This is a genomic window from Streptomyces sp. NPDC107546, from assembly GCF_055639175.1.
In genome coordinates, this window is the sequence record NZ_JBVKBA010000010.1 from 1 (window position 1) to 112,621 (window position 112,621).

A 112,621-nucleotide genomic window follows, 5' to 3' on the forward strand; every position below is an offset into this window, starting at 1 on the left:
GACGGCGTACGCCAACACCGTCCAGGCGTGCATGAACGTCGCCCGCTGCACCGGCATCACCGTGTGGGGCATCCGCGACAGCGACTCCTGGCGCAGCGGGGACAATCCGCTGCTGTTCGACGCGGGCGGCAACAAGAAGCCGGCCTACGACGCGGTCCTGTCCGCGCTCGGCGGCAGTGCGGGGAACCCGGGGGACCCAGGAGGCATCGTCTCGGGCACGGTGTATTCGCTGAGTGATGTCGCTGCGGGCCGGGTGTTGGACGTTCCGGCTGGACAGACGGGGAACGGCACGCCGTTGCAGGTCTGGGACGCCAATGGTGGTGCCGCGAACCAGCGGTGGCGGGCGAGTCAGAACAGTGATGGTTCGTACACGCTGACCAACGTCGGCAGTGGCCGGGTTCTGGACGAGCCGGGCGGTCAGACGGGCAACGGCACGCGCATCGAGATCTGGGATGCCAACGGTGGCGCGAACCAGCACTGGCGGGCGAGTCGGAACGGCGACGGTTCGTACACCTTGACCAACGTCGCCTCCGGCCGGGCGCTGGAGATTCCCGCCGGGCAGACCGGCAACGGGGCCCCGGTCCAGGTCTGGGACTCCAATGGCGGCGCCAACCAGCACTGGAATCTCAGGTGAGGTGATCGGCGCCCGGCGCACGCTCCCGCCCCGGATCTCATCGGAGTAGCCGCACAACACCCGCGCCCGGCACGGCAGCCGTCGCCGGACGCGGGTTCCGGCATGCCGTCACGGCGGGCTGACCTGTGCAAAACATGGGATGGATCGCGAGTCGATTCGTCGTGACAGGTCTATTGACAGGGTGTCAGGCATATGGGATCACTGTGCGACATGGGATGTCTGAGTGTTCTCTGTGGGTGCTCTCGGGCACTCTGACGGGAGCGGTCGGCGCACCCTGTAAGCCCTTGTGATCTCTCTTGGACAGGCACGGCACTCTCTGTACCCTTCCCCCACATTTCAAGGAACAGAATGCAGCCTTCATCTGTTTCGCCCCGGACCTCCGCAGCCCGGAGACCCCGCTTACCGGCGGCCGCCGGCGTATGCGTGATGGCGCTGCTGACCGTGTTGCTGGCGACCGCGCCGACATGGTCGGCACCGGCGCCGGCGGCACCCCTGGTGAGCTCGGCGTCGGGGCGGTGCCTGGACGTCAAGGGCAACGTCGACACGCCCGGAACGTCGCTGGAGATCTGGGACTGCAACAACCAGGTCAACCAGGCGTTCGAGTTCACGTCGGCGGGTGAGCTGAGGACGATGAGCGGCACCCGGTGCGTGGACGCCTACGACAACCGGACGGCTCCCGGGGCACCGGTGGTCATCCGGCCGTGCGACGGGCGGCCGACCCAGCTGTGGCGGCAGAACCCCGACGGGTCCGTCACCGGTGTCGCATCCGGATTCTGCCTGGACGTCAACGGGGCGGCCACGGCCAACGGCACTGCGGTCATCCTGTGGACCTGCAACGGCCAGAGCAACCAGAAGTGGGGCACGCCGGCGTCTCCGCCGCCGCCCAGCGGATCGGGCCCGTGCGACATCTACGCCGCGGGCGGTACGCCGTGCGTGGCCGCGCACAGCACGGTGCGGGCGCTCTACCGTTCGTACAACGGCTCCCTGTACCAGGTCAGGCGCTCCTCGGACAACGCGACCAGGGACATCGGCGTGCTGGCGCCCGGCGGCTTCGCCGACGCGGCGGCGCAGGACTCGTTCTGCGCGGGCACCTCGTGCGTGATCACAGTCGTCCGCGACCAGTCCGGGCACGGCAACGACCTCTGGTACCAGGGATCGGCCCAGGTACCCGGATCGAGTCAGAGCAGCCCCGCGAAGGCGACCTCGGAGTCGCTGACCGTCGGGGGCACCAAGGCCTACTCGCTGTACATCAATCCCGGGAACAGCTACTGGCGGGACGGTCACCTGACGGGCGTGCCGACCGGAGCCGCACCCGAAGGGGCGTACATGGTGACCAGCGGCACCCACGTCAACGGCGGCTGCTGCTTCGACTACGGCAACAGCGAGACGGACCGCAAGGCCGACGCGGCCGGGGCGATGGACGCGATCAATTTCGGTACCGAGTGCTGGTTCGGCGGCTGCTCGGGAAGCGGCCCCTGGGTGCAGGCCGATCTCGAATGGGGCCTGTACTCCGGCGGCAGCCAGTCCTGGAACACCAACCAGCGGGCGTTCCCCGGCAAGTTCGTCACCGCGATGCTGAAGAACAACGGCACGTCGAGGTTCGCCCTCAAGGGCGGCAACGCGCAGTCCGGCGGCCTGACCACCCTCTGGGACGGCGGGCTTCCCGGCGGATACAGCCCCATGAAGAAGCAGGGGGCCATCGTCCTGGGCAGCGGCGGCGACTGCTGCAAGCCCGGCGGCGGCGCCAACCTGAGCGCCGGCACCTTCTACGAAGGAGCCATCGTCGCCGGCTACCCCTCCGACGCGACCGACAACGCGGTGCAGGCCAACGTCACCGCGGCCGAGTACCGCTGACCTCCCTTCAGCACCTGCGGGAGGCGGTTGTCCTCCCGCAGGTGCCCCAAGGACCGCAACGCGACCTGTCCCCCCGTCCTGCACGTGCTCTCCCACACCTTGGCCCAGGAGTCGATGACCTATGCCCATGACCACTGCGAGAACCAGGCGCCTTCGGCCGCTGGCCCCGCTGCTGTCCCTGCGCAGGATTCTGGCGCTCACGTTCTCGGCCGTGCTGCTCGCCGTGGCCGTCCCCCTCCTCTCCCTCGGCACGGCGCAGCCCGCCGCCGCGCTCGGCAACGGACTCGCGTTGACCCCGCAGATGGGATTCAACGACTGGAACGCGTACGGCTGCAACGTCTCCGAGTCGTTGATCAAGTCCACCGCGCAGGCGATGCACACCAACGGCATGCAGGCGGCGGGCTACTCGTACGTCAACATCGACGACTGCTGGATGACCCACAGCCGCGATTCCGGCGGCCACCTGGTGCCGGACCCGGCCAAGTTCCCCGACGGCATCAAGGGCACCGCGGACTACGTGCACTCGCTGGGGCTGAAGCTGGGGATCTACGAGGACGCGGGCACCGCGACCTGTGCGGGGTATCCGGGCAGTCTGGGGCACGAGACCACGGACGCGCAGTCGTTCGCGTCGTGGGGCGTGGACTACCTGAAGTACGACAACTGCAACAACACCGGAGCGCCGGCGCGGACCCGGTACACCGCGATGCGGGACGCCCTGGCGGCCACCGGCCGGCCGATCCTGTTCAGTCTGTGCAACTGGGGCCAGGAGAACGTGTGGACCTGGGGCGCGGACGTGGGCAACAGCTGGCGCACCACCGGGGACATCACCGCCGACTACTCCAGCATGCTGTCGATCTTCCACAGCAACGTGGGACTGGCCTCGTACGCCGGCCCCGGCCACTGGAACGACCCGGACATGCTGGAGATCGGCAACGGCTCGCTGACGGCCACCGAGAGCCGCAGCGAGTTCAGTCTGTGGGCGGAGATGGCCGCGCCCCTGATCGCGGGCACCAACATACCCTCGGCCAGTGCGAGCACCCTGTCCATCCTGACCAACTCCCGGGTGATCGCGGTCGACCAGGACCCCTTGGGCAAACAGGGCACCATGGTGTCGTCCTCGGGCGGCCTGGACGTGCTCGCCAAGCCGCTGGCCAACGGAGACGTGTCGGTGACGTTGTTCAACGAGACGGGTTCGACGGCGACCATCACCACCACCGCGGCCGCGATCGGGAAGACCGGGGCGTCCACGTATGCCCTCACCGACCTGTGGTCGGGGGCGTCCTCGACCACCTCGGGCACCATCAGCGCCTCGGTTCCGGCGCACGGCACGGTGATGTACCGGGTCGCGGGCGGCACCAGCAGCGGCGGCGGCACCAGCGTGACCGGTGAGCTGCACGCGGTGGGTGCGGGCAAGTGCCTGGACGTACCGAACTCGACCACGACCGCCGGCACCCAGGTGGAGATCTGGAGCTGCAACGGCGACGCCAACCAGACATGGACGCATACCGCCTCCAACCAGCTCACCGTCTACTCCGGCAGCGCCCAGCTGTGCCTGGACGCCTACAACAACCAGACCACCCCGGGGACGAAGGTGGAGATCTGGCCGTGCAACGGGCAGACCAACCAGCAGTGGACGCTGAACTCCAACGGAACGATCACCGGCGTCCAGTCCGGCCTGTGCCTGGACGTCACCGGAGGGGCCACGACTGACGGAGCCCTTGCCGAGCTGTGGACCTGCAACGGCGGCAGCGGCCAGCAGTGGACGCTGGGATGAGTCCCCGCTCCCCTCGGCCATTGGCAGCGTCGGTGCCGCCGTTCGGCGGCACCGCCACAGTGGAGGTCTCCTTGCCCGGATCAGTAACCGATCGCCGGCGAAGGCGATTCCCGGCCGTGCTCCTGATCGTCCTGGCGATGGCCTTGGCCGCGTTGGGCACACCGGCGTTCGCCACATCCGCACGGACAGGCACGGCCGCCGCCGTTCACCCGGCGGCCCTGTCGGCGAAAGCCTCCGCGGCCGACGCGCCGCTTCCGTGCGACATCTATGCCGCGGGCGGTACGCCGTGTGTGACGGCGCACGCCACGACCAGAGCGCTTTTCGCGTCGTACAACGGGCCGCTGTACCAGATCCAGCGGGCCTCGGATCACAGCTACCGCGACATCGGAGTGCTCAGCGCGGGCGGCTACGCCGACGGGGCGTCCCAGGTGTCGTTCTGCGCGGGCACGTCGTGCACGATCACGAAGATCTACGACCAGACCACCAAGCACAACGACCTGCCGATCTCCTGGGGCGGCTACTGGAAGGGCCCCGGCCCGAACGGATCCGACGTCGGGGCGGACGCCATGGCCCTGCCCGTGACCGCGGCCGGCCACCAGGTCTTCGGCGTCAAGGTCACCCCCGGCGTCGGCTACCGGATCGACCACGCGAGCGGTGTGCCCACCGGATCCCAGCCCGAAGGCATCTACATGGTGACGTCGTCGAACTACACCAACCAGTGGTGCTGCTTCGACTACGGCAGCGGTGAGAACTCCCACACCGACACCGGCAACGCCACCATGAACGCCATCTACTGGGGCAACGCCTGCTGGTTCGGCGGATGCACCGGCAACGGCCCGTGGGTCGAGGCCGACCTGGAGAACGGCATGTTCCACACCAACACCGGCTCCAACAAGGACCCGAACAACCAGGGCGTGCACTATCCGTTCGTCAGCGCGTGGCTGAAGAACAACGGCACCACCAACTTCACGCTCAAGTACGGCAACGGCGCGAGCGGAGGCCTGACCACCACCTTCTCCGGCCCCCTGCCGAACGGCTACTCACCGATGAAAGTCGACAGCTCGGTCCTGCTCGGCACCGGTGGAGACAACAGTGTCTCGGGCGTCGGCGAGTTCTTCGAGGGCGCGATGACGGCGGGCTACCCCTCCGACGCCACCGAGAACGCCGTCCAGGCCGCCCTCACCGCCGCCGGCTACGGGTCGGGAGGCGGCGGGGACGGCACGACGGGCGCGCTGCACGCGGTGGGCGCGGGCAAGTGCCTGGAGGCGCCGGGCAGTTCCACCACCCCGGGCACGCAGATGCAGATCCGGGACTGCACCGGGGCGGCGAACCAGAGCTGGACCCGGACCGCCTCCCGCGAACTGACCGTCTCAGTCGGGGGCAGCCGGCTGTGCCTGGACGCCTCCGGGCAGGGCACCAGTCCCGGTACCAAGGTCATCACCTGGACGTGCAACGGCCAGAGCAACCAGCAGTGGACGTTCAACGCCAACGGAACCGTCACCAGCGCCCCCTCCGGGCTGTGCCTGGACGTGACCGGCGCCGCCACAGCCAACGGCACCCCCGTGGAGCTGTGGACCTGCAACGGCCAGTCCAACCAGCAGTGGTCGCTGAACTGACCCGATGAGACACCCCGTTCGACACCGGGGCGGCATCCGAACGCCGCCCCGGTAGTCGCCGCGCCGCGATGCGACGGCGCCGACCACAGGAGGATCGGATGAGGACGAGAGCAGATCGTGGGACCGTCGCTCGCGTTCACCCCGCAGCGCAACCCCGGTGAATGGCAGACCTGGCTCGCGCACGTGAAGGCCGCCGGCACCGTCCCCGACATGATCACCAACCACAACGAGGGCGACGTCGACGACCCGGTCACCGTTGCGCAGAGCCTCCGCGACGCCCTCGGCTCGGCCGGCATCGGTCCGTTGCCGTTGTCGTCGAACGAGTACCAGCCGGCCGATGCCGCGATCGACCAGTGGACCTGCAACGGGCAGGGCAACCAGCAGTTCCGGTTCGTGCCGGCCTCGGGCGGCTACGGCGAACTGCGCGCCCAGAACTCCGGCTTGGACGTGGCGGTCGCCGGCAGCTCCACGACGGCGGGCACCCCTGACATGGTCCAGCAGGCCCCCGGCACGGCCGCCAACGCCCTCTGGCTGCCCGTGCGCCAGTCCGACGGCTCGTACGCCTTCCAGAACCGCAACAGCGGCCTGTGCCTGGACGTCTACGGCGCCGACGGCAACGCGGGCCGGCAACTGGACCAGTGGCAGTGCAAGAACGCACCGGGCACCAACCAGGACTTCATCGTCCGCTGACCGCCCCGGCCGCGGACCCCGACCTGCGAAAGGAACCACCGTGACAGCATTCGGACGGTTGTTCCGGCGCCTGCGCGCCTCGACAGCCGTGCTCACGGGCCTCGTCCTGGCCTGCGCCGGCCTCGTCGGCACGGCCGCCGCTCCGGCCCACGCCGCCACCTCCATTTCCATCAACGGCACATCCGGCGGGCGGATATTCGACGGCGTCGGCGCGATCAGCGGCGGAGGCGGCAACAGCAGACTCCTGATCGACTATCCCGAACCCGAACGCGGCCAGATCCTCGACTACCTCTTCAAGCCCGGCTACGGCGCCTCCCTCCAGATCCTCAAGGCCGAGATCGGCGGGGACACCAACTCCACCTCGGGAGCCGAGCCGAGTCACCAGCACACCCGCTCCGACCTCAACTGCGACCGCGGCTACGAATGGTGGCTGATGGAGCAGGCCAAGGCCCGCAACCCGAACATCGAACTGTACGGGCTCGCCTGGGGCGCCCCCGGCTGGATCGGCGGCGGCAACTTCTGGTCCAGCGACATGATCAACTACCTGCTCTCGTGGCTGGGCTGCGCCAAACAGCACGGACTCGGCATCGACTACCTCGGCGGCTGGAACGAGAGAGGCTACAACGTCTCCTGGTACAAGCAGTTGCGCAGCGCGCTCAACGCCAACGGCTACGGCAGCGTCAAGATCGTCGCCGCCGACTCCGACTGGAACGTGGCGAACGACGTCGATTCCGACCCGGCGTTCGCCGCCGCGGTGACCATCATCGGCACGCACTACCCCTGCGGTTACCGCTCCTCCCAGTCCAACTGCTCGGTGCCGTCGGCCGCCACGTCGTCCGGCAAGCAGCTGTGGGCCAGCGAGAACGGCTCGGACGACTACAACGCGGGCGCTCCGGCAGTGGCCCGCGGCATCAACCGCGGATACATCGACGGCCGCATGACCGCATACCTCAACTGGCCTGTGGTGGCCGCGATCACCCCGAACCTGCCCTACCCCACGATGGGCCTCGCCCTCGCCTCCCAGCCGTGGTCCGGGCACTACTCGATCGGCAAGAACACCTGGGTGACGGCGCACACCACGCAGTTCACCGCCCCCGGTTGGCGGTACCTCGACTCCTCCAGCGGCTACATCGGCGGCAACCGGAACAACGGCAGCTACGTCTCACTGAAGTCCGACGACAACTTCGACTACTCCACCGTCATCGAGACGATGGACGCCGGCAGCGCCCAGACCCTGAACTTCAACGTCACGGGAGGTCTGTCCACCGGAACCGTCCACGTCTGGTCGACCGACGTCGACTCCGGCAGTGCGGCCGACTACTTCGTGCACACCACGGACCTCACCCCGTCCGGCGGCGGCTTCAGCCTGACCGTGCAGCCCCACCACGTCTACACCCTGACCACCACGACCGGCCAGGGCAAGGGCACCGCCACCGGCCCCGCCCAGGGCGCCATGAGCCTGCCCTACAGCGACTCGTTCGACGGCTACACCACGGGCACCGAGGCGAAGTACCTCATGGACTGGCAGGGCGCCTTCGAGGTGGTCGGCTGCGGCGGCGGCCGCACCGGCAAGTGCGTGCGCCAGATGAGCCCGCAGAAACCGATCACCTGGGACGCGCTGTCCGATCCGCACGCTCTGCTCGGTGACGTCGGCTGGAGCAACTACACCGTCTCCTCCGACGTGCTGCTCGAACAGCCCGGATACGCCGAGCTGATGGGCCGCGCGAACACCCAGGACTACGGCAGCACCGGGCAACTGAACGCCTATCACCTGCGGGTGAGCGACACCGGAGCCTGGTCGATCCTCAGCTCCAACACCAACGGCAGTGTCTCCACCCTGGCCCACGGCACCACCACGGCGCTGGGCACCAACCGCTGGCACACCCTGGCGCTGACGTTCTCCGGCAGCACGCTGACCGCCGTCGTCGACGGCTCGACGGTCGGCTCCGTGAACGACCGCACCTGGGCCACGGGCCAGGCCGGCTACGCGACCGGCCAGGGCGAGACGGCACAGTTCGACAACCTGTCCCTCACCCCCGGCAGCGGGGGCACCGGCGGCGGCACGACCGGCGCGGTCGTCGGGGTCGGCTCGGGCCGGTGCGTGGACGTGCCGAACCAGTCGCAGACGCCCGGTACCCAGGTGGAGCTGTGGGACTGCAACGGCGGCAGCAACCAGCAGTGGACGAGCACCTCGGCCGGTGAACTGCGCGTCTACGGCAGCGCCTGCCTGGACGCCGCGGGCGGCGGCACCAGCCCCGGCACCAAGGTCGACATCCGTACCTGCGACGGCGGCGGCTACCAGAAGTGGACGCTCAACGCCGACGGCACCATCACCGGTGCCCAGTCCGGCCTGTGCCTCGACGCCACCGGCGCCGGAACGGCCAACGGCACCCTGCTGGAGCTGTGGACCTGCAACGGCGGCAACAACCAGAAGTGGACGCGCAACTGACCACCCCCTCAACGACGTCGAGAGGCCCCGCATGAAGCCCACCCCCCACCCGATCAGCCGGCGCCGCCTGCTGGCAGCGACCGGCGCGGCCACGGCCCTCGGCCTGCTGCGGTTCGCCCCGCAGGCCGCGGCGACCGAAGGCCCGGCCGGCTACACCCCCAGCTGGTCCTCCGTGGACCAGCACCCCCCGGCGCCCGCCTGGTTCAAGGACGCCAAGTTCGGCATCTACTACCACTGGGGCGTCTTCAGCGTCCCCGCGTTCGGCAACGAGTGGTATCCGCGCAACATGTACATCGGCGGCTCGAACGAGAACAAGCACCACATCGCCACCTACGGCGACCCCTCGGTCTGGCCGTACGACAACTTCATCGACGGAGCCCGCGACAAGGCCGGCAACCACGTGCAGTTCGCCCCGAAACTCGCCTCCCAGGGCGGCAACTGGGACCCGGACGCCTGGGCGCGGCTGTTCAAGGCCGCGGGTGCGAAGTTCGCCGGCCCGGTCGCCGAGCACCACGACGGCTTCTCCATGTGGAACAGCCGCTCCAACCCGTGGAACTCGGTCCAGCGCGGCCCCAGACTCGACCTCCTGGGGCTGCACGCGCAGGCCATCCGCGGACAGGGGCTGAAGTTCATGGCCTCGCTGCACCACGCCTACCACTTCAACGGCTACTACGACCATGTGCCGTACCAGTCGGACCCGACGCTGCGCATCCTCTTCGGTCAGCAGGGTTCCGCCACGGAGAACCAACTCTGGTACGACAAGCTGATCGAGGTCATCGACGGCTACCAGCCGGACCTGGTCTGGCAGGACTTCGACCTGGGCCTGGTCCAGGAGTCCTACCGGCTCCAGTTCCTCGCGCACTACTACAACCAGGCCGTCTCCTGGAACAAGGACGTGGTCGCGACCTACAAGGACGGCCTCGACAACAAGGGCGAGGTCTTCGACTTCGAGCGCGGCGGCCCGGCAGGGCTGCTCACCCCGTACTGGCTGACCGACGACAGCATCTCCTCCTCCAGCTGGTGCTACACCGTGGGCATCGGCTACTACTCGACGCAGGCCCTGCTCCACTCGCTGATCGACCGGGTCAGCAAGGGCGGCGGCATGCTGCTGAACATCGCCCCGATGGCCGACGGCACCATCCCCTCCGGGCAGCAGTCGATCCTGCTCGGCATGGGGGACTGGCTCGGGCGCTTCGGCGAGGCGGTCTACGGCACCCGCTCCTGGTCCAGTTACGGCGAGGGCCCCACCAAGATGGGCGGAGGTTCCTTCAGCGGACCGGTCGTCGGCAAGGCCCAGGACGTCCGCTTCACCCGCAGCCGGGACAACAAGGTCCTCTACGCCACCGCGCTGGGCTGGCAGGGGGGCACCATGACCATCACCACGCTGAACTCGAACCAGATCAACCTCAGCAGTCTGACGGGCGCGCAACTGCTGAACAACGCCGCGGGCAGCTACATCAACCTGCCCGCTCCGACCCAGGATGCTTCCGGCCTGCACATAGCCATGCCCTCGTCCAACCCGCCGTTCAGCGCTCTGGCGTACACGGTCAAGCTCACCTTCTCCGGTGAGATCCCCGTCCTGGGCGCGCCCGGCGGCTCCACCACGTGGGTGAAGATCGCCAACGTCACCAGCGGCCTGGTGCTCGACAGCGGGGGCAACGTGGCCTCCGGCTCCGACCTCAAACAGTGGAACTACGACGGGAGCACCAACCTGCAGTGGCAGCTGATCGACCTCGGCAACGGCTACCACCGCATCATGAACCGCACCAACGGCATGGCCGCCGACAGCTGGGGCGACTCCGCCAACGGCGCTCCCGCCCGCCAGGAGGTGTGGAACGGCGGCAACAACCAGCAGTGGTCACTCAACAGTCTCGGTGGCAATCGCTACCAGATCGTCAATCGGGGCACAGGCACCGCCCTAGATGGCGGCGGCAGCACCACGGTCGGCTCCACCACGGTGATGTGGACGCCGAACTCCAGCAGCAACAACGAATGGACCATCACCGCCGTCTGAACCGCCTCAGCGACCGACGCTCCCTGTCCATCCCCCCACCACGGAAGAAGGAGTGTATGAAACTCAAACCGCTCTTAATGTCCATCGTGGCCGCGGTACTTCTCGTCCTGGCAGCCGCGGGCACCTCGTTCAGCAGCGGCCTCGGCGTGCCCGCGTCGGCCACGACCACCGGCGCCGTCCAGGCGACCGCCGGCTGTGGCAAGGCCCCGACGCTCACAAGTGGTACGCACACGATTCAGAGCGGCGGCCAGACCCGCAGTTACATACTGCGGGTTCCTGCCGGCTACGACAGCAACCACCCCTACCGGGTGATCTTCGGCTTCCACTGGCGGGGCGGCACGGCGGGCGACGTCGACTCGGGCGGAACGGACGGGTACAACTGGTCCTACTACGGCCTTAGGCGCCTGGCGGACAACGCGAACAACAGCACGATCTTCGTCGCTCCCCAGGGCATCGGCAACGGCTGGGCCAACTCCGGCGGCCAGGACGTGGCCTTCGTGGACGCCATGGTCAGTCAGATCGAATCAGGTCTGTGCGTCGACACCACCCAAATCTTCTCCGCCGGCTTCAGCTACGGCGGCGCGATGTCGTACGCCCTCGCCTGCTCCCGGGCAACGGTCTTCCGCGCGGTCGCGGTCTACTCCGGCGCGAACCTCAGCGGGTGCGACGGCGGCACCCAGCCCGTCGCCTACATGGGTCTGCACGGCATCAGGGACAACGTGCTGCCGATCTCGCTGGGACGGGAACTGCGCGATACCTTCGTCCGCGCGAACGGCTGCACCCCGCAGAACCCTCCCGAGCCGGCCTACGGCAGCCTGACGCACATCATCACCACCTACTCCGGATGCAGGTCCGGATACCCCGTCGTCTGGGCCGCGTTCGACGGAGCGGGCCACGACCCCGGTCCCATAGACGGTTCCACCGGTGACGGATGGCGCACCTGGACGTCGGCAGCGGTGTGGCAGTTCTTCACACAGTTCGGCTCGAATCCGCCACCGCCCTCCGGCAACCAGAAGATCGTCGGCCAGCAGTCGGGACGCTGCCTCGACATCAACAACTCCACCACGGCCAACGGCACGCAGGCACAACTGTGGGACTGCAACGGCGGCTCCAACCAACGGTGGACCTACACCGCCGGAAAGCAGTTGGTGGTCTACGGCAACAAGTGCCTGGGCGTCGGCCAGGCGGCGGGCAACGGCACCCCGGCGGCGATCTGGGACTGCAGCGGACAGGCAGACCAGCAATGGAACATCAATTCCGACGGCACGATCACAGCAGTGCAGTCGGGGCTCTGCCTGGACGCCAACGGCCAGGGGACCGCCAACGGGACGAAAGTCCAGCTGTGGAGTTGCACGGGCGGTGCGAACCAGCACTGGCGCCTGGAGAACTGAAAAGGGCGGGTGCAGGCACGGCACCGTGCGGGCACGAGCGAGCGGGCGAACCGTCAATGGCCGGCCCGGTGCCCTCGGACAGCTGCGAACAGCACCACATCGACAGTCCGGACAGCCCCTGAACCGGCCGACCGGAACCGCTTACTCAAGGAATACGAGGTCCCCATGCGCGGACGAAGTTTCAGCCGCAGGCATCTGTCCGTGGTGCTCGCCGCTGCGGTTGCGGCCCTGGTCGCGTTGGCGGCGCTGCTCGTCGCCAACCCGGCCCAGGCGGCCACCAGCGGCGCCTTGCGCGGCGTCGGTTCCGGCCGGTGTCTCGATGTGCCGGGCGCCGCCCAGACCGACGGCACTTACCTGCAGATCTGGGACTGCTCGGGCGGGAACAACCAGCAGTGGACGTTGACTGACAGCAACCAGCTGACCGTGTACGGCAACAAGTGCCTGGATGTTCCGGGCCACGCCACCGCGGCCGGTACCCGGGTGCAGATCTGGACCTGTACGGGCGGTGCGAACCAGCAGTGGCGGGTGAACTCCGACGGCACGATCGTGGGCGTGGAGTCCGGGCTGTGCCTGGACGTCACGGGTGCCGGTACGGCCAACGGCACAGCGGTGGAGATCTGGACGTGCAACGGCGCCGGCAACCAGAAGTGGACCGGCCTGTCCGGGACGGGCAGCACATGTTCTCTTCCGTCGACATACCGGTGGACGTCGACCGGTCCGTTGGCGCAGCCGGCGAACGGCTGGCTCTCGCTGAAGGACTTCACGACCGTGACGTACAACGGCAAGCACCTGGTCTACGCGTCGAACGTGTCGGGATCGTCGTACGGCTCGATGATGTTCAGTCCCTTCACCAACTGGTCGGACATGGCGTCGGCCGGCCAGAGCGGGATGACCCAGTCCGCGGTGGCGCCCACGCTGTTCTACTTCGCGCCCAAGAACATCTGGGTCCTGGCGTCCCAGTGGGGTGCGTCGCCCTTCGTCTACCGCACGTCGAGCGACCCCACCAACCCCAACGGCTGGTCCGCGCCGCAGCCGCTGTTCACCGGCAGCATCCCCAGCTCCGCCCCGATCGACCAGACCCTGATCGCCGACGGCCAGAACATGTACCTGTTCTTCGCCGGTGACAACGGCAGCATCTACCGGGCGAGCATGCCCATCGGGAACTTCCCGGGCAACTTCGGCTCGTCGTACACGACGGTCATGAGCGACTCGACGAAAAACCTGTTCGAGGCCCCGCAGGTCTACAAGGTCCAGGGCCAGAACCAGTACCTCATGATCGTCGAGGCGCGGGGTGCGAACGAGCAGCGCTACTTCCGCTCGTTCACGGCCTCCAGCCTGAGCGGCTCGTGGACCCCGCAGGCCGCCACCGAGAGCAACCCCTTCGCGGGCAAGGCCAACAGCGGTGCCACCTGGACCAACGACATCAGTCACGGTGACCTGGTCCGCAACAACCCCGACCAGACCATGACCATCGACCCCTGCAACCTGCAGTTCCTCTACCAGGGCAAGTCGCCCGACGCGGGCGGCCCCTACGACCAACTGCCGTGGCGGCCGGGTGTTCTCACCCTGCAGCACTGACTGCATCACCTCGAAGAACCCCAGCCCTGTGCCGGCTGGGGTTCCTCTCCTTTGTGCACGGGTGATCCTGTGATGTGGCTGTGACTGGAGGAGTGGCTTGCGCCACAGCCCGGCCGGTGTGGTTGCTGATGGGCTGGGTGGATGCGCAGAACCATCGTCGACGTCGCCGCCCTGAGCGCCCTCGCCGCGGCGGCGGCCGTCGCACCACCGGGAGGCTCGGTGTCGACCCGTGGAAGAAGGACACGGCATCGGGCTCCCCCGGCGCGCGGCCGTCCACCACGCCGTCCACGTCATGACGCCGGCCTGTCCTCCGGGCGGCGGCGACGGCGGCGCCGGCGGGCGGACGGCGCCGTGCTCACCCGCCCGCCGGCTCTTGTTCAGGAGCGCGGACACTCCTTCCAGGCCATGTGGTACACGGTGCTGATGTCTCCGTCGGTCGAGTCCATGGTCATGAAGCTGACCTTGCCGGGCGCCGACGTGCCCGCGGTGACCCGCAGTTCGGTGTTGATGTTGAAGTTGCGCTGGACTCCGCAGGGCGCCCAGACGAGCTGCGCCCAGTCCGTGCTGTCGGTGGCCTGCCAGTTGTCGTTGTAGGGGCCGTTGAAGGGGTGGTTGCGGTACGCCGTGTTCGAGGAGCCCTGGAAGTAGTACGAGGCCCGCTGGGTGCCGCTCGCGCCCTGCTGGAGCGAGGCGAAGCCGCGGTAGTCGGCGCTGGCGATGGCGTAGGTGAAGCCCTGCGGGACGTGCACGACCAGGTTGAGCTGGCAGTTCTTGCGGAAGGCGGTGGGGTCGGAACTCCCGCCGGCCTGGGCGAGGTAGTCGCTGTAGGTCACCGTGAAGGCGGTGTTGTCCTCGGAGACGGCGACGGCGGCGGTGCCCTGTGGACAACCTGAGCCGTTGACCGTGGCGATGTCGATGACGATCTTGTCCGGGGGCGGGTCGGTGAAGACGGGTGAGCCGTGCTGTGCCGGAATCGTGGTGGTGAGCAGAGCGGCGATGGCGCCGCTCAGGAGCAGTCCGCCGGTCATGGTTCTCCTTCGTTCGGTGGGGGGTGGACACCGCGCGGATGGTCATGAGCACGTCAAGATTGCCCGCGCGCGCTCCCGGTCTGTGGAGAAACCATGGGTGAGCTGTGAAGGCCGGGAGCGCTCGCATCGTACGCAGTCGCCCATCGGGGGGCCAGGTCGATCCCCGGCCATTCGTCGACGGGACCACGCATGGCGGGTGTCACGCGCGACCGTCCATTCTGGCCGTGCCGGACCCTGCGCCGCCACGCGTCGCGCCCCGCGCTGTGCTGCGCTCGTGGCTTCAGCGGGGGCGCAGTTCCCCCGAGCCGCGGGGGATCAGCCGGGTGGGTATCTCGGTGGTGCGGGCCCGGGAGCGGTCGCCGTCCAGGCGGGCCAGCGCGATCGTCGCGGCCGCGGCGCCCATGGCCGCCGGGTCCTGGGCGACCACGGTGAGAGCGGGCTCGAGGACCTCGGCGAGCGGTATGTCGTCGAAGCCGACCAGCGCGACATCCCTGCGGCCGGCCCGGGCCAGCCCCAGCACGGCTCCCATGGACGCGAAGTTGTTCGCCGCGAACAGCGCCGTAGGCGGGTCCGCCAGGCTCAGCAGGCGCTCGGTGTCGGCGGCCGCCGACTGCATGTCGTGGCCGCCGGCCACCAGCGCCCTGTCGTACGGCAGTCCGGCTTCCGTGAGGGCGTCCCGGTAGCCCTGCAGACGCATGCGGCGGGTGTAGAGATGGGTGGGCGTGTTGCCGACGAAGCCGATCCTGTGGTGGCCGTGCGCGATCAGGTGCGCGGTGCCCTCGTGTGCTCCCTGCCGGTTGGAGCTGAGCACGCTGTCCGCGGCCAGGCCGGTGCCGGGACGGTCGAGGAAGACCACCGGCAGTCCCGCGGAGCGCTCCGCCTTCAGGTATCCGTGGTCGGCTTTCACGATCGGTGCCATGAGGAGGGCGCTGACCCGGCGGGCCAGGAACGTCCCGACCAGGGAGCGTTCGCGTTCGGCGTCCTGGGCGGAGGAGCCGACGAGGAGCGTAAGGCCCCGGCCGTGCGTCACCGACTCGATCCCGCTCACCACCGTGGCGAAGAACGGGTTGCTCATGTCCGGCACGATCAGCCCGATGGCGGTGTCGCTGCCGCCGAGGCGGATGTGCCGGGCCATGAGGTTGGGCCGGAAGCCCAGCCGCCGCACGGCCTCCATCACCCGCTCACGGGTCTCGGCGGCGACCGGCCCGTCACCGTTGAGCACCCGTGACACCGTCTTGGCGCTGACGCCGACCTGCTCCGCCACGTCGCTGAGCGTTGGCCGGCGTGCCACAGTCATGGTCGTATCCCCTCACATGAGGGCGGCGAGAGTGAGCCGTCCTGCTCCGCGCCACCCGTGGTGCTGTCAGTTCTCCGAGGGACCGGCCGCCCCCTCCGCGGCCTGCTCGTCGGCAACGACAGTACCCGTGGTGTCGTCCTCCGGCTGAAGCGCACCCGTCATGATCGGCAGACCTCGGACGTCGGCTGGTCGCCCGACTCGATCAGCTCCGTCCTGCGGCCGACCGATCAGCGCGCGGCCACCGACACTCCGGGTGACGATCGCGGGGGAGCCGTCCGGGCTTCCGGGGAGCGGAAGACCCTCGGGCCGGCTGACTTTTCGATCGGCGTTCGAGTGGGCGAGGGTCGGGGAGCGGGAAATTCCTCAGCGGCTCGCCTTTTGCATACGACCACTTCTGACCAGCTCTGATCGCTTCGATGGCAAGCAGGAACGCGCGACCGACACGGTTATCGGTCTGTCGTACGACAGGTCATACCAGAGCGGGAAGCTCTCCGGATGACTTTGTCAACAGCCCACCCCGCGTGCCTCACGGACGACTACTCTGAGTGTCCGTCGGGCGACGCAGGGCCGGAACGTCGGCTCTCTCGACCGGCGCCGCGATGGCGCGTGCCCGAGTCGCGCAGACCCGCGGGAGCCCCCACGCCCCCGACGCACCAAGGACGAGGACGCCGATGTCTCACCTTCGCGCACCCGCCGCACGCGAAGACCGCCGCGAGGGCGGGCGGCACGGGCGGCCGGCCGCCCACGCGGTCCTTCCGCAGCCCGAGATCCGGATACGGCCCCAACTGCGGCGTCTGGCCGTCCTGCCGCCCCTTGCGGTGGCCCTCTCCGCCTGCGCCGCCGTGCTCTTCGCCGTCCGTACCACCGGCGCACGCCCCACGCTCGCGCTCTGGGCCGTGCTCGCGGGCTCCCTCGGAGTCACCGTGGTGGGCATCGTGATCGCCGCCGTGGCCGCCGAACGCGCCGCCCGGTCCGTGACCGGCCGGCTCGACGCGTTGCGCCGCGAGAGCGCCCGCGACGAGGCCGACCTGCGCGCCCTCGTGGAGGCGCTGCGCCACGGCGAGGCACCGCCCGTACGTGCGCCGCGCGGCACACTCGCGGCCGACGCCGACGAGTTCGAACAGCTCGCCGCCGAGCTGGCACGCGCCCACGAGGGCGCCGTCGCCGCGGTCGTCCAGGCGGCACGGCTCTCCAGTCGGGCGGCCAGCGAACAGAAGCTCGAGGTGTTCCTGAACCTCGCACGGCGGTTGCAGTCGCTCGTGCACCGGGAGATCTCCATCCTGGACGAGCTGGAGAACGACATCGAGGACCCCGACCTGCTCAAAGGCCTCTTCCACATCGATCACCTCGCCACCCGCATCCGGCGCCACGCCGAGAACCTCGCCGTGCTCGGCGGCGCCGTCTCCCGCCGCCAGTGGAGCAACCCGGTCCCCATGACCGAGGTGCTGCGCTCCGCGACCGCCGAGGTCGAGCAGTACACGCGGGTCAGACTCGTGCCGCCGGTCGACGGCAGCCTGCGCGGACACGCCGTGGCCGACGTGATCCACCTGCTGGCCGAGCTCGTCGAGAACGCCACGGTGTTCTCGCCGCCGCACACCCAGGTGGTGCTGCGTGCCAGCCTCGTCACCTCGGGGCTCGCCGTGGAGGTCGAGGACCGCGGGCTCGGCATGCCCCAGGCCGAGCAGAACAAGATGAACGCCCTGCTCGCCGACCCGGACCAGTTCAGCGTCGCCGGTCTCCTGGCGGACGGCCGCATCGGTCTGTTCGTGGTCTCCCAACTCGCCCGCCGGCACGGCATCCACGTCCGGCTGCAGACCAACATCTATGGCGGTGTGCAGGCCGTGCTCGTCCTGCCGCAAGGGCTGCTCGGCCCGGCGCCGGGCGCGGCCGCGACGATGGCACCGGTGGCACCGCAGGGCACCGCGGTCCCTACGGGCGGCCGGGGCACCGCAGGGGCGGCCGGCCCCCGGAGTCCGGCGACCCCGACCAGCCCGGGGGAGACGGCCGTCGCCGCCAACCCGTGGCCGGCCGTCACCGCGGCCGACCCGTACACCACGGCCGTCGCGGCCCCGCCGCACACTCGTCCCGCCCCCCATCCCTCCACCCCCGCGTCCGAACACCCCGTACTTCACGAACCGCGCCGACCGGCACCCGACGGCATCCCGGCCGACCCCGTCCGGAGCGCGTTGCCCGTCCGCGACACCGACGCACGACGGCCCACCCCCGCCGAGGCCCGGCCCGGCATCCGCCCCGCCGGCCGCGCGCCCCTCGCCGAGAACGCGACCAGACCGCCGGTGCCGCGCCTCGACGCGGCGAGCGCGGCCCCGAGCAGACCCTCGCTGCCCCGCCGCCGCGCCCAGGAACACCTCGCGCCCGAGCTCCGCGGCGGCCCCACCCCGCCCGTCCACCAGGACGCCGACCAGTACACCGGCCACGACCCGGGCCTGATGGCCGCGTTCCGACGGGGCATCGGCCTCGCGGAAGCCCTCCGTGAGTCGGACCCGCCCGAACACGACCTGACAGACCGCCGCGACGGGAGCAGTACGGCCGGATGACCACCCCGACCCCACCCGCTCCCGCAGATCCGCGTACCCCAAGGAGTCGATCCACCATGGCGAGCGAAGCGCCGACCGCCCAGGCACATGACCTCGACTGGCTGATGAGCGGCCTCGTCCAGCGCGTACCGCACACCACGAGCGCGGTCCTCCTCTCCTGCGACGGGCTGGTGAAGGCCGGACACGGCCTCGACCCCGACAGCGCCGACCACATGGCGGCCCTCGCCTCCGGCCTCTATGCCCTCGGCCGCAGCGCCGGCGTTCGCTTCGGGGACGGCGGCGACGTACGGCAGGTCGTCGTCGAACTCGACTCCACCCTGCTGTTCGTCACCACCGCCGGCTCCGGCACCTGTCTCGCCGTCCTGGCCGGCCGCGAGGCCGACGCCGCGGTCCTCGGCTACGAGATGGCGATGCTCGTCAAGAGCGTGCGACCGTACCTGACGACCGCGCCCCGCCGAAGTGCCGACCAGACCACGGCGACGCGGTCTTGAGGGTCACCACGGCCGGCGACGGCCCCTGGCTCGACGACGCGGCCGGGCGGCTGGTGCGTCCCTACACGATCAGCAGCGGCCGCACCCGCCCGACCGCCGCGCTGGACCTCCTGTCACAGGTGAGGGCCACCGGCTCCACCCCCGTCGGCCCCCTCGGCCCGGAGCACGCCCAAGCGCTCGGCCTGTGCCGTTCGCCCGTTCCGCTCGCCGAGGTCGCCGCCCACCTGAGGCTGCCGGCGGCGGTCACGAAGGTGCTGCTGTCCGACCTCGTCGACTGCGGGGCGCTCACCACCAAGCCCCCCGCACACCACCACAACCCCACCGACCGGTCCCTTCTGGAGGCAGTGCTCGATGGACTACGACGACAGCTCTGATCCCTTCCCCACCGCGCTGAAGATCCTGGTGGCGGGAGGGTTCGGCGTCGGCAAGACGACCTTCGTGGGCGCGGTGAGCGAGATCGCGCCGCTGAGCACGGAGGAACTGCTCACCACGGCCGGCGCCGCCACCGACCGCCTCGACGGCATCGAGGGCAAGGTCGAGACGACGGTGGCGATGGACTTCGGCCGGATCACCCTGGACCCGAAGCACGTGCTGTACCTGTTCGGGACGCCCGGACAGGAACGCTTCTGGTTCATGTGGGACGAACTGTCGCAGGGCGCGCTCGGCGCGGTGATCATCGCCGACACCCGGCGCCTGGAGGACTGCTTCGCCGCCGTCGACTTCTTCGAGCGCCGCGGCCTCGGATTCATCATCGCCGTCAATGAGTTCGACGGCGCCCATCGCTACGACCCGGAGGAGGTGCGCGCCGCCCTCGACCTGGATCCCGGGATCCCCGTCGTGCGCTGCGACGCCCGGATCTCCAGCTCCGGGATTCAGACCCTGCTGACCCTCGTCCGCCACCTCCTCGCGCAGACGCCGGCACCCGCCACGAGCCGCGGAGCCCGCGCATGAGACTGAGCCGACTGCTCCTGACCCCTCAGGACGCGGATGCCCCCGAGCGCGTCCGCAGGCTGCGCCGACTCGGCCTCGCAGAGCGCGCGGAACCGGAGTTCGACGCCTTCGCGGACCGGCTCGCGGGGCTCGCCGAGGTGCCGTACGCCATGGTCACCTTCGTCGAGGAACACCGTCAGCACTTCGCGGGACTCCACCAGCCCGACGACCGCCCCCTCATCGTGCCCGCGGACCCGGACGGCGCCGCCGGCGAACCGGTCCGCCATCTGGGCCGCGAGTACGGCTTCTGCCCGCATGTGGTCGTCCGGCGCAAGGCCCTGGTCCTGGAGGACGTCCGTGACTACCCCCGCTTCGCCGGCAATCCGCTCGTCGACGAAGCGGGCGTCCGCTCCTACCTGGGCGCCCCCCTCATGGACGGCACGGGCATCGCTCTCGGCACGGTCTGCGCCCTCGATGTGCGACCGCGACCGTGGGGCCGCGCGGGCCTGGACACCATCAAGTCGCTGGCGGCGGAACTCGCCGAGCGGATCGCCGCCAGGGAGACCGGTGATGCCGAGCGCGCCTGACGGCAGGACCCGGGTGGTGTGGAAGTGCGGGGCGGGGAGGAGAGCGGTCGGCAGCGCGGGGCGGGGAGGAGAGCGGTCGGCAGCGCGGGGCGGGGAGGAGAGCGGTCGGCAGCGGGAGGGGTGAAGGAAAGCGGTCGGCGGCGCGCGGGATGAACGAAGGCGTCGGCATCGAGGCGTGAAGGAAAGCTGCGGTCGCGCTTAAGAAATCCTCGATGGACCGCCGATCCCCGATGCGGCAGATTTCTGAGCGACTTCACATCCTCCCCCCGGCGCAGGGCACCTTCGGCATGCCCTGCGCCGGGCCTCACTCCCAGGAGCCGTAGCGTTGAAGGCGCTGGTCAAGGACAAGGCGGAACCAGGGCTCCGGCTCACGGACGTTCCGGAGCCCGCCGTCGGACCCGGGGACGTACTGATCAAGGTGCTGCGGACCGGGATCTGCGGAACCGACCTGCACATCCGCGCCTGGGACGGCTGGGCGCGGCAGGCGATCCGCACGCCCCTGGTCGTCGGACACGAGTTCGTGGGCGAGGTCGTCGCCACCGGACGGGACGTCACGGACGTGGGCATCGGTGACCGGGTCAGCGGCGAGGGCCACCTGGTGTGCGGGAAATGCCGCAACTGCCTCGCCGGGCGCCGCCATCTGTGCCGGGCGACCGTCGGGCTCGGAGTCGGGCGGGACGGCGCGTTCGCCGAGTACGTGGTGCTGCCCGCCACGAACGTGTGGGTGCACCGCGTCCCCGTCGATCTCGATGTCGCCGCGATCTTCGACCCGTTCGGCAACGCCGTGCACACCGCCCTGTCCTTCCCGCTGGTCGGCGAGGACGTCCTGATCACCGGTGCCGGCCCGATCGGGCTGATGGCCGCCGCCGTGGCCCGGCATGCGGGCGCCCGCAACGTCGTCATCACCGACGTCAGCGAGGAGCGCCTGGACCTCGCCCGCAAGATCGGCGTGAGCCTCGCCCTGAACGTCTCCGAGGCGAGCATCGCCGACGGCCAGCGCGAACTCGGCCTGCGTGAGGGCTTCGACATCGGCCTGGAGATGTCCGGACGGCCCGAGGCGATGCGCGACATGATCGCCAACATGACGCACGGCGGCCGCATCGCGATGCTCGGCCTGCCGTCCGAGGAGTTCCCCGTCGACTGGGCGCGCATCGTCACCTCGATGATCACCGTCAAGGGCATCTACGGCCGCGAGATGTTCGAGACCTGGTACGCGATGTCCGTCCTGCTGGAGGGCGGCCTCGACCTGGCACCCGTGATCACCGGCCGGTACGACTACCGCGACCACGAGGCCGCGTTCGCCGACGCGGCGAGCGGCCGTGGCGGCAAGATCATCCTCGACTGGGCTGCTTGATTTGTGGCTCGGTTCGCCTCCGGCGCGCCCCTTCGGCTCACTCGCCCGCCTCTGCACTTGAAGGAGTGCTTCATGTTCACCTCTGTGCGCGACGACCTGCGCGCCACCCTCGACGAGATCCGCGCCGCCGGGCTGCACAAGCCCGAGCGCGTGATCGGCACCCCGCAGTCCGCGACCGTCAACGTCACCGCGGGCGGCCGCCCCGGCGAGGTGCTCAACTTCTGCGCCAACAACTACCTCGGCCTCGCCGACCACCCCGAGGTGATCACCGCCGCCCACGCGGCGCTCGACCGCTGGGGCTACGGCATGGCGTCGGTGCGATTCATCTGCGGTACTCAGGAGGTGCACAAGGAGCTCGAGGCGCGCCTTTCGGCCTTCCTCGGCCAGGAGGACACCATCCTGTACTCCTCCTGCTTCGACGCCAATGGTGGCGTGTTCGAAACCCTTCTCGGCGAGCAGGACGCCGTCATCTCCGACGCCCTCAACCACGCCTCGATCATCGACGGCATCCGCCTGTCCAAGGCCCGCCGCTTCCGCTACGCCAACCGCGATCTCGCTGATCTCGAACGGCAGTTGAAGGAGGCCACGGAAGGTGGCGCCCGCCGCAAGCTGATCGTCACGGACGGCGTGTTCTCCATGGACGGCTACGTGGCCCCGCTGCGCGAGATCTGCGACCTCGCGGACCGCTACGACGCCATGGTCATGGTCGACGACTCGCACGCCGTCGGCTTCGTCGGCCCCGGCGGCCGGGGCACCCCCGAGTTGCACGGCGTCATGGACCGCGTCGACATCGTCACGGGCACCCTCGGCAAGGCGCTCGGCGGCGCCTCCGGCGGTTACGTCGCCGCCCGCGCCGAGATCGTCGCCCTGCTGCGCCAGCGCTCCCGGCCGTACCTCTTCTCCAACACCCTCGCCCCGGTGATCGCCGCGGCCTCCCTCAAGGTGCTCGACCTGCTGGAGTCGGCTGGCGACCTGCGCGAGAAGCTGAACGAGAACACCGCTCTCTTCCGCCGCCGGATGACCGAGGAGGGCTTCGACATCCTGCCGGGCGACCACCCGATCGCCCCGGTCATGATCGGTGACGCCGCGAAGGCCGGACGCATGGCCGAGCTGCTCCTGGAGCGGGGCGTGTACGTCATCGGCTTCTCCTACCCGGTGGTCCCGCAGGGCCAGGCCCGGATCCGGGTACAGCTGTCCGCGGCGCACTCCACGGACGACGTCCACCGCGCCGTCGACGCCTTCGTGGCGGCGCGGGCGGAACTGGACGTCTGAGGAGACCCGGACCTCTTGCGATAATCGTTCGCATGATCGAAGCGCGGCGGCTGCACATCCTCCGTGCGGTGGCCGACCACCGCACGGTGACGGCCGCTGCCGCCGCGCTCTACCTCACTCCCTCCGCGGTGTCCCAGCAGCTCACCGCGCTGGAACAGGAGACCGGCCACCGGCTCGTCGAGCGTGGCGCCAAGGGGGTACGGCTCACTCCGGCCGGCGAGATCCTGCTCAGTCACACCCATGCCGTCCTGGCCCAGCTGGAGCGCGCCGAGGCCGAGCTGGCGGCCTACGGCGCGGGCTCGGCGGGCACGGTGACGCTGGCTTCCTTCGCCACCGGCATCGGTCTGGTCGTCGCCCCCGCGTTGGCCCGACTCGCCCGCAGCGCGCCCGGCATCCGGGTCCGCGTCCAGGACGCGGAGGGCGACGAGAGCCTGCCGATGGTCCTCGACCGGCAGGTCGACGTGGCGGTCGCCGTGGAGTACCGGGGCGCGCCGGACGCCGACGATCCCCGGCTCACGCACATCCCGCTGTACGCCGAGCCCTTCGACGCCGTCGTACCGGTCACCCACCGCCTCGCCGACGCCGCCGAGGTCCCGCTCGCCGAGCTGGCCAAGGATCCGTGGATCGGCCCCTACCCCGGCAACCCCTGCCATGACGTGGTGGTCCTGGCGTGCGAGCAGGCCGGATTCCAGCCCCGCCTCGAGCACTCCTCGGACGACTTCCGGGCGGTCGTCGCTCTCGCCTCGGCGGACGCGGGGGTGGCACTGGTGCCCCGCTCGGCCCTGCGTGGCATGGACCTCACCGGCGTGGTGGTCCGTCCGGTCGACAGTGTCGCGCCCACGCGCCGGGTCTTCGCGGCCGTGCGCCGGGGCGCGGAGGAGCATCCCCTGATCCGTCCCGTGCTGGAGGCGCTGACCGAGGCGGCGACAAGGGACTGACGGGGCGCGGGCCGCCTCCGGAGATCCGGAAATCCCCTAGACGAGACAGTCCCCATCGCCTCTCATGTTTGGGATAAGATCCCGAATGTGAGAGATGATGTCATCGACTCCGTCGACGCCCGGCTGGCTGCCCGTCTCGCCGAGCTACGGGCCGAACGCGGCTGGTCGCTGGAGGAGCTGGCCGAGCGCAGCGGGGTCAGCCGCTCGACCCTGTCGCGCGCCGAACGTGCCGAGATCAGCCCCACCGCCGCGCTGCTGAACCGGCTGTGCGCCGTCTACGGCCGTACGATGTCCCGGCTGCTCAGCGAAGTGGAGGCGGAGCCCGCGCAGGTCGTGCGCGCCGCCGACCAGTCGGTGTGGCAGGACGCGGCGTCCGGCTTCGTACGACGGTCGGTGTCCCCTCCGCACCCCGGACTGCGCGGCGAACTCGTCGAGGGACGGCTCTCGGCGGGAGCCGACATCGCCTACGACCGGCCGCCCGTGCCCGGGCTCGAACAGCACATCTGGGTCCTCGACGGAACGCTGCAGGTGACCGCACAGGATGTCGAACACCGGCTCGGTACCGGCGACTGCCTGCGCATGCGGGTCTGGGGGCCGACGCGGTTCCGCTGCCCGGGGCCGGAGGACGTGCGATACACGCTGGTGGTGGTGCTCCCGTGACCGCGATCGACAGACTCGGCGGGGACGAGGTGCGGGCACGCTCCGAGGAGCTGGCCGACCTGCTGACCGACACCGTGCACGGCGGGGCGTCCATCGGCTTCCTCGCACCGCTGGACCGTGCGGAGGCCGTGGCCTGGTGGAAGGCACGGGCGGACGCGGTCGACGCGGGCGGCCTCGCGGTGTGGGTGGCCCGGGCGGGGGACCGGGTGACGGGCACGGTGAGCCTCGCCTTCCCCGACAAGCCGAACGGTCGCCACCGGGCCGAACTGGTCAAACTCATGGTGCACCGCGAGGCCCGGGGCAAGGGCCTTGCACGCCGGTTGCTGGCCACCGCGGAGCGGGCCGCCGCCGAGGCCGGGATCACCCTGCTCCATCTGGACACGGAGACCGGCAGCCCCGCCGAGTCGCTGTACCGCTCCGCGGGCTGGACCAGGGTCGGTTCGATACCGGACTTCGCGGCGACCCCGGCGGGCGTCCTGCAGCCCACGACGATCTTCTACAGACAGGTGGCGCCGCTCTCTCGGTGACCTGCCGCCCGATTGTCAGTGGTGTTGGCTACGGTGCGAGACATGCCGGACGCCGAAGACGTACGCCGTATCGCCCTCTCCCTGCCGGACAGCACGGAGAAGATCGCATGGAGCATGCCCACGTTCCGGGTCGCGGGGAAGATGTTCGCCACGCTGCCCGAGGACGAGTCGTCCATGGCGGTGCGGTGCCCCAAGGAGGAGCGGGACGAACTGGTCCTGGCGGAGCCCGGGAAGTTCTGGGTCGCCGATCACGAGGCACAGTTCGCCTGGATCCGGGTGCGCCTCGCCGTCCTGGAGGGCGAGAGCGAGCTGCGCGACATCCTCGCCGACTCATGGCGCCAGGCGGCGCCGCCCCGCCTCCTCGACCTCCATCCTGACCTGGGCCTCCCGGCGGGGGAGGGGAGCAGCGAGTGAACGGCGGATAAAGGGATGCGCGACCACGGCCCCGAGTGCGGTATGGTTTCTGTGCACGTTGGGCCAGGGGAAACCCCAGGTCAGGCAGGCAACGGGACGTGGCGCAGCTTGGTAGCGCACTTGACTGGGGGTCAAGGGGTCGCAGGTTCAAATCCTGTCGTCCCGACTTGCGAACAGCGGGTCGGAGGCCGTATCGGAGGATGCCGATACGGCCTCCGACTCATTTCCGGGGCATCGTGGCAACGGTCGGCTACTTTGCCGTCCCCTCAGTCGCGCTTGGTCACCTGGTCGGGCGGCCTTGACCGGTGCGGTGATCCGTACGACGCGTTCGGCCTGGATGCGGTGGTGCGGGTGGTGGCGTCGACGGGGTTGCCGCCCTGACCGTCCGCGTGGAGGTGGCGTGCAATACCCCCGCCCACCACCTGGCCGGGACGGAGAGGACCACGTCGGCCCAGCGAGCCGTGTGCGGGCTGGCCCCTCAGAGGTTGATCATGTGCCCGGCCAGACCGTGCAACGCGTCCTGGACGGCCTCGCTCAGGGTGGGATGCGCGTGCACGTTCCTCACGAGCTCGGTCACCGTCAGGTCCCATTTCTGCGCGAGGGTCAGTTCCGGGAGCAGTTCCGTGACGTCCGGCCCGATCAGGTGGCCCCCCAGCAGTTCGCCGTGGCGGGCATCGCTGATGAGCTTCACGAAGCCGGCCGTTTCCCCGAATCCGTGCGCCTTGGCGTTCGCGGTGAAGGGGAACTTCGCGACGCGGACGTCGAATCCCTCCCTCCTGGCCTCCGCCTCGGTCCAGCCGAAGCTCGCGATCTGGGGCCTGCAGAAGGTGGCGCGGGGAATCATGCGGTAGTCGAGTTCCATCGTCTCGGCGCCCGCGATGGTCTCGGCGGCGATGACGCCCATGGCCTCCGCCGTGTGCGCGAGCATGAGTTTCGCCGTCACATCCCCGATGGCGAAGATGTGCGACTGGCTGGTGCGGCACCGGCCGTCGACGTCGATCGCGCCGCGATCCGTGAGCCGGACGCCCGCGTTCGCCAGCCCGTATCCGGCCGTGCGGGGCTGAAAGCCCGTGGCCTGGAGCACCTTCTCCGCTTCTAGTGTCTTTTCCTGGCCGGCCTGCGAGACGACGACGCGGACGCCGTCCGCGGTCTCCTCCATGGACTCCACGCGGGTGGAGGTCATGACCGTGATTCCCTGCCGGCGGAACTGCCGGGCGAGCTCCGCCGAGACCTCCTCGTCCTCCAGGGGAGCGACCCGGTCGAGGAACTCGACCAGCGTGACCTGGACGCCGTAGGCCCGCAGCAGGTAGGCGAACTCCACCCCGATGGCACCGGCGCCCGCGATGACGATGCTGGCCGGAAGGCTGTCGGAGAGGATCTGCTCCTCGTAGGTGACGACGCGTTGACTGAGACGGGTGCCCGGCAGCAGCTTCACGGTCGAGCCGGTGGCGATGATGCAGTGGGCGAAGGTGAGGGTGGCCTCTTCCCCGGACATCCGGACGTTCATCGTGTGCGGATCGATGAACGACCCCTGGCCCTCGAACTGCGCGATGCCGTTCTTGCGCATGAGGTAGCCGACGCCTTTGGCCCGCCCGTCGGCCACCTTGCGGCTCCTGAGGTACGCCGCCCGGTAGTCGAGGCCGACCTGCCCGTCGAACTTCAGGCCGTAGGTGTCCGCTTCGTGGACGACGAGGTGAGCCAGTTCCGCGTTCCTCAACAGCGCCTTCGCGGGGATGCACCCGATGTTCAGACAGATGCCGCCCCAGAACCGCCCTTCGACGACGGCGGTCCTCAGGCCGAGTTGGGCGGCGCGAACGGCTGCCACATAGCCGCCGGGGCCTGCCCCCAGGACCACGACGTCGAACTCTGCGTCCATGGATCGACCTTACCGTCGAATCATGTTTTCGCCCGTTGATCGCAACCGCTTCGCCCGGCCTGGGCCGGGCCCGCCGGTTCGGCATGTCGGTGTCCGGCGCGGGCTCCCGCTCGGGGAGCCCGGTGGTGCGCCGGTCTCAGATGACCTCCGTCTCCGTGCGGCCCGGCGTGCCCCAGAGGGTGTGGTAGCTGCCCTCGCGGTCGACGCGCCGGTAGGTGTGGGCGCCGAAGTAGTCGCGCTGGCCCTGGGTGAGCGCGGCCGGCAGGCGGTCGGCGCGCAGGGAGTCGTAGTACGACAGCGCGGCGGAGAACGCGGGCACCGGCACACCCCGGCGGGCCGCCGTCGCGATCACCTCGCGCCACGGCACCTGCGCCTCGCCGATCTCCGTGGCGAATCCCGCGTCCGACAGCAGGCTGACCAGGCGCGGATCGGCAGCGTAGGCGGCCCGTATGCGGTCCAGGAAGGCGGCGCGGATGATGCAGCCGCCGCGCCAGATCTTCGCGACGGCCCCCAGATCGATCTTCCAGCCGAACTCCTTGGCCGCGTCCAGGATCATCTTCCAGCCCTGGTCGTAGGCGATCAGCTTGGAGGCGTACAGGGCCTGCTCCACCTGAGCGGTGAAGCGCTCGGCCTCGTACGGGGTCAGGTCCCAGTTCGTGCCGCCGGGCAGCCCCCGGTAGGCGGCGCGCAGCGCGGACTGGCCGGAGGCGGCGCGGGCGAAGGTGGCCTGGGCGATCGCGGTCACCGGGGAGCCCAGTTCCAGTGCGGTCTGCACCGTCCAGCGCCCGGTGCCCTTCTGCCCGGCCGCGTCGGCGACGACGTCCACGAACGGCCTGCCGGTCGCCGAGTCCACATGGGACAGCACCTCCGCCGTGATCTCGATCAGATACGAGTCCAGGCGCCCCTTGTTCCACTGGCGGAAGATCTCCGCGATCGTGGCGGGGGAGAAGCCGGCCACCTGGCGCAGCAGGTCGTAGGCCTCACCGATCAGCTGCATGTCGGCGTACTCGATGCCGTTGTGGACCATCTTGACGAAGTGCCCGGCGCCGTCGATGCCGACGTGGGTCGCGCACGGTTCGCCGTCCACCTTGGCGCTGATCTTCTCGAACATCGGGCCGAGCGCGGCGTACGACTCCGGTGAGCCGCCGGGCATGATGCTCGGCCCGTTGAGCGCCCCCTCCTCGCCGCCGGAGACGCCCACGCCGACGAAGTGGATGCCACGCTCGCGCAGCGCCCGCTCACGGCGCCGGGTGTCGGCGAAGTGCGCGTTGCCACCGTCGATGATCATGTCGCCGGGCTCCAGGAGCGGGGCGAACTCCTCGATCACGGCATCGGTCGCCGCCCCCGCCTGCACCATGATCATCAGGCGGCGGGGTCGCTCCAGCGCCGCCACGAACTCCTCGGCCGTCTCGGCGGCCACGAACGTGCCCTCGTGCCCGAAGTCCTCGGTCAACGCCTTGGTCCTGGCCGGCGTGCGGTTGTGCACGGCGACGGTGTAACCGTTGCGCGCGAAGTTCCGGGCCAGGTTGCGGCCCATCACCGCGAGCCCGGTGACGCCGATCTGCGCGGTCGCCTGCATGGTGTGCTCCTTGGGTCCGGATCCGTGGCGCCCGCGTGTCGGACGGGCGTGACGGATGTGGCTCGGTGCGGCTGGTACCGCTGTACCGATCAGTTACGGACGGCGGGGCGGGAGTTGCTCACCGCCGGGGAGCCGAAGCGTGCGGGACCCGGAGCGGGTCAGGTCCCGACGACGTGAAGGGAGGCCCACAGCGCCACCACCGCGCCTGCCAGCGCGGTCGGCACGGCGATCGCGCCGAGGCGCGTGAACTCCTTGAGGTCGACGCCGTGGTCGTGCTGGTGGACGATCCGACGCCACAGCAGTGTGGCCAGCGAACCGGCGTAGGTGAGGTTGGGGCCGATGTTCACGCCGAGCAGGACGGCGAGCACCGCTCCAGGGCCGGACGGGGCGGCCAGCGGCAGTAGCACCAGGACCGCCGGCAGGTTGTTGATCAGGTTGGCCAGCACGGCCGCCAGGGCCGCGAGCCCGAGCAGCGCGGGCAGGCCGGTGCCACCGGGGATCACCTGGCCGAGAGCGGTCGCGAGGCCGTTGTCGACGACCGCGCGCACCACGACGCCCAGCGCCAGCACGAACGCCAGGAAGGACGGCGCCGCCGCGCGCACCACTGTCAGCGGGGTGGCCCGGCGCCGGAGGACTCCGCGCACGGCCAGCACCAGCGCCCCGGCCGCCGCCGACCACGCCGGGTCGATGCCGAACGCGGAGGCCACCACGAAACCCGCCAGTGTGCAGGCGACCGTCACCAGCGCGAACAGCGGCAGCTTCGGCGGCTCGCCATGGTCCTCGTCGGTGGCTCCCGCGTCCAGGTCGTGGCGGAAGAAGCGCCGGAAGACGACGTACTCGGCGGCCACCGCCACCAGCCACGGCAGAGCCATCAGCGCGGCGAAACGGGTGAAGCTCAGCCCGGCCGCTCCGAACGCGAGCAGGTTGGTGAGATTGGAGACCGGCAGCAGCAGCGAGGCGGTGTTCGACAGATGGGTGCAGGCGTACAGATGCGGCTTCGGGCGGGCGCCCATGCGGGCCGCCGTGGCGAACACGACGGGTGTGAGCAGCACGACGGTGGCGTCCAGGCTGAGCACCGCGGTGATCACCGAGGCGAGCGCGAACACCGCGGTCAGCAGCCGCCCGGGACGGCCCGCCGCCCAGCGTGCCATCCACGCGCCGCAGGCCTGGAACAGCCCCTCGAGGTCACAGAAGTGGGCCAGCACCAGCACGGCCGCCAGGAAGCCGACCACCGGGCCCAGGCGCTCGGCCTCGGCCCGGGCGTGGTCCAGGGAGATGGCGCCGGTCAGGATGGCGATCCCGGCGGCCGGAACCGCCCAGACGGCCTCCGGCAGTTTGAAGGGACGCACCACCGCGCCGGCCAGGACGGCGACGAGCAGGACGACGGAGAGAGCCTCGGCGAGCGGGGTGTTCAGGGTTCGGTCCTTCCGCGAAAGGATCGGCGGTGCCCGTCCATCACATCAGATCCGTCTGTGACGCCCGGACCCGAGGCACCCCAGTGAGGGCGGGCGCCCGTCCCGGTCACCGTCACGCGTGCGCACGCAGCCTCCAGCCGTGGTCCACGGGCCCGATGCCGGCGCCGAGCCCGAAGCCCGCCGCGATCGCCCCCGTGACGTACTCCTTGGCCTGCCGCACCGCCTCCGGCACCGTGAGGCCCCGCGCGAGACCGACCGCGACGGCCGAGGCGAGGGTGCAGCCCGTGCCGTGGGTGTGGCGGTTGTCGTGGCGCGGAGCGCGCAGCCAGTGCTCGTGCCGGCCGTCCGTGAGCAGGTCGGCGGCCTCGCCGGGCAGATGCCCGCCCTTCACGAGCACCCACCGGGGCCCGTACGACAGCAAGCGGTCGGCCGCGCGGCGCATCCCCGCCTCGTCGGTCACCGCGATGCCGGTCAGCTCCGCGACCTCGTCCAGGTTCGGCGTGGTCACCGTGGCCAGCGGCAGCAGCCTGGTCCGTACCGCGTCCAGGGCGTCGTCGGCGAGCAGCCGATCGCCGTGCTTGGAGACGCTCACCGGGTCCACCACGACCGGTGCCGGCACGTCCGTGAGCAGGTCGGCCACCGCCGTGACCAGCGCGGGCGAGGCGAGCATGCCCGTCTTGACCGCCTGTACGCCGATGTCGTCGACGACGCTGCGGTACTGGGCGCGAACCGCCTCCACGGGCAGCTCCCACGCCCCCTGCACTCCCACGGAGTTCTGCGCCGTGACCGCGGTGATCACGCTCATCCCGTGGGCACCGAGCGCCAGCATGGTCTTCAGGTCGGCCTGGATCCCGGCGCCGCCGCCGGAGTCGGAGCCGGCGATGGTCAGGACGCGGGGCGGCGCGGTCATGCGCGGCCCTCCTCTCGGACGCGCGCGCGACTCTCCTCTCGGACGCGCAGCGGGGCGTACAGCACGAGGGCCACCAGGAACGCCACGTAGTACGAGACGTCGGCGCCGTGCAGCGCGTGGGCGGCCGGGCCCACGTACAGACCGGTGTCCATGAACGGCACCGCCGCGGCGAAGGCGCCGACGAACGCGAGCAGCGGCGGCCCCACGGAGCGCGGCCGCGCGGTCCCGGCGGCGAGGTCGACCGAGCTGCCGCGCCGTGCGAGCCAGTCGACGACCACGATCGCCACGAACCCGGGGATCCAGTAGCTCACGAACAGCAGCACGTTCTGGAAGCGGGCGGTGGTGTTCGCCGCGTGCATCCACAGCACCAGCGGGAAGCCCAGCACCACCGCGAGGGCGGCCGCCACCGGACGCGGCAGGCGCACCCCGACGGTCTGCAGCGCCAGGGAGCCGCTGTAGTCGTTCATCGCGTTGCTGGCGAGCGCCGCGAGCGCGACGGCCAGCAGCCCGAAGGCGCCGGCCGCGCCCCCGCCCAGCACATGGTCCACGCCCGCGGCCGTCTGGTCGGTCAGCACCGAGGCGCCCCACAGCCCGAGGACCTGCACCGCAACGAAGGACACCACGAGACCGAGCAGCGTGCACCAGAACATCCGGGCGCGTGAGGTGCGGCGCGGCAGATAGCGGCTGAAGTCGCTGGCGTACGGCGCCCAGGACAGCGACAGGCTGAGCGCGATGGTGCTGGTCAGCACGAAGGCGCCCGCCCGGTCCGCGCCGTGCGCGGTGCCCGTCCAGGCGGGGTGCACGCTGCCCGCCATGCGCAGGGCGATCAGTGCGAAGGCGGCCGCCAGCACGAACGTCATGACGAGCTGCAGCCGGTGGATCGCCTCGTAGCCGAGGACCCCGAGGGATCCTTGGGCGAGCATCACCACCAGGACGCCCAGCCAGAACGGCCAGCCGGCGAGCCGCGCCAGCGCATCGCCGCCGAACAGCCCGATCAGCGCGTCCCAGGCGATCGAGGACAACCACTGCAGCACCCCGGGCAGCACCACCGCGCGCCCGAACGCCAGCCGGGCGAGCGGCAGCTGGCCGGCTCCGGTACGGCTGCCCCAGGTGCTCAGATAGGCGGTGGGCACCGCGCCCAGTACCGTGCCGAGGACGACGGCGGCGAGCGCGGTGGTGAAGTCCAGGCCGAGCGCGATGCCGATGGTCCCGGTGAACACGCCGGTCATGGTCAGATTGGGGGCGAACCACACGGTGAACAGCCGGCCCGCCCCGCCGTATCGATTCGTCTCGGGGACCGGCTCGATGCCGTGGCCCTCGACCCTGAGGTCGCCGGCAGCGGCGGGCATCCGCCCGTCGAAGACGGTGCTCCGGCCGCCTGTGGGCAGTCCGCCCGAGACATGCGCCGATGGCATGAAAGACATCCCTCCGCCAGTACGAACTGGTTCAGGTTCGACGGGTGTGATCTCAGCCCGCGGTGGGGCACCCCGTGTCCGGTACGGCCGCAAGACTAACCCGAGGACGGGAACCAGCCATACGCAAGGGCCGCTGCCAGGTCGGGCAGCGGCCCTCGATGCGTCGCCGTGGCGCGTCAGCGCCGGGTGTAGATGAAGCCGATCTTGTCGACCTCGTCGCCGGAGCGCCCGTGGAACCCGGCGATCTGCCAGCCGGAGGGCGCCGTACGGGTCACGCAGTCGGACGTCGTGGTGCCGCCCGCCAGGCTGCGGCCGAGGTTGGTCGTGAACTTCGCGGAGAAGATCCTGGTGTGGCCGTCGTACTGGCCCTCGCAGAGCTGCGCGCTCGTCACGTACTCGTCGCCCAGCGTCAGGGAGGACGCGGTACCGCCCGTGCCGCCGTGGGCGAGCGTGGTGCCGCCCGCCAGCGTCATGCCGACCTGGTCGACACGGGAACCGCTGCGCAGCGAGATGCCGGTCGCCCGGGCGCCGGCCGGGACGCTGTCGAGGTCGTTGTAGTAGTCGCCGTGCGGCCCGCCGAACTGGTCGCTGAACTGGAAGGCGGAGTTGCGCGCCCAGCTGAACGTCGCGGTGATCGGGTCGTGGTCGGAGAGCATCCTGCCGTCGTCGGTGAGGAACTTGGCGTGCTCGTTGTTGTACGCCGTGGCGCCCAGCGAGACCAGTTTGCTGCCCCGGTAGAGGATCTTGTCGACGACCTCGCAGCTGTTGGTGACCGCGTTCTCGTCGCAGAGCAGCGGGTCGCTGCCCTTGGCGGGCGGGGTGCCGCCGCGCACCAGCTTGACCCAGGCGTCGGTGAGGCCGTTCGCGGCGGCGAACTCGGCGATCGTGTCGCCGGAGCGCGTGTAGCGCGTGTTGGTGTCACCCATGACGACGACGGCGTTGCCCGCGGAGTGGGTCCTGATGAAGTCCGTCAGCTGGTTGAGGTTGTCCGCCCGTGAGGTGAGGTCGCCGGCGTTCGTGCCGGCGTTGGTGTGCAGGTTGTAGAAGTCGACGTAGACGCCCTCGGCCAGGCGTTCCCGCATGAACGTGAAGCCCTTGGGGGTCAGGCAGTCGCCCGAGTCGTACTGGCAGGAGTTCCAGTGCACGCGCTCGAAGTCGTCGGTGTCGTACGGGATTCCGGACAGCGTGTTGAGTCCGCTCCCGACGCCGGCGCCGCCGCTGGTGGGCGTGCGGTACGGGTGAGAGTCCGCGGCGTACAGGTACGCGTGGTAGTTGAAGTCCTCCTGGACCTGGACGATGTCGTACGGGCCGAGGCGTGAGCCGATCGTCGTGGTGCTCGACTGGCGCGGTGTCGGGGCGCTGGAGATGCCCTCGGGGAGACCGGCGACGTTGTAGCTGAGCACGCTGAACGTGCCCGAGTCGGCCGCCGCGGCGGTGGGCGCGGTGACCGTGAGTCCACCGAGCGCGGCGGCGGCCGCCGCGAGGGCGGCGAGGAGTCTGCGCATGGGGAACGGCTCCTGGGGGGTGGCGAAGGGAGTGTTGCGCGCATGTCAAACTAGCGGCGAAGAAGGGGTGGGGGAACGCGCTTTCTGAGGTCCGGGTGAAGATTTCACCCGGCGGTCGCCGGGGAGTCGTCGACGCCGGGGATGCGGGCGGTGTCCACGGCGCCCGGTACGGTAAGGCCCGGGGCGGGCGCTGCCTGCGCAACTGGTCCTCAACAGATCCCTTTGCCGCTCTCACGCCGCGTGCTCCCGCACCTCCTCCGCCAGCTTCTTGTCGAGTGCCGCGCGCACCAACGCCGCTGCCAGCACCGCCGGTTCGGTGTCCTTCGCCAGCTTCAGCAGCTTCTCCGGGTCCTTCGGCAGCCCCAGTCGCTCCGCACCCGAAAGTGCCTTCGCGTCCAGGTAGGGAGCCACCTCGGGCCACACGCGCTGCACCTCCCGCAGGAAGATGTCCGCGCCGGCCGGGCCGATCCCCGGGACCTCCTGCAACAGCCGGCGCAGGGCGGAGACGTCCCCGTCGGCCTCTTTCCGCAACCGACGCAGGTCTCCGCCCCAACGCTCCGTCAGCAACTGGGCGCCGTCGCCCAGTTGGGTCGCCGTCCGCTCGTCGTAGCGCCGGTAGCCGCCCCGCCCCAGCGCGTCGACCCGCTCCTGCCAGTCCGCCTGCGCCATGCGGCGCGGGTCCTTCAGGCCCGCCTCCTCAAGCGCCCGCACCGTGGCGAGGGCGATCGAGGAGCGGATGCGGGCACTGAGCAGCAGGGCCATCAGCAGCAGCCGGTACAGCGGCTGCGGGGCGTCCTTGAGCCGGATCCCCGCCTCCTCGGCGTAGGTCCGCCCGTGTTCGCCGACGAGTTCCCCGATCAGCTCGGCGGCTCTGTCGTCGCGGCCCATGGCGGCCTCACCGCGACGCCTTGAGCGGGTCGTGCCCCAGCGTCATGAGCCGGTGGCGCCGGTGCTCGTCCCCGGCCTCCGGCTCGTTCTCCACGTCCACCTCGGAGGTGACCGTGTCCACCACCTTGCGCATCACCCGCACGTCGTCGTCGGTGAGATCGGTGCGCCGCTTCTGCAGGATCGACAGGACGTGCCGCCCGGTGGGCGTGCCCGCCGCCTGAGGCAGTGGCTCGCTCTCCTCGTCGGCGTCCCGGACCCGCAGCCAGGCCGCCAGTTCCTGGGAGGTCATGTTCACCACCCGGTGGAAGTCCTCCCACAGCGCGTCCATCTCCAGGGCGTCGGTCATGGCGTACTCCTCTCGGCCCTCGACGGTTCGGTCCCGCGCCGGCTCACTCCTCGCGCGGCCAGTTCTCGGCCTCGAACATCCAGCGCTGCTTCTCCAGATCCGCGGTGATCCCGATCAGCAGGTCCTGGGTCACGGGATCCGCCTCCGCAGTGGCGTCGATCCGCTTGCGCAGCCGCCCGATCGCCGCTTCCAGCGACTCCACCATCAGACCCACGACCTCGGTGTCCCGCAGCCAGCCCTCCTTCGTGCCGGGCAGCCCGTAGACGGACGCGATGGTCTCGGGGCGGCCGTCCGGCGGCACGCCGAGCGCGGATGCACGTTCGGCCACCGTGTCGGCGTACGAGCGTGCCATGCCGACCACCTCGTCGAGCTGGAGATGGATCGAACGGAACCTGGGTCCGACGATGTTCCAGTGGGCCTGCTTCCCGATCAGGGACAGCCCGAGCAGATCCACCAGGGTCTCCTGCAGGGCCTCCCCGGTGACCCGGCGTGCGGGCTCGGGCAGCGTGCTGTGCACCACGGTCATCGCGCGCTTCTCCTTGTCGGTCGGTCTTTTGCGGCACGGAGCAGTTCGGCACGCTCCTGCTCGCCGGTGCCGCCCCACACGCCCGCCGTCTGCCCGCTGCCCAACGCCCAGTCCAGGCACTCGCCCAGGACGGGGCAGCGGCGGCAGACGCGCTTGGCGGCGGCGGTCTCCTCGACGGCCGGCCCCGCCGTCCCGACGGGGAAGAACAGCTCGGGGTCCTCACCCACGCACGCCGCTTGCCGCAACCACTCCATGCGCGCCCGGGTCCCCAGGACCGATCAGGTGAAACCCGGCAGGAGCGCCCCCTTCCCCTGCACCACCGGTGAGCTTCCCGGCGATCGTCCGGCGACCGGCTCGGCCTCGACCCGGAGCTGGTCAACCCGACCGGCGGCGCCGTCGCCCTCGGCCACCCGCTCGGCTGCTCGGGCGCCCGCATCCTGGCCACCCTCCTGCACCGCACGCACCGCATGCGCCGCACCGGAGCCCCCCGAGGGCTCGCGACGATGTGCGTGGGCGTGGGCGTGGGCGTGGGACAGGGCATGACAGGGCAGCACGGTGCTCGTCGAGCGTCCGCGGGTTCAGGAGAAGCGGGCCGCGGCGCGGGGTTGTTCAGGGGCCGCCTCACCGAGGGCCCATCTGGCGAGACGCCCCTGACGTGGTCAGATGCGTGGGCATAGCATCGGTCCCCGCATGAACACGATGACGCTCTGGAACATATCGCCGTGGGGGTTCGCCGCGCTGGCCGCCGCCGCGCTGCTCGTCGGCTTCTCCAAGACCGCAGTGAGCGGCGCCAATACGGTCAGCCTCGCCATCTTCGCCGCCGTCCTGCCCGCCCGGGCCTCGACCGGCGTCCTGCTGCCGATCCTGATCGTCGGCGACGTCCTCGCCGTCCTCACCTACCGCCGCCACGCCCACTGGCCCACCCTGTGGCGCCTGTTCCCGGCGGTCGCCGCGGGCGTCGTCGTCGGCACGCTGTTCCTGGTCTGGGCCGACGACGCGGTCGTACGGACCTCGATCGGCGCCATCCTGCTGCTGATGGCGGCGGTCACGGTGTGGCGCCGCCGGCACACCGACCGGGACGACGAACCCGACGCGGTGACCACAAGGGCCGGCCGCATGAAGGCCCGCTCCTACGGCGTCCTCGGCGGCTTCACCACGATGGTCGCGAACGCAGGCGGCCCGGTGATGTCGATGTATCTGCTCTCCGCGGGCTTCCGCAAACTGGGCTTCCTCGGCACCTCGGCCTTCTTCTTCCTGATCGTCAACGTCTCCAAGGTGCCCTTCAGTGCCGGCCTCGGCCTGATCGACGGCCGCTCCCTGCTGCTGGACGCGGCGCTCGCGGTGTTCGTGCTGCCGGGCGCCGTCATCGGCAGGTGGGCGGTGAACCGCATCAACCAGCGCCTGTTCGAGCAACTGGTGATCGCGGCGACCGTGGTGGGCGCCCTCCAGCTCCTGCTGCGCTGAGCTACCGGAGCAGCGCGGGGAGGTCCGCGAAGGAGTCGAGGACGTGGTGGGGCTCGCCGCCGGCGTCCCGGTGGGTCTCCGGCAGGTACTTGCCGGTCTTCACCAGGACTCCGGTGAGACCGGCACGCTGGGCCGCGAGCACGTCGGACTCGATGTCGTCGCCCACCATGAGTGCCTGGCCGGCAGCCACCCCGAGGCGGGTCAGCGCGGCCTCGAAGAAGGCCGGCGACGGCTTGCCGGTCACCTCGGCCTGCGTGTGCGCGGCCTTCTCCAGGCCGAGCAGGAACGCCCCCGAGTCCAGCTGCAGCCCCCGGTCGGTGCGCCAGTACAGGTTGCGGTGCATGGCGACCAGCCGCGCGCCCTGCTGAAGGTGGCCGAAGGCCCGGTTGAGCGTCGCGTAGTCGAACTCGGGACCGGCGCCACCGAGGATCACCACGTCCGGGACGGTGTCCCCGTCGTCGACGAGAAGGACGTCCGCCAGGTCCTCCCGGATGTCACCGTTGGTGAGCAGCGAGCAGTGCGCGCCCGGGCAGTGCTCGGCGAGGTACGCGGCGGTCACGGCGGGCGCGGTGAGGATGTCCTCGGCGGACACGGGGAAGTCGGCTGAGGACAGGGTCTCGGCGATCGAGGCACGGGTGCGGGACGTCATGTTGGTGACCAGAGCGACCGCGTATCCGGACTCACGGATCTCCCGCAGCGCCTCGACCGCGCCCGGCAGCGGCTGCCACGAGACGGTGAGGACGCCGTCGATGTCGATGAGAACGGCACGCACTGCGTCGATGTCGGGCATGCCAGGACGATAACGAGCGCGGTGCCGGAAGACCGTACGGCGTGCGGGAAGGCTTCCCGCACAAGGTGTTCCGAGGCAGCCGTACCCTCGTCGTCATGTCCCCGCACGTCCTGGTCCTCGGCGGCACCACCGAGGCACGCGAACTCGCCGCGGCGCTGGCGTCCCGCCCCGGCGTCCGCGTGACCACGTCCCTGGCCGGACGGGTGTCCCGGCCGGGGACCGTCGACGGCGAGGTACGTGTCGGGGGCTTCGGCGGCGCCGAGGGGCTGGCCACCTGGCTGTGTGAGCACCGCGTGGACGCCGTGGTCGACGCCACGCACCCGTTCGCCGCGGGCATCACCGCCAACACGGCACGCGCCGCCGCGGCCACCGGCGTCCCCGCCGTGGTGCTCCGCAGGCCCGGCTGGAGCGCCGGTCCCGGCGACCGCTGGCACGAGGCGGCCTCGCTCACCGACGCGGCGGACCGTCTGCCGCGGCTCGGCCGGCGGGTCTTCCTCACCACCGGCCGAGGGGGCCTCGCCGCCTTCGCGCACCTGATCGGCCTGCACTTCCTCCTGCGGTCGGTGGACCCCCCCGAGCCGCCCATGCCACCGGACACGCGGGTACTGCTGGCGCGCGGACCGTTCACGGTCGAGGACGAGACGGTGCTCCTGCGCGAGCACCGCATCGACGTGCTCGTGACCAAGGACAGCGGGGGAGAGGCGACCGCGGCGAAGCTGACGGCCGCCCGGGAACTCGGCCTGCCGGTCGTCGTCGTACGCCGCCCCCCGCTGCCGCAGGGCGTGACGGCGGTGCCCGACGTGGCGGGCGTGCTGGCCCGGCTGGAGCTCGCAGGACCGTGACGAGGGCGCGGGTACGGTCGGCACCCGGGCCTCCGCGCCGTCCACAGCCCACCCGCCGTCGCTACTTACGGGGACGCCTGCGCAGCAGATACGTGTCCATGATCCAGCCCTTGCGCTCCCGAGCTTCGGCGCGCAGCCGCTCGATGCGCTCGGCCGTCTGAGCGAGAGGGCCGGAGACGAGTATCTCGTCCGGCGTGCCGATGTACGCGCCCCAGTAGATGTCGATGTCCTGGTCGGCGTACTTCCGGAAGGCCTGGTGCGCGTCCAGCATCACCACCACGTCGTCGACCCCCGCCGGGAAGCCCTCGGCGAGGCGGCGGCCGGTGGTGATCTGCACCGGCCCGGCGACCCGGTTCAGTCCCGTGCGGTGCTTCGCGACCAGCGCCGAGACGCTGCTGATGCCCGGCACGACCTCGTACGAGAACGTCACCGTGCCCCGGTCGAGGACCTCCTGGAGGATCCCGAGGGTGCTGTCGTACAGCGCGGGGTCGCCCCACACCAGGAACGCGCCGCTCTCGTCCTCGCCCAGCTCCTCGGCGATGAGCCGCTCGTAGATCCCGGCGCGCGCCGAGCGCCAGTCGCCGACCGCGGGGGAGTAGGCGGCGCCGCCCGCGGCCCGGTCCCGCTCGGGATCGCGCGCCTCGACCAGGCGGTACGACCCCTGGGCCAGGTGCGCGTCGAGGATGTCACGGCGCAGCTGCACCAGGTCGGACTTCACCTCGCCCTTGTCGAGGAGGAAGAACACGTCCGTGCTCTTCATCGCCTTCACCGCCTGCAGGGTCAGCTGGTCGGGGTCGCCCGCCCCGATGCCGATGACATGAATCTTTCGCACGCCCCGAGTCTGCCGTACGCCACCGACGGCCCCCGCGCCCCGCCCCCTACGACCGCGCCCCACGCAACCGGGGAGCCGACTCCCGTGCGTCGACGGTCGCCGCGTCCCGCTCCACCACCGCCGCCAACTCCCGGGCCCAACCGACCACGTCGGCCACCTCCAGCCCGTACGGACGGTCCCGTCCCGTCCCCGACGCCCACGTCTCGACGGCCCCGGCGCCGCGCCGCAGCAGCCGGGCGCCCCCGGTCACGTTGCCCCGGGCCGCGTGCGTGAGACCGACCGCCAGCTGCGCGAGCCCACGCCACAGGGCCCGCTCCTCCTCGGGCCCCGACTTCCAGGCGTCCTCGAAGACCTCGTGCGCATGGAACGGCTTTCCGGCGTCCAGCAACGCCTGAGCCTCGGCGAGGGTCTCCTCCGGGGTGCGCACGACGCCCTCCGGCTGGCGCGCCACGCCCTCCGCCTCGTACGGCAGCGGCCGTCCCAGACCGTCCCGCGGCCGCGCGTTGCGGGCCCGCCCCTCCGCGTCCCGGTCGCGTCCCCGGCCCGTCCGAACTCCCGATGCGTCGCTCATACCCCGATTGTCCCGCCTCGCCGGCCCCCTTCGGTGCAGGGCCGGTCGTGGGGTAAAGTTCTGTCCGCGTGATCACGCGGGACACCGCGGGAGACGCACCGGGACGTGGCGCAGCTTGGTAGCGCACTTGACTGGGGGTCAAGGGGTCGCAGGTTCAAATCCTGTCGTCCCGACAGTGTGATGTCTCAGGACATCGGAAACCCTCGAACCTGCGGGTTCGGGGGTTTCGTCGCGTTCTCGGGGCATCTGGGGCCCGCAGCCGCGGGTGAGCTTTCCGGGCGTACGACCCGACTCGGCTGCCGCTGGGCCCCTGGCCCTGCCGCCCCCGCGCGGTGCCCTTGGACGGGCCGATGGCCCGCCTGAGGGGACGGGCGGCGGGCCGTCGGTGCTGCGATCGGTTCGGCCAACGTCAACAGCGGCACGGTGCTGGACGACAAGAACTCAGCATCGCCGTGACGAACGTGTTGGAGTTGCCCTGGTTGTCGGTGTCGGAGCCGCTGCCGCCGGCGAACAGGCCGTTCTCCAGGTCCGCCTGTACCCACGGGCCTGAGCCGGAGCAGGGCGAGAACCAGCACTCGGTGCCGAAGTTGACGGCGTCCATGTGACCGTTGCCGGTGTCGGTGCTGTTCGTCTTGGCGTTGCCGTAGTCGAAGCAGCAGTTGCCGTCGACGTGGTGGCCACCGGTGACCATGTAGGCGCCCTGCGCCTGGCTGCCGGTCCGTGGGTCCTCACCCGAACAGCCTCTGGGGCGCCGCCCGCCCCCGCCCGGCCCTCTCGGCCCTGTCCGCAAGGCGTTCTCGCGCTGTCCCCGGCGTGGAAGGGCTGCTCGCGGCGGAAGTTCGGGATGCACGGGGGCATTCCCGCACATAGCGTCGGCATCGCACAGCGGGTGCCCGTTCGGCGTGGGAGGTCGGTCGGTCATGGGATCTCTCACCGAGCGGGACAGTCGTCCGCAGGGCTCGCTGCTCGCGCGGCGGTGGCGTGAGGCGGCGGAGCGGCATCTCACGCCGCTCCAGCGCTCGTTGCTGGTGACATGGATCTCGTTCGGAGTGACCTTCGGCCCGGTGCGGATCATCACACACGGCATCCGGGGCGGATGGCTGCCCTGGGGAAACATCTCAGCGGGCGGCGAGCACCTGCACCACTACAACTTCGGCATCGCCACCCTCGCCGGCGTGGGCCTGATCGCCGTACGCGGTGACGAGCGGGCCATCGGCCATCCCGCCGTCGCGGCCGCCTACGGGTGCGGGACCGCACTGATCCTCGACGAGTTCGCCCTGCTGCTGGACCTGCAGGACGTCTACTGCGCCAAGCAGGGCCGGATCAGCGTCGACGCCTCCATCGGCTTTCTGTCCGCGCTCGGCACGTACCGGACCGCCAAACCCTTCTGGCACGAGGTCGGCCGGGTCACGCGGCACCACGTCGCCTCGACGGCCGAGCGGGGCGTGTCGGCGGTCGTCTGAGCGGCTCCGCGAGGCGTGTCGACAGCCGTCTGAGCGGCTTCGAGGAGGCGTGAGGAGGACTCGATGAGTGCGACCCCGGGCGCTACGGACGGCGCAGGCTCCGGCGGGCGGCGGGAAGGGGGCCGTCCCGCGCCGCGCAGGCCTCGGGCCCGACTGCGGCTGTCGGGGGCCGATCCCTGGTCGGTCATGACGAATAGCTGCCTGATATCGCTCACTCTGGGGGTCTGCTCGATCGCGACCGTCGCTCTGCTGTGGGGGTTGCTGACCCTGGTCGGAGCGGTGGCCTGGCGGTCGCTGGGCTGGGCGCTCGCCCTCACCGCAGGCGTAGCGCTGCTCGAGGTCGCGCTGACCACCGCACTGGCGACCCTCGCCGCCTTCCTCTACAACATGTCGGCCGGCCTCGTGGGCGGTGTCGAGCTGACGGTGACCGAGGACGAGTAGCGGGTGGATCCGGTCGGCGTGCTGCGGGAGCATTCCGGCGTGATGCGACGACAGACGGTGACGGTCGGCGTCGATCTCGCCGCGAGCGCCCGGCGTACCGCCGTGTGCCGGATGATGTGGGGCGGCGGGCCGGGGCCGGCGGCGGAGTTCCTGGAGCCCGAGGGGGACGACGGCCTGCTGGCCGTGATCCGGTCGGCCGACAAGACCGGCCTGGACTGTCCTCTCGGCTGGCCGTCGAGCTTCGTGGCGACGGTCGAGGCGCATCACCGGGGTGAACGGCTGCCGCCTCCCGCCGGGTACGGGAGACACGCGGACGGAAGGCCGGGCCTTGACCCGCTGCGGTTCCGGCTGACCGACGACATCACCTGGAAGGCGACCGCCATGCGGCCCCCGCTGTCGGTGTCCACCGATCTGCTGGGTGTCGTGGCGCTGCGGGCGGCGCGGCTGCTGGACCTCCTCGCGGCGACGGGGGTGGGGGTGCCCCGGGACGGCTCCGGACCGGTCGCCGAGGTCTACCCGGCTGCCGCGCTGCGGCGCTGGGGGATCCGCCCCGTCGGCAGCTACAAGCGAACGGCGCCCGAGGCGCGGGCCGTCCGCGAGTACATCATCGGCTCGCTCGAGGCCGGGTTGGGGGCGCCCCTGCCCGGGTCCGTCCGGGAGCGGTGCGCCGACAGCCACGACCACCTCGACGCCCTGGTCTGCGCCCTGGCCGCCCGTGCCGTCCTGGTCGGGGACACGGCGGGGCCGCGTACCGCGGACGAGCGCGCCGCAGCGGCACGGGAGGGCTGGATCCACCTGCCGGAGGGGGCCCTCGCCGCACTTCACCGCTGAACCGGCGCTGTCGCCGTCCGGCCTTGGAACCCCGAACCCATCGAGGAGGCCGGCCGGCTTGTCGTGCGGCCGGTCGGCCTGTCGGGCGGACTACCGCCGCGGAGGCGCGCCGCCGTACCGGAGGCCGCCCGGGCCCGGGCCGGCGCAGGCGCCCGCGGCGCACGCGGTGAGCCAGGTGCCGAAGTCGGTGTCGTAGCGGGCACCGATGCCTTCGTACACGGCGTGGCCGCCCGGGTAGTCACCGAGCCGGAAGTGGGCGAGCATCCGCTGGATGTCCTCAGGGTGCCTTTCGAACATGTAGCGGACCGCGAGGTAGCCCCACGGATAGGTGCGGGTCACGTCGCTGTTGGCGTAGGTGTTCTGGAACAGCGTGCTCAGTGTGTAGGTGTGCCTGCCCGCCTCGGCGACCGCCTGGTCGTCGGTCATGCCGCGGTAGCTGTAGGAGACGTATTCGGCCAGGCCTTCGATCCACCAGACGTCCGGCACCACCGTCTGCTGGGAGAAGTCGCCCTTCATGTCGTCGCGGGCGTCCAGGTAGTGCGTGTACTCGTGGTTGAGGTTCCAGATCCGGGCCGTGAAGCCGTCGTCGTACGCCTTCTGGTATATGATCGACAGGGGCTGGTTGCGGGGGTCGGCCGGATTTCCTACCAGGGTGATGCCGCCGTTGTCCGTGCTGACGCCGAAGATCGCCCCGGCGTAGGTCCGGTAGTCGGCGCGGTCGGCGAACACGACGAGCTGGACGGTCGATTCGTACTGCCCGGGTATCGGTCCCTCGTCCTTGACGAGGGCGTGGAAGTACGGGTCCTGGCCGACCAGGCTCGCGCACGTGGCGTCGAGGTCGGCGGCGGTCAGGGCCTGCGCCCGGACGGTGTGGGTCGCGTCGCAGATGTGGGTGATCGGCAGCGCCGCCTTCGCCAGCCTGTCGGCGAGGTCGCAGACGCCGTAGTACGAGCAGTGGGCCTTGTCGTAGGAATCCACCTGGTTGGCGACGGCGACCCACAGCCCGGCTGTGGGCCCGGCGATCCGCGATGCCTTCAAAAGGCCCTTGACCAGCGGGCGGACCATGGCCCGGAGACCGGGATGCTCGAGGTGGCGGGCCAGGATCATGCCCGCGTTGGAGTCCAGGTAGGCACGGTCGGTCCGCAGCAGGTTCCGGTGGTCGAGCGCGAAGGCGTGGAGCGTGTCGAGGATGCGTGGGTCGGCGGTGACCGCCTCGACGTAGGCGGTGTTCCAGTTTCCGCGCCACAGGGGCGTGTAGACGTCGTTGACGGCTGCCACCATGCTCGCGACGGCGTCATAGGAGCTGTGGTATCCGCTCAGCACCCTGCGGTAGACGCTCAGGTAACGCCCCTGCAGGTCGGCACTGTCGGTGAGGACGATGACGTCGCCCAGGACGTCGCCGTTCGTGGAGGTGACGTCCCAGGCATGCCGGCGGGCGAAGAAGGCGTCCAGGCCCCGGGCCGTGGCCGTGGTCAGGGCCGTGCCGTAGGGACCGACGTCGGACGGGTTGTCGAACTGCACGTAGTATCCGGCCCGCAGGAACAGGACGAGTTGCCATATGCCGGCCGAGTCGTCGCCGCCGTATCGCCGCGCCGCCTGCGTGAAGGCGTGGGCGACGGTGACCATCTGGGGCTCACGGAAGATCGCGCGTGCGTCCGTACCGGTGACGGCGAACAGGCTGTTGACGCACTCCACGGTCGAGGTTGTGACGAAGGCCACGAGTGCGGATCCGCTCCGGCCGCCGAAGTCGGAGGGGGCGCAGGGCCTCGCTCCGGACGCGGTCTTCGGCCCGGTGGCGGCGGACGGTTGATCCGCGGGCGACTGCGCCCGTAGGGGCGGGAGCCGGTCCGGCGTGACCCGTCGGCCCTGCACGGCCCGGCCCGAGGCGCCGAAGTCCGAGCCGGTCGGAGGCACGGGCGGTGTCGTGGTCCGGGATGCGGTGAGGGCGTCGGTGCGGGCCGGGGGTGGGGCGGCCGGCGCCGGTGTCGTCAGGAGGCCGACGACGGCGGCACAGACGGCGAGGGCGCCGACCACGCGTCTGGGCAGGGCGAAGCGGTAGCGCATCTGGGCTCCTTCACGGATAGATGCGCCTCGGAAGCGTTGATGAGGCGTGAGAGGCACCTTCTCAATGGCCGGTGGTCCTCACAATGGGGTGTGACATAGCACATTGCATCGCGGGGCATAACACCTGGGTATGGCGTCCGGCCGGATGCTCCCGGCGCTACGTCACGGTCGCGCGCCACGTCCGCGAGGCCCACGTCCTCAGGTGCGGAGAGCGGGCGACGAGGTCCTGGTAGGCCGTTGTGGCGCAGACGTAGAGGATCTCGGCCAGTTCCTCGGGAACCCTCTCGCGCCGCCAGGCCAGTACGTAGCGGCACCACAGCGGTGTGCCCAGCAGTGGTTTGACCAGCACGCCCGGAGTCGGCCGGAGGGTCGCCTGCACCAGGGACACCCCGAGGCCGTCGGCGATCATGTCCTGCAACTGCGCCTGGTCGCCGAAGAATTCGTGCACCACCACGGGTGAGAAACCGGCTGCCTCGGATGCCTCGTAGAAGACTCCCGGCCAGCCCGCCCCGTCGTCGGGTGTCACGAACCATGCCTCCTGCGCCAGGTCGGCGAGCGTGACTTGGGGGTGGTGCCTGAGGCGGTGGCACGCCGGCAGAGCCACGAACGTCGGCTCGGTGACGATCCCCCGATGTGCCACTGCGGCCGAATGGCGTAACTCCCTGCCCGGGTAGTCCGCGGCGATCGCCGCCTCCACCACGCCCTCCTGAAGGAGCTCGACGATCCGGGACGACGCGTACACGCTGCTCACCGTGAGCGACACGTCCGGCAACCGGCGCCGGAGCCGGACCACCATGCCCGGCAGAATCGGCGAGTTGGTCGCGGCCACGCGCAGGGTCCGGCGCTCTCTCGCGGTGCTCCCGCACGGACGGCGCCCGATCGCCTCCACACGAGCGAGGACGTCCCGTGCCCGGGCCACGACCTCCACGCCGTACCTGGTGAGCCGCACGCCCGACGCGCCGCGCTCGAACAGTTCCTCTCCGAAGTGGCGCTCGATGCGCTGGAGTTGGGTGCTCACGGCCGGTTGCGAGTACCCCAGGTCCGCCGCGGCCCGGCCCACGCTCCCCGCGTCGGCGATCGCGCACAGCACGCGCAGGTGCCGAAGCTCCAACTCCATCGGCCCTCTTCCCCTCCGCGTCACCGACCCCGGACGGTACCGGCGGAGGGGAAGCGTTCCATCGCTCCGTCCCGCCCACAAGACGGTGATGAGCCCTGGTGGTTCAGCTCCGCACGGGCGTCAGTTCGGCGAGGAGGACGGTCCGGTCGTCGGTGCCGTCCGTGGCCGGTGTGTCGTGCAGCAGCCGTCGGCCCAGCGCTTGCAGGGCGTCCGGGCCGGTTAAGTCCGCGGACGCGGCGGCGTACGAGTCCAGGAGGCCGGCGAGGGCGGCGATGCCCTGGTCGATGTCGGTGTGGCGGGACTCCACCAGGCCGTCGCTGTAGAGCAGCAGCAGCGCACTTTCGGGCACGTGCACCACGGTCGGCTCGTAGGTGCCCGTGCCGAGGCCGAGCGGCAGGCCGGCGCTGGTGAGCGAGACCGGTGCGGCCCGTCCGTCCGGGCCCCGGATCAGCGGCGGTGGGTGACCGGCGCCGACGAACGTGCAGGTACGCCGTTGCGCGTCCCACTCGGCGTACATGCACGTGGCGAAGGAGGCACCGGGGGTGTCGCAGGCGAGTGCGTCGAGCCGGCGCATCAGCTCCGCCGGGGCGATGTCGAGGCCCGCCAGAGTGCGCACGGCCGTACGCAGCTGGATCATGGCGACCGCCGACTCCGGGCCGTGCCCCATGGCGTCCCCGACGACCAGACCGATACGGCCGCCCGGCCGGGACAGCACGTCGAACCAGTCGCCCCCGATGATGCTGTCGTGTCCGGCGGGAAGATAGCCGTGGGCTATGCGGCAGCCCTCGAACTCTCGCGCGGTGGCGGGGAGCAGGCTTCGCCGGATGGCCAGAGCGGTGCGGCGCTCACGCTCGTACCGGCGTGCGTTGTCCAGGGCCACGCAGGCCCGCGCGGCCAGCGACTCGACGGCCGTGGCCTCGTCGAGGCGGAAGCGGGGCCGGTGCGGGCCACGGCTGCCCACGATGAAACCGACGGCGGTGCCGCGCAGATGCAGCGGCACCACGAGGAAGGAAACGGTCTGCAGGAGACGGTTGATCCGGGCCGCGTCGCCGCCGGAGGCGGTGAGGCGTTCGGTGGTGTGGGCGTCGACCGCGTCCAGCAGTTGCGTGCGCCGGGTGGCCAGGGCGCGCGCGTAGGGCGTCGCCCGCGGAAATACGATCACCTCGCCGACCGGCAGTATGCCTTCCCAGTCCTCCGCCGCGTCCGTTCCCACGCGCAGCGCGAGCCGGCGGGCCTCGATCTGCGGCGGGTCCGCGACGGCGTAGGCGTTCTCCTCGACGAGCCAGCGCTGCAGCAGGTACACCGATGCCGCGTCGCAGAACCCGGGCGTCAGCGCGTGCACGATATGACTGCCCGTCAGGTGCAGGTCGAGCTCGGAGCCGATGACGTCCGCCGCCGGGGAGAAGGGAAGCCGACGGGGCGAGCTTGCGGCCGCCGGTGCTTCGTCGAAGTGGCTGCGCGCTTCGTTCCGCAGGGTAGTGCCTTTCCGGGTGGTGGCCGGGTGCGGCCGGCGGCAGGGGATCGCCTCGCCGCGTGGTCGCTGACAACTATATGATGGGACATCAAGATCATTGGCGATTGGGGGAGTTGGGTGCCGGGTCACGAGGGTCTCCCGCAGGGCGTCGATCCCGACAAGGCGAGCGTCGCCCGGATGTACGACGCCATGCTGGGCGGGCAGCACAACTTCGCGATCGACCGGGAGGCGCTGGCGGCGTTCACCGCCATCGACCCCCAGGTCCGCACCCTGGCGCGGGCCAACCGCGCCTTTCTCCGGCGGGCCGTGCGCTACCTGATAGGGGCCGGGGTGCGGCAGTTCATCGACCTCGGCTCGGGAATTCCCACCCAGGGCAACGTCCACGAGGTCGCGCAGGAGGCCAGCCCGGGAGCGCGGGTGGTCTACGTGGACAACGACCCGGTGGCCGTGGCCCACAGCGCCTCCCTGCTCGCCGACAACCCGCACGCGGACATCGTCGACGCCGACATCCGGCGGCCGCAGGACGTCCTGTCCTCGCCGCAGGTGCGGAAACTGATCGACTTCGAGCAGCCGGTCGCCGTACTGATGATCACGATCCTGCACTTCATCGCGCCCGAGGAGGACCCGGCCGGCCTCGTGGCCGCCTTCCGGGACGCCGTCCCCGAGGGCAGCTGGCTGGCGATGAGCCATGCCACGAACCAGGACCGGCCGGACACGGCCGCCGCCGTGGGCAAGCTGTACCGGTCCCGGGCGACGTCACCGGTCACCGCGCGCTCCCGCGACGAGATCCTCGCCCTCTTCGACGGCTTCGACCTGGTGGAGCCCGGCCTGGTCCACGTACCGCTGTGGCGCCCTGACCCGCACGAACCGGTTCCGGACAACCCGCAGGAGTTCTGGGTGTACGCGGGCGTCGGCCGCAAGGGCCGCTGAGGGAGCCACGCTCCGGCCGCCGCCTTGACTTGGAGTGCACGCGAAGATCTAGCGTGCACGGCATGGCTCACCGGGAACAGGCCGTGGGCGGCGGTCGCCGGGCGGCCGTCTCGCCACATGGTCGTGCGCCGGACCTCTGCGCACGCCGGACTCCGCCGCCTGCCGGACTGTGCCGCATCCGGACCTCCGGGATGCCGATGTGGCGGATTCGCTGCTCCATGGAGTTGAGGGGGCCGGTGAGCCACGAGGCCGCGGGCACGGTGAGCCTCGCGCTTCGCACGCATCCGCGAAGCGAAGGACAGCATCGTAAGGAAGGGCTGAGACGCACATGAAGCAGCGCAGGCTTCGGGACCTGGAAGTTTCCGCCATCGGTCTCGGCTGCATGGGGATGTCCGCCTTCTACGGCACCGCCGACGAGGACGAAGGCATCAGGACCATCCGGCGCGCCCTCGAGCTGGGCGTCACGTTCCTGGACACCGCACAGCTCTACGGCCCGCTCACCAACGAGACGCTGATCGGCCGTGCGATCAAGGGCCACCGCGACGAGTACGTGATCGCGACCAAGTTCAACCACCGGATGGACGACGCCGTCCCCGGGGACATCAGCACCATCGGGCGGCAGGACGGTTCGGCCGAGCATGTGCGCAGCTCCGTCCATGGCTCGCTCAAGCGGCTGGGGACCGACTACATCGACCTGTACTACCAGCACCGCGTCGACCCGAACGTGCCGATCGAGGAGACCGTCGGGGCGATGGCGGAGCTGGTCGCGGAGGGCAAGGTACGCCACATCGGCCTCAGCGAGGCGGGGGCGGAGACGCTGCGCCGCGCGAACGCCGTCCACCCGATCACCGCGGTGCAGACCGAGTACTCGCTGTGGTCGCGCGACCCGGAGGCCGCGGTGCTGCCCACCTGCCGTGAGCTGGGGATCGGGTTCGTCCCCTATTCGCCCCTGGGACGCGGCTTCCTCGCGGGCCGGTTCACCTCGCCGGAGGAACTCGACGAGGGCGACTTCCGGCGCAACGGCCCCCGCTTCACCGGGGAGAACCTGAAGGCCAACCTCAGGCTGACCGAGAAGGTGAAGGAGATCGCCACCGAGAAGGGCGTGACCCCGGCGCAGCTCGCTCTCGCCTGGGTGCTCGCGCAGGGTGAGGACCTGGTCCCGATCCCCGGCACCAAGCGGCGCACCTACCTCGAACAGAACGCCGCCGCGGTCGACGTCGAGCTGACGAAGGACGACCTCGCCCGGATCGACGCCGAACTCCCGCCGCCGGCGGGCGACCGCTACGACGAGGCGGGGATGGCGGCCGTCGATCTCTAGTTCGATCTCTAATGCCGTGGAGCTCTCTGATCATCTCAGGGATTGCCCCTCGGCACACGGGTACCCGGTGGTGACCGCCGGTGCGGGAACGCATCCGTGCCGTCGTGGTGGGGAACCGGTGGCGCATGGGCCACCGGGGCATGGGCGACCGTGAGGAGGAGCGACCGTATGAACGCCACGGACGACCTTCCCGTTGTGCGGACCCTCGGCGAGCTGGGGGCCCTGGTGGACCGTGACTCCGACCTCTATGTCCGCTGGTCGCGCGGACCCTCCGCCGATCTGGGAAACGCGAAGAGCAGGGACGACCTCACCGGCGTCCCGATGCCGGGGCTGTCGGCCAACCCTCTCGGGGTCGAGCCCTGGTGGGGGGACCGGCCCGTCGAGCTGTGGGTGGCCCGGCGGCTGCACGACTACTCGCACCTGCCCCGTGAGAAGGGGGAGGGTGTGCGTCCCTGGGTTCTTCGGGGCCGGGTCGAGGGGCGCGGGCCCGACAACGAGCCGCTGGTACGGGACGTCGAGCCGGTCGGCTGGGTCGACGAGAAGGTCATCCGGGAGGCCCAGACCGAGGTCGACCGCCAGTCCGGCTCCTGGGGCCCGCTGCGCCGCGACGACGGACGCTGAGCGGCCGGACAGGCGGCGGGGCCCCCGGTCCACCGGGCCGGGGGCCCCGCCCATGGGCGCGTTCTGCGTCAGCGCTTGAAGATGTCCTTCGCCTTCTCCTTCATCTGGCGCATGTCGCCCTTCGACTTCTTGCCTCGACCTTCGGCCGTCACGGACTCATTGCCGAGCGCGCGGCCGAACGTCTCCTTGATCTTGCCCTTGGCCTGTTCGTACTTCGCCTTGGCCTTCTGTTCTCCAGCCACCGTTGCTCCTCCACGTCGCATTTCGACTGGGGGGTCACTCACTACGTCGAGTGATCGGTGATGCGGCACCCAAACATGGGCGGGCCGATCGGCACCGTGCGGGCGCGTCCCCTGCCGCTCTCTATGACCGCTGTCATGATGTGCGCTATGACGGATGTCATAGCCGGCGATCCGGGTGTAGGCCGAACGAGTCGAGGAGCCAGGGTGAGCGACGTTTCTTCCCGGCTGATGTGGGAGCTCTCGGAGCCGGTGCACGACCTTGTGTACTTCGCCCCGGAGGCGCGCCAAGCCGCCGACGAGGCCGGGATGCGCGGCTTCTGGATGGGCTACTTCGGTCTGCGCGCCGCGCCGCTCGGTCCCGTTCCCGCGGCGGTGGTGACCAGCAGCTTCTATGTCTTCCACCCCGACCGGGTGGCGCGGGCGCTGCCCGACGCCTGGCAGTACGCGACACCGTCTGACCTTCTGGCGGCCAGGGAGCGGGCGGTGGACCGCGCCATGCGGCGGCTGTACGGGGACGAGGCCGTGCACGGCGAGCTGATGGCGGAGGCGGCTGATCTCGCCTGGGACGCGGCCCAGGCGGCCGACACCGCGGGACGGGTGCTCGGCGCGGCCAACCAGGCGCTGGAACGCCCTGCCCAGCCGCACGTACGGCTCTGGCAGGCGGCGACCACGCTCCGCGAACACCGCGGTGACGGGCACGTCGCCGTATTGGTGAGCCGGGGCATCGGCCCGGTCGAGGCGATGGTGCTCAAGGCCGCCGCAGGGGAGTCGGACGGCGCGTTGCTGCGTGAGGGCCGGAAATGGGACGCCGCCACCTGGCAGGGCACCGAGGCGCTGTTGCGGGAGCGCGGATGGGTCGACGGCGGCGGGCGTCTGACCGCTGCGGGAGCGGCCGAGCGCGACGCGATCGAAGAGGCGACCGACGCCGCCGCCCAGGCGCCGTGGCGGGCGCTCGGTCACGATGCCACCACGCGACTGGCCGAACTGCTCGCCCCGTTGGCCCGGAAGGTGGTGGCCTCGGGGGTGATCCCGTCCGGCAATCCGGTCGGGGTCACCGGCGTCGGGCTGCGCGGCCCCGCCTGATCGGGCAGGGGCGGGATCAGTCCCAGAGGGAATACGTCACCACGCGTCCGAACCCGTCCGGCCTGCCGTGGCTGTAGGTGAGGGTCATCCGGGTGTAGTGCTGCAGCTGCGGGCGCTTCTTCCAGGGCTGCGGGTGGTCGAGCCGAACGGTGACCGGGTACGAGTGGAACCTGCCCGCCGCGCAGTACGGCTTGCAGTCGTTGACCATGTTGACGGCCTCGGCCACGGCCGAGCTCGCCCCCCACTGCGACCAGTGGACCGAGGACAGGAGGCTGTTGCCGTCACCACAGGCGATCATGAAGGCGCCGGGGCGTACCTCCGGTTGCCAGAAACAGTCGACGACGACGGGGCGCCCGGACTGCCGTGGCACGGTGTGTGCGGCCGACGGCACCGTGGCCGGGGCGGCGGACGCCGTTCCCATGACTGCTGCCAGCGATGCGACGGCACCGAGCAGGACCGCCCTGGTGAGTGTGTGATTGCGCATGTCCGCTCCCGCCCGTCTGTCTCGGACTCCCGTGCCACGCTACGACCGTGCCAGGGGTCGTACCACTTGTACCCAGTACGGCAGGTTCATCCCCCGTCGGGCAGGTTCATCCCCCGTCGGCCGGTGCGAACGTCACCTCCGCCGTGCCGACCGTTCCGCCGCGGCGCCCGGGGGCGCTGTGCCAATTCCAGTAGAGGTTGGTGTGCGCGATCACCTGTTCCGGGGACGGCGCGCCGTACTCCGTCAGGTCCTCCGTCGTGTGCGCGTCACCGACCAGCGTCTGGCGCCGTGGAGGGTGGATCGTACGCATTGGTCGGTCTGGGCACCGGTGACGACGAGCCGGCCCACTCCGCGCTCGGCGAGCACCGTCTCCAGCTCGGTGTCCTCGAACGAGTCGCCGTAGAGCTTGTGAACCAGGGGCTCGTCATCGCGGCGCACCAGCTCCGGCACGTACTCCCAGCTCTCGCTGCCCCGCTTGATCTGGTCGTCGGAGTGCTGCACCCAGACCACGGGCACGTCCTCCTCACGGGCCCTGTCGACCAGCGTGCCGATGTTCGCGATCACGCTGTCGCGGCGGGGCGTGCCCGCCATCACCCCCTTCTGGACGTCGATGACGAGCAGCGCGGTGTTCGGCCGGTCGGGCAGGGTCGTCATGGGGACTCCGTCGTCTCGTATCTGGTCAGTGATCCTGTGCCGACGACCACAGTAGGACGGGGCACTGACAACGGACCCCGGATCGCGCCTCCGTCAGCTCAGCAGGGCGGCCAGACGGCGCCAGGCCTTGCGGGGAAGGGAGTCGCGGGGCTGGTCGTCGACCACCTGGAGGGCCACATGGTCCGCGCCCGCCGCCAGATGGGCCTCGATCCGTTCCCGGATCCGGTCGTCGTCGCCCCAGGCGAACAGCGCATCGACCAGCCGGTCGCTGCCGCCGCCCGCGAAGTCGTCCTCGGTGAAGCCGAACCGGGCGAGCGCCTTGGTGTAGTTGGGCAGTCCGAGGTAGACGGCGAGGCCCGCGCGGGCCGTCGCGCGGGCGCGGTCCGGGTCCGTCTCCAGGACCACCTTCGTCTCGGGAGCCAACAGCGGGCCGTCACCGAGGATCGCGCGGGCCTCGGCCGTATGGTCGGTGGTCACCAGGTACGGGTGCGAGCCCGCAGCGCGGTCGCGGGACAGCTCCAGCATCTTCGGCCCGAGCGCGGCCAGCACACGGCGCCCCGCCGGTACCCCGGCGGCGTCGAGCTCGTCCAGATAGCCGACCATGGCCGAGTACGGGCGGCGATACTGGTCCGCCAGTTTCGCATGGCTCACGCCGAGCCCGAGCAGGAAGCGCCCCGGGTGGGTCCGCTCCAGCTCCGTGAAGCTCGCCGCCGTGTCGCCGGCCTCGTACTGCCAGATGCTCTGGATGCCGGTCGCCACGACGAGCCGCGAGGTCGCCTCGATCAGCGGCACCGCGTGGCGCACCGCGCTGCTGCCGCCCAACCAGACCGCACCGAAGCCGAGTTCCTGCAGTTCGGCGGCTGCGTCGGCCAGTTCACCGCGCCTGGCCGGGTCCTCCGAACGCAGTCCGGCACTCCAGATGCCGTACCGCCCGACGGTCTCCTTCAGCGAGCTCACGCTGTCCGTGCTGGTGACGTCGCCCATCGGTCCCGATCCCTCCGTACCCGGTACGGTGCGCCGGCCACGCACCACTTGATCACAGCAGAGCCCAACGGCCGCCCGACGCCGCGTATTCCACGTCGTGTCCCTCGAGGATCGTCGCCCGGACTCACCGATCGGACTCACCGATCGGACCGACCCATCGGCCGGAGGTCGCGCCGTCACGTCGCCCCTACGCCGCAGAACCTGGCGGCGACGCACTCCTATAGGCTGCTCGCTTCGGTTCCCACAGTCCGCGAGTGCCCGGGAGAGTTCCCCTTGACCGTACCGATCGTCCCGTCCGCAGCAGACGCGGCAGCGGCGGCAGACGCAACAGGTGAAGAGTTCTGGGTCGAGCCGGGAGCGGACCCGGCTTCCGCGGAATCCGAGGTCGCCGAGGCGGTGGCGCGTGACGCCCGCGAGTTCGGGGTGTACGCGCGGACCGGAGGCTGGGCGTTCGCGCTGAAGGTGGCGCGCAGCGTACGGCCCGGCGGACAGCCGGCGGGTGAGACCCCGAAGATCTCCGCCCAGCGGTTCGCCGAGCTGGCGGGCTGCTCCGCGGAGCGCGTCATGCGCTACTACAGGGCCTGGGACAAGGCCGCCGACGACGGGCTCGTCCCGCACTTCGAGATCCTCGTCCCGGGCCAGGAGATCGAGCTGCCGGACTCCGACGCATGGCTCTCCTACTACAGCCCCCGCTCCAGCGCGTCCTCCGAGCGCGGTACCGCGATCGCGGCGGCGGCCGAGGCCGAGGGCATCCGCCCCACCAAGGCGCTGGAGGTCGCCGAGAACCCCACGGCGCTGCGTGCCGCGATCCTCGCCGACCCCGCCACCGCCCGGACCGCGCGGGCCGCGCTGCTGGACCGGCTGAAGGAGGACCCGGCCCTGCAGACCGAACTGGCCCGTGACGTCGTCCGCACCGACGAGCTGAAGAAGGCGGTGGCAGGCGAGAGCCGGGTGGCGGACCGCATCGGCTACGTCCGCCAGATCGTGGAGAACGGCCAGGTCAAGACCCCGGCCGGGCAGACGATCGACGCGCCCGCGGACCTTCGCGCTGAGGCCGAGCGCCATCTGTCCCTCCTCGACGAACTCGACGAGGGCGAAGAGGCCGGACAGTGGGCGGCGGAGGCGTACGACACGGTGAAGGAACTCGTCGCCCGCACCGTCGAGTCCGATCCCGAACTGCGCCGCCAGGAGCGACGGACGAAGTTCTACGGCAGCCTCCAGCGAGCGACGAAGGTCTTCGAGGAGCTCACCCTGGACGACGCCGACGACCTCGACGACCTGTACGAGGACGACATGCTCCAGCGCCTGGAGGAGCTCCAGACGGCGATCGGCACCTGCATCGCCACCCTCCGCAAGGCCGCCCCGGCACGATAGGGGGCCGAAGGTCCCCCACGAGGGGCCGAAGTGCCCCTCTCACCGCTCCGCGACCGGTGTGACGGTGAAGGTGAGCCGTTCCGGAGCCGGTCGCGGAGCGGTGCCGGAGCCGGACGAAAGGCGGTGGGAAGCATGCAGCCGCCTCTGGTCGTGGGCGTCGACGGATCGGACTGCAGCCTGGTGGCGGTGGACTGGGCGACCGACGAGGCGGCCCGGCACGGGCTGCCCCTGCGGCTGCTGTACGCCTCGGGGGGTGAGCGGGACGAGGACGACGTGCCCCCGGCCGTCGTCGCCACCGCCACGGAACGCGCCCGGCGCCGCAACCCGGGGGTGAAGGTCACCGCCGACGTCCTGCCCGAGGACCCGGTGGACGCGTTGCTGCGCGCGGTGCACCACGCCTCCGCGGTGGTGACGGGCAGCCGTGGCCGCGGCCGGTTGACGGGACTGCTCCTCGGCTCGGTCAGCCTCACCGTCGCGGGCCGTGCCCGTGGGCCGGTGATCGTGGTGCGCGGAGACCGGGCCGGCCTGGAGGGCACGCACGAGCGGATCCTGCTCGGCGCCGGCGAGCCCGGCACGAGCGGCGCGGCGGTGCGCTTCGCCCTCCGCGAGGCACAGGCGCGGCACTGCGTCCTCGACGTCGTCCGTGTCTGGCACCGCCCCGCGCACCGGCCCGTCGAACACCCCCTGCTGGTCGGCGACCCGGCCCTGTGCTGCGAGGAACGGGCGGCCACCCTGATCGACGCCCTGCTCCAGGACGCCGTGGCCGACCATCCGGACGTGCGGGTTCACCGGTCCGCGGTCGAGGGAACCGCCCGCAGGGTGCTTCTGCACCGCTCGGCCGCCGCGGACCTCGTGATCATCGGTGTCCGGCGCGGCCACGACCGTCGGGCACTCCACCTGGGCCGGGTGGCCCACACGCTGCTGCACCACGCCGAGTGCCCGGTGGCCGTCGTACCGGAGTCGCTCTGAAGGGTGGGGGCAGGGACGTTCGGGTCCCCCGGCATGGGCTGTTCGGCCTCAGCGGCGGGGGAGCGGGCGCGGTGCACTGGAGGTGACGGCACAAGCGACCGCACCCCGAGGGGGCACGGAAGGCGGAGGTCCGGCACATCGAGGTGGAGCACGGCGCGTGATCGCCCGCCGACGCCGCGCGCCGAGTCTGGACGGTGACATCGTGAACGCAAGGCAACGGCTCGCGGACGGCGTACGCACCCGGCGCGGTCGTACGGTCACCGTCTCCGGGTTCACACCCGAAGGAATGCCCCCGAACACGGCGCGCGTCGTCCTCGGCATCACCTGCGAACCCCACGACCGGGGCGAGACCCTGGCCTCGCTGACGCCCGAGGAGGCCCGGCGTGTCGCCGGACTGCTGCTCCACCAGGCCGCCTCCTTCGTCCCGCGGGTCCCGGGGCCGCCGGGCCACGCGGACGCCGTGCCGATCGCCGCGGACGCGTACGAAGTACGCCTGCGCGGTCACATACTGGCGGTGGACCAGCCGGTGCCGGACGGCGGTACCGACACGGCCCCCACTCCCGTGGAACTCCTCGTGGCTTCGCTGACCGGGTGCGTCGCGCACTGCGCCGGCCGGTTCCTCGAGCGACACGACCTCAGCCGTGAGGGGCTGCGGATCGAGACCGACTTCCGTACTGCGTCCGGCTGGGCGCCCCGCGTGAGCTCGGTCCGCCTGCGGGTGCGAGCGCCCGCGCTCCCCGCCGGACGACGGGACGCCCTGCGGGCGGCGGTGTCCCGCTGCACGGTCAGGAACACCCTGGTCGCACCGCCGGAGATCGTCATCGCCCTGACCGACGACGAGACCGGAGCTGTTTCGCCGCCCAGTCCAGCAGACGGACGCCGATGAGCGCCGTCTGGAGCATGCAGCGGTGGGCGGGGTCGACGGGATCGGCGCCGGCGGTTCAGGAACCCTCCAGGCGGCGCCGGTCCTCCGCGTCCCACTTCCGGGTGTCCCGGGGCCGCGCGTACGGTTCCGCCTCGGGCGGGTAGCCGCCGGCGACGGCCCGCTGCCGCGCGACCTCCGCATCGAACTCCAGGCCCAGCAAGATCGCCAGATTGGTGATCCACAGCCAGACCAGGAACACGATCACGCCCGCCATCGTGCCGTAGGTCTTGTTGTAGGAGGCGAAGTTGGCCACGTAGAACGCGAACCCGGCCGAGGCGATCATCCAGATCACCAGGGCCAGGAAGCTCCCCGGGGTGAGCCACCGCCACCTCGTCACCCGTGCGTTCGGGCTCGCCCAGTACAGGATGGCGATCATCAGGGTGACCAGGAGGACCAGCACGGGCCACTTGGCGATCGACCACGCCGTCAACGCGGCGCCACCGATGCCGAGCGCGGAACCCGCCTGGCGGGCCACACCACCGGTGAACACCACGATCAGAGCGCTGACCACGGCCAGCACCAGCAGCACCACCGTCACCCCCACTCGCACCGGGAGGACCTTCCACGCCGGGCGGCCCTCGGGCACGTCGTAGACGGCGTTCGCCGCACGGATGAAGGCGGCCACGTAGCCGGACGCCGACCACACCGCCAGCACCACGCCGACGACCGCCATCACCGAACCGGTGCCGCTACTGCCCTGCAGTTGCTGCACCGCCCGCGTGAGCACGTCGCGCACCGAGCCGGGGGCGAACTGTTTGACATTGGCCAGCACCTGGTTGGTGGTCGACTTGCCGGTCAGGCCCAGCATCGACACCAGCACCAGCAGAGCCGGGAACAGTGAGAGCACCCCGTAATAGGTCAACGCCGCCGCCCGGTCGGTCAGCTCGTCGTTCTTGAACTCCCGCAGCGAGCCCTTCAGCACCGCGCCCCACGACCGCCGGGGCAGCTTCGTCGGCGCGTCCGGCGCCCGCCGCTCCACGTCGGGCCCCGGCCCGAACCGCTCTTCGCCACGATCGACATGATCCCTGTGTCGCAACTTCGGTAGCCGAGCCATACCCGCCGGGTATCCCGAGCCCGCGGATTCACCCGCGTACGCGGTATCGATCGGCACCTTTCGCCTCGGGGAAGCCGGCGATCGCGGGGCTGGCCCCGCTTTCTATTCCCCGTGATTCCGGTGATGTGTTTCACCCAGCTCGTTTATTGTTCAACTATGTAGGCGTGCGTAGCTTGGGTGGGGCCGAAACCCGGCACATTTCATCGTTCGCAGTCGCAGACCAGCGGACTGTGCAAGGAGAGACGACCATGGGAAAGCTCATGCGGCGCATCGGGACCGGAGGTGTTTCCGCGGTATTCGCCGGAAGCGCTCTCCTCGCCGTCGGCGGACCGGCTGCCGCGGTTACCCCCCAGGTGGACGGCCACTCCACCGTCAGGACAGTTGCCGTCCAGGATCTGAAGGAAGATCTGAAGGCCGTCGCCGTCCACGGCGGATCCGGAGACCGGAGCGAAGACAACCATCATGTCGGCGAGCGCCGGACGGACGGTCGTCCCCTTGACCCGTGGATCGCGGACCAATTGGCTGTGCTCGACCCGTGGATCATGGATCAGCTGGCGTTGTTCGCGCCTTCCGCCGCGGTCACGGCGACGCCCTGAGATATCTCGCGCTCGGTGGCCGGTCGCGGATTCAGGAACCGGTGGCGGCGAATCCGTCTCTCGCGTGGTCGAAGACGGCGCGGTAGGCGTCCCAATTCACGGCCGTAACCGAGGTCGACGGCGCGGAAAGCGCGGACGCGGCCTTTGAAGGTGAACTCCCACACGGCCGCAGGCTCCCCGCGGAACGTCGTCTGCTGCATACGCAGCCTCCAGTCCGGAGTTGCCCCCGACCTCCCCACTGTTGACGCGTACACGTACGCCTACTGGTGGACGCGTGTAGAGTTCGGCACACTCCCTTCTGCGCCACCTGCACACCGTCGTCGGCATCAGCAGGAGGAATCCGAATGAGCAGTCCCGCCGCCCAGTTCCGCCTTCGGCTGCAACCGCGCGTCCGGGTCGTGGCCGGCGTCCTGGCCCTCGTCCTGACGGTGCTCTTCGCGCCCGGAGTGGGCCTGGCCTCGTCGGACAACGCGTACGCCGTCACCAAGTTGACCCAGGCCCAGGCGGAGAGCATGTTCCGCAGTGCCGGTATCACCTGGTCCTCGTCGGGCAACTGCACGAACCGCAACAACTCCACCTGTACGTCGTTCGAGCAGCTCAACCTCGCCACCGCTCAGGGCGCCGTCACCTTGAAGAAGGCCAGCGGCTGCGCGCTCAACATCACCGGCGGCACCGAGACCGGCCACGCCAGCGGCACGTACTCGCACTGGAACGGCTACAAACTCGACTACAGCAAGTACACCTGCATCGGCAACTACATCAAGAACTACTTCGGCTATTCCGGCCTGCGCGGCGACGGTTACCCGATGTGGACGTCCGGTTCCGGCAACGTCTACACCGACGAGGGCAGCCACTGGGACGTCCTCTACTACAACTGCGGCGGCTGCTGACCGGCGCGCCCCCGGGCAGACCGCCGCGACCCGCCGCGTGCCGTCCGGCGCGCGGCGGGTCGGCTCCTGCTTCCTGCAGGCCCTCGTTCTGATGGTCGGCACCCTCCGCGCCGCACCCAGCGCCTGACGCCGGCCCGCGCAGCCGAAGGCCGACCGACAGGACGGCCGTGGCGGGGAAGCCGTCGATTCCCGGTGGGGGAGAGGCGCCCTCGGCGGACGTCGTCAGCGAGCGGGGACGGGCAGGAGACCCTCCGTGTACTGGGCGCGCTCGTGGCCGAAGGACCAGTCCTGAGGGCCGTTCTCCATGCGGCTGATGGTCCGCTGCGTCCAGGGATCCGGCAGCAGCCGGCTGAAGCCGAGCCGTAGGGTGACGCGGTGCCTCGCGACGGCGAGGGCCTGGTCCAGGGTTGCGAGGACCCGCTCGACGTGGACGAGGAACTCCGCGCCGGTGTCCGTCAGTTCGACATGCCGCGAGGACCGGTCGAGCAGGCGGACGCTCAGGTGGCTCTCCAGCTGCGCTTCGTACGGCTCAGCGCCGGCTGAGTGATCAGCAGTTCCTCGGCGGCACGGGAGAACGAGCGGTGACGGGCCGCGGACGCGAAGGCGCGCAGGTGACGGAGCTCGACGTCCACGCCCATCGTGCCTCTTTCCGTCATCCATGCCTGCCGTGCATAGCGCCGGCTTAACCGGCATTCCCCAGGCACACACCCGCCGCGCTCGACCTGACGCGCCTGGGTGCAGGCGCATCAGAAGCACGTTGCCGCCTGCGTCGGCCACGGGTGCCGCCGCGGTGTCGCAAGCTGCCGCGGCGCGGGTGGTCAGACGGACGCGGCATGCGGGTTGTGGGCACGCACCGCGGCGGCGACCGCCGCGTCGTCGGCCCGGCCGCGGGCTTCGAGGCCCGCGGCCGGGCCTCGACAACGGCGACGCGGTGACGACTCCACTAGGCGCCCGTCAGGCACCTGCCTGCGCCTGTCGGCGTCGGAACTCGTCGAACGGCGTACGGTCGAAAAGGAACCGGTTGTAGACGATCTTTCCGTCGCGCACGGTCGCACACTCGGCAGTGGGCGCACTGGGGGCCGGCACTGTTTCGGCGTCGTACATCAGCAGCGCCGTGCTGTCGTCCCCGAAGGCGGCCAGCATCTGCGCCCCGATCAGGAACCGCTCGGCGAACGGAGCCAGGAATTCTCGGTACGCGTGGACGCCCTGGATGCGCCCTGCCGGAGCGTCGCAGACGACGTCGTCGGCGAGGTAGCTCATCGCCAGGTCGATGTCCTTGCCGGTCCACGCGCGGTGGTGGGCCAGCGCGATCTGCAAGGCTGGGCTGGTCATGGTGTCTCCTTCCGGTGCTGTGGTGACAACACCGGAGCCTTGCAGAAAGGAACGGCCACGGCGGGACGAACAGGGGTTCGCCGACCCGTGGCGAGGCGATCGCGCCGCTCGAACCCGCCGCAGGAACAAAGTGGTTGCCGCTTTGCCCCGGAGCCTGTGTCACACGGGAGCGCCGGGCGTGGCAGGGACGGGTGAGCCGCTCTGGAGCCGGTCCCGCAGTGCCAGCAGCTCGCCGCTGGGCGCCGCGCCGACGTCACGCTTGAGGGATGTCAGGAACCCGCAGAGCTGGCGTTGTGCGTGTGCCTGCCGACCGAGCCGGAGATGCGCCTCGATGACAGTGGTGGCGGCGAGTTGGTTGTAGGGGTCGAGCCGCAGCATCTGGCAGGCGTACTCCACCGCTTCGTCCAGCTCGCCCCTGGCCCGGTGGATCTGGACCAGGCGCACCAGCGCCTGCTCGTAGAGCCGCTCGTAGCGCCTGCGGTGGGGTTCCAGCCAGTGTTCCCTCGCCTCCTCGTCCTCGAGGAACCGACGGACGGTGTAGGCGGTGACACGGCTGTAGTAGAAGCACGCGAGGCGTGCGTCGCGGCGGGTTTCGCTTGCGCGTGCCTGTTCGAAGAGCCGGTCGACCTCGGCCGCGTCGGTCCACCAGTTCTCGCCCGCCTCGAAGCGGTAGAAGTTGCTGCCACTGCGGCGGATGAAGGTCGACTCCTCGCCGGGGTGCAGATCCGGCTCCAGCATCCTGCGCAGGCAGTGCATGGCCACGTGGAAGCTGCCGGTGGCCTTCTCCGGAGCGGTGTCCGGCCAGCCCAAGTCGATGAGTTCGTCCATCGAGCGGGGCTTCCCCGGGTTCAGCAGGAACCACTTCAGTAACAGCTGAGCCTTCTCCCGGCGTTGTCGTCGCTGGCCGAGAACTTCCTCCCCCTTGAAGACGCGGAACGGGCCGAACAGGTAGGCCCGGTACGAGGCCTCGTGCTCGTGCTCGCGCGCGTGCACCCACTCGGGCCCGGCGAGCAATCCCCTCCCCGCTCCGAAATCGTTCACATTGCCCCCGAATGTAGCGATCGTGCATGGGTATAGATTGCGTTATCCGCGTTAACGGTGAATGGTGTTCAGCGGAGTTGTCAAGCATTACGATGCCGGGACGTGTGCGGACCCCTGCCGGCCGTACCCGCGCTGAGGGCTCCCCACCTGGAGGTGTCGATGAGACAGGTCGACTCGTCACGCGACGAGGAGACACGCCCGGTCCTGACCCGCCGGGAGCGCCAACGGCAGGCCACGCTCCACGAGATCGTGGAGGTCGGCCGTGCGCTGCTGCGTGATGGCCGGGAGGTGACGCTGCGGGCCGTCGCGGCCGAGATGGGCCTCACCGCACCCGCCCTGTACCGCTACGTCGACAGCGTGGCCGCCCTGAACGAGTTGCTGTCCAACGACATCTTCGGCGAGGTCGTCGACCAGATGGCGGCGGCCGGGGAACCCTACGGCGACGACGATCCCGCGGCCCAGATGGTCGCTGCAGCCACGGCGTTCCGCGGCTGGGCCCTGGACAACAGGGCCGAGTTCCAGCTCGTGTTCGCCACCACGTCCCTTTCCGGTGAACGCACGACCCGGTCCGAGCCGGGACGACCGCGTCACCCGCTCGTGCGGGACACCGCGGGCGGTGCGGCCTCGGGAGTCGAGCAGTTCGCCCATTTCTTCGGCGGGATCTTCTCGAGGCTGGCCCAGCAGCGGCCGTTCCCCGTACCGAGCCAGGAGGAGCTGGACGAGGAGTTCGTGGCCGTCTTCGCCCCGGCCCAGGAGGGCCAGGCCGACATCTCCACGCTGCTCGGGCAGGGCGCCCTGGGCATGGTGTGGCTGTTCGAACTGGCCTGGGCTCAGCTGTACGGCATCATCACCCTGGAGGTCTTCGGGCACGTCCGCTCGCGACTGATCAAGTCCGGGGCGCTCTTCCGCGCCGTGATGCGTGAGATCGGGGCCCGCGCCGGCATGGCCGACGACTGGGACCGGCTGGCCGCGGTCAGCCAGGAGGTCCTGGCCCGCCGAGCCCGACAACGGGCCGTCGTCACGGGCTAGTGCTGTGGCCGGAAAGGTTTGCCGGAAGGCTCGCGGCGTCCGGTGCGGTGCGTCGCACGGCGGAGCGTCGCCCGCGTACCGGATGTACTCGGGCGATGCGACAACGCGGCGAGGTGCCGTGCCGGGCGTCGCGAGCCGGTGAACCTTTCCGGCCACAGCACCAGGGCTCTCCCGCGGATCGTGGCGGTGCCGTGGGCGAACCCTCAGCGGACGTCGCGTACCCGGCCCCACAGGGCGAGGAGGCCACGGCTGGGTCTCGTCCCGAGGTCCCTGTCCAGCGTCCGCACGAAGTGCTCGATCTCCGCGATCGCTCCGGTCACGCTGCCCTGCTCCAGAAGAACCTCGACGACGGAGGTGACCGCCTCCTCCGAGTACGGGTCCCGGTCCAGGAGGGTCGAGGCGCACATCAGCGCCTCGCACCTGCGGCCCGTCCGGCGGTAGAGGCGCAGCAGCCGGCACAGGGCCTCGGCGTGTCCCAGATCGTGGGCCGCCCGGAAGGGCGCGAAGGCGTCCTCGTAGACGTCCTCCGGCAGGAATCCCCGGCCGTAGTAGTCCAGCAGCCGCTCGTAGGACACGATGGCCGCGCAGGTGTCGCCGTCCTCCTCCGCGGCACGCGCCGCCGTGGACAGCCGCTCTACCTCTTCGACGTCGGTCCACCAGCACTCGCCCGGATCGAACCAGTAACGGCCGTCGGAGTCCGAACGGATGAACGTCGACGGTCGGCGGCTGGGTAACTCCGGTTCCAGAACCCGGCGCAGGGTGTGCTGGGTCACGTGGAACCTGTTCGCCCGGGCACTCGTGCACCCCGGCCACAGAACGTCGGACAACTCGCTGTCCCGGAACTTGCGCCCCGGGTTCAGCAGGAACCACTGGAGCAGCGTGCGCGCGCTGGCACGCCCCCACGTCGGATCGGCCACCGGTCTTCCGCCCCTCAGGACCCGGAAAGGGCCGAAAAACTGCGCCTCATAGGTCGCGTGGGCACCACCCGGTCCTCTCGCCGCGGCCGCACGGGGGACATCGTCCCCCTGCGCGACGGAAGTGTCTCGCGACGGCTTGTCGCCAGGTGCTCGGTCCATGGTCCCCCCAGTGACTCGTCCCCAGCCGAGTGTTGGCCTGTTGTTCCCGCCCGAATGTCGATTTAAACCGGCAAGTATGACGGTTCGTCACAAGGCCTTGCTTGCAAATGAAGTAAGTCGTCCGTAATCCGTGCCCCCGAGAGTCCTTCGGGACGAAGGGGGACGCATGACCCGAGAAGCACGGCATCGGATCTCCGGCCTGTCCGCTGAGAAGCGGGCCCTGCTCGCCGAAAAGCTCCGGACGCGCGTCGCCGGCGACACCACCGCACCCGATCACTACGACGTCGTGATCCTGGGAGGCGGGGTCGCCGGACTCACGCTGGCACTCCAGCTGCGCCGGATCCGCCCCGGCATCCGGGTGCTGGTCGCCGAGCGGCAGGAACACCCCGTACCCGAGGCCGCCCACAAGGTCGGCGAATCGACCGTGGAGATCGCCGCCCACTACCTGCGCGACGTCCTCGGTCTGCGCGAGCACCTTCAGACGCAGCAGATCCGCAAGTTCGGCCTGCGCATGTTCTTCAGCGCTCACGACAACGCGGACATCACCGAGCGCCTCGAACTGGGCAGTTCGGTCTTCCCGCCTCTGGCCACCTACCAGCTGGACCGCGGCCGGCTCGAGAACGAGCTGGGCAGGGCCTGCACCCTGGAAGGGATCGACTTCCTCCCCGGAAGCAAGGTGCTCCAGGTCGAGTTCTCGCCCTCCTCGGCGTATCACCACATCCTGCTGCTCGCCGAAGGCCGGGAACGCGGCGTCCGGGCCCGGTGGGTGGTCGACGCCACCGGACGCGGTCACTTCCTGCAGCGGCGGTTCGGTCTCCATCGGGACGTGGGGCACACGGCCAACGCCGCCTGGTTCAGGCTCGGCCACCCGATCGACATCGGAAGCTGGAGCGACGACCCGGCATGGCACGCCCGGATCCAAGAGGGCAGGCGTGAGCTGTCCACCAACCACCTGATGGGACCGGGGTACTGGGTCTGGCTCATCAGGCTGGCCTCCGGAGGCATCAGCATCGGCATCGTGACGGCGGCCGACGCCCACCGGTTCGAGGAGTTCAACACGCTCGACCGGGCCCTGGACTGGCTCAGGCGCCACGAGCCGCAGTGTGCCCGCGCGGTCGAGGAACACCGGGACAGCATCCAGGACTTCCGCGTCATGAAGGACTACTCCTACAGCTGCGACCAGGTCTACGACGGGCACGCACGCTGGTGCCTCACCGGAGAGTCCGGCATCTTCCTCGACCCTCTCTACTCACCCGGGCTCGACCTGATCGCCATCAGCAACGGGCTGGTGGCCGACCTCGTGACCAGGTCCCTCGACGGGGAGGACGTCACGGCCCTGGCGGCCGTCCACGACGGACTCTTCCGGCGCATCAGCGACATGTGGCTCGCCGTCTACGAACGGCAGTACGCGCTGATGGGCAATGCCAGGGTGATGACGTCGAAGGTCATCTGGGACACCGCCTTCTACTGGGGAGTGTTCGGTCTGCTCTTCTTCCAGGACCGCTTCCGCACCGTGGCCGCCGACCCCACGGTCGCCGCCGACCTGGCACGCCTCACGGACATCAGCAACCGGGTCCAGGCGTTCTTCCGCGAGTGGGCGTCCATCGAGAACTGCGGTCTCGATGCCGGGTTCGTCGACCTGTACTCGCCGCTGGACTTCATGGTGAAGTTGCACGCCGGCATGGCCGACGACCTGTCGGACCGCCAGTTCCCGGAGCGCTTCTCCGCCAACACCAGGCTGCTCGCCCAGCTGGCCGGGCAACTGATCACCGCGGTCATCGACGCCCACGGCGACCGCTACGACGACGACGGTGTCATGGCCCAGGTCCAGAGCTGGCAACGGGACCCCCTGATCGCCGATCTGATCGCCGCCCACCGCCGGGAAAGGCACCGCAACCCCACCAGCGACGGGTGGATCGCCCCGCGCGAGCTCCGAGCGAGCGACACCACGGACGGTCACGAACAGAACGGAGCGGACAGCATGGAACAGCACACCAGCGAGGTCAGCTATGCGTGACTTCTCCGAGCGCTTCGACGTGGTGGTCCTCGGCGGCGGCATCGCCGGACTGACCCTCGCCCTGCAGCTCACCCGCACCGACCCCGAGCTGCGTGTGGCCGTCCTCGAACGGTCCCGCCATCCGGTGCCCGAGGCCGCCCACAAGGTCGGCGAATCCAGCGTCGAGGTCCAGGCCCACTATCTGCGTGACATCCTGGGGCTCGAGGAACACCTCGACCGGGACCAGCTGCACAAGTTCGGTCTGCGGATGTTCTTCACCCAGGGCGGCAACGAGGACATCGTCCGCCGGGTCGAATACGGACAGATATCCCCGGCCCCCCTGCCGTCGTACCAGCTCGACCGTGGCCGGCTGGAGAACACGCTCGGTGAACTCGTCGCCGCCCGCGGCGTCGCTTTCCGCCACGGCTGCAAGGTACGCGACGTGCTCCTCGGCACCGGCGACGACGACCACGTCGTGCACGTCCTGGACGGCGACAGGGAACGCGCACTGCGCAGCCGCTGGGTCGTCGACGCAACCGGCCGGGCCGGCCTGCTCAAGCGCAAGCTGGACCTGGACAGGCCCGTCGGCCACCGGGCGAACGCCGCCTGGCTGCGCATCGACCACCCGGTCGACATCCAGCAGTGGTCCGACGACGAGCAGTGGCGAGCGCGTGTCACGGGCGGCGAGCGCCGGCTGTCCACCAACCACCTCATGGGACCGGGATACTGGGTCTGGCTCATCCCGCTCGCATCCGGTTCGACGAGCATCGGCATCGTCGCCGACGACGAGGCCCACTCCTTCCAGGAGTTCAACACGCTCGACCGTGCCCTGGACTGGCTCGGCGAGCACGAACCCCAGTGCGCGGCCGAAATACGGCGTCACCGCGTGAAGATCCAGGACTTCCGGGTGATGAAGGACTACGCCTACGGCTGCCGACAGGTGTACTCGGAAGACCGCTGGTGTCTGACCGGGGAGGCGGGAGTTGCCATCGACCCGCTCTACTCCTCCGGCGGCGATCTGATGGCGATCAGCAACGGTCTCATCACCGACCTGGTGACCAGGGACCGCCGCGGCGAGGACGTCCGGGAGCTGGCCGTCGCGCACAACCAGGTCTACCTGGTGCTCAGTGAGATCTGGCTGGTCGCGTACGAGGGCCAGTACCCGGTCATGGGCAACCCGCAGGTGATGGTGGCGAAGGCCATCTGGGACACCATCATCTACTGGGCCGTGCCCGGTCTCCTGTTCTTCCACGACACGTTCCGCCGCCTGGGCGAGAGTCCGAGGGCGTACGCGAACCTCCAGCGCACCTGGATGCTGCACACCCGTGTCCAGCAGTTCTTCCGCGAGTGGCACGGCACCGGCAACGAACCGGCGGCCGACGTCTTCGCGGACCCCTACAGCCTGCTGGACTTCATCGTCGACCTGCACACCGGAATGGCCGCGGGCCTCGGCGACGAGGAGCTGGAGGAGCAGTTCGAGCGCAACGTCGACCTGCTGGAACAGATCGCGGGCCAGTTGGTCAGCACCGTCGTCGAGCGACTGGAGCAGCGCGGGGCCGACGACGCGGCCAAGGACCGCATCGACCAGTGGCGCAACGACCAGGTCCTGCGGGAAGCCGTCGACCGGTACACCGAGCGCCATCCGCTCAACCCCATCGACAGCGCGTGGATCACCCTGGGCACCCGCACCGCGGCGGTGACCCGGTGAACGCGAACGGCGCCGTGGAGACGGCTGCGGGCGACACCGTCGACGTCGCCGTCGTCGGCGGCGGCGCCGCCGGACTGACACTGGCCCTGCAACTGCGCAAGCAGCGCCCGCACACCCGCATCGTGGTGCTCGAGCGCCAGGCACACCCCGTACCGGAGACCACCCACAAGGTCGGAGAGTCGACCGTCGAGATCGCCGGCTACTACCTCCGGCAGGTCCTGGGGCTGGAACGGCACCTGAAGTCGGAGCAACTGAACAAGTACGGGCTGCGGGTGTTCTTCTCGAAGAACGGCAACGAGGACATCACCCGCCGCGTCGAGCTGGGACACTCGGTCTGCCCTCCGGGCGCGGTCGGCACCTACCAGCTCGACCGCGGACGTCTGGAGAACGCCCTGGGCCGCGAACTGACCGCACACGGGGTGCGGTTCCTCGCCGGGGCGAGGGTCGAGGCCGTGGAACTGCTTCCAGAAGCCGACCACCACCGGCTCACCGTACGCGGGAGCGACGGCACCACACGGCGGATCCTCGCGAGGTGGGTGGTGGACGCCACCGGCCGGACGTCCCTGCTCAAGCGCCGGCTCGGCCTCGCCAAGAAGGTCGGCCACCGGGCCAACGCCGTGTGGTTCCGCGTCGGTTGCCCCCTCGACGTGGACCAGTGGTCCGACGACCCCCACTGGCATCGCCGGATCGAGGAAGGCCGGCGTGAGTTGTCCACCAACCACCTGATGGGACCCGGCTACTGGGTCTGGCTGATCAGGCTCGCCTCCGGATCCACCAGCGTGGGCATCGTCACCGACGCTGACCTGCACCCGTTCGAGCAGCTGAACCGGTTCGAGGGCGCCCTGGACTGGCTCACCCTGCACGAACCGCAGTGCGCGCGGATCATCCGGCAACACCGCGACATGCTGCAGGACTTCCGCGTCATGAAGGACTACTCCTACAGCTGCGAGCAGGTCTTCTCCGAGGACCGCTGGTGCCTGGCGGGCGAGGCCGGTGTCTTCCTGGACCCGCTGTACTCCCCGGGCCTGGACCTGATCGCCATCAGCAACAGCCTCATCACCGACCTGATCACACACGCACTCGACGGGGACGACATCGCGGAACTCGCGGCAATCCACAACCAGGTGTTCCTCCTCATCGCCGAGGGCTGGCTCAGCGTCTACGAGAACCAGTACCCGCTGATGGGCAACGCCCGGGTCATGCTCGCCAAGGTCATCTGGGACACGGCCGTCTACTGGGCCGTACCCGGGCTGCTGTACTTCCACGACGTACTGCGGCACCTCGGTGACCGGCCCGACCTGGTGACCGGCCTGGCCCGCTTCAGCACCGCCAGCCAGGAGGTCCAGCGCTTCTTCCGCGAGTGGGGTGCCGTCGACGACGAGCCGCGCGAGCAGGCCTCCTTCGTCCGCTTCTACGACTTCGACTTCATGCGCCGTCTGCACATCGGCATGACGGCGCGCCTCGACGACGAGCACCTCCAGGAGCAGTTCACGGCCAACGTCCGGCTCATCGAGCACCTCTCGGGGCAGCTGGTGGCCACGGTGCTGGAGGAGTTCGAGGCCGAGCCCTGGAACCCGGCCAAGAGGCAGCAGGCGCAACGGTGGCGGGCCGACCGCGCACTGATGTCCCTGGTCGAGGTCTACCAGGAGGACCGGGGAGCGGTCCCGGTGAGCGATCACTGGATCACGCTGCGACCGGTGGACGAGGCCGTCGGCAGGGGGGAGGCCCGATGACGAGGGTGCTCGATGAGGGCCGGCCCGCGCAGGCGGCCCGCACGAAGCCGGCGTCGCCCAGGGCGTTGCCCGAGCGGATCGCGCGGCTGCCGCACGACAAGCGCGCCAGGCTTCTCGCGCAGCTGCGCAGTCGGCCGCACGGGGCCCGGACCGGGGACACCTGGTTCGTCCGGCACGCGTCCGCCGACGCTCCGGCGTTCCGTCTGTTCTGTTTCCCCTACGCCGGCTCCGGCAGCTCGGTGTTCCGCTCGTGGGGGGCGGCACTGCCCGCCGGTGTCGACATCCGGGCGGCGCAGCTGCCGGGGCGGGAGTCCCGTGTGGCCGAACCGGCGCTGCGTCGGATGGGGCCGCTCGTCGAGGCCCTGCACGAGGCCATCAAGCCGTGGCTGGACCTGCCGTACGCGTTCTTCGGCCACAGCATGGGCGCGCTCGTCGCGTTCGAGCTCGCCCGGCGGCTCAGGCGCGCCGGAGCACCGCAGCCCTCGCACCTGTTCCTGGGCGCGTTCCGTGCGCCCCATGTGCCCAACCCCCACATCAAGATCCACCACATGCCCGACGAGGTGCTGAAGACGGTTCTCCGCACCGAGGGCACGCCCCGGGAGGTGCTGGAGAACGACGAGTTGATGCGCGCGCTGCTGCCCACCCTGCGCGCCGACCTCGAACTGTGCGACACCTACCGGTACGAGGACGAGTCGCGGCTGACCACGCCGCTGACCGTCTTCGGGGGCGACCAGGACGTGCGGGTGAGCCGCAGCGACCTCGACCTGTGGCGCACCCACACGGACGGCCCGTTCCGGCTGGTGATGCTTCCGGGATCGCACTTCTTCATCCACGGCTCGCAGGCCCTGCTGCTGACCGAACTGTCCAGGGCGCTCCAGGCGGCTTCTGACTCCGGGGAAGGGGAAACGTGCCATGACTGACTGCTCGTCGGCCACAGAGCCGAGGGAACCCATCGCCATCATCGGAATCGGTTGCCGCTTTCCCGGCGGGGCCACGACCCCGGCCGCGTTCTGGGACCTCCTGTGCGCCGGTGCCGACGCCACCCGTGAGGTGCCCGAAGACCGCTGGGACACCGGGAAGTTCTATGACCCGGACGGCGCCAAGCTGGGCAAGATGAGCACCGTCCGGGGCGGGTTCCTGGACCGGATCGACCAGTTCGACGCGCAGTTCTTCGGGATCTCCCCGCGGGAGGCCATCTGGCTGGATCCACAGCAGCGGCTCCTGCTTCAGGCCGCCTGGGAGGCCCTGGAGGACGGCGGTCAGGTGGCCGACCGGCTCGCCGGCAGCGGGACGGGCGTCTTCGTCGGCGGGTTCACCCTGGACTACCAGCTGCTCCAGAACTACGGCGTGCACAGTCGCTACGAGCTCCAGAGCCACTCGGCCACCGGCATGATGATGACGATGCTGGCCAACCGGCTGTCGTACGCGTTCGACTTCCGGGGTCCGAGCCTCGCCGTGGACACCGCCTGTTCGGGCTCGCTCGTCGCCGTCCACCTCGCCGCGCAGAGCATCTGGAACCGCGAATGCTCCCTCGCCCTGGCCGGCGGCGTGAACGTCATGATCGCACCGAACATGACCATCGCGGAGTCCAAGGGCGGCTTCCTGGCGCCCGACGGCCGCTGCAAGGCGTTCGACGCGTCCGCGAACGGATACGCGCGGGGCGAGGGTGTCGGAGTCGTCCTGCTCAAGCCCCTGGCGCAGGCGCTGTCCGACCGCGACCCGATCTACGCGCTGATCCGGGGAACGGCCATCTCGCAGGACGGGCACAGCAACGGCATCACCGTCCCCAACGGTGACGCCCAGGAAGCTGCCATGCGCGCCGCCTGTGAGCGCGCCGGCATCGCCCCGCACGAGGTCCAGTACGTCGAGGCGCACGGAACCGGTACTCCCGTGGGCGATCCCATCGAGGCCCACGCCATCGGCCGGGTGCTCTCCGAAGGGCGCCCCGCCGGTCAGCGCGTGGTGATCGGATCGGTCAAGACGAACATCGGGCACCTGGAGGCGGCTGCCGGAGTGGCCGGCCTCATCAAGACGGCGCTGGCCCTCAAGCACGCCCGGATCCCCGGGCAGCTGCATCATCACCACCCCAATCCGCGCATCGACTTCGACGGGCTGCGACTCCACGTCCAGACGGAGACGACCGACTGGCCGCAGACCACCGGCCCTCGCTACGCCGGGGTCAACTCCTTCGGCTTCGGCGGCACCAACGCCCACGTCGTCCTTCAGGAACCCCCCGCCGAGCGTCCGGTCGCACCGCGTGCCCAGGTGCCTCGCCCGTATCTCGTCCCGCTGTCGGCCCGCACTCCCGAGGCACTGACGGACATGGCGGTGTCCCTGCGCGACCTGCTGTCGGGGCACGACCACGACGTGCGGGACGTCGGCTACACCCGCGCCCTGCGCCGCAGCCACCAGGATCACCGGCTCGCGGTCGTCGCCTCCACCGCGGCGGAGGCCGCCGAGAAACTGGGCGCCTTCGGCGCCGGGCGTGCGGTGAAGGGCGTGGTGACCGGCCGCGTCCGCCCGGGAGAGCGGCCGAAGCTGGCATTCGTCTGCTCCGGGATGGGACCGCAGTGGTGGGCGATGGCCCGGCAGCTGCTGACGACCGAGCCCGTCTTCCGGGCCGCCGTCGAACGGTGCGACCGGGAGCTGGGCAAGTACACCGGATGGTCGCTGCTCGACGAACTCCTCGCCTGCGAGGAGGAGTCCCGCATGGCCGAGACCGCGGTCGCCCAGCCGGCCAACTTCGCGGTGCAGGTGGGTCTCGCCGAGCTGTGGCGTTCGTGGGGCATCCAGCCCGACGGGCTCGTCGGACACAGCACCGGCGAGGTAGCCGCCCAGTACCTGGCCGGCGTCCTCTCCTTCGAGGACGCCGTGAAGGTGACCTACTACCGCAGCAGCCTCCAGCAGCGGGCCACCGGTACCGGGCGGATGCTCGCGGTGGGCATGACCCCTCAGACCCTCGACCAGGCCGTGGCGGACGCGGGCCCCCTGGTCTCGGTGGCGGCCGTCAACAGCCCGACCGCGGTCACCCTGTCCGGAGACGCCAAGGTCCTCGAGGGCATGGCGGCGCAGCTGGAGACCTTCGGGGTCTTCCACCGGTTCCTGAACGTCAAGGTCCCTTACCACAGCCACTGCATGGACCCGCTGCGCGAGGACCTGGAGAAAGGACTGGCGGACCTCGGCCCGGTCCCCGCCATGCTGCCCCTGTACTCGACGGTGACCGGTACCCGCATCGACGGACGCGGCGCCGACGCCCACTACTGGTGGCAGAACGTCCGCGCGACGGTCCTGTTCGCGGCCGCCTTCCGGCAGATGCTGGCCGACGGCTACACCCACTTCATCGAGCTCGGCCCCCATCCCGTCCTGGCCGCCGCCATGAGGGAACTACTCGCGGAAGCGCAGCAGGACGGGCTCGTGGTCCCGTCCCTGCGCCGCGACGAACCCGACGACGCCGTACTCCTCGGCTCGCTCGGCTCCCTCTACAGCCACGGCCAGGCGGTCCGCTGGGAGGCGTTCTACGGTGAGGACGCACGCCTCCTGCGGCTACCGCCCTACCCCTGGCAGCTCAAAAGCTACTGGAACGAATCGGTGGAGGCCCGCGAAGACCGCCACTTCGCACAGGTCCATCCTCTGCTGGGGCAGCGCATGAACGCCACCCACCCCACGTGGGAGCGGGAGATCAACGCACGGCTCCTGCCTCACCTGGCCGACCACCGAGTCCAGGGCACCACTCTCCTCCCCGGCGCCGCGTTCGTCGAACTGGCCCTGGCGGCTGCCCAGGAGGTCTACGGCGAGGGCGACCACACGGTGGAGAACCTTCAGCTGCGCAGAGCCCTCGTGCTAACGGACACGTCGGACCCAAGGCTGCGCACCACCCTCCACCAGGAGTCGGGCCGCGTCGAGATCTCGAGCTACACGGCCTCGCCGGGCGGCGACCGCGTGTGGACGCTGCACGGCACCGCCCGGCTGAGCAGGCGCCCACCGGACCGCACCGAGCGGGACCTGGACCGGGCGCGCGGCGCCTGCCCGCTGCATGTGTCCCACGACGACTTCTACGCCGGCTCACGGCAGATGGGCTTCCAGTACGGACCCGCGTTCCAGGCGGTGCGGGAGGTTGCGACCGGTCCACGTCTCGCCGTCGGGCGGGTTGCCGTCCCCGAGACCGTGCGCGACGAGGTCGGTGACTACCGCTTCCACCCCACGCTGATCGACGCCGCGTTCCAGGTCCTGCTGACCGCCGCCACGCGAACGGACGCGCAGGAGCGGTCCGGGACCGGGCCCTACCTGCCCGTGGGCATCGACAGCGTGACCGTGCTGCGGCGCCCGGCCGACGAGATGCACGTGGTGGCCGAGGTCACCGCGGCCGACGCACGGGCCATCGTCAGCGACATCGCCGTGTGCGACGCCGACGGCCACGTCCTGGTCGACATACGCGGGTTCCGGGCCCAGTCCCTCGACACCGCCGCGAGCCTGGCCCCCGAACGCATCGACCGCGGGCTCTACGAACTCAGGTGGCAGGAGGCGCCGTACAGCGTCCCCGAGGACGGATCCGGCAGCGCCCCGGACGAGGACCCGGCGGGCACCTGGGTGCTCCTCACGGGGCCGAGCGGTGTGGGGCCCGAGGTCGCCCGGCGACTGCACGGTGCCGGCCGCCGCGTGGTCACCGTGGCCCCCGGCGACGTACCCGACGTCGTCGAGACCGGGACCGGCAGCTATGTCATCGACCCCACCCGCGAGGAACACTACCGGTACCTGCTGGGGAAACTGGCCCAGGATGCCGGGATCAGCGGGGTCGTCCACTTGTGGAGCCTCGAGGCACCCTTCCACGACGCCGTCACGGCCGCCTCCCTGCTGGAGGGGCAGGACCTCGGCGTGCTGTCCATCCTGCCCCTGATGAAGGCGCTGTCCGCCGAGGCCGCCCAACGGCTGCCCCGGCTCTGGCTGGTCACCCGGACGGCGCAGGCGGTGGGCGAGGAGGCCGGACCCCTGGCCCTGGCCCAGTCCCCGATGTGGGGCATCGGTCGGGTGATCGGGCATCAGGAGTTCCTCGGCATGTGGGGCGGCATCGTCGACCTCGACGCGGGCGACGACGAGGAACAGGCGCGCCGTCTCGTCGACGAGATCACGGCTCGGCGCGACGAGGACCAGATCGCCTTCCGCAACGGCAGGCGCCACGTGGCACGCCTCCTACCGGCCGACGGCCTCACCCCGCCCTTCCCGGCGACCCTGCGCGGCGACGGCACCTACCTGGTCACCGGCGGCCTGGGCGCGCTCGGGCTCCTCGTCGCCCGGTTCCTGGCGGACCGAGGCGCACGTCACCTGGTGCTCATGGGACGGACCCCCGTGCCGCCGCGCGACACCTGGCACGACCTGCCGGCCGATCACCCCCAGCAGGGCCTGATCGACGCGCTGGTCGAACTGGAGAGCCGTGGCGCGCAGGTCCACTGCGCCGCCGTCGACGTCGCCGACGAGGCGCAGCTGAGGGCCTGGCTCACGGATCACCAGCGGCTGCGCCGGCCCCCGGTCCGGGGCGTGATCCACGCCGCGGGCGTCGTCGAGGACGAGCTGCTGCTGCGCATGAACCGGGACGCCTTCGTCCGGGTGATGCGGCCCAAGCTGCTCGGCGGGTGGCTGCTGCACCGTCTGTTCGCCGGCACCGCCCTGGAGTTCTTCGTCCTGTTCGGCTCGGTCGGCTCCGTCATCGCCTCGGCCGGCCAGGCCAACTACGCGGCCGCGAACGCGTTCCTGGACGCGCTCGCGCAGCACCGCCGGTCCCTTGGCCTTCCCGCCCTGAGCATCGGCTGGGGGCCGTGGTCGGTGGGCATGGTCGAGAAGCTCGACCTGGAGCAGCTGTACGCCCGGCGTGGCATCGAACTGATCACACCCGAAGCGGGGGCGCAGATCCTCGGCCGCCTCCTCGGTCAGCGCCCGGCCCACGTCGTTGCGATCACGGCCGACTGGGCCACCGCCCGGGCGGCGTCCGTGGCGGGGCAGCTCCCGTCGATGTTCCGCGAGCTCGGCGCCGAACCGACGGGCGAGCAGGCGCAGAACGATGCGGCCGACGCCGACGCCGTCCTCGCGACCCTGCGGCGGACGCCCGAGACGGACCGCCCCCATGCCCTCGCGGCGCATCTGCACGACATCGCCGCCCTGGTCCTCACACTGGATACGGCGGAGTTCAGTGACGAGGAGAGCCTCGGCAACCTGGGCATCGACTCGCTGATGGCGGTCGAGATGAAGCACCGTATCGACGCGACGCTGCGCATCGACATTTCGGTCCTGGACCTGCTCCAGGGCGTCAGCGTCCTCGACCTCGCCGCCCGGCTTCTGCCGCTCCTCGCCCTGGACGGGACCGGCGAGTTCGGCCCCGCAGAGCCGGCCGAGCCCGGTGACGGAGCCCTGCCGCCGGGCGAGGAGCCGCACGAGGAGGAGCTCGCGGCGCTGCTCGCGCAGGTCTCGCCGGAAGAGCTCGACCACCTGCTCGACGAGTTGGAGCAGGACCCCACCGAGGACCCGACGGGAGTGAACCATGACCACGACCCTGTCGCTTAGCCGGCTGCGCCGCGCCGTGATGGGCGTCTCGGACGCGGAGGCGACGGCCTTCAGCCGAGGCGACTCACCCGCCTGGAAGCACCTGGAGACCGTCGTGCGCACCGCTGTCGGCGGCTACCACGCGGTCCTGGACGGCAGCCGTCTGGAGGACCTGATCCCCCGACTGGACAAGACCCCGCTGGAGTTGCGCGGCTACGCGTACGAAGGCGCCGCCATGGGACTCACCGGCCTCGACTGCTTCCTGCCGGGGTCGTCCCGGCTCCAGGCGTACATGGCTGGCCCCGGGCGACCGCACATCTACATGGTGCACATCGGAGCGGGCGAGGCACTGGCCCGGCTGCGGCGCAGGCCGGAGCCGCTCATGAAGCGGCTGACGGATCCCGCACTGCGGTGGCTGGTGATGGACGGGTACGGCTTCCACGAGGGCTTCTTCAAGCCGCGGCGGGTCGTGGACGGACAGCATGTCCCCGCGCATCTCTCGGCGTTCGCGCGCCGTGTCTTCGACCAGGGCGTCGGGCGCAGCATCTGGTTCGCCTCGGGAGCCGACGCCGGGAGGATCTGCCGCACCATCGCCGCTTTCCCCGCGCACCGTCATGCCGACCTGTGGCTTGGCATCGGCGTGGCCTGCGGATACGTCGGCGGGGTCGACCGGGCCACCATCGAGGCACTGCGCGCCGCCGCCGGCCGGCACGCCAGGCGGATGGCCGTCGGGACGGCGTTCGTGGCCAAGGGGCGGATCCGCGCCGGCAACCCGATCCCCGACACCGACCTGGCCTGTGACGTCCTGTGCGGCATCTCCGCCCAGGACGCCTCCCGGCTCGTCGACCGGGCCTTCGAGCAGCTGCCGGACACCCCCTCCGCACCGGCCTACGACACGTTGCAGCGGCGGCTGGAGGCCGGCCTCGCCGGCGCCTCCGCCGCGACGGGAGGTCTGGCATGACCGTGCTCGGAACGCTGATGAAACCGCTGTTCGACGTCGCACCGTCGGACCTTCCCGTACTCGCGGACGGCACCGGGCTCACCGCCGAACGCCTGAGCCGCGTGGTGTTCACGGTCACGGAGTGCTGTCAGCTGACGCTCCTCACCCGGCGTGAGGCGGCGCTGGTCGCCAAGCTCGACGCCTACCCCGAGGAACTTCGCGGGTTCGCGTACGAAGGCGCGGGAGTGGCGCTTGCCGCCCTCGACCACCTCCTGCCCTGGAAGCAGCGAACACGCCGCTTCGTGGCCGGGGCCGGCAGCGCCTACATCCAGGCCGTCTACCTCGGCGCGGGCATGGGGATGGCACGGTTGCGCCGAAACCCCGAAACGTTCCGCCGACGGCTGTGCGACGACGTCTTCGACTGGGTGGTCCTCGACGGATACGGCTTCCACGAGGGCTTCTTCGCCCACCGCCGCCATGTGCAGCAGCGTGCCGTGCCCAGGTACCTCAGCGGCTACGCGGTGCACGCCTTCGACCACGGCCTGGGGCGCAGCATCTGGTTCGCCACGGGCGCCAACGTCAAGCGGGTCGCGGCCACCGTCGATGCCTTCCCCGAGGAGCGCCGGGGCAACCTGTGGGCGGGCGTGGGGCTCGCCTGCGGCTACACCGGCGGGGTCGACGAGCCGACCGTTCAGTCGCTGCGCGCGGCGTCGGGCGCGTATCGCGACCGGCTGGCCGAGGGCGTCGTCGTCGCGGCGAGGGCCCGGCACCAGGTGGGCAACCCGGCCGACCACAACGAGACCGCCTGCCGGGTGATCTGTGGCCTCGGCAGCCGCGAGGCGGCTGACATCGCCTCCGCCGCACTGGTCGATCTCCCGACCGAAGACGTCGAGCCGGCCTACGAGATCTGGCGTCAGCGCATTCGCCGGCAATTCGCCTAATCCTCAGTCGCTCCGGAATCGGGGGAGACATGTCGAACTCGGAAATGGCCCTGCACTTCTTCCTGCAGTTGGCCGTCATTCTCGCGGTGTGCCGCCTGGTCGGCCTGCTCGTTCGGCGGCTGGGCCAGCCGCAGGTCGTGGGCGAGATGATCGCCGGCGTCCTGCTCGGGCCCTCCCTGCTGGGGGTGGTGGCCCCGCGCTGGCAGGCCGAACTGTTCCCCAAGGGCCCTGCCATGACCATGATTTACGTGGCCGCCCAGGTCGGACTCGTGCTGTACATGTTCCTGGTGGGCCTGGAATTCGATGCCAATCTGATCCGGCACCGGGTGTCCAGTGCGGTGTCCATCTCACTGGCCGGAGTCCTCGCCCCGCTCGTCATGGGGGCCCTGACCGCGGTCCTGCTGGTCCGGCAGGACAACACCTACTTCAGCGACGGCGTCCGGTCCTGGCAGGCCATGCTGTTCATGGGATCGGCCGTCTCCATCACCGCGTTCCCGATGCTCGCGCGCATCATTTTCGAGCGCCGGCTGACCGGGACCTCGCTGGGCACCCTGGCGCTGGCGGCAGGGGCCACCGACGACGCGATCTCCTGGTGCCTGCTGGCCATGGTCCTCGCCGTGTTCAAGCACAACACCGTGATCGCGGTCCTGGCCATCGGCGGGGGCGCCGCCTACGCGCTCACCGTCCTGACCGTCGGCAAGCGGTTCCTGCGCCCCCTGGGGACCAGGGCCGAGCAGGAGGGCGGGGTCGGTTCGCCGGTCCTGGCCCTGGTGCTGATGCTGCTCATGGGCGCCGCCTGGTTCACCGACCTCGTGGGGATCTATTCCATCTTCGGAGCCTTCATCCTCGGGGCCGCCATGCCCCGCGGTGTCTTCGCCCAGCACGTACGCCGTGCCCTCGAACCGCTCGTCACCAACTTCCTGCTGCCCCTGTTCTTCGTGTTCTCCGGTCTGAACACCCGGGTCGGTCTGGTCAACAGCGCCGCGCTGTGGGGAGTGACGCTGCTGATCCTCCTGGTGTCGGTGCTCGGCAAGGGGGGCGCCTGCTGGTTCGCCGCCCGGGTCAACGGCGAGTCCCAGCGCGAGGCCCTCGCGCTGGGCAGCCTGATGAACGCCCGCGGCTTGATGGAGCTCATCCTGCTCAACATCGGACTCGAGGCCGGCCTGATCACCCCCACCCTGTTCGCCATGCTCGTCCTCATGGCCATCGTGACCACGCTCATGGCCACGCCGCTCTTCGAGTTCGTCTACGGCCGCTTCCGGCCCCAGCCGGTGCCCGCCGCCCCCACCGTCCTGGACGAGGCCGCCACGAGCCTCGCCGTCGAACGAGGAGTCCGGTGATGACCCTGCCGCTCGGAACGCTTCTCAAGCCGCTCTTCCCCCTGTCCGCCGACTCCTTCCCCGCCATGGCAGCGGAACGCTTCGGCGCCCAGGAGGACATGGACCGCACCTGGCTCACCTTCGAACCTGTGGCCCGCACACTCGTCGACACCTTCTACCTGACCCTGGACCATCCGCGGCACGACCAGTTGGTTCCACGACTGGAGGCTGTGGAGCCGGAACTGCGCGGAATCGCCTACGAGGGCGCCGGCATGGGGCTGATGCTGCTCGACAGCCTGTTCCCGTACAAGAAGCGGCTGCCCGCGTTCCTCCACGGACCCGGCGCGCCGTACCGGTGTCTGGTCTACATCGGCGCCGGACTCGTCCTGCCGCGCGTCCCCGTGAACATCCATCGCTTCCTCGCCCGGCAGGACCCCTTCCTGCGCTGGCTGGTGATGGACGGTTACGGCTTCTACGAGGGCTTCTTCTCCTGGCGGGACGCCATCGAGCGGCATCGGACCCCGCGCCGGATCCGCGGCTACGCGGCACGGGCCTTCGACCAGGGGGTGGGCCGCAGTCTGTGGTTCTCCACCGGCGCCAACGTCGAACGCATTATCGGCACCATCAACGCCTTCCCGTCCGGGCGGCAGGGCGACCTGTGGAGCGGCATCGGCCTGGCCTGCGCCTACGCGGCGGGCGTCATGGACCGCGACGCCATCACCACGCTCCTTGAAGCGGCGGGTGAACACCGCGCCGACTTCGCCACGGGCACCGCGGTCGCCTCCATCTTCCGTGAACAGTCCGGCCAGACGGCACCGCACACCGACCTGGCATGCGAGGTGGTGTGGGGCAGGGGAGCACCCGAGGTCGCCGCCGTCGCCCACGAGGCCGGCCCCCGTCCCGGCCACGTCACCGCCCGACCCTCCCAGCCCGCCTACGAACGGTGGCGCCGAGCCATCCGCGGAGCCTGGCCCGGCACACCGGTCGCCACCTCGTCGACGAAGGGACTGAACGCATGACCTCCGTCGGACTCGCCCGCAGGGCACTGTTCGGGATCCCCTCCGCCCAGGCGGTGTTCTCCCGTCCGGGGTTCGCCGCGGAGGCATGGGAGCGGTTCGCACCGGTCGCGCACTCCCTCATGGAGGGCTACCACGCGGCACTCGAGGACCCGAGGCTGCCGCATCTGGCCGCGCGCCTGGAGGCAGTCGAACCCTCCTTGCAGGGCTTCGCCTACGAGGGCGCGGGAATGGGGCTGGCCGCGCTGGACGCCCTCACGCCCTGGAAGCGGCGGTTGAGGGAATTCGTCAGCGGACCCGGTGCCGGCCATATCTACCCGGTGTACGTCGGCGTGGGCCTCGCCTACGCGCGGCTGAAGCGCCTGCCGGAGAACAACCTGGCCGGTCTCGACCCCCTGTTGGGCTGGGTGACCGCGGACGGTTACGGCTTCCACGAGGCGTTCTTCAGGCGCCGCCGCTACGTCGAGCAGCACGCCGTGCCCACCCGGCTGTCCGTCCACGGTCGTCGGTTCTTCGACCAGGGAGTGGGCCGGGCCCTGTGGTTCTCCGGCGGGGCCCTGGTCGACCACGTCGCCCGACTCGTCGCCGGTTTCCCGCCGGAGCGGCACGCGGACCTGTGGAGCGGGGTGGGGCTGGCCGCCTCCTACGGCGGTGGCGCCGACGCGGACGCTCTCCGATCGGTCCTCGACCACGCCGCCGCATACCGGCCGCAGCTGGCCCGCGGTGCCGCCACCGCGGCATGGGGGCGGGTCAGGGCCGGCAACCCGGCCGCGCACACCGACCTCGCCTGCCGGATCTTCTGCCGACGCGACAGCGGCGAGGCGGCCGCCGTGGTCGAGGACGCCGCCCGCGGTCTCCCCGTGATCAGCGTCGAACCCCGCTACGAGATCTGGCGCCGACGCACCGAAGCAGCACTGGCCGCCGCATGAGGAACCTGTCGCGCGGCACCGCTGAACGATCCGCCCATGCCCAGCAGAAAGGGAATCGGCCGTGTACGACGTCATCGTGATCGGTGCCCGCGTGGCCGGCGCACCCACCGCCATGCTGCTCGCCAGGAAGGGATACAAGGTGCTGCTCCTGGACAGGGCCACCTTCCCCAGCGACACCGTCTCCACCCACATGATCACGGTCGAGGGCAGCGCCCAGCTCCGGCGCTGGGGTCTTCTCGGGCAGATCGAGGCGTCCCACTGCCCGCCGGTGACGAACATCGTCCTCGACCTGTGCTTCGAGCGGTACGGCCACTTCACGCTGGAGGGCTTCCCCTACCCCGTCGACGACGGATTCGCCGCCATCTACGCCCCCAAGCGCACCATGCTCGACAAGATGCTGGTCGACGCCGCCGCCGCGGCCGGCGCCGAGGTCCGCGAGGGATTCGGTGTCCGGGAGCTGCTCGTCGAGGACGGCAGGGTCGTCGGGATCAGGGGCCGGGGCGCCAGCGGCATCGACATCACCGAGCGGGCGCGCATGGTGATCGGCGCGGACGGCATGCGGTCGATCGTCGCCCGTACCGTCTGCGCGCCGGAGTACCACGTCGCCCCGCCCAAGGCCTTCGGCTACTACACGTACTGGGACGACGTGGAACTCATGGGCCTGGAGTTCTACACCCGCCCCGGCAGCACCGTCATCGCGTTTCCGACGCACGACGATCAGGCCGCCGTGTTCGTTGAGCGTCCCGAACGCGACTTCGCCGACTTCAGGAGCGACGTCCGCGGCAACTACCTCAAGACGGTCGACGACATCGCCCCGGGCCTCGGGGTGCGCCTGGAGGCCGGCGCCCTCGCGCACCGGTTCATGGGCGCGGGCAACCGCCCCAACTTCTTCCGCAAGCCCTTCGGCCGCGGGTGGGCACTGGTCGGCGACGCAGGAGCCCACAAGGACCCGATCACCGCCCAGGGCATCACCGACGCCTTCCGGGACGCCGAGTTGCTCGCCCAGGCCGTCGACGCCGGTTTCTCGGGGCTGATGCCCCTGGAGACGGCCCTGCAGAGCTACGAGTACCGGCGGAACGAGGCGCTCAAGCCGCTCTACGACTTCATCGTGGACCACGCCGCGATGGAGCCGTTCGATCCCGCATTCCAGGACGTGCTGGCCGCGATGCGCGGCAACCAGGACGCCGTCAACCGGTTCTTCGGCGTCATTCAGAACACCGTTCCGTGGGCGGAGTTCTTCACTCCCGAGAACCTGTCCTCGCTCATGGGCCTCACCGGGCCGGAACCGGCCGAGGCCGGCTGAGGCAAACGCCGGGAGAAACCCTGAGAGGAAACACGTATGGCCTACGTGATCACCGCAGCCTGCGTCGGGAACAAGGACACCGCCTGCTGGGAGACCTGCCCGGCCGACGCCATCCACCCCGGTCCGGGTGAGGCGGCCTTCCGCGACCAACCGCAGCTCTACATCGACCCGACCGAGTGCATCGACTGCGGGGCGTGCGAACCCGTCTGCCCCGTGGAGGCGATCTACCCCGAGGACGAAGTCCCGGAGGAGGCGCAGGAGTCGATCGCCGTGAACCGAGACCGGACCGCGGCCCGCTCGATCTGAACGCGGCACCCGTGCCCCGCGCCGGATCCCACTTTCCGGCGCGGTAATTACCCCGTAAGTCGGCGCGACTAGCTTCACCGTGAGGTCCCGAAACGATCACCTCGACGGTGATGCGACGTCACAGGAAGGAGTGACGCAGTGTCCGCGCACCTGGACGTCGTCACGATTCTCGTCAGCAGAATGGAGCGCACCAAGGCCTTTTACACGGAGCTTCTCGGCTTCAGGCCCGTCGAGGAATTCTCCGCTCCCACCGGGGACTTCGTGTGGCTGCGGTCGCAGAAGCGCAGCAGCAGCATCGCCCTGCAGGATCTGGCCACCCGGGCCGGCAAGCCGACGCAGGCCGACATCCCCGAGACCAGCGGCGGGCTCATGCTGGGCTTCGTCGTGGACGACGCGGAGGAGGCCTACAAGAAGGCCCACGACGGCGGCTACGAGATCCGGACCCAGGTCGTCGACATGGGGAAGGGCCGCACCTTCGGGGCCAAAGACCCCGAGGGCAACTTCGTCCAGCTCTTTGACGTGTACCCGAAGTTCCAGGAGATCCAGCGCCGGCTGGACCTGGACTGAGCGTGAGGAGTCGATCCAATGTCGATGACCGTAGGAGAGCTGTTCGAGGCTCTCTCCACGCGGTTCAAGGGCGAGCAGGCAGTAGGTCTGGTCCGGACCCTGCAGTGGCAGATCACCGACGAGGACCCCGGCGTGTGGGCCTTCGAGATCAACGACGGCCAGGGGCGGCTCATCCCGGGCGGGGTGGACAACCCGGACACCACCTTCATCACCAGCAGTGAGACCTGGACCGCCATCGCCGAGGGACGGCAGGACGCGATGCGGGCCTTCATGACCGGAAAGCTGAAGGTCAAGGGCGACATGATGCTGGCGATGAAGGTCCCCAAGCTCTTCGAAACCGGCGTCTGACGACCTCGTCCTGACGACCTCGTCCTCTCGCGGACAGACCGCGAACCTCGAGGAGCCACACCGCGCTCCCGGCCTCCCCTGAACCACCTCCTGCGCCCATCCGCCGAAGGAGTTGACCAGCGTGCAGCGTTCGGCCGAACGTCCCACCGACCCCGAGAAGACGCGCCTCGAACGGGTCGCCGCCCTCACCGATCCCGCCACCATCCGTTACCTCGAACAGATCGGGGTCCGCGAGGGATGGACCTGCGCCGAAGTCGGGGCAGGTGCCGGATCGATCGCACAGTGGCTGTCCAACCGGGTCGGCCACTTCGGCAAGGTCCACGCCATCGACCTCGAGCCCGGCTACATGGAGGGTGTCACCGCCCCGAACCTGGAGTTCCGGCAGCAGGACATCACCACCGCACCGCTGGAGGAGGGCACCTACGACCTGGTGCATTGCAAGATCCTCCTGATGCACCTGGCCGACCGCGAACGCGTTCTCGGCGAGTTCGCCAAGGCCCTCAAGCCGGGCGGGTACCTGCTCGTGGAGGAGGCGGACATCCGCAGCATCCAGCGGGTCGATCCGCCCTCGCCCCTGCTCACCCGGGCCGCCGCCGCCCTGGAGACGTTCTTCTACTTCGGTGGAGCCGATCCCGGGTACGGCATGAAGCTCCTGCCGGCGTTCCGGCGCACCGGGCTCGAAGTCCTCGGCACCGACTGCCAGTTGACCGCTGTGCAGGCGGGAAGCCCCGAGATGCAGTCGGTCGCGCTGAGCCTGGCGAAACTCGCCCCGATGATCGTCAAGGCAGGCCTGATGGGCCAGAAGGAGGTAGAGGCCGCCTTCGACCAACTCCAGCAGCCCTCCGACACAGTGGTCTACACCCCGATCACGGTGGCGGTGTGGGGCCGGCGCACCGACAACTGACCATCCGTGGCACGGGACAGAAGGGACCGCGACTTTGCTGTACGTAGTCATCGCCCACGACGGCACCGAACCCGGGACGTTCGAACGCCGCATGAGTGTCCGGCCCGCCCACATGGCAGGCGGCGAGAAGATGATGGCCGACGGCTCCTTCCTCTTCGGTGGGGCCATCCTGGACGGGGCCGGAAAGATGGCCGGGGGAGTCCTGGTCGTCGACTTCGAGACCCGCGCCGAGATCGACGAATGGCTCAAGAACGAGCCCTACATCATCAACAAGGTCTGGGACCGCGTCGAGGTCCACCCGTTCCTCGTTCCTCCGCAGTTCCTCAGCCTCTTCCCCAAGTACCAGGAGCAGCCGGCCGCCGGCTGAGCGCCGTGCGAGCGATCCACCGGCCCTCCCTTCCGGCGACGGCACTCGCCCCATCACAGAGAGCTCAAGCGCAATGGAGACAACTTCCCGCAGAATCAGGGCACTGACCCTCCTGGTCACCAGCCTGGGGTCGTTCATGGTCCTGCTCGACGGCTCCATCATCTTCGTCGCCCTCTCCGAGATCCAGAAGGACCTCGGCACGGAGATCTCCTCCCTGCAGTGGACGGTCGACGCCTACACCCTGCCCTTCGCGGCACTGATGCTGACCGCCGGCACGCTCGGAGACAGGCTGGGCCGCAAGCGTGTGTTCCTCGTCGGCCTGGTTCTCTTCCTCATCGGCTCGGCCCTGTGCGGCTTCGCGGGCAGCCTCGGCGTGCTGATCGTGGGGCGCGTGGTGCAGGGATTCGGTGCCGCCGCCATCAACACCGGAAGCCTGTCCCTGCTCGTGTCGACCTTCACCGACCCGCCGGGCCGGGCCAAGGCAATCGGCATATGGACCGCCGTCTCCGGTGTCTCCCTGGCCCTGGGCCCACTGGTCGGCGGCGTTCTGATCGAGACCTTCAGCTGGAACGCGATCTTCCTGCTGAACCTGCCGGTCGGCGCGCTGGCGCTCGTCCTCGGCGTGCCCCGCCTGGTCGAGTCGAAGAACCCAGGGGCCCAGAACCTCGACGTCCCGGGCCAGTTCCTTGCCACGGCCGGTCTGTTCTGCCTGGTCATGGGGCTGATCCAGGGCGGGCACGAAGAGTGGGGCTCGCCGCTGATCGTCGGCCTCCTGGCCGGGGCCGTACTGCTGCTCGGTGCGTTCCTGGTCGTCGAGACGCGTGGCCGGGAGCCGTTGCTGCCGCTCGAACTCTTCCGCAACCGCACGTTCGCCGTCTCCTGTGCCATCGCCTCGCTGCTCGGCTTCGTCATCGTCGGCGCGATGTTCTTCATGGCCCAGTACTTCCAGATCGTGCAGTCGCACTCCGCGCTCGAGGCCGGTGTCCGTCTCCTCCCGCTGACGCTGGGCATCTTCTTCTTCTCACCGCCGGCCAGCCGGATCGCCGGCAAGGTGGGGCCCCGCATCCCGATCGTCGTCGGGGCCGTCCTGGTGACCGCGGGATTCCTTCTGCTCACCACGATCGACCCGGCAACGGGCTTCGGCGCAGTCTGGTGGAAGCTCGGCATCGTCGGCGGCGGCATCGGATGCATGTTCGCTCCGCTGACGGTGGCGGTCATGGCCTCGACGCCTCCGCAGCGTGCCGGGCTCGGCTCCTCGATGATCAACACCACCCGCATCACCGGGTTCACGGCCGGTGCCGCCGTCCTGGGCACGGTGGTCCTGTCGCAGTTCAAGGACAAGGTTTCCGATGCCCTCGTCGGCCTCGGCGTGCCCGCCGCGACCGGCAGCCGCATCGCCGAGCAGATCGGCGGCTCCGGCGCTCTCGCCGGCAGCAGCGGCAAGGCGCCCAGCCGGCTTCCCGTCGGCGCCGCCGACTTCACCGCCGCCGTCAACCGGTCCTTCGTCGGTGCGATCCACACCGTCTTCTTCGTCTGCGCCGCCTGCACGTTCCTCGCCGCCGTCCTCGCCGCGGCGCTCATGACCCGAGGCCGCCTGGCCGGGCCCGGTCCGAGGCCCGCGAGCCCGCCGGACGGCCGCGGCGCGGAGCTCGCCAGGGACGGTGGCGCGTTTGAACGTGCGGCGGCCGGGAGCACCGCAGCCGCGGGAACCCTTGAGCTCCCCTCGGCACTCGTCGAGACCGAGTGGCTCGCCGAGCACCTGGGCCGGCCGGGGCTCGTCGTCGTCGACTGCACGGTGATCCACCGTCCGCTGTCCACGGGCGGAGTCGAACTCGAGAGTGGACTGCCCCGCTACCGGGAGGTCCACCTTCCGGGCGCCGTGTTCGCCGATCTCCTCACCGCGTTCGCCGATCCCGGTTCGCCCAAGCCCTTCACCGTTCCGCCGGCCGAGGTGCTGGCCCGCGCGGTCGAGGAACTGGGCATCGGAAACGGCGACACCGTGGTCCTCTACGACCGGGCCCACACGGCGTTCGCCACCCGGCTCTGGTGGCTCCTGCAGTACCTCGGCCACGACGATGTCGCCGTACTGAACGGCGGCTGGAAGAAGTGGACCGACGAGGGCCGACCCGGCACCACGGACATCCCCGCCGTCACCCGCGGCACCTTTGTGCCCCGGCCACGCCCCGAGTTGTTCGTCACCCGCGAGCAGGTGCTAGCCGCGACCGACGACCCGGGCACCTGTCTGGTCAACGCGCTCTCGCCCGACCAGCACTCCGGTCGCGTCCCGGTCGCGCACGGCCGCCGAGGCCACATTCCCTCGAGCGTCAACGTCCCGGCCCTCGCCCTCGTCGACCCCAAGACCGGCACCTTCCTGCCCGAAGACCGACTGGCCTGCCTCATGGAGGCGGCCGGCGCCACGGATGCCGACAAGGTCATCGCCTACTGCGCCGCGGGTGTGAACGCCACGAGCGACGCCTTCGTCCTGAAACTCCTGGGGGTCCGGGACGTCGCCCTCTACGATGGTGGGCTCGCCGAATGGAGCGGCGACCCGGCGCTTCCCCTCGTCGCCACGGCCTAGGAGGTCAGTCGAACGATGGCATACGACAAAGAGCTGGCGGACCGCATCCGCGAAGCGCTCTCGGGTGAGGCCGCGGTCCGTGAGGTGAGGATGTTCGGAGGCCTCACCTTCATGGTCAACGGCAAGATGACGGCCACCGCCAACACCCACGGTCAGCTCATGGTCCGGTGCGATCCCGAGCGGGTGGAGGAGCTGCTCGGGCGCGAGGGAGCCGACTGGCCGGAGATGCGGGGCCGCCGGATGAGCAAGGGCTGGATCGTGGTCGACTCCTACGGCACGGAGTCGGAAGCTGCCTTCAACTCCTGGATCGAGGAAGCCCTCGCCTACAACAGGAAGGCCAGCGGAAGTGACGACTGAGGACGGCACCCGGGAGACCCCTCCCTTCGAAGGGTTCCCACCCGAACTGTTCTCCTTCCTTGAAGGCCTGGAGAAGGACAACTCCAAGACGTACTGGGAGGCCAACCGGGAGACCTGGGAGCGCCACGTGCAGGAGCCGGTGCGCCGGCTCATGGCGGACCTGGACGAGGAGTTCGGGCCCTTGAGGACGTTCCGGCCCCAACGGGACGTCAGGTTCTCCCGGGACAAGTCCCCTTACAAGACCTGGGTGGGGGTGACGACCAGCGACCGGGCCGTCGGCGGTGTCGGCGCCTTCCTCCGGCTCGACGCGGACGGCATGCGTCTCGCGGGAGGCGCCATGGTGATGGCGCCGGACCAGATCCAGCGTTTCAGGTCCGCCATCGACAACGAGGAGTCGGCGGCCGGGTTCCAGGAGGTCCGGCGTCGGCTGGCCGACCGGTCCCTGCCGGTCGGCCCGGGCCGGGAACCCCCGTTGAAGCGCACGCCCACCGGCTACCCCGCGGACCACCCCCGTGCCGAACTGCTGCGCTGGAAGGGCGCGGTGGTGGTCAGGGAGTACGAACCGGCCGACTGGATGCACCGACCGGAGGCGATCGACAGGGTGCGGGAGGTCTGGACGGCTGCACGACCCCTGACGGAGTGGATCGACCGGTACGTGGGGGACAGCCAGACCCCACCGCGCCACCGCGGCCGCTGACCCGCCGCCGACAGGGCCCGCGGAAGCCAAGGCGTTGGGCAGGCAGGACCACACGAGTCTCATCAGGCCGGCTTTCACCCGACCGACCGAGGCGGCCGCGTCCGCACGGCGTGCGCCGAAGCCGCCCCGCGCACCGTCCGCACGCGTGTTCTGCTGGAACCTGGGAGGGGAGCAGCATGGCGAAGAGCGCCTGACGGTGCATCTGCCCTCGTCAGGCGCCCTTCGTCTGCGTCTAGAAGAAGCCCAGCCTCTTCGGCGAGTACGACACCAGGAGGTTCTTCGTCTGCTGCTGCTACAGCTGCCGTACTGCCGCTGACCAGTAGGAAGGGGGTTCATGGCCGCGACCGCCCGGCAGATGGCCCGTGCATGGTCCGGATCTCGGCCTGCTGGGCCGCGGGGAGGGAACACTTCAACCGTCCGTCCGCCCTCGCTTGCCGATCCCGGGCTCCCCGCCCGCCCGGAGCATCTGGCTCGCGGCCAGCTCGCGATAGAGGGCACTGCTGACCAGCAATTCCTCGTGGCGTCCGCCGGCGGCCGTGCGGCCGTCCTGGAGCACCACGATGTGGTCGGCGTGCTGCACGGTGGACAGACGGTGGGCGATGACCAGCAGGGCGCATTCCTGGGCGATGTCCTTCATGACGGTGGTGAGCGCCGATTCGTTGATCGCGTCGAGGTGGGAGGTGGGCTCGTCCAGCAGGAGCAGCGAGGGGCGTGCCAGCAGCGCGCGGGCGAGGGCGACGCGTTGACGTTCGCCGCCGGAGAGGTTGCTGCCGCGTTCACCGATGACAGCGGCCAGGCCCCCGGGCAGCTGGTCGACGACCTCTTCGAGGCGGGCCAGTTCGACGACGCGCCGGATCTCCGCCTCCGTGGCGTCGGGCACCGCGTAGGTGATGTTGTCGCGCAAGGTGCCGTGGACGACATGGGTGTTCTGGTCGACCACGGCGATGCCTCGGCGGCAGGTGCCACGGGTGAGTTCGGTCGCGGGCCGCCCATCGAAGAGCAAGGTGCCCGCATCCGGCTCGTAGAACCTCGCCACCAGGGCGAACACAGTGCTCTTGCCGGCGCCGGACCGGCCCACCAGGGCTACGTGCCGGCGCTGCGGGACAGCGAACGAAACACCGCGGAGGACCGGCCGCTCAGGGTCGTAGCCGAAGTGGACGTCGTGCAGGGCGAGGACGGGCTGTTCGCGGGAGCCGGCCGGCCCGGCCGGCCGCAGTGTGGGTGCGCGGTCTTTCGGGATCCGGGGTGCGGTGGGCTCCACAGGAAGGCGGAGTGCCTCGTCGATGCGCTGGTAGGCGCCCATCCCGCGTTGGACGAGGCCCACGGCGCGGAAGACGGAGGACAGCGGCAGGACGAGGTACGAGGCGTACAGCAGGAACGCGACGAGGTCACCGAGGGAGCCGGCATGACCGCCTACGCGCAGGCCGCCGACGACCAGGACGATGAGGAAGGAGCCCTGGACGGCGAGTTCGACGGCGGAGCTCATCACGGAGGCGAGCTTCGCGGTGCGCACCCCCGCGCCGTAGGCCGCATCCACGCGGGCACCGATGCCGGCCGCCTCGCGCTCCTCCGCCCGGTGCACGCGGACCATCGGCAGGGCGCCCAGGGCGCGTTCCATGTCGGCGGCGACGGCACCGACCGAGCCCTGCATGTGTTCGGACGCGTTCCTGATGCCCGTGAGCAGCGAGGCGACCACCGCGGCCGCCGCTGTCACGGTCACGGCGACCAGGAGCAGCAGCAGAAGGTCCAGCCACGCCATGAGGGCGATCGCCCCGGCGGCGACCAGGCTTCCCGTCACGAGATCGACCAGGGCCTGCGAGACGACCTCCCGCAGCAAGGTGGTGTCGGCCGTCACCCGGGAGATGAGGTCGCCGCCCCGGTGGCGGTCGTATTCCCTCATCTCCAGTCGGAGCAGCCGACCCACCAGCCCGTGCCGGAGTTGCCGTACGACGCCTTCGCCCATCCGTTCCAGAAGGAAGCGTCCTGCTGCCCCCGTCGCCGCCTCGACGACGAACAGCGTGCCCAGGAGTACCAGCAGCGGCCAGATGACCTGTTCGCGGCCGCTCGCATCCACGACCTGCTTGGCGACCAGTGGCTGGGCCAGCCCCAGGGCGGAGCCCACGAGGGTCAGGGCGCTGGCGACAGCGATGGCGCTCCGATGCCCGGCGGTGAGCCGGTACATCGTGGCCACCGCCGCCAGGGTGGACTTGTCGGCTTCGGCGACCGCGGCCCGGCCGCCGTGCGGGACCGTCGCGCCGGTCATCGGTCAGTAGGCCGTGGCAGCGGGTCGACGGCCACCAGCCGGGCGAAGTAGCCCTGTGGGACTCCCTCGCCGACGGGACGGCCTTCAGCCTCGATCCAGGCGTGCGCGGTGAAGGGCGGGGTGACCCGTACGCCGGTGCACCAGGTCGGCCATGTTCCGCCGAGCCGGCACAGCAGTGCCGCTCCCAGGGAGCGCGGCAGGCACCCCTTCGGTCCGGCGCAGCGCAGGCTGGCGGCGCACATGGCGTCGCGTGCGTTCTGGGCCTGCGCGGTGGTCGCGGGCGCGGCGCCGCGCCGCAGGATGCCGAGCACGGTGCGGATGTGGCGGGGCGGCAGCAGGGCGAAGACGACGGCGGGGAGCAGGACGAGGCGGGCGGTGAGACGTCGGGCCAGGGGCACACCTGTGGGCCGCTCCAGCGCGCTGGGCGTCGTCATGAGGCGAGCCCCGAGTCGCGCAGCTCCCGTACGAGCGAGTCGACGTCCTGCAGGGCCTGCGCCTGGTCGATGTCGAACTCCTGGACCAGGGCGGCGGCCGCGTCCGCCTCCTCGCCGCCGTCCAGCAGCGTCCGCACCACCAAGGTGGCCGTCGGGTTCAACTCCCAATAGGCGCCAGCCTGTTCGTCCAGCAGCACCGTGCCGTAGTCGGTCTCGGCCGTGGAGACGTTGTCGCCGAACCGCAGGGGCATGTGAGGACCTTTCTGACGTGTTTGACAGGGGATGCGGTCAGGGTTGTGGGACACGGATGCGGCCGCGGGCAAGCCCGCGCAGCCACACCTCCGCGGCGATCGTGGAGTAGAGGATGGCATCGGAGAGCCCCGGGGAGGCGGGCCGCCGGGCGAGGCGGCGCAGTTCGGCGCCGTCCACCAGGCCCAGCTCCGCCAGCCGTGAGTCCTCCCACAGGGCCAGCAGGTCGGCGCGGTGTTCACGCAGTCCATTGGAGGCGTCCATGGAGGCCGTGGCCTTGTTGCTGCGCTGCAGGCACTCCTCGGGCACGATCCCGCGCATCGCGGCGCTCAGGACGGGCTTGTACCGCCAGGGCGTGACGCGCTCGCTCGGACGTACGGCGAGACACGCCTCGATGACGCGGTCGTCGAGGAAAGGAGAAGCCATCGGCAGGCCGGCGCGGGCCGCCATCCGGTCCCACTGCCGGATGACGCGGGTGCACGAGCGGATCTGCTCCAGGTCGGTGTGGAGCCCACGGTCCGGATGCAGCGGAGAGGCCGTCGCCGCAGCATCGAGCAGTGCCCGGCGGGCCATCCGCTCGGCCTCGGGAGTCACCCAGTCGAACAGGCGCGGAGCCATGCCCCAGCCGAGACCCGTTGCGACGGACGGGGGCAACGGGCCACGTAGGTCACCGGCGGCGTCGGCGAGCCAATTCCCGTACGGTCGGGAGTCGGCGAGAGCGCGGAGTGTGCCGCCGAGCGGCCATTGCCACAGCGCCCGGAACCCGCGCAACTGGCGCAGGGCGAACAGCGGACGGGTGCGCAGCAGCCGGTGGTAGTACGCCTCGGAGCACCATGCCACGTGGTCGCCGCCGATGCCGGTCAGATGCAACCGGCTGCCGCGTGCGGCGAGGCCGGGCAGGTGGTGCAGCACCCGGGAGCGGTCCATGACGCCGATGGTGGGTTCGTCGAGGAGGTCGTCGATGCGGAGCAGGTCCTCGTAGACCAGCGGCGAGGCGTCGGCGTCCCAGACCACGTGCTCGACGTCCGGCAGGTACCCCATCGCCCGCTCGGCCCAGGACAGGTCGGTGTCCGCCGGATCCCGTCCCGGCCACGTACTGGCCACCACGCGGGCGGGGGAGCGGTCGGCCAGGAAGCAGACGGAGGTGGAGTCCAGACCCCCGGACAGGTCGCAGCTCAGCACGCCGCCCTGATGGGTGCGCGCGCCGACGGCCTCCTCCAGCGCCGTCCGGATCAGGGGCGCCGCTTCAGCAAGCGGCAGGACCGGCTCCGGCGGCGTCCACCACCGAGTGTGCCGTGCGGTGCGCCCGTCAGCGGCGACGACCACGGCGGCCCGCGGAGGAACGGCGGTGACCGCACGCCACATTGACGTCTCGAACAGTGGGTACGGGGCGGGCCACAGCAGCCTTACGGCCAGTTCCTCCACGTCGGGGTCCAGGTCCAGGACGGTGGCCAGCGTGTCGGCGCGAGTCGCGGCCACTCGCACGCCGGCGATCTCCGCGTGGAAGACGAGTCGCAGTCCGGAGGCGGTGCCCTGCACCCTGATCTGTCCGTCGAGGGCGCCGACGAGGTGGAAACTGCCGGGGAGGGATCGGGCCAGTGCGTCGAGCTCCGCGAGATCACGTAACCGTGCGGCCCGGCGCCGCAGCTCGTCGGCGTCGATCGGGCAGCAGCCGACGACGGCGAGGGAGGCGCCGCCGGCGCCCGCCGAGACGACCTCGTCGTCGTGCCAGTGGCCGACCAGCCAGGGCCGGCCCGACGCATGCGCGAGGGTCCGGCTTCCGGGGCGGGCGAAGGAGCGGGCCGCGGCGGCCGCGTCCGCACGGTCCGTGAAGACCGCGAAGTGCGCGTCGCCGGGGCCCGTCCCCGCACTTTCGTGCAGTTCAGTCATGACGTCGGGTCAAGGACCGTCGGTCGTCAGTTCTTGCTCAGGATCAGCCGGTCGTTGCCGGAGCGCTGAAGGAGCCCCGTCTCCTTCCGGAAGGTACCGAGTCGAACGAGCGTCGGTGCCTCATACGCCTTCTTCACGACTACTCCTCACTGCAGGCTTCGCGAACACATCCCTGACCGACGGCCCAGGGGACTGGCCGATGTGCCGTCGGTCGGCCCAGGGCTCATCGGGAACCCGGGCCAGGAAGCGGACGCAGCAATAGGTAGCTGCAGAGCGTGGGATCAAGGCAAGAGCCTTGTGGAGCTCGGATAATATGCAAAATTCGAATCCCGCTGGGTTGTGCACCCGCTCTCGTCTTGGCTGTCGTCGGCTCAGCGGGTTGTGTGAACCGGGTGTACGCATGCGCGAATGAACGTTTCGACATGCGTCCCGGCAGTGGCACGCCGCACCCGCCAGGACGCGTCTGACGGCGGCCACGGGTGGGCGCCGCCGGGGCGCGTTCCATGTCCTCGACGTGCTCCCCTTTGCGTCGCTCCGCTCCTCTCCGAATCGATCACCAGAGATCTCACCGGCGGGCCGCGTGCAGGCGACCGGTTCGGGTTTCCGCATCCACGATTCCCCGGCTCGGCAGAGACTCCTGGGCCGGCGAAGCACCCCAACCACAGGTCAGAGCTGGGATGCCGGTGAGCGAGGACGGGGGCGTGGTTCAGTCGCATCCGCCGCTCGATCGTCCACGTCAGCACGTCCACCATGCGCCTCCCTCCCGTTGCGGAACCTACGAGACGCCTCGGGCGGACCACCCCAGAACCCGCGAACCGGGCCGGGGCAGACGATCACCTGCTAGCGATCACGTCCGAGAGCAGCACGAGCACGTCAATCTCCCCCCACACCAGCAGCCCGACCTGCGAATTCAGGATGAAAATCGATCAATGAGGAGGTGGATCCGGCCGCCGTTCCCAATCCGGCCCAGGTGCTTCGGCTGCTCGAGGCCGTTGCTCGCCAGCGGGGGCGGGGTCCGCATCTTGAAGCATTCTTCGGTTGCATGTACTTCGCGGCTATGCGGCCAGCTGAGGTCATCCACCTTCGGATCGATCAATGCCACTTGCCGAAGACGGGATGGGCGATGCTGAACCTCTCGGGCGGGGTTGTCACGTCTGGCAAGGAGTGGACCGACGACGGTGAGGTGCACGAGGTGCACTCGCTCAAGCGTCGCGCGGCAAGCGCGACGCGGTCTATTGGGAGTTAGTGCGCAAGCCGGGCCCGGTCGAGAGCGGGTTGCGCGAAGGGCGCCTGACGGGTGAAAACCCAGGTCAGGCGCCCTTTCGCATGTGTCTAGAAGAAGCCCAGCCTCTTCGGCGAGTACGACACCAGCAGGTTCTTCGTCTGCTGGTAGTGCTCCAGCATCATCTTGTGGGTCTCACGGCCGATGCCCGAGCCCTTGTAGCCGCCGAACGCCGCGTGTGCCGGGTACGCGTGGTAGCAGTTCGTCCAGACACGGCCCGCCTGGATGGCGCGGCCCGCGCGGTAGGCGGTGTTGATGTCCCGTGTCCACACGCCCGCCCCGAGCCCGTACAGCGTGTCATTGGCGATCTTGATCGCGTCGTCGAAGTCGTGGAACGACGTCACCGACACCACCGGCCCGAAGATCTCCTCCTGGAAGATCCGCATCCGGTTGTCGCCCTCGAAGATCGTCGGCTGGACGTAGTAGCCGCCCTTCAACTCGCCGTCGTGCTCGGCGCGTTCTCCGCCCGTGAGGACCTTCGCGCCCTCCTGCCGGCCGATGTCCAGGTAGGAGAGGATCTTCTCCAACTGGTCGTTCGACGCCTGGGCGCCGATCATCGTGTCGGTGTCCAGCGGATGCCCGGCCCTGATCTTCTCCGTGCGGGCGACCGCAGCCTCCATGAACTCGGCGTAGTGGCCCCGCTGCACCAGCGCCCGTGAGGGGCAGGTGCACACCTCGCCCTGGTTGAGCGCGAACATCGTGAAGCCTTCCAGCGCCTTGTCGCGGAAGTCGTCGTTCGCCGACCACACGTCGTCGAAGAAGATGTTCGGGGACTTCCCGCCGAGTTCCAGCGTCACCGGGGTGATGTTCTCGGAGGCGTACTGCATGATCAGGCGCCCCGTCGTGGTCTCGCCGGTGAACGCGACCTTCGCCACGCGCGGGCTCGACGCCAGCGGTTTGCCCGCCTCCACACCGAAGCCGTTGACGATGTTCACCACACCCGGCGGCAGCAGGTCGGCGACCAGACTCAGCCAGTAGTGGATGGACGCCGGGGTCTGCTCGGCCGGCTTCAGCACGACCGCGTTGCCCGCGGCGAGCGCCGGCGCGAGCTTCCAGGTGGCCATCAGGATGGGGAAGTTCCACGGGATGATCTGCGCCACCACGCCGAGCGGCTCGTGGAAGTGGTACGCCACCGTGTCGTCGTCGAGCTCGCCCAGCGAACCCTCCTGCGCGCGGATCGCGCCCGCGAAGTAGCGGAAGTGGTCGATGGCGAGCGGAATGTCCGCGGCCAGGGTCTCCCGGACGGGCTTGCCGTTCTCCCAGCTCTCGGCCACCGCCAACTGCTCCAGGTTGGCCTCCATCCGGTCGGCGATCTTCCGGAGGATGTCGGAGCGCTCGGTCACCGACGTACGCCCCCAGGCGGGCGCGGCGGCGTGCGCCGCGTCCAGCGCGTGCTCCACGTCCTCGGCGGTGCCCCGCGCGATCTCCGTGAACGGCTGCCCGTTGACCGGAGTCGGATTCTCGAAGTACTGGCCACGCGCCGGCGGCACGTACTCTCCGCCGATGAAGTGGTCGTAACGCGCCTGGTAGGAGACGATCGCGCCCTCGGTGCCGGGCGCTGCGTAACGGGTCATTGCGGCTCTGCCTCCTGGGAAGGCGCTGCCCGCCATTGGGCAGCTCTCGACGCCGAGGCTAGGAACGGGGACGTTGCGAGGACGTTGCGTCCTGGGGCTTACGGACGGATGCCGATCTTCGCTTCCCGGCGTCAGTGAGGTCCGGGACGCTCCCATCCCGCCGGTGCCGCCAGCTCCGTCTCCAGGTCCGTGAGGCGGGCCCTGACCGCCGCGGTCGGCCGTACCGCCGCCAGTGCCCGCCAGACGTCGAGGTCCTCCTCGCCCCACGGCGCGTGCACCCAGTCGGCCAGCAGGTCGGGGTCACGGCGGGCGATCAGCGCCGTTCGCAGCCCGTCGGCGAGCCTGCGCCGCAACCGGGCCACGGCGGGCGCCTGCGAACCGGGCAGCAACGGGCCCCGGTACGCGGCCGCCGCCTCCGCCACCGCGCCCGACGCCAGCCGGCGCTCCACTACGCTGACATCCGACTCCACCGCCGCCGTGAGCCGGTACGGGCGCGACGCCAGCAGACCGGGGCCGAGGATCCGGCGCAGCCGGGCCAGTTCGGCGCGCAGCGTCACCGGTGTCACCGACTCGTCCTCGTACAGCGCGCACAGCAGTTCGTCCCCGGTCAGCCCTTCCGGGTGCCGGGCCAGCAGCACCAGGATCTCGCTGTGCCGACGGCTGAGCCGGACCCTTCGGCCGCCGACGAGGAGCCGCACCTCGTCACGGCCGAGCGCCGTCAGCCGCAGTGCGTCCGCCGCGTCCTCGACCGGAGCCAGGAGCGCCAGCTGGGACTCGGCGGCCCGGGCCACCGCCTGTACGAACCCCAGGCTGTGCGGATGCGCGAGCCGGTCACCGCCGGTGATGTCCAGCGCGCCGAGCACCCGCCCGGTGCGCGGATCGTGCACGGGCGCCGCCGCGCACGTCCACGGCTGTACCCGCCGGACGAAGTGCTCGGCGGCGAACACCTGCACCGGCCGGTCCACCGCGACGGCCGTCCCCGGCGCGTTCGTCCCCACCGCGGACTCCGCCCAACGGGCACCCGGCACGAAGTTCATGCCGTCCGCCCGCCGTCGTGTCGCCGGATGTCCCTCGACCCACAGCAGCCTGCCCTGCGCGTCGCACACCGCCAGCAGATGCTCGCCGTCCGCCGCGAACGGGCCCATCAGTTCACGCACCAGCGGCATCACCCGAGCGAGCGGATGCTCGGCCCGGTACGAGCCGAGGTCGTCGTCCGCCAGCTCCACCGGCGCCGTACCGTCCGGTCCGACGCCCGCCAGCGCCGAACGCCGCCACGAGTCGGCCACCACAGGACGGACCCGCCGCGCCACCGTCCCCACCGCCGTGAACGTCTCGTGCGCGCGACGCAGCTCCCGCACCCGTTCGACGGGATCGGCCCCTGGCTCCAGGGCCACCCACGGCTCGGTCAACTCGGCCTCCCGGGAACGGCGGTGCGGTGGGTGACATCGTCACTCCGGAGTCGGCCGCCGACAACCGTTTCGACCGCCATCGACCCGAACGTAACCGGCAGTTCCCGCGCGGGCGTCAAGAGACGTTGACCAGCCTCATGTAGCGGGTCCAGTCCCAGTTCGGTCCGGGATCGGTGTGGTCGGTGCCCGGGACCTCGTAGTGGCCGATGATGTGCGCCCGGTCCTTCGGGATGCCGTGTCTGGCACAGATCGCCGCCGTGAGTCCGGCCGACCCCTCGTACAGGGCGTCCGTGAAATATCCGGGCCGGTCCACCCACCCTTCGTGCTCTATGCCGATACTCCGTGTGTTGTAGTCCCAGTTGCCCGCGTGCCAGGCGATGTCGTGCTCGCGGACGCACTGCGCGATGTGCCCGTCCGCCGACCGGACGACATAGTGCGCGGACACGTTCTTCCGTGGGTTCTGGAAGATGCCCAGGGTGTTCGTGTACGTCGCCTGCGTCACATGGATGACGACGAGGTCGAGCGGATAGGTGAAGGGCCGGTCGGACGGCGTGTAGTTATGGGGGTCCGCCGACATCCAGTCCGCGAAGGGATGGTCGACGGCCCGGGGCCGGGCCTGGGCCGGTGCGGAGGGAAGCAGTGTGTAGGGAACCGCTGCGAGGGCTGCACCCTGCAGCAACCGGCGCCTACTGGTGAGGGGTCTTGCCCGCTCCTGCTCGGTTCGTTTCATGGAAGTGCCTTCCGCACCTGGCTTTCGAAGAAGTGCCGATTTCGTTCCTGGTCTGCTCAACGCCCCAGTGCCGTCGCCGTTTCGCGCATCCAGAAGGCCGCGCCGGAGGGAATGGACGCCGCGACCGCTGTCGGCGGAGCCATCGCTGTCATGCACTGGAACAGGACCTCGCGCAGGCCGATCGCCTCACGCCTCAAGCCGAAAGCGGTGTCCCCCGCCATGTGAACCCCCCGATTCTGCTCCCGCGCAGCCACTGCCCGGCGGCTGCGCCTCGCGTGGATCACGGTACGGCGCTGGGCGGTTGCGCAGGAAGAGGGCGGTGTCACCGGTGGACAACCAGGAGACTGTGGACATCTCCCACCCGTTCGAGGGAGGTGGCCCTACGTGACCGGGCTCCCGGAAGCCCCGGGCCAAGCGGTCACATCCGCGCCGCCACCGCCGCAGGATCGTCCAGCACTGCCCGCACCACCGAGTGCGCGGCCCCCAGCAGCGGCCCCTTCGACCCCAGCCGTGAGACGCTCACGGCGCAGGCCGGGCCGGCCGTTCGGCGGGCCAGTTCCCGCTCCAGGGAGGGCAGGAGCCAGGGCGCGAGAGCGGCCAGGGCTCCGCCCAGCACGACCGTCTGCGGGTCGAGCAGGTTGACCGCTCCGGTGAGCGCGATGCCGAGCGCGGTTCCGGCGCCGCGCAGGGCCCGGAGTACCTCCCGGTCGCCCTGCGCCGCACGTTCGGCCAGGAGCTCGACGCGGTCCTCGCCCGGTGTCAGCCCGGCCGCGCGCAGCACGGCCTCCTCACCGGCGTACTGCTCCAGACAGCCACGGCCGCCGCAGGCGCACGCGGGACCCTCCGGGCGCACGGGCACATGACCCAGTTCGCCCGCGAATCCACGCGTCCCGCGCAGCAGCCGCCCGTCCACGACCACGGCGCCGCCGATGCCGATCTCCGCCGAGACGTGCAGGAAGTCGCGAGGCGTGTCGTCACCGAGCCAGAGTTCCGCGAGCGAGCCGAAGTTGGCCTCGTTGTCCACCGTCAGCGGCAGCTCGTCCGGCAGGAGGGGCCCCAGGTCGACGTCGTGCCACTCGAGGTTGGGGGCGCGCACCACGGTCCGGGCGTCGCGCGCGACGAGGCCGGGCACGGCGACGGCCAGACCCGCGGGCCACAGCCCTTCCCGTTCCCCCTCCGCGACCACCTGCCGTATCAGTTCGGTCAGTTCGCCGAGCACCGGCTGAGGCGGGCGGCCACGGTTCGTGCCGTGCCGCACCGCCCGAGCCCGTACGTCGCCGCGTAGATCGACCGCGCACACCGCCAGATGATCGACACCGATCTCGGCGCCGATCCCGGCGGGACCGCGCCCGCTGACGGCCAGGGCGGAACCCGGGCGCCCGACCCGGCCGGGCCGCTCGGGCCCCAGCTCCTGAAGCAGTCCCGACCGGATCAGCTCGTCGACCAGCGTCGAGACCGCCGCGCGGGTCAGCCCGATCCGTGAGGCGACCGCGGCACGCGACAGCGGCCCCTCGGCGCTGACGGTGTGCATGACCCGCGCCAGATTCCGGCGGCGCATGCCCTGCTGGGTGTCCGGCAGCCGTCGGCCGGGGCTGGACGGATGGGCTTCGTGCAGTGGTGCGGTCATGCCTCCCTCGGATCTCGTCAGCGCCGGTCCGGCTCCCGCTCCAGCAGCGGCGCCGCGTCGGAGAGTACCCCGGCGATCCTGGCCAGCGTCGCCTCGTCCCGCTCCACGGCATCGAGGACCGGCCCGCGCGCGGTGTCCCAGCGCCGAGCCACGGCTGCCGGGTCCTCACCGGTCAGCAACCCGGCGGCCTGCGCGGCGGCGCCCAGGGCGACCAGCTCCCTGGCCTCCGGAACCTGGACCGTACGTCCCGAGAGCCGCCGTACGGTCTCCTGCCAGGCCCGACCCCGTGCGCCGCCCCCGATGAGCAGCAGTGGAGCGGCTCGGTCCGCGTCCGCGTCGAGGACCAGGTCGAGGGCGCCGAGCAGCGAGTGCACCGCGCCGTCGTAGGCCGCCTGCAGCAGCTGTCCGGACGTCGTGTCGTGCCGCAGGCCGTGCAGCAGCCCCGAGGCGTGCGGGAGGGCCGGGGTGCGCTCGCCGTCCAGGTAGGGGAGCAGCGTCACACCGGTACCGGGCTCGACGGCCTCGCGATCCAGGCCGAGCAGGGCGGCGATCCGGTCGACGGCGAGCGTGCAGTTCAGCGTGCACGCCAGCGGCAGCCAGTCGCCGTGCGCGTCCGCGAAGCCCGCCACGGTCCCGGTCGGGTCGGCGGGCCGCCGTCTCGAGACCGCGTACACCGTTCCGGAGGTTCCGAGGCTCAGCACCGGGGTCCCGGGGCGCAGCCCCAGGCCCAGCGCGGCGGCCGCGTTGTCGCCGGTGCCGGGCGCGACCAGGGTGCCTTTGGAGAACGGCAGGTCATGCGCGTCGCGCACCGTGCCGGCCACCTCCCCGGGCCGGACCACGCGCGGCAGCAGGGCGGGGTCGAGGCCCACGTGCGCCAGGATCTCCTCGTCGTACGACTCCGTCGCCGACGCCCACCAGCCGGTGCCCGAGGCATCGCCGCGGTCGGTCGTGCCCTGCCCGGTGAGGCGCTCGGTCAGGTAGTCGTGGGGCAGCCGCACGGCCTTGGTCGCGCGGACGGCCGCCGGCTCGTTCTCGGCCAGCCAGGCCCACTTCGTGACCGTGAAGGACGGGCCGGGCACGCTTCCCGTCCGCTCTGCCCAGATCTTGGGACCGCCCAGCTCCTCCACCAGGCGGCGGGCCTGCGGCGCCGACCGCACGTCGTTCCACAGCAGGGCCGGGCGGACCGGCTCGCCCCGGCCGTCCAGGGTGACCAGGCCGTGCTGCTGGCCGCCGATCGACACGGCGGCGGCTTCGTGCGCCGCCTCGCCGCACTGGTGCAGGGCTTCGCACAGTGCCTCCCACCACTGGCGCGGGTCGCTCTCGCGACCGGCGCCCGACGTGACGGTGTGCGGTGCCTGACCGCTCGCCACCACCCGTCCGGTCGACGCGTCGACCACCAGGGCCTTGGTGGACTGGGTGGACGAGTCCACTCCGACGACGAGCGGACCCTCGGCTGCTGACATCGGGCTCTCCCTCTTCCGCGGCTCGCGGGTTCTGGCCTGTGGGCGGGCGCGCCGTCGGCCGCGGTGGCCGGACGTGCGCCCGTCGTCACCGTACGGAGTCACCGTACGGAGGACACATCGTCTCTTCCCAGAGATGCCTCCGCATACTAATTTGTTAAGCGCCATGACGAAATAGTCTCAGCGAGCAAGGAGCCGCGGCATGAGCTATCAGCCCACCCCCGAGGACAGGTTCACCTTCGGCCTTTGGACCGTCGGCTGGCAGGGACGGGACCCGTTCGGCGACGCCACCCGGCGCGCCCTGGACCCGGTGGAGACGGTGCAGCGCCTCGCCGAGCTCGGGGCCTACGGTGTGACCTTCCACGACGACGACCTGATCCCCTTCGGGTCCTCGGACAGCGAGCGCGAGGCGCACATCAAGCGCTTCCGTCAGGCCCTCGACACGACCGGGATGACCGTGCCGATGGCCACCACCAACCTCTTCACGCACCCCGTCTTCAAGGACGGCGCCTTCACGGCGAACGACCGGGACGTCCGCCGCTACGCACTTCGCAAGACCATCCGCAACATCGACCTGGCGGTGGAGCTGGGCGCCAAGACGTACGTCGCCTGGGGCGGCCGGGAGGGTGCCGAGTCCGGCGCGGCCAAGGACGTGCGGGTCGCGCTCGACCGCATGAAGGAGGCCTTCGACCTCCTGGGCGAGTACGTCACCTCACAGGGCTACGACCTGCGCTTCGCCATCGAGCCCAAGCCGAACGAGCCCCGCGGCGACATCCTGCTGCCCACCGTCGGCCACGCCCTGGCCTTCATCGAGCGCCTGGAGCGTCCGGAGCTGTACGGCGTCAACCCCGAGGTGGGCCACGAGCAGATGGCCGGCCTCAACTTCCCGCACGGCATCGCCCAGGCTCTGTGGGCGGGCAAGCTCTTCCACATCGACCTCAATGGCCAGTCCGGCATCAAGTACGACCAGGACCTGCGCTTCGGCGCGGGCGACCTGCGGGCCGCGTTCTGGCTCGTCGACCTCCTGGAGAGCGCCGGTTACAGCGGACCGCGCCACTTCGACTTCAAGCCGCCGCGGACCGAGGACCTTGACGGCGTCTGGGCGTCGGCGGCGGGCTGTATGCGCAACTACCTCATCCTGAAGGAGCGTTCGGCCGCCTTCCGGGCCGATCCGGAGGTCCAGGAGGCCCTGCGCGCCTCGCGTCTGGAGCAGCTGGCGCAGCCGACCGCCGAGGACGGACTGGAGGCGCTGCTCGCCGACCGCAGTGCTTTTGAGGAGTTCGACGTGGAGGCGGCCGCCGCGCGCGGAATGGCCTTCGAGCGCCTGGACCAGCTGGCCATGGACCATTTGCTGGGCGCGCGCGGCTGATCGCTGTCGGCGCCCGAGGAGTGACGCCCTCGCGTGGAATGTCCCGGACTCATACCGTCCATGGCATGAGTCCGTATCAACCGCCGCGCGAGGGTCCCTCCAGGACCGGTCCGAGGCGACTGTGGACCGTATGGCCATGCCGCCGGGAGACATGCCGCCCTCGGACCACGCCGGGTTCGGCCCGCCGTTCCAGCCGCCGCCCGGACCACCCGGCGCGCCCGTCCGCCGCCGCGCCGGCCTCTTCCTGACGCTCGCCGCGATCGTGGCCCTCGGAATCGTCGCCGTGGTCCTCGTGGTGAACAGCGACGGCGCGTCGCAGCGGAAGTCGCCCACCGGGAGCGACGCGAGCACAAGCCGTGCACCTGCCCCGTCCCTGGGCATCCCGACAGGACTGCCCACCGCACTGCCCTCGAAGCTCCCCTCGGGCCTCCCGACGAGGCTGCCGTCGGGGTGGCCCGGCGTGCTTCCCAGCGGCTTCCCGAGCGACCTGGAGTCACTCTTCAGTGCGCCTGCCGCCGCACCGTCGACGCACACCGAGGTCGCGGCCGTCCCCTGAGGGGTCTCTCAGGGACGGCCGAGGGGCGGGGCTCAGGGTTCTCTCAGGGTCGAGGCCCGGAACCGCACGCAGCAGGCACCCGTTCTCAGAACAAGGAGCGGCAGTGGCCGCAAAGGAGGCGACACATGTCGAGGAACGCGAAGATCGCCACCGGGGGAGTGCTGGCCGGACTCATCCTGTGGATATGGCTGCCGTGGTGGGCCGCCCTCCTGATCGTGCTGGGAGTCCCGGCGGCCGCGTACTTCACCCTGGACCCCTCGCAGCGGCGCAGGCTGCGCCGAGTGGCGCGCAAGGAGCTCGGCCGCTGAGAGGTCAGCGGTCGGCCCGGGGCCCCGTCAGTGCGCAGGAGTTGACCACGTCACCGCCCGCGGGCCCGCCGACGGTACGGTCCGCGGGCGGCCGCTCGCCCCGCTCGACCCAGGTGGTCAGCGCGTCGAAGGCCGCCCGGTAGCACGGCAGAATCGGCCTGAGCCGGTCGGGATAGGAGTCGTACAGGCCGTCGACGTGGGTACCGCCCGCGACGGTGTAGAAGCGGTGCAGCGCTCCGCGACCGGCCTCCCGCACCATGCGTGCGTACACGTCGGAGTCCGCGCTCTTGGGCAGCAGGGCATCCAGGTCGCCGTGCAGCGTGATCAGCGGTTTGCCGATCCGTCCCGTGAGGGCGACCCGGGCGACCGCTCGGTGCACGGATGCGGGGCGCGCCGCGTAGTCGTAGGCCGCGTCCGACGGGCAGGGCGCCAGGATCTGCTGCGCCGTCGACCCGGCAGACGCACCGGGGCAGGCGGGGTCGTACGCGGGGTCGAACGCGGCCCGGTAGATCTTCTGCGTGATGCCCCAGTACGCCTTCTCGTGGTACGGCCACAGGAACTCGGACCCCCGGGCGAACCCGGCCGCGTACAGATCCTCGTCCCGGGCGGAGCCGAGCATGCGGGCCACGGCCACCGGCAGCGACGTCAGCAGGTTCGGGCCGTCGGCCGTCCACAGGGCGCCCTCCCAGTCCACCCCGCCGTCGTACAGCTCGGGGTGGTGCTCCAACTGCCAGCGCGTCAGGTAGCCGCCGTTGGAGATCCCGGTCATGTACGTGCGCCGAGGGGCCCGTCCGTAACGTTGCGCCACCACCCGCTTGGCGGCCAGCGTGAGCTGAGTCGTGCGCCGGTTCCACTCGGCGACGGCGTCACCGGGGCGGGTTCCGTCGCGGTAGAAGTCCGGTCCGCTGTTGCCCTTGTCGGTGGCCGCGTACGCGTAGCCCTGCGCCAGCGCCCGGTCGGAGATCGCCGTGTCGGTCGCGTACTGCCGACGCGTACCGGGGGCGCCCGTGACGACGAGGCCGCCGTTCCACCGGTCGGGGAGCCGGATCACGAACTGGGCGTCGTGCCGCCAGCCGTGCGTGGTGTTGAAGTGCGAGTCGTCCGGGAAGTAGCCGTCGATCTGCAGCCCCGGCACACCGGACGGATTGCGGGTGGCCGCGGCGGTCAGGCCCGCCTGGTCGGTCATGTCCGTGTACGGCGTTCCCGCGAGCCCCGTCGTCGTCATATCGCCCAGACAAGCACTCTGTTGGAACGCCGCACCCGGTACCCGTGTCCGCTCGTGGGGTTGGCAATGGCCACCGTCGCCCGCCGCCGCGCGGCCGGGGAGGGCCGAGACGAGCAGAGCGGCGGCGCACAACGCGAGGCGACGGGACAGGCGCATGAGGGACCTCCGGGTCAGGACGGGAGCACGGGGCTGCCCATGCTGCGACCACGGAAGTTCGCCGACCATAGGTGGGGGCCATATGGGCACAGGCGACGGTATGGGGGCTCACAACGCAGCCCATGCCCACCGCACCCAGTTGTCCCGCCTCAGGCCGGACGTGCCGCCACCTTGTCGAGGCCCTCCAGCAGTCCGGGCAACTGCGACCCCCGGCCCACCGGGATCACCTCCCCCGGTTTTTCGTCGAGGAGGAAGAACGCGATGTCGTCGGTCCTGGCCACCATGGACCAGCCGGGCCCGTCGGCACGCAACAGGCGCGCGTCACCGGGTGCGAACGAGGAACGGACACGGCCCGGCGGCGGAGGGGAGTCCACGTACCCGTGCGCCTCGTCAAGCGCGCGATGTATCGCGCTGCGGGCCCCGCCGACGGGCTTGCCGTCTGCGGGCTCGCCACCCTCCGCCGCCGGCTCCGCGTCGTCCACGGGTGCGAAGTCGGCGGCGTCGATCTGGTCTCGCCACATGGCCCACTGGAGCGCGATCTGGTCGGCGCCCAGGCGCCGTTGCGCCGGACCCCAGGTGTCGGTGTCCGGCGGGGAGAGCGGCTCACGGTCGGTGTCTTCCGGTGCCGGGTCGTGCGGGGCGGGCACGCCGGGCGCCGCGACGGCGACAGCCAGCGGCCAGCCCGGCAGCGCGGCGACGACCGTGCGCTCGTCGGGCGACAGGTCGTATTCCATGCCGCAGTCCCAGGACGCGATCGCCACGGCCACCAGCGACACGTCGTCGACGACCACCGTCCAGCGCGCACCGTCGCCGTCCTGGCCGAGCACCAGGCCGTACCCGTCCATCACGGGCGGCAGACCGAGCGCCGCGCAGGCCTCCGGATAGTCGTCGCCCAGCACGCTCGGGAACTGCGCGGGCGTCAGCAGAATCGCCGTCAGCACATACAGCGCGTCGTCCGTGGCGGCGACGGAGTCCTCGTCCGTCCCGGTCATGCCGTCCTCCCGATCCGTCGTTCGTCGGCGCACCCTAATGCGCCCACCGGCCGGTTGTCACGACTGCGAATCGCAGAAGGAACCGCACGTCTCCGGCCGGACGGGGCGAAAGCACCCGGCGAGTTCCGGTGTCAGGCGGCAGGCAGGCCGAGGAGCGTCCGCGCGACCGCCCGCGGCGAGTCGTCGCGCTCCCGTGCGAGAGCGATCAGCGCACGGCAGGCAAGCTCCGTCACACCGAACGACAGGGCTTCCGGCGAGACCCACGCCGCGGCCTCGTCCATCCGGTCCTGGTCGTTCTCGGCGCACGCCGACACGTAAGCGGCTGCCGCCTCGAACAGGTTGTGTGAGCGCTTGCTCCCGGCCGCGGCCGCCCGTGCGCGCGACGAGTCGTTGACGAGTCTGCCCACCGAAGCGCGGATCTTGTCGAACATGCCAAGCCACCTTCCCCCTGTGTGGTTGCCTTCGCCGACGTGCATGTGCTGCTCTTCAACGTAGGGTTGGAGCTGCCGCGGCAGAAGGGGGACTGAACGGTGAAGCGGTTCGAGCGGCTCGAACAGATCCGGCGTCTGCACCCCGAGAGGGACGCCCTGGAGATCTACCTGCTCAGTGTCGCGTACGAGTTCCCCTGGGACTACACCCGCGCCCTGGAACTGGCGCTCTATCGTACGTACGCCGTCCCCGGCATCGGTCGGCTGCTCGCCGAGACCAGGGAGCTCACCGACCGCACACAGAAGCGGTACGACGACACCTCGCTGCTCCTCGACACCGTTGTCGAGCACGGCTTCGACAGCGACGAGGGGCGCACCGCGATCCGCCGCATCAACCAGATGCACCGCAGCTACGACATCAGCAATGACGACATGAGGTACGTGCTGTGCACCTTCGTGGTGATGCCCAAGCGGTGGATCGACGCCTACGGATGGCGCCGGCTGTCCCGGCACGAGACCGTCGCCTCCGCCGTCCATTACCGCACCCTGGGGCGGCATATGGGGATCAAGGACATCCCCGGGAGCTATGAGGAGTTCGAGACCTGCCTCGACGCCTATGAGGCCGCCTACTTCGCCTGGGACCCGCAAGCCCGGCGCGTGTCCGACGCGACCTTGGACCTGATGGCCTCCTGGTATCCGCGCCCCCTCGCACCGGTCCTGCGCCGGGCGACTCTCTCCCTGCTCGACGACTCGCTCCTGCGGGCCTTCCGGTACGAGCCGCCGAGCGTCGCCACGCGCGCGTGGGTACGCCGTGCGGTCAGGGCCCGCGGCCGCCTCGTCCGCCTCATGCCCCCGCGCCGGAGCCCCCACCACGCACGGCAGAACTGGGAGATCAAGGGCTACCCGAACGGCTACCGCATCGCCGACCTGGGCACCCGTCCGGTCCCCGGGGTCAAGGGCTGTCCGGTCCGGCAGGCAGGGGCCTCCTCAACGGTCTCCCCAACGGAGTGAGTCGAGGGAGTCGAGCGTGGTGCGCAGCCAGGCCAGTTCGGCCCGGGTGGTGGCCCGCGCGATCGTGAGGATCCCACGCCGGAAGGGGTCATCCACCTCCTCCGCGCGCAACGGACGGTCGCCCTCGTAGAAGAAGCTGGCGGGCTCCTCCAGGAAGGCGAGCCGGCGCCGCAGGACCGCGGACTGTGCCTCCGGGTCGGGCAGATGCCGGAGGAAGGCGAGCACCGTGAACCAGCGGTTCTCGTCGGTGATGTCGCGCGGTTCCGGTGCTGCGAGCCGGCGCCGCAGCTCCTGCCTGCCCTCCTCCGTGAGCGTCAGGACATGACGGGGCGCCGCGACCGAACCCGGCTGAGTGGCACGTGCCAGCAGTCCGGAGCTCTCCAGCCGCTTGATCGCCGGATACAGCGTGCTCTCCGCGACGGGCCGCACGTGTCCGGTCAACGCGGCGATGCGTTTCCGCAGCTCGTACCCGTGCAGCGGGGTGTCGTACAGGAAACCCAGGATGGCCAGCTCGAGCATGCCCGCATTGTGCCCCAACGCCGTGGTACCCCGGGCGCGTAATACATCGGATGCGAGGTATTCTCGTGGAAAGTGACGAGAACGCAAGCGAGGGGGAGGCCGATGAGACAGGCCGAGTTCGACAGCAGGGGAAGCCTGATCCGATGGACGGAGACGGCGGGTGCGGAACCTGCGCGGGTGTTCGTGCACGGACTGGGGGCGACCTCGGCGGTCTACCACGCGCACATCGCCGCGCGCACCGAACTCGCCGGCCGCCGCAGCCTCTTCGTCGACCTGCCGGGACACGGCATCAGCGACCGCCCCGCCGACTTCGCGTACACCCTGGAGGGTCATGCCGACGCGCTGGCCGCCGCGCTGGACGAGGCGCGGGTCACCGGTGCCGAGATCGTCGCGCACAGCATGGGTGGCTCCGTCGCCGTGGTGCTCGCCCACCGGCGACCCGACCTCGTCACGCGCCTGGTGCTCATCGAGGCCAATCTGGATCCGAATCCGCCGATCGGTGCCGGCAGCAGTGGCATCGCCGGCCACACCGAGGACGAGTACGTGGACAACGGCGGCCACGCGCGCGTGCTGAAGAAGGTCGGCCCGAGCTGGGCGGCGACCATGCGGCTCGCCGACCCACGGGCCCTGCACCGCACGGCGACCCACCTCGTGCGCGGAACGAACCCGACGATGCGTCGCATGCTCGAGGACCTGACGGCGGACCGCGTCTACCTCCAGGGGGAGCTGAGCGGCGAACTGGCCGGCCGGGAAGGCCTGGAGGCGGCGGGTGTCCGTGTGGTGACCGTGCCCGGTGCGGGTCACAACGTCATGTTCGACAACCCCGACGCCCTGGTGGCCGCGATTGCAGGGCGAGGCTGAGACTCAGCCCTCGCGGACGGCCAGGGCGAGGAAGCGGGTGTCCTCGTCGACGTACGACGTCATGCGCCAGCCGGAGCCGGCCAGCAGCGGGCGGAGGTTGTGCTTGGCGCGGAGATCGCCTGGGGTGATCTGCCGGCCCTGGCGGGCGGCGAGGGCCGCCCGGCCGACCGGATGGAAGAGCGCGAGCAGTCCGCCGGGGCGCACCACACGCGCCAGCTCACGCAGATTCCCGGCCGGGTGGGGGAGGTGTGCGATCAGCCCTGCCGCGAAGATCGCGTCCAGGGACTCCGTGCGCAGCGGAAGCCCGGCCACGTCGGCAAGCAGCAACAGGCCGTCGCGGTCCCGTCCGGCCCGTACCGCTGCCTGAAGCATCGCCGGGGTGAGATCGGCCCCGAGGACCAGCCCCGAGGTTCCCACGGCCGCACGCAGCGGCGTCAGAGCCCGCCCCGTACCGCAGCCCGCGTCGAGTACCCGGTCGCCCTCGCGCAGGCCGAGAGCGGCGACCGCGGCGGCGTACGCCGGGCCGTCGTCGGGGAACTTCGCGTCCCAGTCGGCCGCTCGCGCGGTGAAGAACTCCTGGACGTGTGTATGGACGTCGCTCATGCTCCGCATGATCCCTCACCTCCACGAGGGATGCCTCTGTGCACATGTTCGAGCATGACGCGATCGTTCCCTGTCTCGTCTGCGTCAGATTTCAACAGCTTTCGAAATGCGCCCCCTTTGCGCCCCTCCGCCCGGGCTAGCGTCCCGTGGCCATGGGACACCTGGACCACGCCACATTCGGCTGGCTGACCCCCGTGCTGTCGTACGTGATGGCGTGCATAGGCGCCGCCCTCGGGCTGCGCTGCACGGTCCGTGCGCTCGGCGCCACCGGCAGGTCGCGTCGCAACTGGCTCGTCACCGCGGCCTCGGCGATCGGCACCGGCATCTGGACCATGCACTTCGTGGCCATGCTCGGTTTCGGCGTCACCGGGACCGAGATCCGCTACGACGTGCCGCTGACCATCCTCAGCCTGCTCGTCGCCATGATCGTCGTGGGCGTCGGCGTGTTCGCCGTCGGCTACGGCGGTGGCCGCCCCCGGGCGCTCTTCCTCGGCGGCCTCACCACCGGTCTCGGGGTCGCGAGCATGCACTACCTCGGCATGGCGGCGCTGCGGCTGCACGGGGCGGTGCACTACGACCCGGTGCTCGTCGCGCTCTCCGTGCTGATCGCCGTGGTCGCGGCGACGGCGGCCCTGTGGGCGGGCCTCAACATCAAATCGCCCATCGCGGTCACCGTCGCCTCGCTCGTCATGGGCGCGGCGGTCAGCAGCATGCACTACACCGGGATGTTCGCGGTGAGCGTCGATGTGACCCCGTCCGGCGAGGTCCTGCCCGGGGCCACGGCGATGCAGTTCATCTTCCCCCTCGCCGTCGGCCTCGGGTCCTACCTCTTCCTGACCTCGGCGTTCGTCGCACTGTCTCCGACCGCCGGGGAGCGCGAGGCCTCCGAGTCGGCCCAGCGGCCGCTCGAGAGCGCCGCCCGCTGACCACGGGCCACGGGCCACGGATCACGGACCACATGTCGCGACACACTCCGAGTGAGAAGGCCATGCGAACACCCCGTAGGACACCTGCGGCCGGCGCCGAGCCGCCGCCCCGGCCACCGGCGCGCGGCCGCCGTGCACACGCCGGCCCGCCGGCCGACGAGCATGCCGGGACCGACGAGGCGGGCGGCACGGAACCGCCCGGCACCGCCGTGGGGGCGGGACGGTGGCGCATACGGCCGCGCACCGTCCGAGCGAAGATCGTCTGCCTGCTCATGGTGCCCGTGATCTCCCTGATCGCCCTGTGGGCATACGCCACCGTCAGCACCGCCCAGGACGTCGCTCGGCTGCGCCAGCTGCAACGAGTGGACTCCACCGTGCGCGTGCCGGTCGCCGACGCCGTGGCCGCGCTCCAGGACGAGCGCGTCGCCGCCGTGCGCTATGCCACCGATCGCGCCGCCCAACAGCAGAGCGATCTGCAGGCTCTCGCGGGACGCACCGACCGGGCCGTGGCCGCACTGCGGCTCGGCGGCCGGCACACCGTCGCCGACGGCACCGACCTGCCCTCCGGGGTCTCAGGTCGTCTCCAATCCTTCGTGACCGGGGCCGAACACCTGCGGTCTCTGCGCGGCGACGTACTCGCCCGCCGGGTCGGCTGGGAGGAGGCGTACGAGCAGTACACGAGGACCATCGCCACCGCCTTCCAGGTGGGCGGTGCGCTCACCGGTGTGCAGGACGCCGACCTCGGCTCCGACGCGCGCGTGCTGCTCGAGTTCTCCCGCGCGGGCGAGTCGCTCGCCCAGGAGGACGCCGTTCTCGCCGGCGCCCGCGTGGCGCGGAGCCTTGACGGCGACCGGCTGAGGCTGTTCACCGGCGCCGTCGACACGCGCCGTACCCTGACCGCGTCCGCCGTCGCCGACCTGCGCGGTGCCGAGCGCACCTCCTGGAACCGGCTGGCGAAGAGCAGCGCATACGCCGGCGTCGGCGCCATGGAGGACAGGGTGCTGGCCAGACGGGCCGGCGCCTCGGCCGTCGCGGCCGCCCCCGAAGCCGTCTGGAACCCGGCACACGCGCGCGTGCAGGACGGCATGCGGACCATCGAGGCGGAGGCGGGCCGGAGCGTCGCACGCCAGGCCGACCCGTTCACCCGCGGTGTGCTCACACCCGCCGGCGCAGCCGTCCTGCTCGGCCTCGTCGCCGTCGCCGCG

At 70.7% G+C, this 112,621-nt stretch carries 104 protein-coding genes, 2 tRNA genes, 3 pseudogenes and 1 riboswitch (1 of these 110 cut by a window edge); of the genes and pseudogenes, 65 read left to right on the plus strand and 44 right to left on the minus strand.

Going from position 1 to position 112,621, the window contains the following annotated elements; genetic code table 11:
• The 9 genes from ACZ7L1_RS16535 to ACZ7L1_RS16575 all read left to right on the plus strand — a co-directional run.
• A partial coding sequence (locus tag ACZ7L1_RS16535) for an RICIN domain-containing protein (RefSeq protein WP_471437802.1) occupies positions 1–634 on the plus strand: 634 nt, incomplete at its 5' end.
• Between the two features lie 426 nt (positions 635–1,060).
• Complete coding sequence (locus tag ACZ7L1_RS16540; RefSeq protein ID WP_471437803.1) at positions 1,061–2,488, plus strand: arabinofuranosidase catalytic domain-containing protein; 1,428 nt, start codon at positions 1,061–1,063, stop codon at positions 2,486–2,488.
• Positions 2,489–2,615: 127 nt separating this feature from the next.
• Positions 2,616–4,262, plus strand: a complete 1,647-nt coding sequence (locus ACZ7L1_RS16545) for a glycoside hydrolase family 27 protein (protein ID WP_471437805.1) — start codon at positions 2,616–2,618, stop codon at positions 4,260–4,262.
• Positions 4,263–4,399: 137 nt separating this feature from the next.
• Positions 4,400–5,878, plus strand: a complete 1,479-nt coding sequence (locus ACZ7L1_RS16550) for an arabinofuranosidase catalytic domain-containing protein (RefSeq protein ID WP_471438174.1) — start codon at positions 4,400–4,402, stop codon at positions 5,876–5,878.
• 117 nt (positions 5,879–5,995) lie between these two features.
• The gene (locus ACZ7L1_RS16555) at positions 5,996–6,568 is read left to right on the plus strand and encodes an RICIN domain-containing protein (protein ID WP_471437806.1); all 573 of its coding nucleotides are present in this window, start codon (positions 5,996–5,998) and stop codon (positions 6,566–6,568) included.
• A gap of 40 nt (positions 6,569–6,608) precedes the next feature.
• Complete coding sequence (locus ACZ7L1_RS16560; RefSeq protein WP_471437807.1) at positions 6,609–9,017, plus strand: ricin-type beta-trefoil lectin domain protein; 2,409 nt, start codon at positions 6,609–6,611, stop codon at positions 9,015–9,017.
• A 31-nt stretch (positions 9,018–9,048) separates the two neighbouring features.
• The gene (locus ACZ7L1_RS16565; RefSeq protein ID WP_471437809.1) at positions 9,049–11,031 is read left to right on the plus strand and encodes an alpha-L-fucosidase; all 1,983 of its coding nucleotides are present in this window, start codon (positions 9,049–9,051) and stop codon (positions 11,029–11,031) included.
• A gap of 77 nt (positions 11,032–11,108) precedes the next feature.
• Positions 11,109–12,422 carry an RICIN domain-containing protein gene (locus tag ACZ7L1_RS16570; RefSeq protein WP_471438176.1) on the plus strand — a complete coding sequence of 438 codons (1,314 nt, stop codon included), beginning with the start codon at positions 11,109–11,111 and terminating at the stop codon, positions 12,420–12,422.
• A 165-nt stretch (positions 12,423–12,587) separates the two neighbouring features.
• Entirely contained in the window at positions 12,588–14,000 is a 1,413-nt protein-coding gene (locus tag ACZ7L1_RS16575) for a non-reducing end alpha-L-arabinofuranosidase family hydrolase (RefSeq protein WP_471437810.1), read from the plus strand.
• 377 nt (positions 14,001–14,377) lie between these two features.
• On the opposite strand, the gene ACZ7L1_RS16580 is transcribed toward ACZ7L1_RS16575, so the two are convergent.
• Complete coding sequence (locus ACZ7L1_RS16580) at positions 14,378–15,028, minus strand: DUF4360 domain-containing protein (RefSeq protein ID WP_471437811.1); 651 nt, start codon at positions 15,026–15,028, stop codon at positions 14,378–14,380.
• Positions 15,029–15,308: 280 nt separating this feature from the next.
• Entirely contained in the window at positions 15,309–16,325 is a 1,017-nt protein-coding gene (locus tag ACZ7L1_RS16585; RefSeq protein WP_471437812.1) for a LacI family DNA-binding transcriptional regulator, read from the minus strand.
• Positions 16,326–16,996: 671 nt separating this feature from the next.
• Here ACZ7L1_RS16585 and ACZ7L1_RS16590 point away from each other — a divergent pair.
• From ACZ7L1_RS16590 to ACZ7L1_RS16645, 12 genes are all read left to right on the plus strand, one after another.
• Entirely contained in the window at positions 16,997–18,880 is a 1,884-nt protein-coding gene (locus ACZ7L1_RS16590) for a sensor histidine kinase (RefSeq protein WP_471437813.1), read from the plus strand.
• Positions 18,881–18,936: 56 nt separating this feature from the next.
• Positions 18,937–19,371 (plus strand): roadblock/LC7 domain-containing protein, encoded by a 435-nt coding sequence (locus tag ACZ7L1_RS16595; RefSeq protein ID WP_471437814.1) that lies wholly within the window; start codon positions 18,937–18,939, stop codon positions 19,369–19,371.
• Positions 19,368–19,745 carry a DUF742 domain-containing protein gene (locus tag ACZ7L1_RS16600; protein WP_471437815.1) on the plus strand — a complete coding sequence of 126 codons (378 nt, stop codon included), beginning with the start codon at positions 19,368–19,370 and terminating at the stop codon, positions 19,743–19,745. The genes ACZ7L1_RS16595 and ACZ7L1_RS16600 overlap by 4 nt, the downstream gene beginning before the upstream one ends.
• Entirely contained in the window at positions 19,723–20,322 is a 600-nt protein-coding gene (locus ACZ7L1_RS16605) for a GTP-binding protein (protein WP_471437817.1), read from the plus strand. The genes ACZ7L1_RS16600 and ACZ7L1_RS16605 overlap by 23 nt, the downstream gene beginning before the upstream one ends.
• The gene (locus ACZ7L1_RS16610) at positions 20,319–20,888 is read left to right on the plus strand and encodes a GAF domain-containing protein (RefSeq protein WP_471437818.1); all 570 of its coding nucleotides are present in this window, start codon (positions 20,319–20,321) and stop codon (positions 20,886–20,888) included. Before ACZ7L1_RS16605 ends, ACZ7L1_RS16610 begins: the two co-directional genes overlap by 4 nt.
• 325 nt (positions 20,889–21,213) lie before the next feature.
• Complete coding sequence (tdh, locus tag ACZ7L1_RS16615; protein WP_471437819.1) at positions 21,214–22,242, plus strand: L-threonine 3-dehydrogenase; 1,029 nt, start codon at positions 21,214–21,216, stop codon at positions 22,240–22,242.
• Positions 22,243–22,314: 72 nt separating this feature from the next.
• Positions 22,315–23,514, plus strand: a complete 1,200-nt coding sequence (locus tag ACZ7L1_RS16620) for a glycine C-acetyltransferase (RefSeq protein ID WP_471437820.1) — start codon at positions 22,315–22,317, stop codon at positions 23,512–23,514.
• A 32-nt stretch (positions 23,515–23,546) separates the two neighbouring features.
• Complete coding sequence (locus ACZ7L1_RS16625) at positions 23,547–24,452, plus strand: LysR family transcriptional regulator (protein ID WP_471437821.1); 906 nt, start codon at positions 23,547–23,549, stop codon at positions 24,450–24,452.
• Between the two features lie 87 nt (positions 24,453–24,539).
• The gene (locus ACZ7L1_RS16630; protein ID WP_471437822.1) at positions 24,540–25,112 is read left to right on the plus strand and encodes a helix-turn-helix domain-containing protein; all 573 of its coding nucleotides are present in this window, start codon (positions 24,540–24,542) and stop codon (positions 25,110–25,112) included.
• Positions 25,109–25,639 carry a GNAT family N-acetyltransferase gene (locus ACZ7L1_RS16635; protein ID WP_471437823.1) on the plus strand — a complete coding sequence of 177 codons (531 nt, stop codon included), beginning with the start codon at positions 25,109–25,111 and terminating at the stop codon, positions 25,637–25,639. Before ACZ7L1_RS16630 ends, ACZ7L1_RS16635 begins: the two co-directional genes overlap by 4 nt.
• Positions 25,640–25,681: 42 nt before the next feature.
• Entirely contained in the window at positions 25,682–26,053 is a 372-nt protein-coding gene (locus ACZ7L1_RS16640) for an MmcQ/YjbR family DNA-binding protein (RefSeq protein WP_471437825.1), read from the plus strand.
• Positions 26,054–26,145: 92 nt separating this feature from the next.
• Positions 26,146–26,219: transfer RNA gene (locus ACZ7L1_RS16645), tRNA-Pro, on the plus strand.
• A 312-nt stretch (positions 26,220–26,531) separates the two neighbouring features.
• Here the strand turns inward: ACZ7L1_RS16645 and lpdA are convergent.
• The 10 genes from lpdA to ACZ7L1_RS16695 all read right to left on the minus strand — a co-directional run bounded on the left by lpdA (position 26,532) and on the right by ACZ7L1_RS16695 (position 36,767).
• Positions 26,532–27,929, minus strand: coding sequence for a dihydrolipoyl dehydrogenase (lpdA, locus tag ACZ7L1_RS16650; protein ID WP_471437826.1), 1,398 nt, complete (start codon positions 27,927–27,929; stop codon positions 26,532–26,534).
• A 136-nt stretch (positions 27,930–28,065) separates the two neighbouring features.
• Positions 28,066–29,508: an NADP-dependent phosphogluconate dehydrogenase gene (gndA, locus tag ACZ7L1_RS16655; RefSeq protein ID WP_471437827.1), complete on the minus strand. Its 1,443-nt coding sequence runs from the start codon at positions 29,506–29,508 to the stop codon at positions 28,066–28,068.
• 158 nt (positions 29,509–29,666) lie between these two features.
• Positions 29,667–30,923 (minus strand): arsenic transporter, encoded by a 1,257-nt coding sequence (locus ACZ7L1_RS16660; protein WP_471438177.1) that lies wholly within the window; start codon positions 30,921–30,923, stop codon positions 29,667–29,669.
• Positions 30,924–31,035: 112 nt separating this feature from the next.
• The gene (thiD, locus tag ACZ7L1_RS16665) at positions 31,036–31,833 is read right to left on the minus strand and encodes a bifunctional hydroxymethylpyrimidine kinase/phosphomethylpyrimidine kinase (RefSeq protein ID WP_471437829.1); all 798 of its coding nucleotides are present in this window, start codon (positions 31,831–31,833) and stop codon (positions 31,036–31,038) included.
• A complete protein-coding gene (locus ACZ7L1_RS16670; protein ID WP_471437830.1) occupies positions 31,830–33,248 on the minus strand; it encodes a purine-cytosine permease family protein in 1,419 nt (472 codons plus the stop codon). The genes thiD and ACZ7L1_RS16670 overlap by 4 nt, the downstream gene beginning before the upstream one ends.
• Positions 33,240–33,333: riboswitch (TPP riboswitch) on the minus strand. It overlaps the preceding gene by 9 nt.
• A 91-nt stretch (positions 33,334–33,424) precedes the next feature.
• A complete protein-coding gene (locus ACZ7L1_RS16675) occupies positions 33,425–34,753 on the minus strand; it encodes a jacalin-like lectin (RefSeq protein WP_471437832.1) in 1,329 nt (442 codons plus the stop codon).
• Between the two features lie 231 nt (positions 34,754–34,984).
• On the minus strand, positions 34,985–35,641 hold the full coding sequence (locus tag ACZ7L1_RS16680; protein ID WP_471437833.1) for an HhH-GDP family DNA glycosylase: 657 nt from the start codon (positions 35,639–35,641) through the stop codon (positions 34,985–34,987).
• Between the two features lie 7 nt (positions 35,642–35,648).
• Positions 35,649–35,987, minus strand: a complete 339-nt coding sequence (locus ACZ7L1_RS16685; RefSeq protein WP_471437834.1) for a DUF3140 domain-containing protein — start codon at positions 35,985–35,987, stop codon at positions 35,649–35,651.
• 43 nt (positions 35,988–36,030) lie between these two features.
• Positions 36,031–36,513 carry a Dps family protein gene (locus ACZ7L1_RS16690; protein ID WP_471437835.1) on the minus strand — a complete coding sequence of 161 codons (483 nt, stop codon included), beginning with the start codon at positions 36,511–36,513 and terminating at the stop codon, positions 36,031–36,033.
• Positions 36,510–36,767, minus strand: coding sequence for a WhiB family transcriptional regulator (locus tag ACZ7L1_RS16695; RefSeq protein WP_471437837.1), 258 nt, complete (start codon positions 36,765–36,767; stop codon positions 36,510–36,512). Before ACZ7L1_RS16695 ends, ACZ7L1_RS16690 begins: the two co-directional genes overlap by 4 nt.
• Before the next feature lie 93 nt (positions 36,768–36,860).
• On the opposite strand from ACZ7L1_RS16695, the pseudogene ACZ7L1_RS16700 reads away from it, so the two are divergent.
• A pseudogene (locus ACZ7L1_RS16700) lies at positions 36,861–37,040 on the plus strand (3-oxoadipyl-CoA thiolase); the annotation flags it as partial.
• 163 nt (positions 37,041–37,203) lie between these two features.
• A complete protein-coding gene (locus tag ACZ7L1_RS16705; protein WP_471437839.1) occupies positions 37,204–37,977 on the plus strand; it encodes a sulfite exporter TauE/SafE family protein in 774 nt (257 codons plus the stop codon).
• Between the two features lies 1 nt (position 37,978).
• Here the strand turns inward: ACZ7L1_RS16705 and ACZ7L1_RS16710 are convergent, their stop codons facing one another.
• A complete protein-coding gene (locus ACZ7L1_RS16710) occupies positions 37,979–38,758 on the minus strand; it encodes an HAD-IIA family hydrolase (RefSeq protein WP_471438179.1) in 780 nt (259 codons plus the stop codon).
• Positions 38,759–38,862: 104 nt separating this feature from the next.
• On the opposite strand from ACZ7L1_RS16710, the gene ACZ7L1_RS16715 reads away from it, so the two are divergent.
• Entirely contained in the window at positions 38,863–39,609 is a 747-nt protein-coding gene (locus tag ACZ7L1_RS16715; protein ID WP_471437841.1) for a cobalt-precorrin-6A reductase, read from the plus strand.
• Between the two features lie 61 nt (positions 39,610–39,670).
• On the opposite strand, the gene cobF is transcribed toward ACZ7L1_RS16715, so the two are convergent.
• Both cobF and ACZ7L1_RS16725 read right to left on the minus strand, forming a co-directional pair.
• Positions 39,671–40,441, minus strand: a complete 771-nt coding sequence (gene cobF / locus ACZ7L1_RS16720; RefSeq protein WP_471437842.1) for a precorrin-6A synthase (deacetylating) — start codon at positions 40,439–40,441, stop codon at positions 39,671–39,673.
• Positions 40,442–40,487: 46 nt separating this feature from the next.
• Entirely contained in the window at positions 40,488–41,012 is a 525-nt protein-coding gene (locus ACZ7L1_RS16725) for a DUF309 domain-containing protein (protein ID WP_471437843.1), read from the minus strand.
• Between the two features lie 99 nt (positions 41,013–41,111).
• Here ACZ7L1_RS16725 and ACZ7L1_RS16730 point away from each other — a divergent pair.
• Positions 41,112–41,185, plus strand: a tRNA-Pro gene (locus ACZ7L1_RS16730).
• 236 nt (positions 41,186–41,421) lie between these two features.
• On the opposite strand, the gene ACZ7L1_RS16735 is transcribed toward ACZ7L1_RS16730, so the two are convergent.
• Complete coding sequence (locus ACZ7L1_RS16735; RefSeq protein WP_471437844.1) at positions 41,422–41,934, minus strand: arabinofuranosidase catalytic domain-containing protein; 513 nt, start codon at positions 41,932–41,934, stop codon at positions 41,422–41,424.
• Here ACZ7L1_RS16735 and ACZ7L1_RS16740 point away from each other — a divergent pair.
• The 3 genes from ACZ7L1_RS16740 to ACZ7L1_RS16750 all read left to right on the plus strand — a co-directional run bounded on the left by ACZ7L1_RS16740 (position 41,933) and on the right by ACZ7L1_RS16750 (position 43,747).
• Entirely contained in the window at positions 41,933–42,475 is a 543-nt protein-coding gene (locus ACZ7L1_RS16740; protein ID WP_471437846.1) for a hypothetical protein, read from the plus strand. The two genes, ACZ7L1_RS16735 and ACZ7L1_RS16740, sit on opposite strands and share 2 nt — an antisense overlap.
• Positions 42,476–42,538: 63 nt before the next feature.
• The gene (locus ACZ7L1_RS16745; protein ID WP_471437847.1) at positions 42,539–42,916 is read left to right on the plus strand and encodes a DUF3566 domain-containing protein; all 378 of its coding nucleotides are present in this window, start codon (positions 42,539–42,541) and stop codon (positions 42,914–42,916) included.
• 42 nt (positions 42,917–42,958) lie between these two features.
• Complete coding sequence (locus ACZ7L1_RS16750; RefSeq protein ID WP_471438181.1) at positions 42,959–43,747, plus strand: DUF429 domain-containing protein; 789 nt, start codon at positions 42,959–42,961, stop codon at positions 43,745–43,747.
• A 90-nt stretch (positions 43,748–43,837) separates the two neighbouring features.
• Here ACZ7L1_RS16750 and ACZ7L1_RS16755 read toward each other — a convergent pair whose 3' ends face one another.
• From ACZ7L1_RS16755 to ACZ7L1_RS16765, 3 genes are all read right to left on the minus strand, one after another.
• Entirely contained in the window at positions 43,838–45,811 is a 1,974-nt protein-coding gene (locus ACZ7L1_RS16755) for a collagenase (RefSeq protein ID WP_471437849.1), read from the minus strand.
• Positions 45,812–45,968: 157 nt separating this feature from the next.
• The gene (locus ACZ7L1_RS16760; RefSeq protein WP_471437850.1) at positions 45,969–46,928 is read right to left on the minus strand and encodes a LysR family transcriptional regulator; all 960 of its coding nucleotides are present in this window, start codon (positions 46,926–46,928) and stop codon (positions 45,969–45,971) included.
• A gap of 103 nt (positions 46,929–47,031) precedes the next feature.
• On the minus strand, positions 47,032–48,270 hold the full coding sequence (locus tag ACZ7L1_RS16765; protein ID WP_471437851.1) for a PP2C family protein-serine/threonine phosphatase: 1,239 nt from the start codon (positions 48,268–48,270) through the stop codon (positions 47,032–47,034).
• A gap of 249 nt (positions 48,271–48,519) precedes the next feature.
• Between ACZ7L1_RS16765 and ACZ7L1_RS16770 the strand changes: the two genes are divergently transcribed.
• The 3 genes from ACZ7L1_RS16770 (at position 48,520) to ACZ7L1_RS16780 (ending at position 51,271) form a co-directional block, all read left to right on the plus strand.
• Positions 48,520–49,332: an SAM-dependent methyltransferase gene (locus ACZ7L1_RS16770; RefSeq protein ID WP_471437853.1), complete on the plus strand. Its 813-nt coding sequence runs from the start codon at positions 48,520–48,522 to the stop codon at positions 49,330–49,332.
• Between the two features lie 328 nt (positions 49,333–49,660).
• Positions 49,661–50,650 carry an aldo/keto reductase gene (locus ACZ7L1_RS16775; RefSeq protein WP_471437854.1) on the plus strand — a complete coding sequence of 330 codons (990 nt, stop codon included), beginning with the start codon at positions 49,661–49,663 and terminating at the stop codon, positions 50,648–50,650.
• Between the two features lie 168 nt (positions 50,651–50,818).
• Positions 50,819–51,271 (plus strand): DUF6098 family protein, encoded by a 453-nt coding sequence (locus tag ACZ7L1_RS16780; protein WP_200420257.1) that lies wholly within the window; start codon positions 50,819–50,821, stop codon positions 51,269–51,271.
• Positions 51,272–51,339: 68 nt separating this feature from the next.
• Here ACZ7L1_RS16780 and ACZ7L1_RS16785 read toward each other — a convergent pair whose 3' ends face one another.
• Positions 51,340–51,513 (minus strand): CsbD family protein, encoded by a 174-nt coding sequence (locus tag ACZ7L1_RS16785; protein WP_200420256.1) that lies wholly within the window; start codon positions 51,511–51,513, stop codon positions 51,340–51,342.
• A 204-nt stretch (positions 51,514–51,717) separates the two neighbouring features.
• On the opposite strand from ACZ7L1_RS16785, the gene ACZ7L1_RS16790 reads away from it, so the two are divergent.
• Complete coding sequence (locus ACZ7L1_RS16790; RefSeq protein WP_471437855.1) at positions 51,718–52,596, plus strand: SCO6745 family protein; 879 nt, start codon at positions 51,718–51,720, stop codon at positions 52,594–52,596.
• 16 nt (positions 52,597–52,612) lie between these two features.
• Here ACZ7L1_RS16790 and ACZ7L1_RS16795 read toward each other — a convergent pair whose 3' ends face one another.
• From ACZ7L1_RS16795 to ACZ7L1_RS16805, 3 genes and pseudogenes are all read right to left on the minus strand, one after another.
• A complete protein-coding gene (locus ACZ7L1_RS16795) occupies positions 52,613–53,080 on the minus strand; it encodes a hypothetical protein (protein ID WP_471437856.1) in 468 nt (155 codons plus the stop codon).
• 106 nt (positions 53,081–53,186) lie between these two features.
• A pseudogene (locus ACZ7L1_RS16800) lies at positions 53,187–53,734 on the minus strand (isochorismatase family protein).
• Between the two features lie 93 nt (positions 53,735–53,827).
• Positions 53,828–54,718 carry an LLM class F420-dependent oxidoreductase gene (locus tag ACZ7L1_RS16805; protein WP_471437858.1) on the minus strand — a complete coding sequence of 297 codons (891 nt, stop codon included), beginning with the start codon at positions 54,716–54,718 and terminating at the stop codon, positions 53,828–53,830.
• 273 nt (positions 54,719–54,991) lie between these two features.
• Here ACZ7L1_RS16805 and ACZ7L1_RS16810 point away from each other — a divergent pair, with 273 nt between their 5' ends.
• The 3 genes from ACZ7L1_RS16810 to ACZ7L1_RS16820 all read left to right on the plus strand — a co-directional run bounded on the left by ACZ7L1_RS16810 (position 54,992) and on the right by ACZ7L1_RS16820 (position 57,947).
• Entirely contained in the window at positions 54,992–56,092 is a 1,101-nt protein-coding gene (locus ACZ7L1_RS16810; protein WP_471437859.1) for a hypothetical protein, read from the plus strand.
• A gap of 132 nt (positions 56,093–56,224) precedes the next feature.
• Positions 56,225–57,061: a universal stress protein gene (locus ACZ7L1_RS16815; RefSeq protein ID WP_471437861.1), complete on the plus strand. Its 837-nt coding sequence runs from the start codon at positions 56,225–56,227 to the stop codon at positions 57,059–57,061.
• Positions 57,062–57,263: 202 nt separating this feature from the next.
• A complete protein-coding gene (locus tag ACZ7L1_RS16820; RefSeq protein ID WP_471437862.1) occupies positions 57,264–57,947 on the plus strand; it encodes an OsmC family protein in 684 nt (227 codons plus the stop codon).
• A gap of 55 nt (positions 57,948–58,002) precedes the next feature.
• Here ACZ7L1_RS16820 and ACZ7L1_RS16825 read toward each other — a convergent pair whose 3' ends face one another.
• Complete coding sequence (locus ACZ7L1_RS16825; RefSeq protein WP_471437864.1) at positions 58,003–59,040, minus strand: YihY/virulence factor BrkB family protein; 1,038 nt, start codon at positions 59,038–59,040, stop codon at positions 58,003–58,005.
• 248 nt (positions 59,041–59,288) lie between these two features.
• Here ACZ7L1_RS16825 and ACZ7L1_RS16830 point away from each other — a divergent pair, with 248 nt between their 5' ends.
• Positions 59,289–59,636, plus strand: a complete 348-nt coding sequence (locus ACZ7L1_RS16830) for a hypothetical protein (RefSeq protein WP_471437865.1) — start codon at positions 59,289–59,291, stop codon at positions 59,634–59,636.
• Between the two features lie 31 nt (positions 59,637–59,667).
• Here ACZ7L1_RS16830 and ACZ7L1_RS16835 read toward each other — a convergent pair.
• A pseudogene (locus ACZ7L1_RS16835) lies at positions 59,668–59,845 on the minus strand (serine/threonine protein kinase); the annotation flags it as partial.
• 135 nt (positions 59,846–59,980) lie between these two features.
• Between ACZ7L1_RS16835 and ACZ7L1_RS16840 the strand changes: the two are divergent.
• Both ACZ7L1_RS16840 and ACZ7L1_RS16845 read left to right on the plus strand, forming a co-directional pair.
• Positions 59,981–60,526, plus strand: a complete 546-nt coding sequence (locus ACZ7L1_RS16840; protein WP_471437867.1) for a hypothetical protein — start codon at positions 59,981–59,983, stop codon at positions 60,524–60,526.
• 375 nt (positions 60,527–60,901) lie between these two features.
• Positions 60,902–61,069 carry a hypothetical protein gene (locus ACZ7L1_RS16845; RefSeq protein WP_471437868.1) on the plus strand — a complete coding sequence of 56 codons (168 nt, stop codon included), beginning with the start codon at positions 60,902–60,904 and terminating at the stop codon, positions 61,067–61,069.
• Here ACZ7L1_RS16845 and ACZ7L1_RS16850 read toward each other — a convergent pair.
• From ACZ7L1_RS16850 to ACZ7L1_RS16860, 3 genes are all read right to left on the minus strand, one after another.
• Positions 61,024–61,182 (minus strand): LysR family transcriptional regulator, encoded by a 159-nt coding sequence (locus ACZ7L1_RS16850; RefSeq protein ID WP_471437870.1) that lies wholly within the window; start codon positions 61,180–61,182, stop codon positions 61,024–61,026. The two genes, ACZ7L1_RS16845 and ACZ7L1_RS16850, sit on opposite strands and share 46 nt — an antisense overlap.
• Positions 61,183–61,480: 298 nt before the next feature.
• Positions 61,481–61,858, minus strand: a complete 378-nt coding sequence (locus ACZ7L1_RS16855; protein WP_471437872.1) for a nuclear transport factor 2 family protein — start codon at positions 61,856–61,858, stop codon at positions 61,481–61,483.
• A 159-nt stretch (positions 61,859–62,017) separates the two neighbouring features.
• Entirely contained in the window at positions 62,018–62,899 is an 882-nt protein-coding gene (locus ACZ7L1_RS16860) for an AfsR/SARP family transcriptional regulator (protein WP_471437873.1), read from the minus strand.
• Positions 62,900–63,058: 159 nt separating this feature from the next.
• On the opposite strand from ACZ7L1_RS16860, the gene ACZ7L1_RS16865 reads away from it, so the two are divergent.
• Positions 63,059–63,928, plus strand: coding sequence for a TetR/AcrR family transcriptional regulator (locus ACZ7L1_RS16865; RefSeq protein WP_471437875.1), 870 nt, complete (start codon positions 63,059–63,061; stop codon positions 63,926–63,928).
• 203 nt (positions 63,929–64,131) lie between these two features.
• On the opposite strand, the gene ACZ7L1_RS16870 is transcribed toward ACZ7L1_RS16865, so the two are convergent.
• Positions 64,132–64,845 carry an AfsR/SARP family transcriptional regulator gene (locus tag ACZ7L1_RS16870; RefSeq protein ID WP_471437876.1) on the minus strand — a complete coding sequence of 238 codons (714 nt, stop codon included), beginning with the start codon at positions 64,843–64,845 and terminating at the stop codon, positions 64,132–64,134.
• A 325-nt stretch (positions 64,846–65,170) separates the two neighbouring features.
• On the opposite strand from ACZ7L1_RS16870, the gene ACZ7L1_RS16875 reads away from it, so the two are divergent.
• The 19 genes from ACZ7L1_RS16875 (at position 65,171) to ACZ7L1_RS16965 (ending at position 89,544) form a co-directional block, all read left to right on the plus strand.
• Positions 65,171–67,021 carry an NAD(P)/FAD-dependent oxidoreductase gene (locus ACZ7L1_RS16875; protein WP_471437877.1) on the plus strand — a complete coding sequence of 617 codons (1,851 nt, stop codon included), beginning with the start codon at positions 65,171–65,173 and terminating at the stop codon, positions 67,019–67,021.
• Positions 67,014–68,708, plus strand: coding sequence for an NAD(P)/FAD-dependent oxidoreductase (locus ACZ7L1_RS16880; RefSeq protein ID WP_471437879.1), 1,695 nt, complete (start codon positions 67,014–67,016; stop codon positions 68,706–68,708). The genes ACZ7L1_RS16875 and ACZ7L1_RS16880 overlap by 8 nt, the downstream gene beginning before the upstream one ends.
• A complete protein-coding gene (locus ACZ7L1_RS16885) occupies positions 68,666–70,441 on the plus strand; it encodes an NAD(P)/FAD-dependent oxidoreductase (protein ID WP_471437880.1) in 1,776 nt (591 codons plus the stop codon). The genes ACZ7L1_RS16880 and ACZ7L1_RS16885 overlap by 43 nt, the downstream gene beginning before the upstream one ends.
• A complete protein-coding gene (locus ACZ7L1_RS16890; protein WP_471437881.1) occupies positions 70,438–71,361 on the plus strand; it encodes a thioesterase II family protein in 924 nt (307 codons plus the stop codon). Before ACZ7L1_RS16885 ends, ACZ7L1_RS16890 begins: the two co-directional genes overlap by 4 nt.
• Positions 71,354–76,993, plus strand: a complete 5,640-nt coding sequence (locus ACZ7L1_RS16895; protein WP_471437882.1) for a type I polyketide synthase — start codon at positions 71,354–71,356, stop codon at positions 76,991–76,993. The genes ACZ7L1_RS16890 and ACZ7L1_RS16895 overlap by 8 nt, the downstream gene beginning before the upstream one ends.
• Positions 76,971–77,933, plus strand: coding sequence for a DUF1702 family protein (locus ACZ7L1_RS16900; protein ID WP_471437883.1), 963 nt, complete (start codon positions 76,971–76,973; stop codon positions 77,931–77,933). The genes ACZ7L1_RS16895 and ACZ7L1_RS16900 overlap by 23 nt, the downstream gene beginning before the upstream one ends.
• Positions 77,930–78,853 (plus strand): DUF1702 family protein, encoded by a 924-nt coding sequence (locus ACZ7L1_RS16905; protein WP_471437885.1) that lies wholly within the window; start codon positions 77,930–77,932, stop codon positions 78,851–78,853. The genes ACZ7L1_RS16900 and ACZ7L1_RS16905 overlap by 4 nt, the downstream gene beginning before the upstream one ends.
• A 29-nt stretch (positions 78,854–78,882) precedes the next feature.
• On the plus strand, positions 78,883–80,193 hold the full coding sequence (locus tag ACZ7L1_RS16910) for a cation:proton antiporter (protein ID WP_471437886.1): 1,311 nt from the start codon (positions 78,883–78,885) through the stop codon (positions 80,191–80,193).
• Positions 80,193–81,191 (plus strand): DUF1702 family protein, encoded by a 999-nt coding sequence (locus tag ACZ7L1_RS16915; RefSeq protein WP_471437887.1) that lies wholly within the window; start codon positions 80,193–80,195, stop codon positions 81,189–81,191. Before ACZ7L1_RS16910 ends, ACZ7L1_RS16915 begins: the two co-directional genes overlap by 1 nt.
• A complete protein-coding gene (locus ACZ7L1_RS16920; protein ID WP_471437889.1) occupies positions 81,188–82,117 on the plus strand; it encodes a DUF1702 family protein in 930 nt (309 codons plus the stop codon). Before ACZ7L1_RS16915 ends, ACZ7L1_RS16920 begins: the two co-directional genes overlap by 4 nt.
• Positions 82,118–82,178: 61 nt before the next feature.
• Positions 82,179–83,420 (plus strand): NAD(P)/FAD-dependent oxidoreductase, encoded by a 1,242-nt coding sequence (locus ACZ7L1_RS16925; protein WP_471437891.1) that lies wholly within the window; start codon positions 82,179–82,181, stop codon positions 83,418–83,420.
• Between the two features lie 36 nt (positions 83,421–83,456).
• Positions 83,457–83,726 (plus strand): 4Fe-4S dicluster domain-containing protein, encoded by a 270-nt coding sequence (locus ACZ7L1_RS16930; protein WP_471437893.1) that lies wholly within the window; start codon positions 83,457–83,459, stop codon positions 83,724–83,726.
• A 138-nt stretch (positions 83,727–83,864) separates the two neighbouring features.
• Complete coding sequence (locus ACZ7L1_RS16935) at positions 83,865–84,293, plus strand: VOC family protein (protein ID WP_471437894.1); 429 nt, start codon at positions 83,865–83,867, stop codon at positions 84,291–84,293.
• 18 nt (positions 84,294–84,311) lie between these two features.
• Positions 84,312–84,641 carry an SCP2 sterol-binding domain-containing protein gene (locus tag ACZ7L1_RS16940; RefSeq protein ID WP_471437896.1) on the plus strand — a complete coding sequence of 110 codons (330 nt, stop codon included), beginning with the start codon at positions 84,312–84,314 and terminating at the stop codon, positions 84,639–84,641.
• A 121-nt stretch (positions 84,642–84,762) separates the two neighbouring features.
• Entirely contained in the window at positions 84,763–85,545 is a 783-nt protein-coding gene (locus ACZ7L1_RS16945; protein WP_471437898.1) for a methyltransferase domain-containing protein, read from the plus strand.
• 34 nt (positions 85,546–85,579) lie between these two features.
• Positions 85,580–85,912 carry a YciI family protein gene (locus tag ACZ7L1_RS16950; protein ID WP_471437900.1) on the plus strand — a complete coding sequence of 111 codons (333 nt, stop codon included), beginning with the start codon at positions 85,580–85,582 and terminating at the stop codon, positions 85,910–85,912.
• Between the two features lie 73 nt (positions 85,913–85,985).
• On the plus strand, positions 85,986–88,490 hold the full coding sequence (locus ACZ7L1_RS16955) for a DHA2 family efflux MFS transporter permease subunit (protein ID WP_471437901.1): 2,505 nt from the start codon (positions 85,986–85,988) through the stop codon (positions 88,488–88,490).
• Positions 88,491–88,505: 15 nt separating this feature from the next.
• Positions 88,506–88,847 carry a TfoX/Sxy family protein gene (locus tag ACZ7L1_RS16960; RefSeq protein ID WP_471437902.1) on the plus strand — a complete coding sequence of 114 codons (342 nt, stop codon included), beginning with the start codon at positions 88,506–88,508 and terminating at the stop codon, positions 88,845–88,847.
• Positions 88,837–89,544, plus strand: coding sequence for a DUF2461 domain-containing protein (locus tag ACZ7L1_RS16965; protein WP_471437903.1), 708 nt, complete (start codon positions 88,837–88,839; stop codon positions 89,542–89,544). The genes ACZ7L1_RS16960 and ACZ7L1_RS16965 overlap by 11 nt, the downstream gene beginning before the upstream one ends.
• A gap of 409 nt (positions 89,545–89,953) precedes the next feature.
• Here ACZ7L1_RS16965 and ACZ7L1_RS16970 read toward each other — a convergent pair whose 3' ends face one another.
• The 10 genes from ACZ7L1_RS16970 to xylB form a co-directional block, all read right to left on the minus strand.
• Complete coding sequence (locus tag ACZ7L1_RS16970) at positions 89,954–91,807, minus strand: ABC transporter ATP-binding protein (protein ID WP_471437904.1); 1,854 nt, start codon at positions 91,805–91,807, stop codon at positions 89,954–89,956.
• Positions 91,804–92,241: a lasso peptide biosynthesis B2 protein gene (locus ACZ7L1_RS16975; RefSeq protein WP_453277483.1), complete on the minus strand. Its 438-nt coding sequence runs from the start codon at positions 92,239–92,241 to the stop codon at positions 91,804–91,806. Before ACZ7L1_RS16975 ends, ACZ7L1_RS16970 begins: the two co-directional genes overlap by 4 nt.
• Positions 92,238–92,492 carry a lasso peptide biosynthesis PqqD family chaperone gene (locus ACZ7L1_RS16980; protein ID WP_356157174.1) on the minus strand — a complete coding sequence of 85 codons (255 nt, stop codon included), beginning with the start codon at positions 92,490–92,492 and terminating at the stop codon, positions 92,238–92,240. Before ACZ7L1_RS16980 ends, ACZ7L1_RS16975 begins: the two co-directional genes overlap by 4 nt.
• Positions 92,493–92,529: 37 nt before the next feature.
• Positions 92,530–94,380 (minus strand): lasso peptide isopeptide bond-forming cyclase, encoded by a 1,851-nt coding sequence (locus ACZ7L1_RS16985; RefSeq protein ID WP_471437906.1) that lies wholly within the window; start codon positions 94,378–94,380, stop codon positions 92,530–92,532.
• A 26-nt stretch (positions 94,381–94,406) separates the two neighbouring features.
• Positions 94,407–94,517: a keywimysin-related RiPP gene (locus ACZ7L1_RS16990; protein WP_107047813.1), complete on the minus strand. Its 111-nt coding sequence runs from the start codon at positions 94,515–94,517 to the stop codon at positions 94,407–94,409.
• 1,195 nt (positions 94,518–95,712) lie between these two features.
• Entirely contained in the window at positions 95,713–97,236 is a 1,524-nt protein-coding gene (gene exaC / locus ACZ7L1_RS16995) for an acetaldehyde dehydrogenase ExaC (RefSeq protein ID WP_471437907.1), read from the minus strand.
• A 131-nt stretch (positions 97,237–97,367) separates the two neighbouring features.
• On the minus strand, positions 97,368–98,645 hold the full coding sequence (locus ACZ7L1_RS17000) for a GAF domain-containing protein (protein WP_471437908.1): 1,278 nt from the start codon (positions 98,643–98,645) through the stop codon (positions 97,368–97,370).
• A gap of 115 nt (positions 98,646–98,760) precedes the next feature.
• A complete protein-coding gene (locus ACZ7L1_RS17005; RefSeq protein WP_471437909.1) occupies positions 98,761–99,375 on the minus strand; it encodes an N-acetylmuramoyl-L-alanine amidase in 615 nt (204 codons plus the stop codon).
• Between the two features lie 418 nt (positions 99,376–99,793).
• Complete coding sequence (locus tag ACZ7L1_RS17010) at positions 99,794–101,002, minus strand: ROK family protein (RefSeq protein WP_471437911.1); 1,209 nt, start codon at positions 101,000–101,002, stop codon at positions 99,794–99,796.
• 17 nt (positions 101,003–101,019) lie between these two features.
• Positions 101,020–102,465, minus strand: coding sequence for a xylulokinase (xylB, locus tag ACZ7L1_RS17015; protein WP_471437913.1), 1,446 nt, complete (start codon positions 102,463–102,465; stop codon positions 101,020–101,022).
• A gap of 199 nt (positions 102,466–102,664) precedes the next feature.
• On the opposite strand from xylB, the gene xylA reads away from it, so the two are divergent.
• The 3 genes from xylA to ACZ7L1_RS17030 all read left to right on the plus strand — a co-directional run bounded on the left by xylA (position 102,665) and on the right by ACZ7L1_RS17030 (position 104,695).
• Positions 102,665–103,831: a xylose isomerase gene (gene xylA, locus ACZ7L1_RS17020; RefSeq protein ID WP_471437914.1), complete on the plus strand. Its 1,167-nt coding sequence runs from the start codon at positions 102,665–102,667 to the stop codon at positions 103,829–103,831.
• Positions 103,832–103,967: 136 nt separating this feature from the next.
• Entirely contained in the window at positions 103,968–104,387 is a 420-nt protein-coding gene (locus tag ACZ7L1_RS17025) for a hypothetical protein (RefSeq protein WP_471437916.1), read from the plus strand.
• Between the two features lie 125 nt (positions 104,388–104,512).
• Positions 104,513–104,695: a hypothetical protein gene (locus ACZ7L1_RS17030; RefSeq protein WP_103842773.1), complete on the plus strand. Its 183-nt coding sequence runs from the start codon at positions 104,513–104,515 to the stop codon at positions 104,693–104,695.
• Positions 104,696–104,699: 4 nt separating this feature from the next.
• Here ACZ7L1_RS17030 and ACZ7L1_RS17035 read toward each other — a convergent pair whose 3' ends face one another.
• The 3 genes from ACZ7L1_RS17035 to ACZ7L1_RS17045 form a co-directional block, all read right to left on the minus strand.
• Positions 104,700–106,076 (minus strand): tannase/feruloyl esterase family alpha/beta hydrolase, encoded by a 1,377-nt coding sequence (locus ACZ7L1_RS17035; RefSeq protein WP_471437918.1) that lies wholly within the window; start codon positions 106,074–106,076, stop codon positions 104,700–104,702.
• A 149-nt stretch (positions 106,077–106,225) separates the two neighbouring features.
• Positions 106,226–107,068 (minus strand): hypothetical protein, encoded by an 843-nt coding sequence (locus tag ACZ7L1_RS17040; RefSeq protein ID WP_471437920.1) that lies wholly within the window; start codon positions 107,066–107,068, stop codon positions 106,226–106,228.
• A gap of 131 nt (positions 107,069–107,199) precedes the next feature.
• A complete protein-coding gene (locus tag ACZ7L1_RS17045; RefSeq protein WP_471437921.1) occupies positions 107,200–107,499 on the minus strand; it encodes a hypothetical protein in 300 nt (99 codons plus the stop codon).
• Between the two features lie 99 nt (positions 107,500–107,598).
• Here ACZ7L1_RS17045 and ACZ7L1_RS17050 point away from each other — a divergent pair, with 99 nt between their 5' ends.
• The gene (locus tag ACZ7L1_RS17050) at positions 107,599–108,507 is read left to right on the plus strand and encodes an oxygenase MpaB family protein (RefSeq protein ID WP_471437923.1); all 909 of its coding nucleotides are present in this window, start codon (positions 107,599–107,601) and stop codon (positions 108,505–108,507) included.
• On the opposite strand, the gene ACZ7L1_RS17055 is transcribed toward ACZ7L1_RS17050, so the two are convergent.
• Positions 108,484–109,026, minus strand: a complete 543-nt coding sequence (locus ACZ7L1_RS17055) for a PadR family transcriptional regulator (RefSeq protein WP_471437925.1) — start codon at positions 109,024–109,026, stop codon at positions 108,484–108,486. The genes ACZ7L1_RS17050 and ACZ7L1_RS17055 overlap by 24 nt on opposite strands.
• A gap of 102 nt (positions 109,027–109,128) precedes the next feature.
• Here ACZ7L1_RS17055 and ACZ7L1_RS17060 point away from each other — a divergent pair, with 102 nt between their 5' ends.
• Positions 109,129–109,887: an alpha/beta fold hydrolase gene (locus tag ACZ7L1_RS17060; RefSeq protein WP_471437926.1), complete on the plus strand. Its 759-nt coding sequence runs from the start codon at positions 109,129–109,131 to the stop codon at positions 109,885–109,887.
• A gap of 3 nt (positions 109,888–109,890) precedes the next feature.
• Here the strand turns inward: ACZ7L1_RS17060 and ACZ7L1_RS17065 are convergent, their stop codons facing one another.
• Positions 109,891–110,490, minus strand: coding sequence for a class I SAM-dependent methyltransferase (locus ACZ7L1_RS17065; protein ID WP_471437927.1), 600 nt, complete (start codon positions 110,488–110,490; stop codon positions 109,891–109,893).
• A gap of 152 nt (positions 110,491–110,642) precedes the next feature.
• Here ACZ7L1_RS17065 and ACZ7L1_RS17070 point away from each other — a divergent pair, with 152 nt between their 5' ends.
• Entirely contained in the window at positions 110,643–111,416 is a 774-nt protein-coding gene (locus ACZ7L1_RS17070) for an MHYT domain-containing protein (protein WP_471437928.1), read from the plus strand.
• A 62-nt stretch (positions 111,417–111,478) separates the two neighbouring features.
• Positions 111,479–112,621: the 5' end (the start) of a sensor histidine kinase gene (locus ACZ7L1_RS17075; RefSeq protein WP_471437929.1), read on the plus strand. 1,386 nt of this gene lie beyond the right edge of the window; only the first 1,143 of its 2,529 coding nucleotides appear in the window; it begins with the start codon at positions 111,479–111,481; the stop codon falls past the right edge of the window.

What these genes read in the sequence shown, in the direction of transcription:
- ACZ7L1_RS16540 (WP_471437803.1), top strand. Translation starts at nt 1,061, where the DNA reads ATGGCGCTGCTGACCGTGTTGCTGGCGACCGCGCCGACATGGTCGGCA.
- ACZ7L1_RS16545 (WP_471437805.1), top strand. Translation starts at nt 2,616, where the DNA reads ATGACCACTGCGAGAACCAGGCGCCTTCGGCCGCTGGCCCCGCTGCTG.
- ACZ7L1_RS16550 (WP_471438174.1), top strand. Translation starts at nt 4,400, where the DNA reads ATGGCCTTGGCCGCGTTGGGCACACCGGCGTTCGCCACATCCGCACGG.
- ACZ7L1_RS16565 (WP_471437809.1), top strand. Translation starts at nt 9,049, where the DNA reads ATGAAGCCCACCCCCCACCCGATCAGCCGGCGCCGCCTGCTGGCAGCG.
- ACZ7L1_RS16570 (WP_471438176.1), top strand. Translation starts at nt 11,109, where the DNA reads ATGTCCATCGTGGCCGCGGTACTTCTCGTCCTGGCAGCCGCGGGCACC.
- ACZ7L1_RS16575 (WP_471437810.1), top strand. Translation starts at nt 12,588, where the DNA reads ATGCGCGGACGAAGTTTCAGCCGCAGGCATCTGTCCGTGGTGCTCGCC.
- ACZ7L1_RS16580 (WP_471437811.1), bottom strand. Translation starts at nt 15,028, where the DNA reads ATGACCGGCGGACTGCTCCTGAGCGGCGCCATCGCCGCTCTGCTCACC.
- ACZ7L1_RS16585 (WP_471437812.1), bottom strand. Translation starts at nt 16,325, where the DNA reads ATGACTGTGGCACGCCGGCCAACGCTCAGCGACGTGGCGGAGCAGGTC.
- ACZ7L1_RS16590 (WP_471437813.1), top strand. Translation starts at nt 16,997, where the DNA reads ATGTCTCACCTTCGCGCACCCGCCGCACGCGAAGACCGCCGCGAGGGC.
- ACZ7L1_RS16595 (WP_471437814.1), top strand. Translation starts at nt 18,937, where the DNA reads ATGGCGAGCGAAGCGCCGACCGCCCAGGCACATGACCTCGACTGGCTG.
- ACZ7L1_RS16605 (WP_471437817.1), top strand. Translation starts at nt 19,723, where the DNA reads ATGGACTACGACGACAGCTCTGATCCCTTCCCCACCGCGCTGAAGATC.
- ACZ7L1_RS16610 (WP_471437818.1), top strand. Translation starts at nt 20,319, where the DNA reads ATGAGACTGAGCCGACTGCTCCTGACCCCTCAGGACGCGGATGCCCCC.
- ACZ7L1_RS16620 (WP_471437820.1), top strand. Translation starts at nt 22,315, where the DNA reads ATGTTCACCTCTGTGCGCGACGACCTGCGCGCCACCCTCGACGAGATC.
- ACZ7L1_RS16625 (WP_471437821.1), top strand. Translation starts at nt 23,547, where the DNA reads ATGATCGAAGCGCGGCGGCTGCACATCCTCCGTGCGGTGGCCGACCAC.
- ACZ7L1_RS16640 (WP_471437825.1), top strand. Translation starts at nt 25,682, where the DNA reads ATGCCGGACGCCGAAGACGTACGCCGTATCGCCCTCTCCCTGCCGGAC.
- lpdA (WP_471437826.1), bottom strand. Translation starts at nt 27,929, where the DNA reads ATGGACGCAGAGTTCGACGTCGTGGTCCTGGGGGCAGGCCCCGGCGGC.
- gndA (WP_471437827.1), bottom strand. Translation starts at nt 29,508, where the DNA reads ATGCAGGCGACCGCGCAGATCGGCGTCACCGGGCTCGCGGTGATGGGC.
- thiD (WP_471437829.1), bottom strand. Translation starts at nt 31,833, where the DNA reads ATGACCGCGCCGCCCCGCGTCCTGACCATCGCCGGCTCCGACTCCGGC.
- ACZ7L1_RS16670 (WP_471437830.1), bottom strand. Translation starts at nt 33,248, where the DNA reads ATGCCATCGGCGCATGTCTCGGGCGGACTGCCCACAGGCGGCCGGAGC.
- ACZ7L1_RS16675 (WP_471437832.1), bottom strand. Translation starts at nt 34,753, where the DNA reads ATGCGCAGACTCCTCGCCGCCCTCGCGGCGGCCGCCGCCGCGCTCGGT.
- ACZ7L1_RS16680 (WP_471437833.1), bottom strand. Translation starts at nt 35,641, where the DNA reads ATGGGCCGCGACGACAGAGCCGCCGAGCTGATCGGGGAACTCGTCGGC.
- ACZ7L1_RS16685 (WP_471437834.1), bottom strand. Translation starts at nt 35,987, where the DNA reads ATGACCGACGCCCTGGAGATGGACGCGCTGTGGGAGGACTTCCACCGG.
- ACZ7L1_RS16690 (WP_471437835.1), bottom strand. Translation starts at nt 36,513, where the DNA reads ATGACCGTGGTGCACAGCACGCTGCCCGAGCCCGCACGCCGGGTCACC.
- ACZ7L1_RS16695 (WP_471437837.1), bottom strand. Translation starts at nt 36,767, where the DNA reads ATGGAGTGGTTGCGGCAAGCGGCGTGCGTGGGTGAGGACCCCGAGCTG.
- ACZ7L1_RS16705 (WP_471437839.1), top strand. Translation starts at nt 37,204, where the DNA reads ATGAACACGATGACGCTCTGGAACATATCGCCGTGGGGGTTCGCCGCG.
- ACZ7L1_RS16715 (WP_471437841.1), top strand. Translation starts at nt 38,863, where the DNA reads ATGTCCCCGCACGTCCTGGTCCTCGGCGGCACCACCGAGGCACGCGAA.
- ACZ7L1_RS16725 (WP_471437843.1), bottom strand. Translation starts at nt 41,012, where the DNA reads ATGAGCGACGCATCGGGAGTTCGGACGGGCCGGGGACGCGACCGGGAC.
- ACZ7L1_RS16740 (WP_471437846.1), top strand. Translation starts at nt 41,933, where the DNA reads ATGGGATCTCTCACCGAGCGGGACAGTCGTCCGCAGGGCTCGCTGCTC.
- ACZ7L1_RS16735 (WP_471437844.1), bottom strand. Translation starts at nt 41,934, where the DNA reads ATGACCGACCGACCTCCCACGCCGAACGGGCACCCGCTGTGCGATGCC.
- ACZ7L1_RS16745 (WP_471437847.1), top strand. Translation starts at nt 42,539, where the DNA reads ATGAGTGCGACCCCGGGCGCTACGGACGGCGCAGGCTCCGGCGGGCGG.
- ACZ7L1_RS16750 (WP_471438181.1), top strand. Translation starts at nt 42,959, where the DNA reads ATGCGACGACAGACGGTGACGGTCGGCGTCGATCTCGCCGCGAGCGCC.
- ACZ7L1_RS16755 (WP_471437849.1), bottom strand. Translation starts at nt 45,811, where the DNA reads ATGCGCTACCGCTTCGCCCTGCCCAGACGCGTGGTCGGCGCCCTCGCC.
- ACZ7L1_RS16760 (WP_471437850.1), bottom strand. Translation starts at nt 46,928, where the DNA reads ATGGAGTTGGAGCTTCGGCACCTGCGCGTGCTGTGCGCGATCGCCGAC.
- ACZ7L1_RS16775 (WP_471437854.1), top strand. Translation starts at nt 49,661, where the DNA reads ATGAAGCAGCGCAGGCTTCGGGACCTGGAAGTTTCCGCCATCGGTCTC.
- ACZ7L1_RS16780 (WP_200420257.1), top strand. Translation starts at nt 50,819, where the DNA reads ATGAACGCCACGGACGACCTTCCCGTTGTGCGGACCCTCGGCGAGCTG.
- ACZ7L1_RS16795 (WP_471437856.1), bottom strand. Translation starts at nt 53,080, where the DNA reads ATGCGCAATCACACACTCACCAGGGCGGTCCTGCTCGGTGCCGTCGCA.
- ACZ7L1_RS16805 (WP_471437858.1), bottom strand. Translation starts at nt 54,718, where the DNA reads ATGGGCGACGTCACCAGCACGGACAGCGTGAGCTCGCTGAAGGAGACC.
- ACZ7L1_RS16815 (WP_471437861.1), top strand. Translation starts at nt 56,225, where the DNA reads ATGCAGCCGCCTCTGGTCGTGGGCGTCGACGGATCGGACTGCAGCCTG.
- ACZ7L1_RS16825 (WP_471437864.1), bottom strand. Translation starts at nt 59,040, where the DNA reads ATGGCTCGGCTACCGAAGTTGCGACACAGGGATCATGTCGATCGTGGC.
- ACZ7L1_RS16830 (WP_471437865.1), top strand. Translation starts at nt 59,289, where the DNA reads ATGGGAAAGCTCATGCGGCGCATCGGGACCGGAGGTGTTTCCGCGGTA.
- ACZ7L1_RS16840 (WP_471437867.1), top strand. Translation starts at nt 59,981, where the DNA reads ATGAGCAGTCCCGCCGCCCAGTTCCGCCTTCGGCTGCAACCGCGCGTC.
- ACZ7L1_RS16850 (WP_471437870.1), bottom strand. Translation starts at nt 61,182, where the DNA reads ATGACGGAAAGAGGCACGATGGGCGTGGACGTCGAGCTCCGTCACCTG.
- ACZ7L1_RS16855 (WP_471437872.1), bottom strand. Translation starts at nt 61,858, where the DNA reads ATGACCAGCCCAGCCTTGCAGATCGCGCTGGCCCACCACCGCGCGTGG.
- ACZ7L1_RS16865 (WP_471437875.1), top strand. Translation starts at nt 63,059, where the DNA reads ATGAGACAGGTCGACTCGTCACGCGACGAGGAGACACGCCCGGTCCTG.
- ACZ7L1_RS16875 (WP_471437877.1), top strand. Translation starts at nt 65,171, where the DNA reads ATGACCCGAGAAGCACGGCATCGGATCTCCGGCCTGTCCGCTGAGAAG.
- ACZ7L1_RS16880 (WP_471437879.1), top strand. Translation starts at nt 67,014, where the DNA reads ATGCGTGACTTCTCCGAGCGCTTCGACGTGGTGGTCCTCGGCGGCGGC.
- ACZ7L1_RS16890 (WP_471437881.1), top strand. Translation starts at nt 70,438, where the DNA reads ATGACGAGGGTGCTCGATGAGGGCCGGCCCGCGCAGGCGGCCCGCACG.
- ACZ7L1_RS16895 (WP_471437882.1), top strand. Translation starts at nt 71,354, where the DNA reads ATGACTGACTGCTCGTCGGCCACAGAGCCGAGGGAACCCATCGCCATC.
- ACZ7L1_RS16900 (WP_471437883.1), top strand. Translation starts at nt 76,971, where the DNA reads ATGACCACGACCCTGTCGCTTAGCCGGCTGCGCCGCGCCGTGATGGGC.
- ACZ7L1_RS16905 (WP_471437885.1), top strand. Translation starts at nt 77,930, where the DNA reads ATGACCGTGCTCGGAACGCTGATGAAACCGCTGTTCGACGTCGCACCG.
- ACZ7L1_RS16910 (WP_471437886.1), top strand. Translation starts at nt 78,883, where the DNA reads ATGTCGAACTCGGAAATGGCCCTGCACTTCTTCCTGCAGTTGGCCGTC.
- ACZ7L1_RS16915 (WP_471437887.1), top strand. Translation starts at nt 80,193, where the DNA reads ATGACCCTGCCGCTCGGAACGCTTCTCAAGCCGCTCTTCCCCCTGTCC.
- ACZ7L1_RS16920 (WP_471437889.1), top strand. Translation starts at nt 81,188, where the DNA reads ATGACCTCCGTCGGACTCGCCCGCAGGGCACTGTTCGGGATCCCCTCC.
- ACZ7L1_RS16930 (WP_471437893.1), top strand. Translation starts at nt 83,457, where the DNA reads ATGGCCTACGTGATCACCGCAGCCTGCGTCGGGAACAAGGACACCGCC.
- ACZ7L1_RS16940 (WP_471437896.1), top strand. Translation starts at nt 84,312, where the DNA reads ATGTCGATGACCGTAGGAGAGCTGTTCGAGGCTCTCTCCACGCGGTTC.
- ACZ7L1_RS16955 (WP_471437901.1), top strand. Translation starts at nt 85,986, where the DNA reads ATGGAGACAACTTCCCGCAGAATCAGGGCACTGACCCTCCTGGTCACC.
- ACZ7L1_RS16960 (WP_471437902.1), top strand. Translation starts at nt 88,506, where the DNA reads ATGGCATACGACAAAGAGCTGGCGGACCGCATCCGCGAAGCGCTCTCG.
- ACZ7L1_RS16970 (WP_471437904.1), bottom strand. Translation starts at nt 91,807, where the DNA reads ATGACCGGCGCGACGGTCCCGCACGGCGGCCGGGCCGCGGTCGCCGAA.
- ACZ7L1_RS16975 (WP_453277483.1), bottom strand. Translation starts at nt 92,241, where the DNA reads ATGACGACGCCCAGCGCGCTGGAGCGGCCCACAGGTGTGCCCCTGGCC.
- ACZ7L1_RS16980 (WP_356157174.1), bottom strand. Translation starts at nt 92,492, where the DNA reads ATGCCCCTGCGGTTCGGCGACAACGTCTCCACGGCCGAGACCGACTAC.
- ACZ7L1_RS16985 (WP_471437906.1), bottom strand. Translation starts at nt 94,380, where the DNA reads ATGACTGAACTGCACGAAAGTGCGGGGACGGGCCCCGGCGACGCGCAC.
- exaC (WP_471437907.1), bottom strand. Translation starts at nt 97,236, where the DNA reads ATGACCCGTTACGCAGCGCCCGGCACCGAGGGCGCGATCGTCTCCTAC.
- ACZ7L1_RS17005 (WP_471437909.1), bottom strand. Translation starts at nt 99,375, where the DNA reads ATGAAACGAACCGAGCAGGAGCGGGCAAGACCCCTCACCAGTAGGCGC.
- ACZ7L1_RS17010 (WP_471437911.1), bottom strand. Translation starts at nt 101,002, where the DNA reads ATGACCGCACCACTGCACGAAGCCCATCCGTCCAGCCCCGGCCGACGG.
- xylB (WP_471437913.1), bottom strand. Translation starts at nt 102,465, where the DNA reads ATGTCAGCAGCCGAGGGTCCGCTCGTCGTCGGAGTGGACTCGTCCACC.
- xylA (WP_471437914.1), top strand. Translation starts at nt 102,665, where the DNA reads ATGAGCTATCAGCCCACCCCCGAGGACAGGTTCACCTTCGGCCTTTGG.
- ACZ7L1_RS17025 (WP_471437916.1), top strand. Translation starts at nt 103,968, where the DNA reads ATGCCGCCGGGAGACATGCCGCCCTCGGACCACGCCGGGTTCGGCCCG.
- ACZ7L1_RS17030 (WP_103842773.1), top strand. Translation starts at nt 104,513, where the DNA reads ATGTCGAGGAACGCGAAGATCGCCACCGGGGGAGTGCTGGCCGGACTC.
- ACZ7L1_RS17035 (WP_471437918.1), bottom strand. Translation starts at nt 106,076, where the DNA reads ATGCGCCTGTCCCGTCGCCTCGCGTTGTGCGCCGCCGCTCTGCTCGTC.
- ACZ7L1_RS17040 (WP_471437920.1), bottom strand. Translation starts at nt 107,068, where the DNA reads ATGACCGGGACGGACGAGGACTCCGTCGCCGCCACGGACGACGCGCTG.
- ACZ7L1_RS17045 (WP_471437921.1), bottom strand. Translation starts at nt 107,499, where the DNA reads ATGTTCGACAAGATCCGCGCTTCGGTGGGCAGACTCGTCAACGACTCG.
- ACZ7L1_RS17055 (WP_471437925.1), bottom strand. Translation starts at nt 109,026, where the DNA reads ATGCTCGAGCTGGCCATCCTGGGTTTCCTGTACGACACCCCGCTGCAC.
- ACZ7L1_RS17060 (WP_471437926.1), top strand. Translation starts at nt 109,129, where the DNA reads ATGAGACAGGCCGAGTTCGACAGCAGGGGAAGCCTGATCCGATGGACG.
- ACZ7L1_RS17065 (WP_471437927.1), bottom strand. Translation starts at nt 110,490, where the DNA reads ATGAGCGACGTCCATACACACGTCCAGGAGTTCTTCACCGCGCGAGCG.
- ACZ7L1_RS17070 (WP_471437928.1), top strand. Translation starts at nt 110,643, where the DNA reads ATGGGACACCTGGACCACGCCACATTCGGCTGGCTGACCCCCGTGCTG.